The sequence below is a fragment of the Brevibacillus agri genome, assembly GCF_004117055.1.
GTDB lineage: Bacteria > Bacillota > Bacilli > Brevibacillales > Brevibacillaceae > Brevibacillus > Brevibacillus agri.
The window spans coordinates 4091610-4206952 of sequence record NZ_CP026363.1 but is presented as its reverse complement, the minus strand read 5'-3'; the positions used below and the strand labels follow the sequence as shown (position 1 = coordinate 4206952).

At 54.3% G+C, this 115343-nt stretch carries 92 protein-coding genes, 2 pseudogenes and 1 riboswitch (2 of these 95 cut by a window edge); of the genes and pseudogenes, 75 read left to right on the top strand and 19 right to left on the bottom strand.

Features of this window, described 5'->3' with window-relative positions; translation table 11 throughout:
• Positions 1–749, top strand: partial view of a glycosyltransferase family 4 protein gene (locus tag BA6348_RS20580; protein ID WP_122952551.1) — the 3' portion only. It extends 607 nt beyond the left edge of the window; the window shows 749 of its 1356 coding nt (coding positions 608–1356); its start codon lies off the left edge, out of view; the stop codon is at positions 747–749.
• 79 nt (positions 750–828) lie between these two features.
• Positions 829–1986: an MFS transporter gene (locus BA6348_RS20575; RefSeq protein WP_007776646.1), complete on the top strand. Its 1158-nt coding sequence runs from the start codon at positions 829–831 to the stop codon at positions 1984–1986.
• A gap of 102 nt (positions 1987–2088) precedes the next feature.
• Here BA6348_RS20575 and BA6348_RS20570 read toward each other — a convergent pair whose 3' ends face one another.
• From BA6348_RS20570 to BA6348_RS20560, 3 genes are read right to left on the bottom strand one after another with little or no spacing between them, the layout of a single operon-like run.
• Positions 2089–2907: a hypothetical protein gene (locus BA6348_RS20570; RefSeq protein ID WP_007776647.1), complete on the bottom strand. Its 819-nt coding sequence runs from the start codon at positions 2905–2907 to the stop codon at positions 2089–2091.
• Positions 2900–4528, bottom strand: a complete 1629-nt coding sequence (locus BA6348_RS20565) for a DMT family transporter (protein WP_122952550.1) — start codon at positions 4526–4528, stop codon at positions 2900–2902. Before BA6348_RS20565 ends, BA6348_RS20570 begins: the two co-directional genes overlap by 8 nt.
• 4 nt (positions 4529–4532) lie before the next feature.
• Positions 4533–5795, bottom strand: coding sequence for an O-antigen ligase family protein (locus tag BA6348_RS20560; protein ID WP_122952549.1), 1263 nt, complete (start codon positions 5793–5795; stop codon positions 4533–4535).
• A gap of 254 nt (positions 5796–6049) precedes the next feature.
• Between BA6348_RS20560 and murJ the strand changes: the two genes are divergently transcribed.
• Positions 6050–7576 carry a murein biosynthesis integral membrane protein MurJ gene (gene murJ / locus BA6348_RS20555; RefSeq protein WP_005829246.1) on the top strand — a complete coding sequence of 509 codons (1527 nt, stop codon included), beginning with the start codon at positions 6050–6052 and terminating at the stop codon, positions 7574–7576.
• Here murJ and BA6348_RS20550 read toward each other — a convergent pair.
• Positions 7551–8684, bottom strand: a complete 1134-nt coding sequence (locus tag BA6348_RS20550) for a phenylacetate--CoA ligase family protein (RefSeq protein WP_242507394.1) — start codon at positions 8682–8684, stop codon at positions 7551–7553. The genes murJ and BA6348_RS20550 overlap by 26 nt on opposite strands.
• Positions 8685–9115: 431 nt before the next feature.
• Between BA6348_RS20550 and BA6348_RS20545 the strand changes: the two genes are divergently transcribed.
• Complete coding sequence (locus tag BA6348_RS20545) at positions 9116–10753, top strand: polysaccharide biosynthesis protein (protein WP_005829244.1); 1638 nt, start codon at positions 9116–9118, stop codon at positions 10751–10753.
• A 41-nt stretch (positions 10754–10794) separates the two neighbouring features.
• Here the strand turns inward: BA6348_RS20545 and BA6348_RS20540 are convergent, their stop codons facing one another.
• Both BA6348_RS20540 and csaB read right to left on the bottom strand, forming a co-directional pair.
• Positions 10795–11652, bottom strand: a complete 858-nt coding sequence (locus BA6348_RS20540; protein WP_007776660.1) for a class I SAM-dependent methyltransferase — start codon at positions 11650–11652, stop codon at positions 10795–10797.
• A 27-nt stretch (positions 11653–11679) separates the two neighbouring features.
• Positions 11680–12777: a polysaccharide pyruvyl transferase CsaB gene (csaB, locus tag BA6348_RS20535; protein WP_005829241.1), complete on the bottom strand. Its 1098-nt coding sequence runs from the start codon at positions 12775–12777 to the stop codon at positions 11680–11682.
• A 462-nt stretch (positions 12778–13239) separates the two neighbouring features.
• Between csaB and BA6348_RS20530 the strand changes: the two genes are divergently transcribed.
• From BA6348_RS20530 to BA6348_RS20445, 18 genes are all read left to right on the top strand, one after another.
• Positions 13240–14187, top strand: a complete 948-nt coding sequence (locus BA6348_RS20530) for a 50S ribosomal protein L11 methyltransferase (RefSeq protein WP_005829239.1) — start codon at positions 13240–13242, stop codon at positions 14185–14187.
• 38 nt (positions 14188–14225) lie between these two features.
• Positions 14226–15401: a thiolase family protein gene (locus BA6348_RS20525; RefSeq protein WP_025844136.1), complete on the top strand. Its 1176-nt coding sequence runs from the start codon at positions 14226–14228 to the stop codon at positions 15399–15401.
• Between the two features lie 139 nt (positions 15402–15540).
• Entirely contained in the window at positions 15541–16536 is a 996-nt protein-coding gene (locus BA6348_RS20520) for an LCP family protein (protein ID WP_122952548.1), read from the top strand.
• Positions 16537–16749: 213 nt separating this feature from the next.
• Positions 16750–18450 (top strand): AMP-binding protein, encoded by a 1701-nt coding sequence (locus BA6348_RS20515; protein WP_025844134.1) that lies wholly within the window; start codon positions 16750–16752, stop codon positions 18448–18450.
• A 205-nt stretch (positions 18451–18655) separates the two neighbouring features.
• Positions 18656–19246, top strand: a complete 591-nt coding sequence (locus BA6348_RS20510; protein ID WP_025844133.1) for a fatty acid metabolism transcriptional regulator FadR — start codon at positions 18656–18658, stop codon at positions 19244–19246.
• A 117-nt stretch (positions 19247–19363) separates the two neighbouring features.
• Positions 19364–20137 carry an enoyl-CoA hydratase gene (locus BA6348_RS20505; RefSeq protein WP_005829231.1) on the top strand — a complete coding sequence of 258 codons (774 nt, stop codon included), beginning with the start codon at positions 19364–19366 and terminating at the stop codon, positions 20135–20137.
• A gap of 54 nt (positions 20138–20191) precedes the next feature.
• The gene (locus tag BA6348_RS20500) at positions 20192–20959 is read left to right on the top strand and encodes an electron transfer flavoprotein subunit beta/FixA family protein (RefSeq protein WP_005829229.1); all 768 of its coding nucleotides are present in this window, start codon (positions 20192–20194) and stop codon (positions 20957–20959) included.
• Positions 20960–20979: 20 nt separating this feature from the next.
• Complete coding sequence (locus tag BA6348_RS20495; RefSeq protein WP_005829227.1) at positions 20980–21939, top strand: electron transfer flavoprotein subunit alpha/FixB family protein; 960 nt, start codon at positions 20980–20982, stop codon at positions 21937–21939.
• Positions 21940–22061: 122 nt separating this feature from the next.
• On the top strand, positions 22062–22433 hold the full coding sequence (locus BA6348_RS20490) for a hypothetical protein (RefSeq protein ID WP_007776683.1): 372 nt from the start codon (positions 22062–22064) through the stop codon (positions 22431–22433).
• 159 nt (positions 22434–22592) lie between these two features.
• Positions 22593–22910, top strand: coding sequence for a thioredoxin (gene trxA / locus BA6348_RS20485; RefSeq protein WP_005834940.1), 318 nt, complete (start codon positions 22593–22595; stop codon positions 22908–22910).
• Between the two features lie 257 nt (positions 22911–23167).
• Entirely contained in the window at positions 23168–24364 is a 1197-nt protein-coding gene (locus tag BA6348_RS20480; RefSeq protein ID WP_005834938.1) for an ABC transporter substrate-binding protein, read from the top strand.
• A gap of 159 nt (positions 24365–24523) precedes the next feature.
• Positions 24524–25390, top strand: coding sequence for a branched-chain amino acid ABC transporter permease (locus tag BA6348_RS20475; protein WP_007776691.1), 867 nt, complete (start codon positions 24524–24526; stop codon positions 25388–25390).
• Positions 25391–25395: 5 nt separating this feature from the next.
• Positions 25396–26352 (top strand): branched-chain amino acid ABC transporter permease, encoded by a 957-nt coding sequence (locus BA6348_RS20470; protein WP_035316637.1) that lies wholly within the window; start codon positions 25396–25398, stop codon positions 26350–26352.
• 1 nt (position 26353) lies between these two features.
• Positions 26354–27115, top strand: coding sequence for an ABC transporter ATP-binding protein (locus tag BA6348_RS20465; protein ID WP_005834932.1), 762 nt, complete (start codon positions 26354–26356; stop codon positions 27113–27115).
• Position 27116: 1 nt separating this feature from the next.
• Positions 27117–27830 carry an ABC transporter ATP-binding protein gene (locus BA6348_RS20460; RefSeq protein WP_026557764.1) on the top strand — a complete coding sequence of 238 codons (714 nt, stop codon included), beginning with the start codon at positions 27117–27119 and terminating at the stop codon, positions 27828–27830.
• Positions 27831–27962: 132 nt separating this feature from the next.
• Positions 27963–28214: a DUF2164 domain-containing protein gene (locus BA6348_RS20455; protein WP_005834928.1), complete on the top strand. Its 252-nt coding sequence runs from the start codon at positions 27963–27965 to the stop codon at positions 28212–28214.
• Positions 28215–28250: 36 nt separating this feature from the next.
• On the top strand, positions 28251–30032 hold the full coding sequence (gene uvrC, locus BA6348_RS20450; RefSeq protein ID WP_005834926.1) for an excinuclease ABC subunit UvrC: 1782 nt from the start codon (positions 28251–28253) through the stop codon (positions 30030–30032).
• An 86-nt stretch (positions 30033–30118) separates the two neighbouring features.
• A riboswitch (Lysine riboswitch) is annotated at positions 30119–30305 on the top strand.
• 244 nt (positions 30306–30549) lie between these two features.
• On the top strand, positions 30550–31791 hold the full coding sequence (locus BA6348_RS20445; protein ID WP_005834924.1) for an aspartate kinase: 1242 nt from the start codon (positions 30550–30552) through the stop codon (positions 31789–31791).
• 127 nt (positions 31792–31918) lie between these two features.
• Here BA6348_RS20445 and BA6348_RS20440 read toward each other — a convergent pair whose 3' ends face one another.
• Entirely contained in the window at positions 31919–32371 is a 453-nt protein-coding gene (locus tag BA6348_RS20440; protein ID WP_005834922.1) for a DUF2507 domain-containing protein, read from the bottom strand.
• Positions 32372–32696: 325 nt separating this feature from the next.
• On the opposite strand from BA6348_RS20440, the gene BA6348_RS20435 reads away from it, so the two are divergent.
• Genes BA6348_RS20435 through sdhB form a run of 3 tightly spaced genes read left to right on the top strand, consistent with a single transcriptional unit; the run spans position 32697 to position 35852 of the window.
• A complete protein-coding gene (locus BA6348_RS20435) occupies positions 32697–33308 on the top strand; it encodes a succinate dehydrogenase cytochrome b558 subunit (RefSeq protein WP_005834920.1) in 612 nt (203 codons plus the stop codon).
• Positions 33309–33326: 18 nt separating this feature from the next.
• Entirely contained in the window at positions 33327–35084 is a 1758-nt protein-coding gene (sdhA, locus tag BA6348_RS20430) for a succinate dehydrogenase flavoprotein subunit (RefSeq protein WP_005834917.1), read from the top strand.
• An 18-nt stretch (positions 35085–35102) separates the two neighbouring features.
• A complete protein-coding gene (gene sdhB, locus BA6348_RS20425) occupies positions 35103–35852 on the top strand; it encodes a succinate dehydrogenase iron-sulfur subunit (RefSeq protein ID WP_005834915.1) in 750 nt (249 codons plus the stop codon).
• 32 nt (positions 35853–35884) lie between these two features.
• Here sdhB and BA6348_RS20420 read toward each other — a convergent pair whose 3' ends face one another.
• Entirely contained in the window at positions 35885–36289 is a 405-nt protein-coding gene (locus tag BA6348_RS20420) for a MarR family transcriptional regulator (protein ID WP_129552227.1), read from the bottom strand.
• Between the two features lie 235 nt (positions 36290–36524).
• Between BA6348_RS20420 and BA6348_RS20415 the strand changes: the two genes are divergently transcribed.
• The 8 genes from BA6348_RS20415 (at position 36525) to BA6348_RS20380 (ending at position 46459) form a co-directional block, all read left to right on the top strand.
• Positions 36525–40289 carry a S8 family serine peptidase gene (locus BA6348_RS20415; protein WP_005834911.1) on the top strand — a complete coding sequence of 1255 codons (3765 nt, stop codon included), beginning with the start codon at positions 36525–36527 and terminating at the stop codon, positions 40287–40289.
• 66 nt (positions 40290–40355) lie between these two features.
• Positions 40356–40751, top strand: a complete 396-nt coding sequence (locus BA6348_RS20410) for a hypothetical protein (protein ID WP_122952547.1) — start codon at positions 40356–40358, stop codon at positions 40749–40751.
• A 79-nt stretch (positions 40752–40830) separates the two neighbouring features.
• Positions 40831–41289, top strand: a complete 459-nt coding sequence (locus BA6348_RS20405; protein WP_005834907.1) for a chemotaxis protein CheX — start codon at positions 40831–40833, stop codon at positions 41287–41289.
• Between the two features lie 303 nt (positions 41290–41592).
• Entirely contained in the window at positions 41593–42456 is an 864-nt protein-coding gene (locus BA6348_RS20400) for an ABC transporter permease subunit (protein ID WP_025844125.1), read from the top strand.
• Between the two features lie 34 nt (positions 42457–42490).
• Positions 42491–43414 (top strand): ABC transporter permease, encoded by a 924-nt coding sequence (locus BA6348_RS20395; protein ID WP_005834904.1) that lies wholly within the window; start codon positions 42491–42493, stop codon positions 43412–43414.
• Between the two features lie 468 nt (positions 43415–43882).
• Positions 43883–44104, top strand: coding sequence for a helix-turn-helix domain-containing protein (locus tag BA6348_RS20390; protein ID WP_003387736.1), 222 nt, complete (start codon positions 43883–43885; stop codon positions 44102–44104).
• Between the two features lie 292 nt (positions 44105–44396).
• Positions 44397–45413 (top strand): hypothetical protein, encoded by a 1017-nt coding sequence (locus BA6348_RS20385; protein WP_242507393.1) that lies wholly within the window; start codon positions 44397–44399, stop codon positions 45411–45413.
• 167 nt (positions 45414–45580) lie between these two features.
• A complete protein-coding gene (locus BA6348_RS20380) occupies positions 45581–46459 on the top strand; it encodes a hypothetical protein (protein ID WP_026557767.1) in 879 nt (292 codons plus the stop codon).
• 663 nt (positions 46460–47122) lie between these two features.
• Here the strand turns inward: BA6348_RS20380 and BA6348_RS20375 are convergent.
• Positions 47123–47335, bottom strand: a complete 213-nt coding sequence (locus tag BA6348_RS20375; protein ID WP_005836646.1) for a PLDc N-terminal domain-containing protein — start codon at positions 47333–47335, stop codon at positions 47123–47125.
• A gap of 466 nt (positions 47336–47801) precedes the next feature.
• Here BA6348_RS20375 and BA6348_RS20370 point away from each other — a divergent pair, with 466 nt between their 5' ends.
• The 9 genes from BA6348_RS20370 to BA6348_RS20330 all read left to right on the top strand — a co-directional run bounded on the left by BA6348_RS20370 (position 47802) and on the right by BA6348_RS20330 (position 57192).
• Positions 47802–49007 (top strand): ROK family transcriptional regulator, encoded by a 1206-nt coding sequence (locus BA6348_RS20370; protein ID WP_005836648.1) that lies wholly within the window; start codon positions 47802–47804, stop codon positions 49005–49007.
• A 150-nt stretch (positions 49008–49157) separates the two neighbouring features.
• Positions 49158–50441 (top strand): ABC transporter substrate-binding protein, encoded by a 1284-nt coding sequence (locus BA6348_RS20365; RefSeq protein WP_005836649.1) that lies wholly within the window; start codon positions 49158–49160, stop codon positions 50439–50441.
• A 79-nt stretch (positions 50442–50520) separates the two neighbouring features.
• Positions 50521–51468, top strand: a complete 948-nt coding sequence (locus tag BA6348_RS20360; RefSeq protein WP_005833827.1) for a carbohydrate ABC transporter permease — start codon at positions 50521–50523, stop codon at positions 51466–51468.
• Positions 51469–51498: 30 nt separating this feature from the next.
• The gene (locus BA6348_RS20355) at positions 51499–52341 is read left to right on the top strand and encodes a carbohydrate ABC transporter permease (RefSeq protein WP_007780639.1); all 843 of its coding nucleotides are present in this window, start codon (positions 51499–51501) and stop codon (positions 52339–52341) included.
• Between the two features lie 31 nt (positions 52342–52372).
• Entirely contained in the window at positions 52373–53362 is a 990-nt protein-coding gene (locus BA6348_RS20350) for a Gfo/Idh/MocA family protein (RefSeq protein ID WP_122952545.1), read from the top strand.
• A 13-nt stretch (positions 53363–53375) separates the two neighbouring features.
• Complete coding sequence (locus BA6348_RS20345; protein WP_005833821.1) at positions 53376–54350, top strand: Gfo/Idh/MocA family protein; 975 nt, start codon at positions 53376–53378, stop codon at positions 54348–54350.
• 18 nt (positions 54351–54368) lie between these two features.
• On the top strand, positions 54369–55340 hold the full coding sequence (locus BA6348_RS20340) for a Gfo/Idh/MocA family protein (protein WP_025847167.1): 972 nt from the start codon (positions 54369–54371) through the stop codon (positions 55338–55340).
• A 13-nt stretch (positions 55341–55353) separates the two neighbouring features.
• Complete coding sequence (locus tag BA6348_RS20335; protein WP_005833817.1) at positions 55354–56175, top strand: sugar phosphate isomerase/epimerase family protein; 822 nt, start codon at positions 55354–55356, stop codon at positions 56173–56175.
• Between the two features lie 30 nt (positions 56176–56205).
• A complete protein-coding gene (locus BA6348_RS20330; RefSeq protein WP_005833816.1) occupies positions 56206–57192 on the top strand; it encodes an ROK family protein in 987 nt (328 codons plus the stop codon).
• Positions 57193–57390: 198 nt separating this feature from the next.
• On the opposite strand, the gene BA6348_RS20325 is transcribed toward BA6348_RS20330, so the two are convergent.
• On the bottom strand, positions 57391–57945 hold the full coding sequence (locus BA6348_RS20325) for a DUF3267 domain-containing protein (RefSeq protein WP_235694757.1): 555 nt from the start codon (positions 57943–57945) through the stop codon (positions 57391–57393).
• Positions 57946–58147: 202 nt separating this feature from the next.
• On the opposite strand from BA6348_RS20325, the gene BA6348_RS20320 reads away from it, so the two are divergent.
• The 4 genes from BA6348_RS20320 to BA6348_RS20310 all read left to right on the top strand — a co-directional run bounded on the left by BA6348_RS20320 (position 58148) and on the right by BA6348_RS20310 (position 61732).
• A complete protein-coding gene (locus BA6348_RS20320; protein WP_025848220.1) occupies positions 58148–59197 on the top strand; it encodes a hypothetical protein in 1050 nt (349 codons plus the stop codon).
• A 76-nt stretch (positions 59198–59273) separates the two neighbouring features.
• Complete coding sequence (locus BA6348_RS26865) at positions 59274–59519, top strand: hypothetical protein (protein WP_122952544.1); 246 nt, start codon at positions 59274–59276, stop codon at positions 59517–59519.
• Positions 59516–60430, top strand: a complete 915-nt coding sequence (gene cysK, locus BA6348_RS20315) for a cysteine synthase A (RefSeq protein ID WP_005833811.1) — start codon at positions 59516–59518, stop codon at positions 60428–60430. The genes BA6348_RS26865 and cysK overlap by 4 nt, the downstream gene beginning before the upstream one ends.
• A gap of 138 nt (positions 60431–60568) precedes the next feature.
• Positions 60569–61732, top strand: a complete 1164-nt coding sequence (locus tag BA6348_RS20310; RefSeq protein ID WP_371861781.1) for an FAD-dependent monooxygenase — start codon at positions 60569–60571, stop codon at positions 61730–61732.
• 131 nt (positions 61733–61863) lie between these two features.
• On the opposite strand, the gene BA6348_RS20305 is transcribed toward BA6348_RS20310, so the two are convergent.
• A complete protein-coding gene (locus tag BA6348_RS20305) occupies positions 61864–63051 on the bottom strand; it encodes a M20 metallopeptidase family protein (RefSeq protein WP_005833807.1) in 1188 nt (395 codons plus the stop codon).
• Between the two features lie 174 nt (positions 63052–63225).
• On the opposite strand from BA6348_RS20305, the gene BA6348_RS20300 reads away from it, so the two are divergent.
• Positions 63226–64347 (top strand): ATP-binding protein, encoded by a 1122-nt coding sequence (locus BA6348_RS20300; protein ID WP_242507392.1) that lies wholly within the window; start codon positions 63226–63228, stop codon positions 64345–64347.
• Positions 64348–64761: 414 nt separating this feature from the next.
• Positions 64762–67026, top strand: coding sequence for an immune inhibitor A domain-containing protein (locus BA6348_RS20295; RefSeq protein WP_122952543.1), 2265 nt, complete (start codon positions 64762–64764; stop codon positions 67024–67026).
• A gap of 149 nt (positions 67027–67175) precedes the next feature.
• On the opposite strand, the gene BA6348_RS20290 is transcribed toward BA6348_RS20295, so the two are convergent.
• Entirely contained in the window at positions 67176–68072 is an 897-nt protein-coding gene (locus tag BA6348_RS20290; RefSeq protein ID WP_051556876.1) for a CotH kinase family protein, read from the bottom strand.
• Between the two features lie 21 nt (positions 68073–68093).
• Between BA6348_RS20290 and BA6348_RS26860 the strand changes: the two genes are divergently transcribed.
• Positions 68094–68387 (top strand): hypothetical protein, encoded by a 294-nt coding sequence (locus BA6348_RS26860; RefSeq protein ID WP_005833798.1) that lies wholly within the window; start codon positions 68094–68096, stop codon positions 68385–68387.
• Positions 68388–68522: 135 nt separating this feature from the next.
• On the opposite strand, the gene BA6348_RS20285 is transcribed toward BA6348_RS26860, so the two are convergent.
• Both BA6348_RS20285 and BA6348_RS20280 read right to left on the bottom strand, forming a co-directional pair.
• The gene (locus BA6348_RS20285) at positions 68523–68798 is read right to left on the bottom strand and encodes a LysR substrate-binding domain-containing protein (protein WP_242507391.1); all 276 of its coding nucleotides are present in this window, start codon (positions 68796–68798) and stop codon (positions 68523–68525) included.
• Between the two features lie 156 nt (positions 68799–68954).
• Positions 68955–70703: a phospho-sugar mutase gene (locus tag BA6348_RS20280; RefSeq protein WP_026557780.1), complete on the bottom strand. Its 1749-nt coding sequence runs from the start codon at positions 70701–70703 to the stop codon at positions 68955–68957.
• Positions 70704–70997: 294 nt separating this feature from the next.
• Between BA6348_RS20280 and BA6348_RS20275 the strand changes: the two genes are divergently transcribed.
• The 10 genes from BA6348_RS20275 (at position 70998) to BA6348_RS20230 (ending at position 83475) form a co-directional block, all read left to right on the top strand.
• On the top strand, positions 70998–71966 hold the full coding sequence (locus BA6348_RS20275; RefSeq protein ID WP_005833747.1) for a GDP-mannose 4,6-dehydratase: 969 nt from the start codon (positions 70998–71000) through the stop codon (positions 71964–71966).
• 282 nt (positions 71967–72248) lie between these two features.
• Complete coding sequence (locus BA6348_RS20270; RefSeq protein WP_005833746.1) at positions 72249–73274, top strand: asparaginase; 1026 nt, start codon at positions 72249–72251, stop codon at positions 73272–73274.
• Between the two features lie 68 nt (positions 73275–73342).
• Entirely contained in the window at positions 73343–75016 is a 1674-nt protein-coding gene (locus BA6348_RS20265) for a peptide ABC transporter substrate-binding protein (RefSeq protein ID WP_005833744.1), read from the top strand.
• A 74-nt stretch (positions 75017–75090) separates the two neighbouring features.
• Positions 75091–77166, top strand: a complete 2076-nt coding sequence (locus BA6348_RS20260) for a sigma-54 interaction domain-containing protein (RefSeq protein ID WP_005833743.1) — start codon at positions 75091–75093, stop codon at positions 77164–77166.
• Positions 77163–78599: a dipeptidase PepV gene (pepV, locus tag BA6348_RS20255; protein ID WP_005833741.1), complete on the top strand. Its 1437-nt coding sequence runs from the start codon at positions 77163–77165 to the stop codon at positions 78597–78599. Before BA6348_RS20260 ends, pepV begins: the two co-directional genes overlap by 4 nt.
• A 15-nt stretch (positions 78600–78614) precedes the next feature.
• Complete coding sequence (locus BA6348_RS20250; protein WP_005833739.1) at positions 78615–79547, top strand: ABC transporter permease; 933 nt, start codon at positions 78615–78617, stop codon at positions 79545–79547.
• 9 nt (positions 79548–79556) lie between these two features.
• The gene (locus BA6348_RS20245; RefSeq protein WP_206699011.1) at positions 79557–80492 is read left to right on the top strand and encodes an ABC transporter permease; all 936 of its coding nucleotides are present in this window, start codon (positions 79557–79559) and stop codon (positions 80490–80492) included.
• Positions 80493–80515: 23 nt separating this feature from the next.
• Positions 80516–81538: an ABC transporter ATP-binding protein gene (locus BA6348_RS20240; protein WP_026557784.1), complete on the top strand. Its 1023-nt coding sequence runs from the start codon at positions 80516–80518 to the stop codon at positions 81536–81538.
• The gene (locus tag BA6348_RS20235) at positions 81535–82485 is read left to right on the top strand and encodes an ABC transporter ATP-binding protein (RefSeq protein ID WP_005833735.1); all 951 of its coding nucleotides are present in this window, start codon (positions 81535–81537) and stop codon (positions 82483–82485) included. Before BA6348_RS20240 ends, BA6348_RS20235 begins: the two co-directional genes overlap by 4 nt.
• A gap of 246 nt (positions 82486–82731) precedes the next feature.
• On the top strand, positions 82732–83475 hold the full coding sequence (locus tag BA6348_RS20230) for a suppressor of fused domain protein (RefSeq protein WP_122952541.1): 744 nt from the start codon (positions 82732–82734) through the stop codon (positions 83473–83475).
• A 52-nt stretch (positions 83476–83527) separates the two neighbouring features.
• Here the strand turns inward: BA6348_RS20230 and BA6348_RS20225 are convergent, their stop codons facing one another.
• From BA6348_RS20225 to BA6348_RS20210, 4 genes are all read right to left on the bottom strand, one after another.
• A complete protein-coding gene (locus BA6348_RS20225; protein ID WP_122952540.1) occupies positions 83528–84595 on the bottom strand; it encodes a hypothetical protein in 1068 nt (355 codons plus the stop codon).
• On the bottom strand, positions 84579–85118 hold the full coding sequence (locus BA6348_RS20220) for an RNA polymerase sigma factor (RefSeq protein WP_005833729.1): 540 nt from the start codon (positions 85116–85118) through the stop codon (positions 84579–84581). The genes BA6348_RS20225 and BA6348_RS20220 overlap by 17 nt, the downstream gene beginning before the upstream one ends.
• A 282-nt stretch (positions 85119–85400) precedes the next feature.
• Entirely contained in the window at positions 85401–85778 is a 378-nt protein-coding gene (locus tag BA6348_RS20215) for a DUF3899 domain-containing protein (protein ID WP_122952538.1), read from the bottom strand.
• Positions 85779–85796: 18 nt separating this feature from the next.
• Entirely contained in the window at positions 85797–86669 is an 873-nt protein-coding gene (locus tag BA6348_RS20210) for a LysR family transcriptional regulator (protein ID WP_122952537.1), read from the bottom strand.
• Between the two features lie 131 nt (positions 86670–86800).
• Between BA6348_RS20210 and BA6348_RS20205 the strand changes: the two genes are divergently transcribed.
• Positions 86801–87697, top strand: coding sequence for a PhzF family phenazine biosynthesis protein (locus BA6348_RS20205; protein WP_007783351.1), 897 nt, complete (start codon positions 86801–86803; stop codon positions 87695–87697).
• Positions 87698–88216: 519 nt separating this feature from the next.
• Positions 88217–89052: pseudogene (locus BA6348_RS20200) on the top strand (ISL3 family transposase).
• Positions 89053–89059: 7 nt separating this feature from the next.
• Here BA6348_RS20200 and BA6348_RS20195 read toward each other — a convergent pair.
• Positions 89060–89835, bottom strand: a protein-coding gene (locus BA6348_RS20195) for an IS5 family transposase (RefSeq protein WP_198508421.1) whose coding sequence is annotated in 2 segments (ribosomal slippage) — positions 89060–89508 and positions 89508–89835 — 777 coding nt in all. Because the reading frame shifts where the segments join, the coding sequence is not laid out codon by codon here.
• A 282-nt stretch (positions 89836–90117) separates the two neighbouring features.
• Here BA6348_RS20195 and BA6348_RS20190 point away from each other — a divergent pair.
• The 14 genes and pseudogenes from BA6348_RS20190 to BA6348_RS20130 all read left to right on the top strand — a co-directional run.
• Complete coding sequence (locus tag BA6348_RS20190) at positions 90118–90384, top strand: hypothetical protein (RefSeq protein ID WP_242507390.1); 267 nt, start codon at positions 90118–90120, stop codon at positions 90382–90384.
• A 133-nt stretch (positions 90385–90517) separates the two neighbouring features.
• Positions 90518–91663 carry an IS4 family transposase gene (locus tag BA6348_RS20185; protein WP_005837477.1) on the top strand — a complete coding sequence of 382 codons (1146 nt, stop codon included), beginning with the start codon at positions 90518–90520 and terminating at the stop codon, positions 91661–91663.
• A gap of 31 nt (positions 91664–91694) precedes the next feature.
• Positions 91695–92018 carry a hypothetical protein gene (locus BA6348_RS27470; RefSeq protein ID WP_242507389.1) on the top strand — a complete coding sequence of 108 codons (324 nt, stop codon included), beginning with the start codon at positions 91695–91697 and terminating at the stop codon, positions 92016–92018.
• A 37-nt stretch (positions 92019–92055) separates the two neighbouring features.
• Positions 92056–92484 (top strand): hypothetical protein, encoded by a 429-nt coding sequence (locus BA6348_RS20175; RefSeq protein WP_005836938.1) that lies wholly within the window; start codon positions 92056–92058, stop codon positions 92482–92484.
• Between the two features lie 70 nt (positions 92485–92554).
• Positions 92555–92794 carry a hypothetical protein gene (locus BA6348_RS20170; protein ID WP_005836692.1) on the top strand — a complete coding sequence of 80 codons (240 nt, stop codon included), beginning with the start codon at positions 92555–92557 and terminating at the stop codon, positions 92792–92794.
• A 200-nt stretch (positions 92795–92994) separates the two neighbouring features.
• Positions 92995–93213, top strand: coding sequence for a PhzF family phenazine biosynthesis protein (locus BA6348_RS20165; RefSeq protein ID WP_242507388.1), 219 nt, complete (start codon positions 92995–92997; stop codon positions 93211–93213).
• Positions 93214–93505: 292 nt separating this feature from the next.
• The gene (locus tag BA6348_RS20160; RefSeq protein WP_129552226.1) at positions 93506–104413 is read left to right on the top strand and encodes an Ig-like domain-containing protein; all 10908 of its coding nucleotides are present in this window, start codon (positions 93506–93508) and stop codon (positions 104411–104413) included.
• 16 nt (positions 104414–104429) lie between these two features.
• Positions 104430–105410 carry an RCC1 domain-containing protein gene (locus tag BA6348_RS20155; RefSeq protein WP_007787539.1) on the top strand — a complete coding sequence of 327 codons (981 nt, stop codon included), beginning with the start codon at positions 104430–104432 and terminating at the stop codon, positions 105408–105410.
• Between the two features lie 54 nt (positions 105411–105464).
• The gene (locus BA6348_RS20150) at positions 105465–110930 is read left to right on the top strand and encodes an RHS repeat domain-containing protein (RefSeq protein ID WP_129552225.1); all 5466 of its coding nucleotides are present in this window, start codon (positions 105465–105467) and stop codon (positions 110928–110930) included.
• Between the two features lie 22 nt (positions 110931–110952).
• Positions 110953–111357, top strand: coding sequence for a hypothetical protein (locus BA6348_RS20145; RefSeq protein WP_005837297.1), 405 nt, complete (start codon positions 110953–110955; stop codon positions 111355–111357).
• A 160-nt stretch (positions 111358–111517) separates the two neighbouring features.
• Positions 111518–112018 (top strand): annotated as a pseudogene (locus BA6348_RS28075) (RHS repeat-associated core domain-containing protein); the annotation flags it as partial.
• A gap of 132 nt (positions 112019–112150) precedes the next feature.
• Complete coding sequence (locus BA6348_RS28070) at positions 112151–112660, top strand: TreTu family toxin (protein WP_423734675.1); 510 nt, start codon at positions 112151–112153, stop codon at positions 112658–112660.
• Positions 112660–112962 (top strand): immunity protein TriTu family protein, encoded by a 303-nt coding sequence (locus BA6348_RS20135; RefSeq protein WP_129552224.1) that lies wholly within the window; start codon positions 112660–112662, stop codon positions 112960–112962. The genes BA6348_RS28070 and BA6348_RS20135 overlap by 1 nt, the downstream gene beginning before the upstream one ends.
• A gap of 204 nt (positions 112963–113166) precedes the next feature.
• On the top strand, positions 113167–115343 hold the 5' portion of the coding sequence (locus BA6348_RS20130) for an RHS repeat domain-containing protein (protein WP_242507386.1). It continues 901 nt past the right edge of the window; only the first 2177 of its 3078 coding nucleotides appear in the window; its start codon is at positions 113167–113169; its stop codon lies off the right edge, out of view.

The following is a 115343-nucleotide window of genomic DNA, read 5'->3' as shown; positions in this document are numbered from 1 at the left end:
AGGCCGATGCGATTACGACCGTCACCGCCACTTTTGCCAAAAACTTCCAAAATAAGCATCAGGAGCGAATCAAGCGGATGGAGCTGATTTACAACGGCTTCGACCAGGCCGACTTTCAGGAGCTGACGCCAAGCTATGCGGCGCCGGGAAAATTCCATGCGGTCTACGCGGGCATTTTGTATCAAAAGCGCAATCCGCGGCTGTTGCTGCAAGCGATCCGCGAGTTGATCGACGAGGGGCAGGTAGACAGGCAGGAACTGCTGCTCAGCTTCGCAGGCGTGTTTGACTATCCCGGGTATTCGGAAAACCGGGATTGTGTGGAAGCGCTGGGGCTTGCTGACATCGTGCGCGTATTGGGCAACCTGCCGCACAAGGAGGCGCTCGGCTTGATGAAAGCAGCCGATGCCCTGCTGCTCATCGGGGACGTGTCCGCTGACGCGGGTGCGTACATTCCGGGCAAGCTGTACGAATACATGGGGATCGGCAATCCGATTCTCGCGCTGAACAAAGCAGGGGAAGCGACAGAGATTATCGAAAACTTCCGTCTGGGTCAGGTGGCTGATCCGGAGCATAAGGATGCGATCAAGCAGGCGTACTTGCAACTGTATCGCGAATGGAAGGAGCAGAGCGGGAAGACGGGCAGCGGCGAGGCGCGCGGGGCTGATTTTGCGGAGCGCGTGAAGCCATACGAGCGCCGCGAGCAGGCGAGACAGCTTGCCGACCTGATGAACGAGCTGGTGAGCGGATAACGGAACAGCGTGCCGAGCCTCGGGCCTTGCAAAAGGCTGCGGGGCTATCTTTCTATGCCAAAACAAGATGAGGTGGAACGTGAATACTGCCATACTGAGCTTGCGGGCGTACAATTTCTTTTATTTTTCCCTGTTGTCCATTTTCATTTCGTTTTTGCCCGTCTATTTGACTTATCGCGGCATCACGCCGGCGCAAATCGGCGTACTGATCGGGGCAGGTTCGTTTATCGGCATATTGTCCCAGCCGTTTTGGGGGATGATGAGCGACCGCTACAAGACGATCAGGCGGATCATCCTGTTGACCTTAGGTCTGTCCATCGCGGCAGGAGTCCTGCTGTTCACCTCGGCTTCGTTTTTCGCGCTGTTTTTGCTGGTCGGCGCGATGTATTTTTTCCTGCTGCCGACCGATCCGTTGACCGAGAGCCTCAACTACCGGATTGCCGAACTGCACGGCACAAGCTTCGGCTCGATCCGCACGTTTGGCGCAGTCGGCTACGCAACGGCGTCGCTGTTCATCGGCTGGACGCTCGATCGGCTGGGGATGGGGCAGCTCGTCTGGCTGTTTGTCGGCTACGGCGTGTTTGCCTACGCATGCGCGCTCGTCATGCAGGATGCGCCTGCCAGCAGCAAGTCGTTGTCCTGGCAGGAGTTGAAGCAGTTTTTCCTCTATCCGCAAACGCAGCGCTTCTTTCTGCTCGTGCTGATTGCGGCGACTCCGCACCGGACGAACGACAGCTTCCTCGGCGTCTACGTGCAGAGCCTGGGCGGCACGACGGGGGATGTCGGGCAAGCGTGGTTTTTGGCGGCGGTGAGCGAGGTCGCGTTTTTCGCGATCAGTGCCAGACTGCTCGCCCGCTGGAGCGAACTCAGGCTGATAATGCTCGCCTCCGCGCTGTATGCGATCCGCTATGTGCTCTGTGCAATCGCCCCTTCGGCGGAGTGGGTCGTTTACTTGCAATTGACGCAAGGCGTCACGTTCGTCCTGTTTTACACAGCTACGATTCAGTACTTGTACAAAATCATCCCGGAAGAGTGGAAGGCGACAGGGCAAACAGTACTGGCCGTGTTGTTTTTCGGCATTTCCGGCATCATTGGCTCGCTCGTCGGCGGCTGGCTGTTCCAGCAAGGCGGAGGGGCGGCGCTCTACTGGGCGATGGGGATATGCTCGGCAGCCGCCTTCGTCTACAGCCTGATCCTGGCCAGAGCCGGCAAGGCAGCGGGCGGCCTCGGGCTGTAAGAGAGCGACGCCTTGACGAAGCGCAGCAAACAAAAGAGCCTGCCGCGAATTTACTCGCAGCAGGCTCTTTTTTGTTGCCAGCGGCTGTAGCGAAGCCAGCCCCTAGTACAGCAAATATTTTTCCACTTCTTCCGGCTCTTTGATGTTGATGCCGCCTGTGTCGCCGTACTTGTACAGGTTGAACTTCACCTGCTGGTCCATCGTTCCGGCCTCCGGCAGCGGCAAGATGATCCATGTCTCGTACTGGTGGATCAGGCGATCTTCCTTGCCGTACCAAAACGTCGCCTTGATTGTCGATTCTTTCAAAATATATTCGAGGTCAGGGCGGTCGCCGACCAGCTTTTTCAACGGTTCAAACAGCGGGCTTTGGCTGTCTTTTAGCCATTGTGCGCCCGTCATCTTCACCTGGAAAGGCACGCAGACGACGCCGATTACTTTTTCATCCGGCAATTGCACTGCCCGGTCCATGAACGGCAGCCAGTCCTCGAAGCCTTTCAGCACGTCGAATTCGAGCGGCTCATCCGGGGCTGTCACCCAGTAATCATTCGTGCGGATGTAGCGCTTGTCGCCGATGCGATAGTACGTATAAGGCTGTGCGGCGATGCGCGTGCCGACGTTGTACCCTTTGTCGTTGAGGACGGCTCCGTCGAACATGCTGGTCGTCGTCCGGGCGAGGATGCGGTTAAGCACGTGGCCTCTGTACCAGAATGCCTGTGCTTCTTCCGCCGTTTTCCCTTTTTCCAGAGCGGTTTTCAGCCATTCGGCAGCCGATTCGGTTTGGGCCGTAGTCGGCGGCGCGGGCTGCGTATCGAAGTTGGTGGTGGCAAATGCCTTCGTGCCGGACTCATACGTGCAGCCGCCGAGCAGGGAGGCTGTGCAGATGGCAGCGAGCAATGCCCATGCCTTTGTCAGTTTACGCATGGCGAACCCTCCTTACGACTCCGTAAACGAGCAGTCCCGCGAACAGAACGATGGTCAGCCAGAATACAGGGATGCTGTGCTGTTTGAACACGAGAATGCGGTGCGTATTTTCCATGGAGGCGATGATTTCGTTTTGCTTGTCGCCGTCGATGTCTCCAATCTGGACGTTGATGAGCGGCAAGTAAATGCGCCAGTTTTGCTTCAGGCCCTCCGGCGTGTAGTCGTAGCCGGACAAGTAAGGCGCGTCCGTCGTGCTGACCCAGCTTCTCGCCTTGGCGATGATCTCCGGCGTCTGGTCGCTGCCAACCGCGGCGAAGTTGGAGAAGCGGAAGCTTTTGTCGTGAGCGTTGCTCGCCCAGAGAATGTCCCAGGTACCGTCTGGCTTTGGCTTCAGAATGTACGAAGGGCGGCCTGCTACGAGCAGCTCGTCTACTTTGTCGTGGTCGATGTCGGCAGGGATGAACTCGCCTGTTGCAAGCTCAGCCTGCTTGCGGGTCAACTGGTACGCTTCTGTCAGCGTGCCGTCCGGTTCGACAGCCAGCACACTCAAATGCTCGCCAATGACAATCAGACCTTCGCGGCCATCCGGCAGCATCATCGTCGAAAGCAGCTTGGTGGCTTTTGTAGTGCCGCCAAATGGTCTGCCGTCATACGTACCGGTCAGCATGCCGTTTGTGATGTGCAAGTTTTTGTAGTTGCGGCCCAGCTCCTGGCGCACATCCATGCTGCCCTGATTTTGTTCCAGCATGTTGGCGATGTTGTTCAGATCGAGCACAAAGGCGCGGTGAGCCGTTGTGCCCGCCTGCATCATCGCTTCGGAATACGACTGACGCTGCACGTTCGGTACGAGTTGCCCGTCCTTCATGGTGTAATACGGGAAGCCAGGGTAGTCGGTCGGCAGTATTTCCTTGATTCGCGTCATGGCTTCTGCCGGGATTTGCTCGTTTGGCATCCGCACCATTTGTCCGTCTTTCCAGGTCAGGATGTAGAGCGTGAGCGGCTCCGCTTGCAAATGGCGCAGCTTTTCTGCCAACGCCTGTTTCTCTTCCTCTGTCTCCGGCTTTTCTGTCTTTTCGGGCAACGGCAGTTCCTCGGCGTTGCCGTAGGTGACGATCTCCATTTTGCCGTCGCCGTCGACGTCGTACAGCGTCATCGGGAAGTAGTTCACCCAGTCGCCGTTGTACAGCCGGCTGGACTCGTACTGCACGGTAAAATGGCTCAAAGCCGTCAGCGTATAGCGGTTGAATGTGACATTGGCCAGCACGGCGATCAGCACGAGCGAGCCGACTGCGCGCCAGTTCAGGCGGCCGTACCATTTGGCGAGCAGGGCAATGACGATGATGGCAACCGCGCCACCGATCAAAAGAGCCGCTGTCGTTTTGACGTCCACGCGGGTCAGGGCGCGATCCAGCAGCAAAAAGCCGATCGTAAACACGAGCACCTGGCGCCGTTCAGACGGATGAATCACGTAGTAGCAAAAAGCGAGCAACGGCAGGAAAATCAGCAAAGCGATCCACGTCAAGTCAAGAAACGCGGGCTTGACGAGCAAATGGTAGATCAAAAACAGGGCAATGGCGTACAGCGCCCAGCTTATCGTAGAGAGAATAGGATTGCGGCGCATAGGTTCACCACCTTTTGTTTTGTGTTTGGTCGACGTACAGAGCGCAGAGGAAGCCGCCAAACAGCCAGAAATAGAGGGCCATGAACGGCACCTCGAAAATATTTTCCACGAGGTTGTGCGTCGCGACCGCAATCAACCCGCCAAACAGTCCGAGCACCGAGAAAAAGTGCGGCGAGCCTTGCAGCTTGGAAACAAGCCCGGCTCCGTATTTGAGCATGGAGACGACCAGGCCGATCAGCAGGATAATCCCGATCAGGCCGTACTCGGCGAGACTTTTGAAGAAGTAGCTGTCCGAGTAGATCGTGCCAAAATGCCTCGACGCCACGGCTCCCCCGTGATGGCCGAGCCCGACGCCAAACAGCGGCTCGATGCGCATTTTGTCATACGCCTCACCCCAGCGGCCTACACGTCCGCCCTGGCTGCTCGATTCGAAGTATTCAGGGGTAAACAGGGTGAAAATGCGGTTTTTCACCGTACCTACCATCGGAACCGATTCCGGGACGAAGAACAGGGCCACGAGCCCGATGATGCCCGCGAGCACCAAATACCCGGCGATCCGCTTGTTCCATATGTAAAAGCAGACGAACAGAGCGAAAGCCAGCGCAAACCAGGCTCCGCGCGATCCGGTCAACAACAGGGCGAGCAACGTCGTCAGGGTGACGATCGCCCACACCCATTTTTCCTTGGGGCTGGTCGCTTTCATGAACAGTCCGGCGGCCACTGGCGCGATCAAGGCCATGTAGCTTCCGAGCACGTTCGGGCTGGTGACGAACGAAAAGGCGCGTGTCGTGATCGCTTCGCCTTCCTGCACCCACGATTCGGGCGTTTTGACTCCGAGCACGACTTGCATCACCCCGACGACGGCAGCCAAAAAGCCGATCAGGGCGAGTCCTTTCATAAACTTGTCCAGATCATCGGCGGACTTCAGCAAATAAAAGCCCATCAAAAAGGCGATGATGTACTGGTAGACGGAGCGAAAACCCTCCACGCTCGCCTCCCAGTTGGCCATGTCCGTCACCATCAGGGCGAGGCCGAGGACGAAAAACGCACTGAGCAAATGCTTGATTCCAGGCATGGTCCGGTTCGTTTGCAAAAAGGCGCCGAACGTAAACACCATCAGGATGATGAGCAACGCTTCATCCCAAAAAGACGAAACGACTGGAATCGGTAGAATCTTTCGCAAGACATAGTCGATTACCGGATAGGCCAACAGCAGATACAACCACGTGGTTGATTGGCTTCCCCACTTCAACACGGTTTCTCTCATTTTGTTTGTAGTCCTCCTACAGGTAGGGATTAACCTACCCATTATAATGAATCCGGCAACCTGCAAGCAAGCTGGGGCGGAAAGAGGTTGGTAGGAACGCTAGAAATAAGATATGATAACAGGTGTGTTTGAGACGGAACAAGCTGGGGAACCAGACGTCTCGATCTTGCTACGAACGAAGAAACAGGCTGTGCCCGATTGCTGTCGATGCGACGGACACCGTAGTTTTGAACGAGAGATAGGAGAATTGGGTCATGAGTTTGTTGAGGATTGCTTCCATGATTGTCGTGCTGACTCTCGTGGGAAGATTGCTGGGCTTTTTTCGCAGCGTGTACGTATCCAGTCTGTACGGCACAGGGATGGAGGCGGATGCGTTCAACATCGCCGCCACGATTCCGCTGACGCTGTTTCTGGTCGTGCCCGGCGCGATCAACGCGGTGCTGATCCCGACGATGCGCGGACTGATTGAAAAAAAAGAGCCGACTGGCGAGCTGTATCACAAAATGCTTGCGATCATTCTGGGAATATTCGCACTGCTGTCTGTGCTGGGCATCGTCTTTTCCCACCAGCTTGCCGCGATGTTCGGCCTGTCCGGGGAAAAGCTGGCGCTGACCGCCGAGATGCTGCAATGGATGTGGCCTTCCGCCGTCTTCATCGGGCTGACTGGCTTGTGGTCGAGCCTGTGCAATGCGCACCAGCATTTTTTTACCCCGACATTGGGGACGGTAGCAAACGGAGCGCTCGTGATCGCCGGCATGTATGTGCTCGTGCCGCTGTACGGAGCGGTGGGCCTAGCGATTGCGACGAGCATCGGCTATTTGGCGGCGATGCTTGTAATGCTGCCGACCTTGCGCGGCTTTGGCTATCGGCACCGCTTGTCGCTCGCCTGGCGTGACGACGCTTCCTTAAAAGGAATGGGGGAGCGCGTCATCCCGATTTTGATCGGCGCTGTCGTGGCACAAGCGACGACCTTTATGGAAAGAGGCTTCGCAGAAGGGGTAGGAACGGGCGTCGTCTCGGCGCTTGCCAACGCGAACCAGATCGTGCAAATGCCGATGGCGATTTTTGTCGGCGCGTTTACGCTGCCGCTGTTCCCTCTGTTGGCCAGCCACGTGAAACGGGGAGAGATGGCCGAGATGAAGCAAATCCTGCAAAAAGGACTTGCCTATCTGTTCATCCTGCTCGTCCCCGTCACGGTCGGACTTGCCCTGTACGCAGAGCCAGTCGTGCGGCTCGCCTTTGAGCGCGGCGCATTCGATGAGCACTCGGTTGCCTTGACGGCCTGGGCGTTGCCGTTTTACGGCCTGGGGCTGTACTTCCTGGCAGCGCGCGATTTGCTCACCCGCGCTTTTTACGCTCTGGAAAACACCAAGACGCCCGTCATTATCGGGGCGATCGGAATTGGTGTGTACGTGCTGGCCAACTGGCTGTTGATCCCGCTCTTGGGACACGGCGGCATCGCGCTGGCGAATGCGGTATCCGCCATCTGTCAGGCGCTCTTGCTGTTCGTCCTGCTCTGGAGGGCGGTAGGCAGCCCTGTCCGGGCGAGTTTTCTCAAAACGGCAGCCAGGACGCTTTTGGCCTGCGCGATCATGGGCGCGGCGATTGTGCTCGTCGACCCGTGGCTGTCGCTTCTGTCCGTCTGGCTGTATGTGCCGATCGGCATTGCAGGCGGCGCATTAGTCTACGTGGCCGTGATGGCGCTCCTGCGCGAGCCGCTCGTCTCCGAGCTGTTGCAAAAGGTCAGGAAGCGCTCTACTCCGGCGGCAGGACGCTCGTAAGCGGACATTCGCGGATCGCGTAGCGAATTTTTCCCGAGCCGGTAGGCGGGATGTGGTCGACGTATGACACCTGCACGCTCACTTCGCCCAGCGCGGAGCGGATTCCCGCCAAAAGCTTCGCTTCATCGGCGGGCAAAAAGCGGTCCGGCTCCTTCACGAGTTTCAGGCTTAGCCGCTGCGGCTCGTGCTGGACGATCTGGAAGGTGCGAAAGCTGTCCAGGTTGCGGACGATGTGGTTGAAGTAGTGGCCGTGCACGTACTGCCCGTGCTGGGAGATGAACATGTCGTCCTCCCTGCCGTCGATCGCTTCGAGCAGCGGAAACGAAATGTCGCACGAGCACGTTTTCGCAGAGAGCGCGACGACATCGCCCAGTTGATAGCGCAGGCGCGGCATCGCTTTGTTGTGCAAATCCGTGACGAGCAGGGCGCCGGGAACACCGGGAAACACGGGAATGTGCGTGAGCGGATCGACCACTTCCAAATAGCTGTTTTCGGAAAAGGCGTGCATGTTTCCGGCAGGGCATTGGTAGGCGATAATCCCGCCGTCGCGCGCGCCGTACTCGTTGACGACAGGCGCTGCGAAGGCGGCTGCGATCGCCTGGCGCTGATGCTCGTGCAAGCTCTCCGCCGTGGAGACGACCGCTTTGAGCGGGATGCCGAGCGTCGTGCCTCTTTGCAGCATCATTTGCGCGAGCGTGTACAGAGCCGAGGCGTAGCCGTACAAATAGGCAGGGCGGAACCGTCTGATGAGCTTCAATTGCGTATCCAGACGGCGTTCGTCCAATTCGTAGGCGGAGAGCAGCAAGCGGTTTTTCAGCCAGCGCTCCTTCCAGCGATATTGCCTGGCCTGCTGCTGGTTAAGCTCCAGCGGCGAGCCCCAGAGCATGACACACGGGTCGCCGATCTGGATGCCGTGCCACGAGAGGCCCAGCCAGCGTGCCGCCTCGTAATGTTCGACAGCCGGACGGTCGAGGTAGAAGCGGGTCGGTTCCCCGGTAGAGCCGCCCGTGCGGTTTTGGATCAGCTTGTCGGTTCGAATCCCGCTGCTCAAGTACGCGTCGGGATTGCGCCGAAAACGCGTCTTGTCGAGGGGCGCAAGCTTTTGCAATTAAGCGTTCCGGCGCTTCCCGATACTCGCTCCAGACCTCAGTGTAGTCGGCGTAGGCCGGCACGTGCCGGACAGCGTGATCGAGCAGCCTTTGCAGCTTTTCGCGCTGGCGGCTTGCCAGCACCTCCCTGGACAAATGCTGGGCGGCTTGCAGCTTTCGCATGTACGGGCGCGTGCGGTTTTCCTTCAGTACCTCCATCAAGGGCCACTGTACTTGGCGAATCAAAAAACCCGTTAGGGCTATCCTTATTCCTCCTACGCTTCCCATCAGACGATTCGAAGAAGTCAATGGAATCTGTTTTTCACCAGTATTCCAGCCAAATTCCATCGATATACCTGTTTGCTGGAAGGAGGAAATGATAGTAGGATAGAGGGTGGGTTCATGGCGATAGCCAGCCCCCAAGTCAAAGCGACGCAAAAAGGAGTTACCCATGTTGAAAAAAAGTCACTTTCTCGCAGGGGCGCTGATTCTGGCCATCGCGGGAATTTTGTCAAAAGTAATCGGGATGTTTTACCGCATCCCTCTGCAGGAGATCGTCGGGGACAACGGTCTTGGACTCTATCAGGAGGTGTACCCGCTCTACCTGACTTTCCTCATTTTGGCGACGGCAGGTGTGCCAGTCGCGCTGTCGCGGGTCATTGCCGAGGCGCTCGCCGAGGGCAAGCAAGGCTCTGTCGGGCAGATTTTGGCGCGGAGCATGGTGATGATGGGCGGGATAGGGATTGTACTGTTCGCGATTTTGTACGTCAGCTCGCCGCTGATTGCCAAGCTGATGGGCAACCCGCATCTGATCGAGCCGATCCGGGCCATTTCGCTGTCCTTGCTGTTCGTGCCGCTGATTGCCGTCATTCGCGGCTTCTTTTACGGCCATCAAAAAATGCTGTACGTCGGTCTGTCGCAGATCGTGGAGCAGACGTTGCGGGTGATTTTCATTCTGGTCGCTTCGCTCTACCTGGTCAGGCTGGGAGAGGACACCGATACGGTCATTACGGGCGTCAACTTCGGGACGATGATTAGCACGCTGCTCAGCCTCGGCTTTCTCGCGCTGCTCATGTGGCTGCACAACCGGAAAAACTCCGTGTTTGCACACGCAAAGTGGGGACGTCTTGACTGGTGGTACGATCGCGCGTTTTTCGGCTCCATGTGGCGAATCGCCTGGCCGATCTGCGTCAGCGCGCTCGTCATTCCGATTTTCAGCTTGACCGATTCGTTTCTGGCGATCAATATTTTCCGCTACATATGGAATGTAGACGGCTTGACGGCGGATACGTGGTTCGGCATTTACAGCCGGGGCGGCCCGCTTTTGCAAATGGCGAGTTTGTTCGGCTCCTCCATTGCGCTCTCGATCGTTCCTGCGATTGCGGAAGCCAAGCGGCAAAAAGACCAGGAGCGCGTCACGACCTTGACCAAGCTGTCGCTGCGCTTCGCCTGGCTGATCGGCCTGCCGGCTGGGCTTGGACTGACAGCCGTAGCCGAAGGGGCCAACCTGGCGCTCTACGGCGACATGGAAGGGACGCGGGCGATGGCGATTCTGGGCATCAGCGCGATTCCGCTCTCGCTGCTACTTGCGACCAACGGCATTTTGCAAGGGATCGGCAAAGAGAAAATTCCTGCGCGCCATCTGTTGTACGGCGTGATCGTCAAGGTCGCAACGACACTCGTGTTCACCTCCATGTTCGGCATGGACGGGCTGTCCTTGTCGTGGCTGTGCGCGACCGCGTTTGTCTGCATTCTCAACATGCGGGTCATCAGCAAGCTCGTGCAGGTGCCGATCCACTGGCGCTTTGATACGATTTATCCGCTGCTCGTCGCCAACCTGATGCTGCTGCTCGCCTGGGGCGCGACCGAAGCCGTCGGCCTGCTGCTCGCGGGCAAGGAAAAAGTTCGCCTGCTTGGCGCCATCGAAACGGTTACGGGCGTAGGCGTGGGACTGGTCGTCTATTTGGGCCTGCTGCTGTTGATCCCGCTGATCGAGGACAAGGAGCTGGACTGGCTGCCTGGCGGGGCCAAGCTGCGCGCCTTTATCAACCTCATCCGCAAGAAACAGGCGTCGTCGAAGGCACAATAACGCAAGTTTGGCTGGGCAAAAGAAAATCCCCTTTCTCCACATCAGGAGGAAGGGGATTTTTGATACACGCAGACGACCATTTTGACGAAAAACTCGCGGAAGCCAGGCACGTTTGCCAAGCCCTTAAGCTGGTTGCGCAGCGGAATCTCGCGCTCGTAGACGGCAGGATGCTTCACGCCTTTTTGAATGTTGCGGAAACGCTTGATCGTCATCCGGTTGATGTAGGAGATCGTCTCGCTGCCATCTGGCCGTTTGTCAAAGCGGAACGAGATGCGGTCAGAACCGTCCGGCAAATCGCGCACCAGCTTTTTGTAGGCGTCGATCAGCGCCTGTTCGGAAAAGAGGGCGTGCACCCACGGAATGCCGATCGCGTCCGACAAATGCGCACCGTACGGGTGATAGTACGGCGGGAAGTTGATGTACAAGTGTCCGCCGGGCTTTAAGATGCGGAAGCACTCTTCCAGCGTCTTTTCCGGCTCGGCCACGTGCTCCATCGCGTCGTTCATGATGATCGTGTCAAACGTGTTGTCGGCAAAATCCGTGCGGGCAGCGTCGCCTGTCATGAAGGAAACGACGTCAGCGAGCCCCTTTTCCCGGGCAAAGGCATTGCCTTCCTCGGCGTAGTGCGGAACGATGTCAATCCCGATCATCTTTTTCGGGCCGAAGGTGGCGTAGTAACATGTTTTGCCACCGCCGCCACAGCCGATGTCCAGCACGGTTTTGTCGCTGAACATTTGCTCTTGGGAGTGGAAGGGGAGGAAAAACTGAATCGTCTGGTCCCCTTTTTGAAACTGCCATTCGGTATAGCTCATCTCCCCGTTGTTCGCCAGGTTGAACGGGTGAACGGGGAGCGGGAAAAGCCGGTTTAATCCGAGCAATACTTGCGAAGAAAAGGACATAAGCGCGTCCTCCTTTCCTGTAAAGCCTTATTTTCGCAGCGCCTGAAGCACCAGCTCGCTGCTTTTGGCCGCTTCTACCGCAAGCGTGCGGGAATGCGCGGTCACGACCTCAATCTCGGCGTCGAGCTTGTCGATTTTCTCGGCCAGCAGCGCGAGAAGCTGAGTCTCGTCCAGCTTCGTGATGTGGCCTGCATTCGGCATCCCGGCGCGCTCGACAAAGCGGTCGATTTTCGGATCGTAGGAGATGCCGATAAACGGAATGCGCAGCATGCAGGCGAGAATGAGCGAGTGCAGGCGCATGCCGACGACGTAGTCGCACTGTTTCAAAACAGACATGATATCGTGAAAAGTAACGGGCGCATCGAGTAGACGTGCTCCTGTCTGGGTCATCTGTGCCATGATTTCTTTGGATGGCGCCAAATCGCTGGGAACGTGCATCGGGAGAAACAGGACATTCCAGCCGCGCAAGACAAACCAGTCCGCCGCTTTGGCGATGGTCCGCTTGAACGCCTGTTCCTGCTTCCAGTCCCGCACGGAGATCGCTACCAAAGGCTTGGCAGGGTCGGCGAACATGCCTTGAAGCAGTTCTTTTCCGCGCGCATCCGGTATATCGTCAGGGGAGATCGTCAGGGCAGGATCTGCTGTGACATGGATCGGCGCTTTTTTGACGCCGCACGCCTTGAAGTCTTCTCCCGATTCATAGTCTCGCACGGTAATGACATCAACCCGGTTCACTACGCGTTTGATGACCTGGCGGCTGAGTGATTTGAGAATAGGGCCAAACCCTTGAGCGTAAAAGACCACGGGCTTGCGGAGAAGCTTGGCGATGGTGACGATGCCCAAATAGTAGAGAACACTGCGCGGACTGGTCACGTCCTGCATCAGCGTTCCGCCGCCCATCACTAGCATGTCGCTGCGCGAAAGCTCACGGACGATGGTTCCAAAGCTCCAGCGGTCATAAGCTTCAATCCCGAACAATTCCGCAGTCCGATCAGGTTGATTGGACAGAACGGCGAGAGAGATATTTGGTTGTTCCCGCGTAAGAGAGCTGATGATGCCGTACAGGACCACATCGTCTCCGGCATTGTTAAAGCCGTAGTACCCGGAGATGAGAATTCGCGACATGGAGTGAACCTTCTTTCTATATCAAACGTACAGGAAAAATACATTCTCAAGTATAATCGAGTAAACAAGAGGAAGTAAAGCGACCCCGGTACAAAACTTGGCGTCCGGCTTTTCGCGATAGACCTTGGGCTAGCTGGTTTTCATAGGGTATAATGAAAGCGCGCGCGAACAATCGGGATGGGCGCCTTACACGAACAGATAAAAGAACCCCATCGCAAACATGCCGATGCCGAGCAGGATCAAGGCAATCATCACGACGAGCAATCCTTTGTTTTTCCGGCGTCGGTAAAAAAATTCGTCAAACATGGCAAGCCTCCCTGCAGTAAAATAGTCCATTCTACTATCATACCATGTTCCCTAGCAAACTTGCCAACAGCAGATGCAATAGCGGTACGGCGTTGCCGGGAACGGGCAAGTCAACTGCCATGTGGCGAAAGCAACCTGGAAGGAGCAAGATTCATCATGGAAAGCATGTGGTTGAAATACACCTTGTTGGTAGAGCAAATGACAGAGGATTTATTTGTGGCGGAAGTGTTGGGCAGCCCGTACACGCTCGGCTGGGTCGAGCCGCAGATCGAAATTTTGACGACGGAAAACGGCTATGATTACGCGGAAAATACGGAAGGGCCTGTCGTGGCGTACTTGTTTGAGCCGAAGCAGGATAGCGAAGAGGAGCATGTCGCGCGGCTTCAGGCGTACATTTCCCGCTGGAACGGCCAGGTGCAGGTCAAGGAAGTCGAGCAGGTAGCCGAAGAAAACGAGTCGTGGAAGGACGAGTTTCGCGAGGTGCGGGTCGGCAACTGGTGGGTGGCGCCTAGCTGGACGGACCCGCAGTTGCTGGCCGACGCCGAGCATGTGCTGTGGATTGATCCGGGGGCGGCGTTTGGCACCGGCTATCACGGGACGACGCAGGATATTCTTTTGCTATTGCAAGAGATGGATCTGACGGGCAAAGTCGTTTTCGACATCGGGACAGGCTCGGGCATCCTCTCCCTGTTCAGTGCGCGCAACGGTGCGCAGCATCCGGTCTGGGCCGTTGATATCAACCCGGAGAGCGAGTATCAGGTGCAAGTCAACGCGGCGAACAACGAGCTGCCAGAGGACGCGGTTCGCGTCGTGATCGGCGACGCTTCCGACGCAGAGGTCGCGGCCCAGCTCCCGCCGCAGGCTGATCTGATTTTGGTCAACATCGGAGGGGACGAGAACGTCTCCATGCTTCCGCTGATTCGCGAACGAATCGCACCGGGCGGGCAAATTATTCTCTCCGGGATCGTAGACTGGAATCGGGAGGCCGTGCTCGCGGCATTCGAGGAGGCGGGCTTTCAGAAGGAAACCGAGCGCCATTCGGACGAGTGGGTGACGGTGTTGATGAAGAATACGGCTGTGAACCATTTTGTAACTACTGTGTGAGAACATAAAAAACAATCATGACAGTGGAGGGGAAAGAAATGGAGCATGTCGTCATTGCTGCTGCCGGACGTACGCCAATCGGTACGTTTGGCGGTGTCTTAAAAGATGTAAGCGCTCGCAAGCTGGCGGAGGTGGCCATTCGCGGCGTCATGGCGAGAGCGGGCCTGGAAGCATCACAGATCGACGAGGTTATTTTGGGCAACTGCATCCAGCGCACAGATGAACCGAACATCGCCAGAGTCGCGGCTATTGACGCGGGGCTGGGCAAGGAAGTGACGGGCTTTACTGTGCAGCGTCAGTGCGCGTCCGGGATGCAGGCGATTGCCAGCGGCGCGTCGCAAATTTTGCTCGGCGAAAACGAAGTGGTGATCGCAGGCGGCACAGAGAGCATGAGCAACGCTCCTTACGTGTTGAAAAACGCCAGATGGGGCCGCAGGCTCATGCACGGGGAAATGACTGATGCGATGTGGGAGCTTTTGACGGACCCGCATCACCAGATTTTGATGGGCGAGACAGCCGAGCGTCTGGCCGACTTGTACAACATCAGCCGCGAGGAGCAGGACGAAATCGCCATGCGCAGCCAGCACAACGCGATCCGGGCAATCGACAATGGGCTGTTTGCGGAGGAAATCATCGGCGTGCCGATCAAAAAACGCACCGGAGAGGTCGTCGTCACGGAAGACGAGTTCCCGAGACGCGGCGTGACGATGGAGAGCCTCGCCAAGCTGAAGCCAGGCTTTCGCGAGGATGGCACCGTGACGGCGGGCAACGCTTCCGGGCTGAACGATGGAGCTTCCGCTGTCGTGCTGATGCGGGAAGCCAAAGCGAAGGAGCTTGGTATCGAGCCGCTCGGCAGAATCGTCTCGTGGGCGACAGCCGGAGTAGAGCCGGACCTGATGGGCTACGGCCCGGTGCCCGCTGTGAAAAAGGCGTTGGCGAAGGCGGGCATGACGCTGGCCGACATGGAGCTGATCGAGGTGAACGAGGCGTTCGCCGCCCAATACCTCGCTGTCGAAAAGCTGCTCGAGCTGCCGCGCGAGATCACCAACGTAAACGGCAGCGGAATCTCGCTCGGCCATCCTGTCGGCTCCACCGGATGCCGGATCGTCGTGACCTTGCTGCACGAACTGAAGCGCCGCCAGCTCAAGCGCGGATTGGCGACACTGTGTGTTGGCGGCGGCATGGGCATGGCGATGGTCGTCGAGCGGGCGTAGCAGCAAAAGCGTTTTCTGTTGCCGCGCGCACGAAGCACGTTTAAATCAAGTCTCCCCTGTTAAAAATGGAAGCAAGCCCTGCCTCTTGAAGCAGTAGAAAAAGGCAGCGGCTGTGCTTGCAAAGGGGGAGGCTTTTTTTATGGCATTTTTTTCATTTTTGAAGCAATACAAAAAACAGATCGCGTTTCACCTGTTTTCCTGCCTGCTGGCCGGAGCGCTCGTTGCGATCGGCTACAGTGCCTATCAATATAAGCAGATGACGGAAAAATGGTACGCGCCCCTCGACGGACAGGCAAAAGGCGGGGCCAAGCAGGCGGCTGCCACTTTGCCGCCGCCGCGCGACCTGTTGACGGGCAGCGAGCCGTTGAAGCCGTTCGTCGTCATGCTGCTCGGTGTGGACAGCCGGGACGGGGAAAAAGCGCGGTCTGACACGCTGATGCTCGCCGCCGTTCATCCCGCGAAGCAGTCCGCCTACCTCATCTCGATTCCGCGGGACAGCTACATGGAGCTGCCCGGCAAAGGCTATGACAAAGTGAATCATGCGATGGCTTTTGGCGGACCGAAGCTGGTCAAGGAGACGCTGGAAACATTTCTCGATATCAAGATCGACCGCTACGTCTCTGTGGACTTCGAAGGCTTCCGCAAAATCGTCGACGAGTTGGGCGGCGTCTCGATCGACGTCAAAAAGCGGATGAAGTACAGCGACCCGAGCGACGACACGTACATTGACCTGATGCCAGGCTTGCAGGTGCTGTCCGGCGAACAGGCGCTGGGTTACGCGCGCTACCGCAAAAGCGATCTGGGCAAAGAAGACAGCGACTACCAGCGGATCAACCGCCAACAGGAGATTTTGGCCGCCCTGGCGCAAAAGGGCACTTCGGCGCAAATGTACACGAAGGCGTTCAAGCTGATGGAGATTTTGGGCCAGCACGTCAAAACCGATCTGACCGATCAGGAAATCGCTTCGCTGCTGTTGAGCTACGGCGACGGGACGCGGAACAAAATCAAGACCGATACGCTGGTCGGGCAGGACGAGCGCATCTGGCACAACGGCATCGTAGGCTGGTATCATCTCGTGCCGACAGCGGAGCGCGAGCGGGTTCGCCAGCAGGTGCTCGCGGCGCTGCAGCCGTGACGAACGAGGGAAGGCGCTGAAAACAGACATACTCCGCTTGAACGGGACGACGAAGGCTTCGCCAATCTATTTGGCGAAGCCACGTTTTCTTATCCAAAAACGTTTTTAATTGGAAAATTAACTATCTTTCGAATACAATAGCAATAAGGAAGAGATTATGAATGACGATCATAGGGGAGGGGCAAGGCCATTGAAGGGATGGAGGGAATGACTATGTCAAATGCTAAGCCTTGGATTGCCAATTACCCGTCCGAAACTGCACCGTCACTGGATTACCCCCGTATTCCGCTGACGCAATTTCTCGTGCAGTCGGCTGCATCGTACCCGGACAACAACGCGATTTACTTCATGGGCAAGACGATTTCGTACCGGGAGCTTTTGGAACTGTCTTACCGATTTGCCAACGCGCTGGTCAAACGGGGCGTGCAAAAAGGCGACCGTGTGGCGATCATGCTGCCGAATACCCCGCAAGCCGTCATCAGCTATTACGGCGCGCTGTTTGCAGGCGCGATCGTAGTGATGACGAACCCGCTCTACACGGAGCGCGAGCTGATTCACCAACTGGAAGACTCCGGCGCAGAGACGATCATCACGCTGGATTTGCTGTACAAGCGCGTAGCGCAAGTCCGCTCGTCCACACCACTCAAACGTATTTTTGTGACAAGTGTTGGCGATTTTCTTCCCTTATTGAAAAAATGGCTGTATCCGCTGGTCCAGAAAAAACAGGGGCAAACTCCGCAGGTTACATACAGCGCAGATGTTGAGCCTTTTCTTTCCGCCGTAAAAGAAAGCGCTGTCACCCCTGTCCATGTGCCAGTCGACCCGGAACAGGACATCGCCCTGCTCCAGTACACGGGCGGCACGACAGGGGTAGCCAAAGGCGTCATGCTGACGCATGCCAATCTGATCGCCAATGCGATGCAGTGCCAGGCTGTCCTCTACAAGCTGCGCAGAGGCGGCGAGCGAATTTTGGGCGTGCTTCCGCTCTTTCACGTCTACGGCATGACGACAGTGATGAACAAAGGCATTTGCATTGCCGCAGAAATCATCCTCGTGCCGAAGTTCGAGGTCAAACAAATTTTCGAGATGATCGACAAGCGCAAGCCGACCTTGTTCCCCGGCGCGCCGACGATGTACATCGCCCTGATTAATCACCCCGACCTGAAAAACCACGACCTGTCTTCGATCGAGGCGTGTGTCAGCGGTTCGGCGCCGCTTCCCGTCGAGGTCAAGGTCAAGTTCGAGGAACTGACAGGAGGCAAGCTCGTGGAAGGCTACGGCCTGACGGAAGCATCGCCAGTGACCCACTCCAACCCGATCTGGGAAAAAAGCATTACCGGCAGCATCGGCATGCCTTGGCCGGATACGGACTGTCGCATCCTCGACACGGTCACAGGAGAAGAGCTGCCGCAGGGCGAGGTCGGCGAGCTGGCGGTCAAAGGGCCGCAGGTCATGCTCGGCTACTGGAACCGCCCGGAGGAGACAGCCGCGGTCTTGAAGGATGGCTGGCTGCTGACGGGTGACGTAGGGTACATGGACGAAAACGGCTACTTCTACATCGTCGACCGCAAAAAGGACATGATAATCGCAGGAGGCTTCAACATTTATCCGCGCGAGGTGGAGGAAGTGCTGTTCGAGCATCCGTCCATCCAGGAGGCGGCTGTCATCGGCGTTCCGGACCCGTATCGCGGCGAGACGGTAAAGGCGTTCATCGTCTTCAAGGACGGCAAGCAGGCGAGCGAGGAAGAACTCGAAGCGCATTGCCGCAAGAAGCTCGCCGCCTACAAAATTCCGCGAAAGTACGAGTTTCGCACAGAACTGCCCAAGACGATGGTGGGCAAAGTGCTGCGCAGGCAGTTGCAGGAAGAAGACAAAGCTCGCCAGGAAGCACAGGACGAGATCAAAACAAGCTGACGCACAGATGCTGCCGTTCGGCTCGCGTCCCTTTGAGGAAGCGGCCATTTTTGTGAGCTTGCACGGGACAGGCTGTCGCCGTCATTCATGTTCACGCCGGGCAATTGACAGCGCCGGGTTCCTGTATTAAACTGATTTTATGAATGAATAATCATTCATTTCGGAAATTGTCTTATCATCATTGCGAGTAAAGATGGAGGTTATTATGGCAAAAAAAACGGGGGAAAAGTATCAAGCCATTATTGATGCTGCTGTACGGGTAATCGCCAGACAAGGCTATTACAGCGCCCAGGTATCCAAGATTGCAAAAGAGGCGAAGGTAGCAGACGGCACCATATACCTCTATTTTGAAAACAAGGATGATATCCTGATTTCGTTGTTCAACGAGAAGATGGGTCAGTTCGTGGACGAAAACCGCAAACGGATTTTCGAAGCGACATCCATCGAGCAAAAATTGTACGTCCTCGTGCATGCCCACTTGAGCCAGTTGGCCAAAGACCACGATTTGGCAAAAGTTACGCAGATTGAGCTGCGCCAGGCCAATCCGGTCATCAGCGAAGGCATCGGCAACGTGATGAAGCAATATTTCAACCTGATCGAAGAAATCATCCGGGAAGGGATAGAGCAAGCGGTGTTCCGGCCGGATCTGGACGTCAGGATGACGAGGAAAATGATTTTTGGCACGCTGGATGAAGTGACGACATCTTGGGTCATGAAGCAGTGCAAGTACGATCTTGTCTCTCATGTTGATTCCATTCATAACCTCTTCCTGTTCGGTATGAAGGGAAAAGAATGAAAGAAAAGCTTTTTTTGTGCGAAAACGTTTGTTACAATGGAAACAGCAAGACTGAGCGTTCGCTCAGAAGGGATAAATAGCCTGTTTGTTCATAGGGATTAGTTTGGGGGGAGAGGCATGGATTCGCATTGGAATGTAGAGATCGCTGATCGCGTCGCTGTCGTGACGATCAGCAACCCGCCCGCTAACGCACTGGGTAGAGCGGTGCTCGATGAATTGAGTGAACTTTTGAACCAGTTGGAAAACAACGCGGAAGTCAAAGCGATTGTCTTGACTGGAGAAGGCCGGTTTTTCATTGCGGGAGCCGATATCAAGGAATTTACCCAATTGGCCCCTGCTGAAGCGGAAGCGATGGCGAGGAGAGGCCAAGCGTTGTTCGACCGACTGGAGACATTCCCGAAGCCCATTATCGCAGCCATTAACGGCGCTTGCCTGGGTGGCGGACTGGAGCTTGCGATGGCTTGCCATATACGCTTTGCCGCAGTCGAAGCGAAGCTGGGACTGCCGGAGCTGAATCTGGGACTCATCCCTGGCTACGGCGGAACGCAGCGCTTGCCGCGACTGGTCGGCAGAGGAAAAGCGACCCAACTGATTCTCACCTCTGAGATGATCGGCGGCGAGGAAGCTTTGCGCATCGGACTCGTGGAAGCGGTATATCCAGCCGAACAGTTGCTCGCGGAAGCGAAGAAGCTGGCCTACGCCATCACCCAAAAAAGCTCTGTCACGCTCAGGCTCGCCCTGGAATCTGTCCACAACACCGTGCAGCTTGGCTCGGCGGAAGGACTGGAGCAGGAAGCGAAAAAATTCGGCGAGGCATTTGCGTCAGAAGATATGAAGGAAGGCGTGGCAGCGTTTTTGGAAAAGCGCGCGCCGCAGTTTACAGACAAGTAACCCGATGATTGCAGCATCACCAGTACGAGGAACCATTAAGGAGGAGGCATCCTGATGAATATCGTGGTTGTGTTGAAGCAGACGTTTGACACAGAAGAAAAAATCGTCATCCAAAACGGGCAAATTTCCGAGGATGGCGTGGAGTTCATCATCAATCCATACGATGAGTACGCGGTAGAAGAAGCGATCAAGCTCAAGGAGGAGCACGGCGGCGAAGTGACAGTGGTAAGCGTAGGGCCGGACCGCGTGGAAAGCTCTTTGCGCACTGCGCTCGCGATGGGAGCGGACAAAGCTGTGCTCGTGGATGACGAGTCTTTGTTTGGCGACGAATACACAACGGCAAAAGTGCTTGCTGCGGTTGCGAAAAAAGTCGGGTTTGACATCATCATCGGTGGACAGATGGCGGTAGACTCCGGCGCAGGCCAGGGCGGCCCGCGTCTTGCAGAAGAGCTGGGCATCAACCACGTATCCACCGCTGTGAAGCTGGAAGTAGACGGCACCACTGTTCGCGTAGAGCGCGACGTGGAAGGCGATCTGGAAGTCGTGGAAACAAGCCTGCCGGTGCTGATTACCGCACAGCAAGGGCTGAACGAGCCGCGCTATCCTTCTCTCCCCGGAATCATGAAAGCGAAGAAAAAGCCGCTGGAGCGACTCAGCGCAGACGATTTGGGCCTGACTGCCGAAGCAGTGAAGGCAAAAACCGAGATCGTCGACCAGACCTTGCCAGCGAAAAAGCAGGCGGGCCGCATTCTCACTGGCGATTTGGCAGCCCAGACGTCGGAATTGGTGCAACTGTTGCGCAATGAAGCGAAAGTGATCTAAGCGAGAGGGAGAGGATATCCATGAAAAAAGTACTTGTACTCACAGAAGTACGTGACGGACAACTTCGCAACGTGTCGCTGGAAGCGTTGGCTGCAGCACAAGCATTGGCCGAGGGTGGCGAAATCGTCGCGGGAGTATTCGGGGCAGACGCGGCAGCGCATGCGCCAGTATTGGCACAGCATGGAGCAAGCACGGTTTACACGGCGGATCACGAGGCACTCGCCCAGTACACGCCTGACGCCTATACACAAGCACTTGTGCAGTTGATCGAGCTGGCCTCTCCTGATGCCGTTATTTTGGGGCATACGGCAATCGGCCGCGACGTCGCGCCGCGGGTGGCGGCGAAGCTCGGCTACGGCCTGGTCTCCGATGTGACGAGCATCGAAGCGGGTCCTGTGTTCGTTCGTCCGATTTATGCGGGCAAAGCTTTCCAACAACGCAAATTCGTAGACGGGAAAATTTTCATCACCATCCGTCCAAACAATATCGCTATCGGCACGCCGGACGCTGCGAAAAAGGCGATTGTCGTTCCGGTTGACCTGGAAATCAAAGACTTGCGCACGATTGTCAAAGAAGTCGTGCGCAAAACAAGCGGCAAAGTGGACTTGTCCGAAGCGAAAGTCGTCATCTCCGGCGGCCGCGGCGTGAAGAGCGCGGAAGGCTTCCAGCCGCTGTATGAGCTGGCAGACGTGCTCGGTGCGGCTGTAGGCGCGTCCCGTGGCGCGTGCGACGCCGACTACTGCGACTACTCGATGCAAATCGGGCAGACGGGAAAAGTCGTAACGCCTGACCTGTACATTGCGTGCGGCATTTCCGGGGCGATCCAGCACTTGGCGGGCATGTCCAGCTCCAAGGTGATCGTCGCGATTAACAAAGACCCGGAAGCGCCGATCTTCCAGGTGGCGGATTACGGCATCGTAGGCGATCTGTTCGAAGTGTTGCCACTGCTTACTGCCGAGTTCAAAAAAGTGTTGGTCTAAGGCTGAGCAGGCCGTTGAAAATGTCAAGAAGCGTCCCGCAAGAGGGGACGCTTTTTTTGTCTCAAGCCCTTACGTTACACTGTTCTTGCTTGTTATAATAAACCCAAGGAGAGGTGAGCGGCATGAGTGAAGAGCTGTTGCAACAACTGATTCACATGGTGGGGGAGAACAACCGGATCGTCAAAGAGGTTCAGCAGGAGCTGCGGGAGTTCAAGGCAGAGATGTACGAGTTCAGGGCGGAAATGTACGCGTTTCGCGACGAGATGTACGCGTTTCGTGAAGAGATGTACGCGTTTCGTGAAGAGATGTACGCATTTCGTGAAGAGATGTACGCATTTCGTGAAGAGATGTACGACTTCCGCGACGACGCGATTCAGCGGCTGGAGCGTTTGGAGCGCCAAGACAAGCTGATCGAGGCCGATATCGACCTGCTGCACAAAAAGGTGAGCGATCATGAGCGGGAAATCAATCGCATCAAGCAAGTAGGGCAATAAAGCAAAAAGCAACCGATAAGGGAAGAAGCGACTGGATAGACTATAGCGTGAAGTGCGCACAAAGTGCGGGGCGCCATAGTCATTTTTGTTTTTGGATGATATACTGAAGTAGCATTTGACCCTTTTTTAGTAATTGACTTTTCGAGGAGGTAACTTTCCATGGCAATTGTAAATGCAACTGACAACACCTTTTCCCAGGAAGTAGAGCAAGGCGGTACGGTCCTGGTTGACTTCTGGGCTCCTTGGTGCGGCCCTTGCAAAATGATCGCTCCTGTGCTGGAGCAAATCGACGGCGAAGTCGGCTCCAAGCTCAAAATCGTCAAAGTAAACGTTGACGACAATCCGGATTCTGCAGGCCGTTTTGGCGTTATGTCCATCCCGACCTTGATCGTCTTCAAGGATGGCCAGCCTGTCGATAAAGTAATCGGTTTCCAACCAAAAGAAGCTCTCATGGCAACCGTAGGCAAACACCTGTAAACAAGCAAACAGACAGCATGAGAAAGCGGCGAGAACAAGCCGCTTTTCTCATTCCCGAAACGCTGCCGCACCCGTTTTTGGACGAGCATAATTGTAAGCGCATTCAACGTGATGGTACATAATGGTTGCGGCTTCCAACCGAGCGATCGTTTGTCAAAAAATTAAGTTTACTCAGAGAAAATTATTTGCCTTTTTTGAATGCTTTTATTAAACTTCATATATTCAGTCTATTTAGAAAGATTAAGGGAGGCTTTTCGATGAAGGTGAAGGGGTTTCAGTTGTGGCGATCTCTGGCAACGATTTCGTTAGGCGCAGTGTTGATGGCGGGATGTGGAAGCGGGGGAGGAACTTCCAGCACGCCAGCAGCAGGGAACAGCGATTCGCAGCCGGCAGCCAGTGCAGACGGGCAAGAATTTACGGCTAAAATCGGTGTGGTCAGCTTTCTCTCCGGTTCTGGCGCAGCATACGGGGAAGCGCAAAAGGCAGGCTTGGAACTGGCATTGGGCGAGCTGAATGAAGCGAATAAAGGCAAGCTCAAGATCGAGCTTAAGTTCGAGGATTCGGCGGGGGAAAAAGACGGAGCGATCAACGCCGTAAATAAACTGATTAATCAGGATAATGTCGTCGCGATCATCGGGCCGACGCTCTCGGGCGAAATGTTCGCTGCCGGACCAGTCGCGAACGAATCGGAAACGCCGATCTTCGGTATTTCCAACACATCCGAGGGCATCAACGACATCGGCGAATACGTCTTCCGCAACTCGCTGCCTGAATCGATTGCGATTCCGACAGCAATGAAAGCGGCAGTCGAGAAAAACGGCCTGAAAAAAGTGGCGCTCATTTACGCTTCCAACGACGATTTCTCTGTGAATGGCTACAAGGTCATGAAAGCTACGGCTGAAAAAATGGGCCTGGAAATTACCGGGGAAGCGACTTTTGCTAACGGAGACGTCGACTTTTCCGCCCAACTGACCAAGCTGAAACAAGGCAACCCGGACGCGCTGCTCGTATCTGCGCTGTACAAAGAAGGCTCCATGGTTGTGAAAAAAGCGCGCGAGCTCGGCATCACCGGAACGATCCTTGGCGGCAATGGTTTCAATAATCCGAAAGTTTTTGAAATTGCAGGCCCGGCAGCCGAAGGGTTGATTGTGGCGACTCCGTTCAGCCCTGAGAAGCAGGACGAAAAGGTACAAGCCTTTGTCAAGGCGTTCGAAGCCAAATACAACAAGAAGCCTGACCAATTCGCAGCGCAAGCGTACGATTCGCTGTACATCATGTCGCAGTCTCTGCTTGCAGCAGGCAAAGCCGAGCGTGAAGCGTTGCGCGAACAGCTTGCCCAGTTGAAAGACTTTACGGGTGTATCCGGCAAGCTTTCCTTCGATGAGAAGCGCAACCCGATCGGAGACGCAGTAGTCGTTGTCGCGAAAGATGGAAAATTCGTCCCGTTTGAATAGGATGATGCCCGGGGCAACCCGGGCTCTTCTTTCCCATCGGCAATGACGTTTTCTCGCTGGATCAGAAAGGACGAGGCGTGCGCTTTCGCTTGCTGATCCAGCGAGAATAACGGCTGGTTTTCGCGTGGCAGGCAACCATTTTACAGTGAGGTGAGGCAGTTGTTTTGGCAGCAATTAGTCAATGGCTTGACAGTAGGTAGCACTTATTCCTTGATTGCGCTGGGCTACACGCTCATTTTCGGCGTGCTCGGAATCATCAATATGGCTCATGGACAAATTTTCATTTTTGGCTCGCTCGTCGGCCTCGTGCTGATGACAAGCATGAACATGCCGCTTGGCGTCGCGCTGCTCGCGGCAGTGGTCATCTCGGCGGCTCTCGGGCTGGTGCTGGAGTACACAGCGCTGCGGCCGCTGCGCAAGAAAAACGTTCCCCACCTGGCTTCGCTTATCAGTACGATCGGGTTTGCCATTTTGGTGGAGGAAGCGATGCACAAGTTTTTTGGCGCGGACTCGCGGGCGTTCCCGCAATCGTTTGGAAGTCAGCCGCTTGATCTGGGCATCATTCAAATTCGCAGCGTGGATCTTGTCATTTTGGGAATCTCCATCCTTCTCATGTTTGTCCTGCACTTCTGGATTCAAAAGACGAAGATGGGCAAAGCGATCCGGGCGACGGCGGAAAATACGGATACTGCAAACCTTTTGGGCATCAACACCAACATGGTGATCGTCGTCACGGTCATCATCGCCTCTGCTCTCGGCGGTGTGGCGGGCATTTTGATCGGCATGGCGTATTCCGCCCTCATTCCTACGATGGGGATGACGCTCGGGTTCAAGGGGCTGGCGGTGTTGATTCTGGGCGGCGTCGGCAGCATTCCCGGAGCGATGGTGTGCGGCGTTTTGCTCGGAATCATCGAGGTGTTTACCGTCGCCTACGGAGACTCGTCTTATCGCGATGCCGTGGCGTTCGGCCTCATCATCGTGATTTTGTTGCTGAAGCCGGAAGGACTATTTGGACGCAAAGCGTAAAGGAGGTGCAAACATTGGACATTCTCAATCCGTATAACTTACAGGTGTTTACCTTTATTTTGCTGAACAGCATCTTGGCGATCAGCATTTACATCACGCTCTCCACCGGACAGCTCTCGCTGGGGCATGCCGGATTCATGAGCATCGGCGCCTTCACGGCGAGTATTTTGACCAAGCAGGCGGACATGCCGCTGTTTGTTGCCATCCTCATCGGCGGTTTGGCGGCAGGCTTGATCGCTCTGCTCATCGGCGCGCCAACCTTGAAGCTGCACGGCTTGTACCTGGCGATTGCCACTCTCGGCTTTGGCGAGGTCATTCGCGTCATTTTGCTCAATCTGGAGATTACGAACGGGGCGTTGGGGCTGACCGGCCTGCAATCCATCGGCAATTATTTGTACGATTTTGAGAAAGCGATCGGGCTGAAAGCGACGACATTGGGCGTCTCCGTCATGCAAATGAAAGCTTTGTCTACGTGCCTGTTCATGCTGTTGTTGTTCGCTGTCATTCTCTTTTTGACGCTGCGTCTGAACAAGTCCAGGCTCGGCCGGGCGTTCGAAGCGATCAAGGCGGACGAGACAGCGGCGCGGGCGATGGGCCTGCAAGTGGCGTACTACAAAATGCTCGCCTTCGTCATCGGATCGGTGCTCGCCGGCGTGTGCGGCGGCTTGTTCGCGCACATTACGACGACGATTACGCCGGACGATTTCAACTACCACAAAGTCGTGGAAATTCTCTCCTTTGCCGTGATCGGGGGAAGCGAGGTCGTGTGGGGACCATTGTTTGGCGCGCTCGTGCTGACGGCGCTGCCGGAAGTTTTGCGCGGCCTGGCCGAATACAAAATGCTCATGTACGGTCTGATTATGGTCGGCGTGATGGCTTTCCGTCCACACGGTCTGATCGGTACCGATACTTTCAAAAAATGGTTCAAAAAAGACAAAAGCAAGGCGAAGGGGGGACTGTGAGATGTTGCTGGAACTGGCGAACGTAGGAAAAAGCTTTGGCGGCATCACGGCCCTGCGCGATGTGTCCTTTTCCGTGCGCGAAGGGGAGATTGTCGGCCTGATCGGCCCGAACGGCGCCGGAAAGACGACGATCTTCAATATGGCCACCGGAATTTTTGCGCCGACGACAGGCACCTTTTCCTTTGCCGGACAGACGCTGAACGGGATGCCGCCGAACAAAATCACGGAAATGGGGATTGCCCGCACGTTTCAAAATATTCGCCTCTTTGGTCACATGAGCGCATTCGACAACGTCAAGGTAGGTTGCCATGCGCGGATGAAGGCGGGGTTTTGGGCTTCGCTTTTGCGCACGCCTGGCCAGCGGTCCGAGGAGAAGGCGGTTGCGAAAAAAGCGGAACAATTGCTGGAGTTTGTCGGGCTGTCCGACGTGGCAGACGTCCGCTCGGATACGCTCGCGTACGGACAGCAGCGCCGTCTGGAAATCGCCAGGGCGCTCGCGACCGAGCCGAAGCTATTGCTTTTGGACGAGCCTGCTGCCGGGATGATCGAGACAGAGACGAAAGCGCTGATGGAACTGGTGCGCAAAATTCGCGATGACGGCACGACCGTCTTGCTGGTCGAGCACGACATGGGGCTGGTCATGAACTTGTGCGAGAAAGTCGTCTGCATCAATTTCGGCGTGAAAATTGCGGACGGAACGCCGGAAGAGGTACAAAACAACCCCGATGTGATCGAGGCATACTTGGGCAAGGAGGAAGAATAGCATGCTGCACGTACAAAACCTTTCGACCTCCTACGGTCAAATCAAGGCGATTCGCGGCATTACGCTGGAAGTGCCGGAAGGAAAGATCGTCTCTCTCATCGGCGCCAACGGAGCAGGCAAAACGACGACGATGCGCACGATCGCCGGCCAACTAAAGCCGGAGGCAGGCAGCATTACGTTTTGCGGGGAGCGCATGGACGGCAAAAAGCCGCACCAGATCGTGAAAAGCGGACTGGCGCTCGTGCCGGAAGGGCGGGCGATCCTCGGCAAAATGACCGTGCTGGAAAACCTCGAAATGGGCGCTTTCCAACGCAACGACACCCAAGGCATCAAGGACGACATGGAAAAAATGATGACCTGGTTTCCGATTTTGAAAGAACGGCTGCCCCAGTTGGGCGGTACGATGTCTGGCGGGCAGCAGCAAATGCTGGCGATTGCCAGAGCTTTGATGTCGCGCCCCAAGCTGCTGCTTTTGGACGAGCCGTCCATGGGACTGGCCCCGATTGTGGTGGCAGACATTTTCAAAGTCATCAAGCAGATTAATGCGGAAGGCACGACGGTGCTGATCGTCGAGCAAAACGTCAAGCAGGCACTGAAAATCGCCGATTACGGCTATGTGCTGGAAGCCGGCCAGATTGTTCTCGACGGGGCGGCTGACGCGCTGTTGAACGATGAGCGCGTCAAAGAAGCGTACTTGGGCGGACGCAAGCATTAAAAGCTGGCTGTCAGAGGAAAACTGTCGCTTTCAGATCGAAGCGGCAGTTTTTTTGCTGCCCGATCCGTGGTACTATGGGAGTAGAACGTATATTCTTATCAGAGGAAAACCATGGAAGGAAGCCAGATGCGGATGCCAACCAAACTGACGAGAGAGCAAACGGAATATCTCGTGTTGCAAGTGCAACGGTATTTTCACGCAGAACACGGCGAGGAGCTGGGCAACCTGGAGACGGAAGAGCTGATCGCCTTCTTTTCCAGAGAGCTCGGGCCGTTTTACTATAACCAGGGCGTACAGGACAGCCGCAAGCTGTTGCTGGAGCGGATGAACGCCCTGGAGGATGAGCTGTACGTCCTGGAACAGCCCGTCATGAAAAAACGCTAAAGCGAAAGCCGTTAAAAGGAAAAAGGAGGTGCAGCCATGAACCGTACCTTGAAAGACAAGCTGGCTGTGCTGCCAGAAAAGCCCGGCTGCTACCTGATGAAAAATGCAAACGGGGAAATTATATACGTCGGAAAAGCCAAGGTGCTGAAAAACCGCGTGCGCTCGTACTTCACCGGAAGCCATAACGGGAAGACGCAGCTTCTGGTCAGCGAGATCGCGGACTTTGAGTATATCGTGGTGTCGTCTGCGATCGAGGCGTTATTGCTGGAGTGCAACCTCATCAAAAAGCACGACCCGCGCTATAACGTCATGCTTCGCGACGACAAAACCTACCCATACATCAAAATTACGAACGAAGCGCAGCCGCGGCTGGAAATTACCCGCAAGGTGCTGAAAGACAAGGCGAAATACTTCGGGCCGTACCCGAATGCAGGCGACGCGTCCGAGGTGAAAAAGCTGCTCGACCGGCTCTATCCTTTGCGCAAATGCCGCAACATGCCCAAGCAGGTATGTTTGTACTACCATTTGGGCCAATGTCTCGCCCCCTGTGTGTACGAGGTTTCGGCTGAAGAAAACCAGCGACTGGTAGATGAGATCAGCCGCTTCCTCGACGGCGGACACGAGCAGATGAAGCAGCAGCTCACGGAAAAAATGCTCCAGGCCGCAGAGGCGATGGAGTTTGAGCGGGCCAAGGAGTTCCGCGATCAGATCAAGAGCATCGAAGCGGTGATGGAGAAGCAGAAAATTACGTTCACCGATACGGTTGACCGCGACATTATCGGCTTTGCCGTGGAAAAAGGCTGGATGTGCATTCAAATTTTTTACATGCGCCAGGGCAAGATGATCGAGCGGCAGACGACCTCCTTCCCTTACTACGGAAACGAGAGCGAGGACTTCATGTCGTACGTCACCCAGTTTTACTACGACAAGCAAAACGCGCTGCCCAAAGAAATTTTGCTGCCGGAGGAAAGCGAGCCGGAGCTGTTGAGTGAATGGCTGGGAGTCAAGGTGTTGACGCCCAAGCGCAGCAAAAAGCGCGAGCTGGTACAGATGGCTTGTGAAAACGCGCGGATCGCCCTGCAGGAAAAGTTCGCCCTGATGTCCAAGGACGACGCGCGGACCGTTCAGGCGGTGCACAACCTGGGGCATGTGCTGGGGATCGGCGTCCCGCACCGGATCGAGGCGTTCGACAACTCCAACATCCAAGGAACCGAGCCTGTGTCGGCGATGATTGTCTTTACGGACGGCCGTCCGGACAAAAAGGAATACCGCAAGTTCAAGATCAAGACAGTCGAAGGGCCGGACGATTACGGCTCCATGCGCGAGGTAATCCGCAGACGGTATTCGCGCTTGCTGAAGGAAAACCAGCCGCTGCCCGACCTGATCGTCATCGACGGGGGCAAAGGGCAGATCAGCGCCGCCATGGACGTGCTGGAAAACGAGCTGGGGCTGTACATCCCGGTCTGCGGCCTGGCCAAAGACGAAAAGCACAAAACCGCGCAGTTGATGTACGGCGATCCGCCGGAGCCGGTGAATCTGAAGCGGGACAGCTACGAGTTTTACTTGCTGCAGCGCATTCAGGACGAGGTGCACCGGTTTGCGATTACGTTTCACCGACAATCCCGGACGAAGACGATGCTCTCCTCCCAGCTCGACGAAATACCGGGCATCGGCGAAAAGCGGCGCAAGCTGTTGTTTACCCATTTTGGCTCGCTGAAAAAAATGCGCGAGGCGACGGTGGAGGATTTCCGGCAGTTGGGGATCGGCGACAAGCTGGCGAAGCAGATTATCGCCCATTTGCGCAAGCTGGAATCGTAACGTTTTTTTCAAAAAGCAATTGAACCGTTCGGATTCCCGTGATATAATGCGTTTCAAACAGAATAGTTAGCCTCACTTCCCTTATGAAGTGAGGTAGAGGCGCGAAAACCAAGAGTACCACCCTGAGATCGGGTATCTGTGAAGGGAGCGGGAAAGGGGAATTCGCCGAAGTGTGGAGGAAAACCCGTAGTTCTCCATGCTGGGTCTGCATTGAACAAGTGCAGAACTGTCATCTGGCTCTTAACCGGCGTCAGATGGAGTGCTATCTCACGGTGTGTCAATGTGAGCGGTGATAGGTGTTGTCCTGTCATGTGCTGCATTGTCCGCGTGTATTGGGAGGGAGGAACCGGTATGTCGAAACAGTAGGCAGCGGCAGGTACTTATTCCTTGTCGGTGCCTTTTTTATAAAGTGACAGGTAAAATTTTCCATAAACGAGTAAGCGAAAACAAGCTAATAAAACGAGAGAAAACGATACATTCTACAAACATTGGATATGAGAAAAGGGAGAGAAGCCGCATGGGGTTGATCGTGCAGAAATACGGAGGCACCTCTGTAGGGACTATTGAGCGAATTTTACGAGTTGCGGACCGAATTATCAGCTACAAAGAAGAAGGGCATGACCTGGTAGTCGTCGTGTCTGCGATGGGCAAATCTACCGACGTCCTGGTAGATATGGCCAAACAGATCAGCGCCTACCCTTCCGAGCGTGAAATGGATATGCTGCTGACCACGGGGGAGCAAGTATCGATCGCATTGCTCGCGATGGCCTTGCATTCCAAAGGCTACGATGCCATTTCTTTGACTGGCTGGCAGGCCGGAGTGACGACAGAAGCGATCCACGGCCGGGCGCGGATCAAGCAAATTGATCCACAGCGCATTCAGGCGGAGCTCGGTCGAGGCCGCGTCGTGATTGTGGCAGGGTTCCAAGGTCTTAGCGACGAAGGAGAAATTACAACGCTCGGCCGCGGTGGATCGGATACATCGGCGGTTACGCTGGCAGCCAGCCTGAATGCTGACAAATGCGAGATTTTTACAGACGTTTCTGGCGTTTACACGGCCGACCCGCGCATGGTGCCGGCAGCAAGCAAGCTGAATACGATCTCGTATGATGAAATGCTGGAGCTTGCCAATCTCGGCGCAGGCGTCCTGCATCCGCGTTCGGTGGAGGCTGCGAAAAAATACAAGGTACGGCTGGTGGTCCGCTCCAGCTTTACTGCCGAAGAGGGTACGTACGTTGAGGAGGTTGCCAACATGGAAACAGGAAGAGTAGTAAGTGGAGTCGCGCATGACGAAGATGTCGCCAAAGTTACGGTTGTCGGGATGCCTGCAAAGGTGGGGACTCTTTCCCGCCTGTTCAATACACTCGCAGACAACCAGGTGAACGTCGACATCATCATTCAAAGCTCCTACGATGCCGCTGTCACGAACATTTCGTTTACGGTCGCGGCAGATGACTTGAAAAAGGCGCTGGATACGCTGGAAAACAACAAAGCGGAGCTGGGCTTCGAAAAAGTCGACTTCGAGCAAAACTTGACCAAAGTGTCCATCGTCGGCTCCGGCATGGTGAACAATCCGGGGGTTGCCGCTGAGATGTTCCGCGTTTTGGCTGAAAAAGAAATTTCTATTAAAATGGTTTCGACGTCGGACATCAAAGTGTCCTGCGTTATTCCTGCTGGCCAAACCGAGCTTGCCGTTCGCAGCCTGCATACGGCATACGGACTTGATGTGGCGGAAACAGCAGTCGTGCACGGCTTATAAGAAGCAAATGCTCCCTCGCCCGCTGGCAGAGGGGGCATCTTTTTGAATGATTCGCGAGTGCGGGTTCCCGCTGCCTTTTGCAATGACAAAAGTATGGCAGTATCCCGCACGAAGGCGAACGGCTTGTTTATTTTTGCGTCCGCACCTTGATAAGAATGCGGGACGAGCTTTCGATCTCCAGTTGTGCGGACGTGTCCTTGCCCTTCCACTGCTCGATGCTGCCGGCGATGATTCCGGCTTCCAGTGACAAGGCGCGGCTGAGCCGCTCGGGCGTTTGGTAGTTGTAGATAGTGTGCGAGAGCTTGTAGACGATCGCGTCTGCCGTTTCTTCCACGAGATCGAGCTGTCCCAGCCCAAGGCGGATAAAAGGGAGAATCGGGCCCGTGGAAGACTGAACCGGAATTTTCCGGCCGATGTCTTTGCCCAGCCAGTACAATATCGGGCTTTCGCTGTCTCCCAATAAGGCGTTCGTCAATGTTTCGCGGAGCAGATGGTAGCCGAGATAAGGCATGTGCATGCGTTCGGCCACCGGAATCGTGTGGGGCGGCAACAGGGCTGCCAACTGATCGGTATCTTTCATCTCGCTTCCCTCCTGTCTGTACTAGATTATGAGAGGGAGGCTTGCTTCATGACCGATTAAGAGAAAAAATAGTGAAACTAAACAAAGTTATTCTATCAATGTATTTAGTCTACTGATTGTCTTGACGCTATGTGTCGACAAGAGTACAATTGGATTTGGTCAAAGTTTTGCCCAACTTTTTTTCGTATTTTGACACATTCCGACAAAGTTAGGCGTGGAGAGAGCTAACGGTTTTTTGGCATGTCTAATGGGTCAGGCAATGGGTTAGGATATGGGAGAAAGGTCCATAAAAGAGCGCTACATACACTGAAAGGGGGACCATTGTATGGCGAAAGGCCATAGCTTTCTCAGTCACAAGCTGCACTCACTTCTTGGTTTGTTTCCGATCGGGCTCTTCCTGCTGTTCCACTTGACAGCCAACTACCAGGCGACCCGTGGAGCCGAAGCTTTCAACCAGACGGTAGGTCTGATTGAAAACGTTCCACTTCTGCTTGTAGTTGAATTTGTCTTCATCTACATCCCGATCCTGTTTCACGCTGTTTACGGTCTCTACATCGCGTTCCAAGCGAAACAAAACGTAGGGAACTTCGGTTACTTCAGAAACCACATGTTTCTGTGGCAACGGGTAACAGGTATCATTACCCTCATTTTCATTGTTTGGCACGTATGGGAAACTCGCATTCAGAAGGCATTGGGTGCACATGTTGACTTCGACATGGTCGCAAACATTTTCAGCAGCCCAGCAATGATCGTATTCTACACAATCGGGATTATCAGCACGGTTTTCCACTTCTCCAACGGACTCTGGTCGTTCCTGGTTCACTGGGGAATTACGGTTGGACCACGTTCCCAACGAATTGCAACATACTTCACTATGGTCGTATTCGTAGTTGTAACCTTCATCGGATTGCGTGCGATGTCGGCTTTCATTCTGTAGGGATAGGGGGACTAAATCATGGCAAAAGGTAAACTTATCATTGTCGGTGGTGGATTGGCCGGCTTGATGGCTACTATCAAAGCTGCAGAAAAAGGCGTTCCCGTTCAGTTGTTCTCCCTGGTTCCGGTAAAACGTTCCCACTCTGTTTGTGCGCAGGGCGGTATCAACGGTGCGGTAAATACCAAAGGGGAAGGCGACTCCACATGGGAGCACTTCGACGATACAGTTTACGGTGGAGACTTCTTGGCAAACCAACCACCAGTAAAAGCAATGTGCGATGCAGCACCTGGAATTATCTATATGCTTGACCGGATGGGCGTCATGTTCAACCGCACACCAGAAGGTCTGTTGGACTTCCGCCGTTTCGGGGGAACAAAACATCACCGTACTGCGTTTGCAGGTGCGACAACCGGACAACAACTGCTGTACGCGCTGGACGAGCAAGTACGCCGCTACGAAGCAGAAGGTCTGGTTACCAAGTACGAATATTGGGATTTCCTCGGAGCCGTTTTGGACGAGACAGGAACCTGTCGCGGGATTACCGCGCAAAACATGCGTTCCGGTGAAATTCAATCCTTCCGTGCAGATGCCGTTATTTTGGCAACAGGCGGCCCTGGTATCATCTTCGGTAAATCGACCAACTCGATCATCAACACAGGTACAGCAGCGTCTGCCGCTTACCAGCAAGGCGTAATCTACGCCAACGGTGAGATGATCCAGATTCACCCGACTGCGATTCCGGGCGACGACAAGCTGCGTCTGATGTCTGAATCCGCGCGCGGTGAGGGCGGTCGCGTATGGACGTACAAAGACGGTAAGCCTTGGTACTTCCTGGAGGAAAAATATCCTGCCTACGGAAACCTGGTACCGCGTGATATTGCGACTCGCGAAATCTTCTCTGTCTGCGTAGACATGAAACTGGGCGTCAACGGCGAAAACATGGTGTACCTCGATCTGTCCCACAAAGATCCGAAAGAGCTGGATGTAAAACTGGGCGGTATTATCGAGATTTACGAAAAATTCGTAGGGGATGACCCGCGCAAAGTGCCGATGAAGATTTTCCCTGCCGTTCACTACTCCATGGGCGGAATGTGGGTAGACTACAACCAAATGACCAACATCCCTGGTCTGTTTGCAGCGGGTGAGTGCGATTACTCCCAGCACGGCGCGAACCGTTTGGGTGCAAACTCCCTGTTGTCCGCGATCTACGGCGGTATGGTTGCCGGTCCAAAAGCGATCGAGTACATCAAAGGCTTGAATCAATCTTCGGATGATCTGTCTTCTACTCTCTTTGACAGCTACACGAGCAAAGAACAGGCGAAATACGACAGCATTTTGAAAATGGACGGAACGGAAAATGCTTACCTGATCCACAAGGAGCTGGGTGAGTGGATGACAGACAACGTAACGGTAGTTCGTTACAACGACCGTCTGCAAAAAACAGATGAAAAGATTCAAGAGTTGATGGAGCGCTACAAAAAAATCAACATCAACGATACAAGCAAATGGAGCAACGCAGGTGCTTCCTTCACTCGTCACTTGTGGAACATGCTCGTCCTCTCCCGTGCGATCACAATCGGTGCGCTCATGCGTAACGAGAGCCGCGGCGCTCACTACAAACCGGAATTCCCTGAGCGTGATGACGAGAACTTCATGAAGACAACTATGGCGAAGTTCAATCCGGAAACAACCGCGCCAGAAATCTACTACGAAGACATCGATGTTTCGTTGATCCCGCCACGGAAACGTGACTATACGTCTGACAAGAAGCATTAAGAGAGGAGGAAACGGATCATGGCAGAAAAATTGATTCACCTGATTATTACTCGCCAAGACAGCCCTGACAGCACTCCATACAAGGAAGAGTTCAAAATCCCGTACCGTCCTGGTATGAACGTCATTGGTGCGCTGATGGAGATTCAACGCAATCCGCTCAACGCGCAAGGCCAAAAAACTTCTCCGGTCAACTGGGAATCGAACTGCTTGGAAGAAGTATGCGGCGCGTGCTCGATGGTCATCAACGGAAGACCGCGCCAGGCTTGCTCGGCGCTGATCGATAAACTGGAACAGCCAATTCGTCTGGAGCCAATGAGCACGTTCCCTGTACAACGCGACTTGTCGATTGACCGTAGCCGCATGTTCGATGCGTTGAAACGTGTAAAAGCATGGATTCCAATCGATGGTACGCATGATCTGGGACCAGGTCCGCGCATGCCGGAAGTAGAGCGTCAATGGGCGTACGAGCTGTCCAAGTGCATGACGTGCGGGGTATGCTTGGAGGCTTGCCCGAACGTGAACGCGAAGTCCGAGTTCATTGGACCGTTTGCGATTTCCCAGGTTCGCCTGTTCAACCAGCATCCAACTGGTATGATGAACAAGCATGAGCGTCTGGAAGCTCTGATGGAAGACGGCGGTATCGGCGATTGCGGTAACTCGCAAAACTGCGTGCAAGCTTGTCCAAAAGGCATCCCGCTCACGACCTCGATTGCTCACATGAACAAAGAAACGACCAAACATGCGGTGAAGAAATTCTTCTTCTCCTAATCGTTTGGCAAAAGAAAAAGGCGTGCGCCGGTTTAACCGGAATGCACGCCTTTTTTTCTTGCGTCAGCGACAGCGGCGACTGCCAGTTTTTCGAACATGCGAACGAACTGCTCCCACTCTTCTTCGGTGAGGTGGGAAAACAGTTGCCGGAGCGTTTCCAGCCGCGTCTGCTTCGCCTGGGCCAAAATGTGTTTTCCGGCTTCCAGCAGACTGATATGGACGACGCGCCGATCTTCCTCATCGCGCTCCCGGCTGACGTAGCCGTGCTTGTCCAGCCGGTCGATCATCGCGGTAATCGCGCTGGGCTTGACCATCATCGAATCGGCCAGTTCGCCGACGGTACATCTTTGGCGTTGCTCCAATTGATGAAGGATGTAAAATTGCGGACCTGTCAATCCGGGAACAGGCTCGGCCATATGCGTCCCCAACGTGCGCATGATGGTGCGAAAAGCTTCTTGCAGGCGGTCAATGGACTCGGGGAAGGGGAGGACATGCTGGTTTCAGCTCCTTGCAGCTTAATAACAATACATTTCGGACAGGAAATATTTAACGGTATTAAATATAGGCTGATTCACCTGTTTTGTCAACCTTAGGGCAAAAGACGAGAATACCCGAGCGGCTCCCAGTGAAAACTGATACATAATGGGTGTACTTCCAACAAGGGGGCAAACGATGAAAAAACAGGTGATGAGCTTAGGGTTAGTGTTGGTTTTGCTTCCCGTAACGACAGTGGGCCATACACGCGCGGATGTCTTTGCATACGGCGACGCCATCAGCTTGCGCAGTGTGGTCATGCACGATTTGGCGGAAATGAAGGAGCAATCACATACAAGCCACGCGCCGGGCGAGGCCGGAAATCATGTCCGCGCCGAGCGGGCCAACGAGTGGCAGCGTTCCGAGCATGTCGTCCTGGGCGAACAGGCTGTCAGCGCACAAGCCTCTACGCTGGAGATGATCGAAGCGAACCGCGCCTGGCGGGAGGCAGGGGTTAAAGGAGAAGGAATGCTCATCTCGGTCATTGATACAGGCGTAAACCCGCGGCATCCTGATTTGCCGCCGCCGCACGACAAGCGGCTGGCTGTGCAGAAGTCAGGCTCGCCGCAAAAAGTAATTCCGGGCTTCAACTGGGCAGACCGCAATCAGACGACCGAGGACGTAGCCGAATCGCAGCACGGCATCCATGTCGCCGGGATCATTGCCGCCAACGGCAAAGTCAAAGGAGTCGCGCCGGAATCGCAAATCATGAGCCAAAAAGTATTTTCCAACTACCAGGGGGAAGTGCCAGGCTTGAGCGAGTCGATCTTGTTTGCGATTAACGATTCGATCGCCAAAAAAGCCGATGTCATCAACCTCAGCCTCGGCTCCTCCGCCGGTTATGTGGACGAGTCGAACGTCGAGCAAATGGCCGTGAAAAAGGCGGTGGACAACGGCGTCATCGTCGTGGCGGCAGCGGGGAACGACTCGTACTTCGGCAGCGACAAGGTGCGGGCGCAAAATCCGGACGTGGCCATGATCGGCTCCCCCGGCCTCAGCCCTGATGCGTTTTCCGTCGCATCCGTCAACGCGACGACGCTTGCGGGCAACAGCTTCAGCGTCCAGGGAGTGCCAGGGCTGGAACGCGTCGTCTACTTGCCTGGGCACGTGGAGAGCGGGTCGGCGCTCAATCCGATAGCTTCTCTGGTGAAGCCGTATCCGCTCGTTTACATGGGAAAAGGGAAAAAAGAAGACTACAACGTATCGGTCAAGGAAAAAATCGTGCTCTTGGAGCGGGGGGATACTTCTTTTGATGAAAAGCTCCGCCTTGCCAAAGAAGCGGGTGCCGTCGGCGCGATTATTTACAACAACGAACCCGGGCCGCTCATCATCAGCGCGGAGCATTTGAAGCAAATTCCGGCGGTGGCGGTGCTGAAGCAGATGGGCGAGCAGTTGGCGCAGGCGGTGAAAAAAGGGAAAAAAGTGACGGTCGCCTTCAATGGCGAGTACGCGCAAAACCCGATGCCTTATCCGGACGGCGGAACGATTTCCGGCTTTTCCTCCTGGGGACCGACTCCTGACCTGCAGTTCAAGCCGGAAATTTCGGCGCCGGGCGGAGGGATTTTGTCGCTCGTCCGCGATTCGGAGTACGCAGTCAAAAGCGGAACGTCCATGGCGACGCCACACGTAGCAGGCGGGATGGCGCTGCTCAAGCAAGCCTACCAAAAGCAGGGGCGCAACTTGCAAGGCCGGGCCTTGGTCGAAACGTTGAAGGCAGCGGCGATGAACACAGCCGAGCCGATTTTGGACCCGCGGGTGAGCGTGGCTGCTTCCGACAAGGCCAAAGTGAAAAAATATCCGTACAGCCCGCGCGTTCAAGGAGCAGGCTTGATGCAAATCGCCAAAGCGATCCAGACGCCTGCCGTGGTGGTCGATGCCAAAGGCAAGGCTGGCGTCTCGCTGGGAGAGATCGGGAACACGACAACGTTTTCCTTGTTTGTCGATAACAAGTTCGGGAAAAAGCCGATAACGTACCAGCTCCACGACGAGTTCGGCGTCATGACCGACTTGCGCAAGGACGGCTTGAACATGCTGACGGCAACCGCGCTGGAAGGGGCGCAACTCCGCTTTTCCGCTCCGAAGGTAACCGTGGAGCCTGGCAAGCGCGCCGAGGTCAAGGTGACGCTCGCCATCCCGCAGGGAGCAGCCCGCAACCAGTTTGCCGAAGGCTTTATCTCCTTTGCGCCGGATGACAAGTCGCTGCCTGCCTTGCGCGTCCCTTACTTCGGCTTTTTCGGCGACTGGGACGAGCCGCGCATTATGGACCAGCCTGTATGGGAGGCTGGCAGTCAGGAAAAGCGGACGGGCGTCAAGACGAGCTGGTACCACGACAAGCGCAACGACAAATGGCGCTACCGCGATTATTTGGGCGTGACCGGGGTCAAAGAGGACGGAACCGTACAGATTGATCCAGGCCAGATTGCGTTTTCTCCCAACGGAGACGGCCATTACGACATCGCGGCTCCTTCGATTACGTTTTTGCGCAACGCCCGGCAAGTGGTCGTGGAAGTAACGGATCAGTCCGGAAAGCCGATACGCGCGCTGGTGCGGGATGAAAAAGTCAGCAAGTACGACCAGTCCAAGCTGGGAACGCCTTATTACTACACCGAGCGCGAGGCGTGGAGCTGGGATGGCAAAATTTTTTCGCCGCAAAAAGGCAGCTATGTGCAAGCGCCGGATGGAGCGTACCAGTTTTTAATCAAGGCGAAAATCGACGGCCGCGATGCCAATTGGCAAACGATGACGCTGCCGATCCGGGTCGACACGAAGCCGCCAGTCCTCAACGCTTCTCTGTCCGGAAACAAGGTGCAGTGGAGCAGCCGCGACAAAGACGTGCAAGGCTATCTGCTCTACGTCAACGGGAAAAAAGTAGGCGGCCCGTATTCGCCGAAAATCACCAGCACGATCATCAATCAGCCGGAGAAAAAAATAAGCGTAGTCGCCTTCGATTACGCCGGAAACATCAGCGTGGCAAACATTAACGGGAAAAGCGACACCGTCCCGCCGTTCGTGGAATTTCCCGACGATCTGTTCAGCTATCTGAAAATATCCAAACAGCCGGATGTCGCCTTGCGCGGGAAGGTCACAGGCGAGGAGCTGCTGGATCGGGTCCGGCTCTCGATCAACAAAACGCCTGTCAAGCTGGAGGCAGACGGTTCGTTCGAGACGATTCTCCGGCTGCAGGAAGGGCTGAACTACGTCGTGTACAGTACTGCCGACATGTACGGCAACACGCGGCAGTTTACGCAACGGGTCATCGTCGACACAAGCCCGCCGATGCTCCAGCTCCAAAACGACGGGACCGAAGACATTCAGTTTGATCCAGCGACGAAAACGATGCTGCTGCCGATCCGCTTCCTGTACCGCGACCAGACGTACAAAGGACAGGCCAGCGTCAACGGCCAGATCGTCGCCAACTTCGAGGAAGACCAGTTGGAAATTCCTGTGCATAAAAATTTGACGCACATTTTGCCGATGAAACAAGGAGAAAACCGCGTCTTGATCGAAGGAAAAGATGGAGCAGGCAACCAGAGCACGCTGCTATTGTACGCGTACGTAGATGCGAGCGCAGGCACGGTCGTGCTCAGCCAGGGGGAACAGCGGTTGAACTACCGGGCGAGGACGATCGCGGCTCCCACGATCAAGCTGATGAACAATCAGGTGGAAGGCCAGGAAGGCGAGCTCCTGCCGATTGAGGGCAAGGTGACGGGAGCCGGGCCGGTCAGCTTGCGAATTACGTACGGCGATCATCATGTGCCTGTCGACGTCAACGACCGGGGAGGGTTTCGCCTGGTGCTGGACCGGATTGAGGAAGGCAAGCAAAAACTGACGGTTGTCGCGACTGATTCGCTGGGGCGGGAAGCTCGTGCCGAGATGAATGTGATCGGGAAAAAGAAGCAATAGGGATGGCCCGGCAACAGCGGATAATCGCTAGAGCCGGGCCTGCTCCTTTGGGGGGAAGCAAATTCGATGTTTTACCACGGGATAAAGTGGGAATATGTTACGAGAGAGTTTCCGCTGCTGTCGCCGAGAAGAATTGCCGGGAAACACGGCAAGGAGCAGTGCATGGATCGGCTGCACCTGCTTCAGCAGTTTGGCCTGGAGCCTGTCCATCTGCTCGAATCCGATGAGAGCTATCCGGACGAGCGGTGCATCAGGGAATGCTTGGCGTTTGGCGATACGGTGTTTGCGTTTGAGCGGCTCAGTTTGCCGATGTGGCAGCTAAGCAGGCATGAGGTCGGGGTAGAAGTGCTCGATTTGCGCACGTGCTCGGCCATTTATACCAAAAGGAATGATACCAAAGTAGAGGATTGGTTTCCGAAAATTCGCAGAACAAGTGACCTTTTGCCTATAAAGTTTTTGTGATAGTCTTGCATCTGCCAAATATCGACATTATGATAGTCCTATAGCAGAGATAATTGCCCGGGAAAGGAAGAGATCGCAAATGATAGTCCAATACCTAGATCCGTTTCTTGAATCAGCCTCCTCCGTGATTCAACAAGTGTGCAATGTAGACATTTCGCGTGGGGAATTAGCTGAAAAAGAATGGAGCAATTCGGAAGGTCACACCTGGATTCGTATCGGGATGACAGGTCAATTGCAAGGAGACGTGTTTTTTGGTCTGCAAGAGGAGTTGGCTTTGCGCATCGTCTCTGCCATGATGGGCGGTTTTCCTGTACAGGAGATGGATGAGCTCGGGAAAAGTGCGATTTCCGAGTTGGGGAACATGATCTCTGGCAACGCCAGTACGCTTTTGTCCAATCGCGGTGTGATCGTCGACATTACGCCGCCGCTGTTTGTGCAGCACCACGATTTGAAGGACGTGACAGGGACAGCCTTGACTGCTCCGCTCGACCTGCACGACATGGGACGGATGGAAATTCAAATTATCGTCATTCGGTAAGAGACGGCTGCGGCCGTCTTTTTTTTGTGCAGGTAAGAATGGGAAAGAGCGGTTTTCGCCAGAAGAAGGGCACCGTAGCGAGAGTTCGAAGCAGGGGGAGAAAGCAAGTTTTGTATCCGCTGGCTGCGAAGAGTCTGGCAATGGCTTCGCGCCATCGGGTTTTCTAATGCGCACAGCTTTGAATCTATTTGCACCTGCGGGTTGTATTGTCTGAAATATAAAAAAACATAAAATATTTTTTGATTGTATAGATGATTTTTTTTAGATGGTGTATTGTTGGAATTAGTAAGGGGGTAGGAGTGCTTGGCATATGTGAAACAACTGCTTGGGATGTTCTTCCTAGTGATCGTCGTCTGCGGCGGGCCGTTTATGCTATACACGGTCAAGGACGAAATCGTCTTCGCGCCGGAAGAGATCGTCGTTCACACCGTATTCTTGATCCAGCAGATCGCGAGTGGTTCTCTCGGCACGTACTATTTGGGCGAAAATGAGAGAAGCATTGCAGAAGATATCGTACCGTTTGCCATGAACACGTTCAAGCTGCTGTTTGCCAGCGTCAGCATCGCGGTCGTAGCCAGTCTCGTATTCGGCTTGTTTTTGCAGCGCTTCCGTGCGGTTCGTCAACTGCAAAAGGTTTTGAACCTCGTTGCCACGATTCCTGATTTTATTCTGATTTTTATGTCGATTCTGGCAGCCGTTGCCTTTTACAAGCTGACGAATATTCGCATCATCACGCTGTCGCCTACCAGCGACTCCGCCAACGACTGGTTCCCGATGACGCTTCTGGCGATCGGACCGACGATTTTCCTGATGAAAGTAGTCAGCCTCAAGTACGCGCAGATCGGCGGCGAGGACTACATCAAGACAGCGCTTGCAAAAGGAATGGGCATCTGGCACGTGCTCACCCATCACGTGTACAAAAACATCAAGCCGTTTCTCGTGGCGGATTTGAAAAAGACGATCGCGATTACGGTAGCAAACTTGTTCATCGTGGAGTACCTGCTCAACGTCGTCGGCCTGACCCGCTTTATTTTCAGCAAAGATGGCGGCTACCAGTTCAACGCGGCGGTGATGGGGCTGCTCGGGATCATTTTGCTCTCGATTTTGGTCTACGTGCTCATCCGCGCGGTTCTGTATTTGTTTGAACGGGTGGTCGTTTACAAATAACGCGATTTTTATTCGGAACGAGTGAGGTTTTTCTATGCAAAAACGATTCAACTGGTCATTGTGGATCGGCGGCATCCTGGTGGCGCTGCTCGTGCTCATCGGCGTGATCGGGCCGTATATCGCCCCGTATGAGCTGGACTTTCAGGAAAAGCTGCGCAACGAGGTCGTCAACGGCAAAACGATCATTGTCGCACCGCCGCTGCCTCCATCCGCGGAGCATTGGCTGGGAACGGATAAATGGGGCTACGACCTGCTGACCTTGCTGCTTCACGGCGCGCCTTACACCGTGTTCGTCACGCTGGCAGTGGCCGCCGTGCGATTGTTGATCGGGATTTTTCTCGGCCTGTACATTGGCGTGCAGGACAAGCCCCAGCGCTGGTGGCTGGCGATTGAAAATGCCTGGAGCTACATGCCGATCTTCATCCCTGTCTATTTCTTGCTGAAAGGGATCAGCATCAACCCGCTGATGCCGACATCCACGCTTGTGTTGTTTTTCATCGTGGTCGTCGGCGTGCTGGGAGCGCCCTCTGTTGCTTCCTCGATCCGGCAAAAGACGGAGCAGATCAAGGAGTCGCAGTACGTCCTGGCTGCCGTCTCGCTCGGGGCGGGCCGCGAGCAGATCATTTTCCGGCATATCTTGCCGCATCTGAAGGAGCAGATCATCATTATATTGGTCACGGAAATGGTCGCGATCATGACCTTGATGGGGCTTCTCGGGATGTTCGACCTTTTCGTGGGCGGGACAAAAATGACGATGGACCCGGTTCTTTTCCACTCGATCACGCACGAGTGGGCAGGGCTGCTCGGTTCGTACCGGGGCTTTGTGTACAGCAATTACACCTGGATTTTCCTCACGCCGCTGGTTGCCTTCGTGATCGCGGTCGGCTCGTTTACGCTGCTGGCAAAGGGACTGCGTGAGAAGTTTGAGCAGACGTATCATCGGACGCCGTTTATTTAAAGGATGGAAGCTTAGCGCATGCAGCCCCAGTCTTGAATGGATCGGGGCTTTTTGCTTGCGGCGTTTGCTCCAAGGGAAGGGAACCAAGCATGCAAAGAAGCTGGATAAAGGAACCGGAAAGAAGGGAGCAGCAAGCGCGCTACTTGAATAGACTGAAGTGTCGGGGGCGGTGTTGGCCTTTGGGTTCCGACGCCAGCCTCCCCAAGCGGGCATTACGAAGCCTGTTTGGCAAAAGAGACGCCAGGCAGCCCGTCGACTCAACAAAATTTTTTCGCCACGGCGGCAAAGCCAAAAATGTTTCTTGTGTGGTGTTTCGGAACCCATTGCCCATTTTCTGAATAGGATGTAAGGCAAAAGCCTAAAATCCTTGAAATTCCGGCACCATCACCCACCCCCCATCATAGGATAAGGTGACTCTGTAATCCCTCAACCTTGTTCCTGTAGAGCCCACAAGGAGGGGTGGCACGATTGAAGGGTAGCGACCAAACCAAGCCGTTGTTAACGAATCGCGAAAGAGAAGTGTTTGAACTCTTGGTCCAAGATAAGACAACCAAAGAGATTGCCGGACAACTCTTCATCAGCGAAAAGACTGTGCGCAATCACATCAGTAATGTCATGCAAAAATTAGGTGTCAAAGGTCGATCTCAGGCAGTAGTCGAACTCGTTCGACTTGGTGAACTAGAGATTTGAACCCAGTCCACCCAGCCTCCCTTTTCTTCCCATGGTCGGAAGGGAGGGTTTTTTTATTTTGGGGGAGCGGGGGAGATAGGCAATACATAATATTGTTCTTTGCTTAAAGTATGGAATTATAGGAAATTTTATCTATAAAATTGTTTACAAGCAGATTAAAAGTATGGTATAAGTATAAATGGTAACAAAAACCAAAGTTTCCAATTAAAGATGGAGGGAGTGAAATGTTGAGCTACTGGGATAGTAGTATCAACAAGTTATTATGCTGAAAAATCAGCGGTGGTTAACAGTATTGTTAATTTTGGGGCTTCTCTTTGTAAATGCCAATGGTGTTTACGCCAGCACTACTGAGGAAGACGATGGCTATATTCAACGTAGCGAGATTGAGCATTTCATGGAAATAATGGCTGAAACCGAGACAGAACAAGCAAGAGAAATGAATAATGAATTAACCAAATATATGGAAGAAAATGAGGAGTACTTATTTGCAGAAGTAGCATCAATTGTTGATAAATATCAAGTTCCTGATACGACGAATCAGAGTGATGCAATGAGATATATGGAAGAAGTAGATCCAGAAGCACTACAGAGAGATTTCGAGCGCATAGATACACTTGCTCAAGAATATTATGATTACTACCAGATTCATAACGAGTTTCCAGAAGATGAGTCTTCCAAACAAGTATCTCTTAGGAGTATGGCAACGAGTGAAGCGCTAACTGTATTGAAAAATGCCGGGATTCGTATGACAGAAAGACAGTTGGCAGCGCGCTTGGCTGCATTGGGAGTGATTGCTGCGATTGATGGTCCACTTCCGGTAGGGGATTTTGTTGCTCTTGTTACGGGAGCCATCATTGTCAGCGATTATTTGAGTGACTATGTTGCAAGAAAAGATAGACTTGCTCAAGATATTGGGAATAACGAAGGCAGGTCATTTATTAAAATCGTTACAGAAAGTCTGTCGATTAGCGAAACAGTTACATACGAAATTAAAAGAAATAAAGTGAAGCATTTTAGAGCTTTTTTAAATCGGCTGGGTGGAGTGATTGTTGGGGATCCATTAACTCTTAGTGAAGCTAAACTGTTGGCTCGTCAGGAAAAAGACACGTTTAGCGTCCGTGAAGATTATGCTGAAAAAATTGTCGATCAACCCAATTATAAAAATGTAAAGCACACCCCTCATTACATAGATTCAAGAGGGAACAATAGGCCTGCCAATCTTCCTCATTGGCATTTAAAGAAGAAGATTAATGGTTCTTGGGAGCAAATCGAAGGACATCATTTCTTTCCATGGATTGGTTTAAAATAAATAAATTAATGGATTCCCCATGTCGAGACTTACGTCCTCTCTGTCGGAAAAAGAGTATCATCACGCTCGACCAGAACACCGTCTTCTTCGCCACCGCTTTATTCTTTCAAGTGCTACTGTCTGGGGACGTTTTTCTGCTATGATTTTAGTGAGATAAGGAGGATAGAATGCGTTTAAACATTGTGGAAATGGAAGAAATTTATATCGCAGGTATAGAGGTTGATCTGGATTTTGATTGGGATGAATTTTTCGAAGCGCCTGACCCGATCTTGTCAGAGATTGAACATGTGATGAAACATAATGTCTATTATTTCTTTTCAAGTGGGGAAAAATATATATTTGGCAAGCGAGTCAGTTCCATTGCGAATATCCCGGAAACGTTTATAGCTGCGAAAATACCTGCGGGGCTTTACTCCAAAGTACCTAGAATTTTATCTACCTATGAACATGACATGTTTTCGATGACGAATTACGAGGTGCTTGAAGGGGACGAATATAGCGAATATAGAGAGTTTGTATTTGGAGCAGCAAGCAAGTATCACGAATACGTTTATCGTTCAGTAGAATACTTGCCAGATGTCGTGAATGTGCGGCAGATTCCCGTTTTGCCAGAAGCGAGGGCAAAACTGCTTCGCAGGCAGTACATAGAAACATTTTTCGATGTAGACAGTAACCAAATTCGCAAGTTTCTCTATAAAAGATATGTAACATTGCACAGAGGATTCCTTTGGGAGTTTTTGGGAAAAGAGGCTTGCTGCAAAATGCAAGGGATGAGCTTGGCTGAAGCAACAGATTTTTTGAAAAGCAAACAAGAAGTGCTGTTTTTCTGGGACGCAACAAGCAAGTTAGGCAAAGAGTTCGCATACGGCAAAGTGTTTACGATGGATGCAGCAAAATTGATGCAATCTTACACGCGTTTCACTTTTGATATGTATCTGTTTGACTCGACCATGGACTGGACGATTATTTTTGTTCACGAAAGAATTAGCGATAAACCTGGCGATTGTTTTCTCATCAATAGGAATGAAATTGAGACAATGAGCTAAATGAGAGAAGGGGCTGTCCCTTACGTCATGGAAAATGACAGAGGAACAGCCCCTTGCATTGCGGATCGTTCGGAAATTAAGCAAAGGCTTTTAGCAGTTGAACGATTAATGGGATGAGATCTCCGATAAAAGTGAGAATCGCAATGGCAGTGTTCACAAAAGCCCCTCCTTAAAATTCCAAATTCACTATTAAGAAAAATTTTCCTTTTCATGTTTTTGTTTGGAAAAATACTGCATAACTACTTGCAAAGCCGCGAAGTGCATCACGATATGATTGCCCAGTGAAAAGCTGCGTTTTCCTGCATAGAAGCAAGAAACGGGATGTTCATCGCCAAATAAAACATAAAAAAGCTGCCGAACAGCCATACCGCTCGGACGTTGTTTTTCCGATCAATCCACCATTCAACGCGATTTTGGGCACTGGCAAGCAAGCAGCGCCCAAAAAACCATCTAGGGATTTGTTTCCTTCATCGTTCCCTCCGCATAGGTGACATGTTGAGCTGTTTGGCACGCAAAAAAATGACTGCTGGCTTAGCTTCGAGCCTGCCGGTCTATGAAAATGCTCCTTTTCGCAAAGCTGAACGGTGATTCCGTCGAGCCAGATTGGCAGGGCTGGCAGGTGAACACGAAAGAGGGATGCTCAATATCGCATCCCGGCAAAGCCTAATCCTTCCGTATAATCAAATACACAATCAACCCGATCACCGGGAAAAAAAGCAGCGCAACCAGCACGATAACGGAAAATTCTTTGCTGTTGCCTCTGCGCCGCGAATCGCGGTAGGCCCAAATGCTGATGAGGATGTTTATCGCGTTGAAAAGCAAAAATAATAGCAAGGGCAGAAACATCACAATCGAAGAATCGCCCAAACTTGCCAATCGAATCACCTGCTTTGTCGGATAAGTATGCTACTTTTTCTAATTATACCAAAAATTAGGTTATTGCACATGCGCAGGTAGACCTCCTACAAATAGCGGCTCTCGCGCCATTTTGTCTCGTATTCTTTTTTCTTGCCCTCAATCGGGCGGAACCTTTGCAACGTCAGTTTTGAGAGGAAGCAATAAAACAGATAGGGCAGCAAGCAGCCTCTGATCTCTCGATGGAGCAAATGATGAGAACCCATAGACAGCACCACCTTTGGTTTAGTTGCGAGATTTGGGGCAAGAAGCAGACCTTCCTCTCCCCATCATACAGGAAGACAATGCCATTTCCAAAGCTCCCGACAGCAACCGGAACACGAAGAAAACTCATAAAAAACTGAAAAATCCAAATTGACACAAGCTTGAATATTCTGCTAAGATGACTTTATAAAGTCATTGGAAAAACAAAGGATGAGCTTATACGATGCGCAGGACTGGAGATTTGAAACTCATTCAAGAACTGAATCGCTTTATCATACTCGATACAATCCGCCAGCATGGGCCCATCTCGCGCAGCGACATCGCCAAAAGGCAAGGCATCAGCCCTACCACCGTCACTTCGGCCGTCAACGAGCTGATTCGCGACGGATTGGTAGCGGAGGATGGCACAGGGGAATCGAAGGGCGGGCGCAAGCCGATCATGGTGCGCTTTTGCCCGGACGGGAAGTTTTTGATCGGCGTTTCCATCACGAATACGGCGATTACGATTGCCGAGATGAACCTGGAGGCGGCGACCAAGCGCAAGCAGGTGTACCCGGTCGGTCCTGACATGGTGAGCGAGCGGATCGTGCAGTACGTGCTGGATTCGATCGCGGACTTCTTGGGGCAGGTGGAGGATGTCACCCGTTGCCTCGGCATTTCGATCATCGCGCCGGGGATTGTCGATGCGGCAAGCGGCGTGATTCGCTTCAACTCCAAGCTGCGGCTGACGGATGTTCCGCTGAAGGATCTCGCCGAGCAGCGCTTTGGCATGGAGACGTGGCTGGACAATGACGCCAATGCGATCGCGCTGGCGGAAAAAAACTTCGGCGTGGGGCTTGATGCCGACAACCTGCTGTTTGTGACAGTCGGAGAAGGGGTAGGTTCAGGTCTTGTTGTAAACGGTTCCATTTTCCGCGGAAGCCGCGGGGGCGCGGGCGAGTTTGGGCATACGACAGTGGACCGGAGCGGCATGCGCTGCGATTGCGGCAATGTCGGCTGTCTGGAAAACTACGTCGCCTGGCCGGCGATCTACACGGGCTTGTTGTCCGCGATTGCGCGCGGCAAAGAGACGCTCGTGCTGGAGCTGGCTGGCGGAGATTTGACGAAAATTACGTTTGACGTGTTCCGCCAAGCCTTGCAGCAAAAAGACCAGGTGTGCGAGGACATCGTGGAAGAGATCGCGTCGTATTTGTCGATCGGCATCGTCAATCTGGTCAATCTGTTCAACCCGAGCCTGATTATTCTCGGCGGGGAAATGATGCGCGACAACCACGTCTTGTTCGAGCGTATCGAAAAACAGGTGCGGGAGCAGGCAATGGGCATCATGGTGGAAGGGCTGGAGTTCCGCCCGACTATGCTGGGAGCGGACTTTGAAGTCAAGGCAGCCGCTGCCGTACTGCTACAGGACGTTTTTCATTTCAGCCTGTAGTTCCTTTTTGCAGACTTTATTTTAGCATTGGAAAAAGAAAGTGAGCCTCAGATGGTGAAAGGGGGGAGCCGCGGAGGTCAAGGCACAGTCGTTTCAATCAAAAGCTGGGGGTAAAACAGAGGAGAACGTAATGTCGAGGAGGGATTTCACATGAAAAAGTTGGTTTCATTGGCGATGGCCGCTCTGTTGGTAGCGGTGGCAGGATGTTCCGGTGGCGGACAAAGCGCCGCCCCGTCTGAAGGGCAACAGCCGGGTGCGGCAAGCGGAGAAAAGGTAACGCTTACGTACGCCCTGTGGGACAAAAACCAGATGCCGGCCATGGAGGAAATTGCGAAGAAATTCCACGAAGCCAATCCCAATATTGACATCAAGATCGAGCTGACGCCGAACAAACAGTATTGGACGAAGATGGAAGCGGCTGCGACTGGCGGCACGTTGCCGGACGTTTTCTGGATCAACGGCCCGCGGATCATCAAGTACGCGGCAAACGACGTGTTGTTGCCGATCACAGACCAGATCAAGGCGGACGGCATCGACCTCGGGAACTACCCGAAGGCGCTGGTTGATCTGTACACATACGAGGGACAAAACTACGCATTGCCGAAAGATTTTGACACCATTGGCCTCTGGTACAACAAAAAACTGTTTGATGAAGCGAACGTGCCTTATCCGGACGAGACATGGGACTGGAACAAGCTGAAGGAAGCGGCGAAAAAGCTGACAGACGAGAAAAAAGGCATCTGGGGCATCGCGGCAGCGCCGTACGGACAGGACAACTACTACAACACGATCTTCCAGAGCGGCGGGTACGTCATCTCCGAGGACAAGAAGTCGTCGGGCTTTGACAAACCGGAAACGATCGAGGGGCTGAAGCTGTGGGTCGACATGATTAACGACAAAGTGTCCCCGTCTGCGGCGCAAATGTCGGAAACCGAGTCCACGCAGTTGTTCGAGTCGGGCAAGGTGGCGATGATTTACACGGGTTCGTGGATGGCGAGCGCTTTTCACACCAACGAATATACAAAAGACAAGGTAGACGTCGCGTATTTGCCAAAAGGCAAGGAAAACACCAGCGTCATTCACGGCCTGGGCAATGTGATCGCGGCGAACACGAAGCATCCGAAAGAAGCGTGGGAATTTGTGAAGTACTTGGGCTCCAAGGAAGCGGCTGAGATTCAGGCGAGCAAAGGCGCGGCGATTCCGGCGTTCAACGGCACCCAGGATACGTGGGTCAAGTCGATGCCGAACTTCAATCTGCAAATTTTCATCGATCAGGCAGCGAACGCCAAGGCGTACCCGATTTCCAAAGATACGGCGAAGTGGGCCAAGCTGGAGACGGAGTACATGACCAAAGCCTGGGCGGGCCAAATGAGTGTGGAGGATGCAGCCAAAGAGCTTGCGCAAAAAATGAACGAGCTGCTGGCGCAAGAGTAGGGTTTCAACGGGCGGATGGCTTCGGAGGGTGAACGGAGCCATCCCCTGCTACGAGCTTATTGTCAGGGGGGATATTGCGATGAGCAGCCAACTTCAGCCTGAGGTGCATGCCGCTGCCCGGCCAAAAGCGGAAAAATCGTTGAACCGGATGAAGCGAAGCGACTGGCTTTGGGCGTATCTCATGATCGCGCCGACGCTGATCGGTTTGGGTGTGTTTTACATATGGCCAGTCGTGCAAACCATCTATCTCAGCTTTACCAAATGGGGAGGCTTCGGCAAGTACAAATGGACGGGCGTCGACAACTACGTGCTGCTGTTCCAGGACCCGAACATGTGGATCGCGCTGAAAAATACGTTCGTCTATACGGTGCTCGCGGTGCCTGCCAGTATCGCCATCTCCATATTGATCGCCGTTTTGCTGAACCAAAAAATCAAAGGCATCTCGTTTTACCGCACGCTGTATTTCTTGCCGGTCGTGACGATGGCGGCTGCCGTGGCGATGGTGTGGAGATGGCTGTACAACGCCGATTACGGTTTAATCAACTACTTGCTCGGGCTGGTGGGAATTGAGGGGCCGCGCTGGATATCCGACCCGGCGATCGCGCTGTACGCCGTCATTATCGTGGCGGTCTGGAGCTCGATCGGCTACAACATGGTCATTTTCCTCGCGGGCTTGCAGGGCATTCCGCGCAGCTACTACGAAGCGGCCGAAATGGATGGCGCCGGACCTGTGCGCATGTTTTTCACCATCACGCTGCCGCTGTTGACGCCGTCGATTTTTTTCGTCAGCATTACGTCGCTGATTGGCGCCTTCCAGGTGTTTGACCTGATTTATTTGATGATCGGCAAGCTGGGCAATCCGGCGACCGAGGCTACGCAAACAGTCGCGTATTTGTTCTTCACCAACGGCTTCGAGTCGGGCAACGGAGGCTATGCAGCCGCAGTGGCTGTCGTGCTGCTCGTGCTGATCCTGATTGTGACGGCCGTCCAGATGAAAATGCAGAAAAAATGGGTTCACTACGATTAAGCGAGCATGACGGGATGGGAGGAATGAGGGATGAGTGTCCGAACAGGACGTAATCGAGCAGCCAAAAACGTATTGATTCATCTTGTTTTGATCGCTGGCGCTCTGGTGATGGTCGCGCCGTTTGTCTGGATGGTGCTCACCTCGCTGAAAACGCTGGGCGAGTCGACGCAGGTGCCGCCTGTCATCTGGCCGACGGCGCTGCAATGGGAGAACTACACGCATATTTTCGAGATGCTGCCTTTTTACGATTTTTACTGGAATACGATCTTGACTACCGTGGTGAAAGTCGTCGGGCAAGTGTTCTTGTGTTCGCTTGCGGCGTACGCGTTCGCCCGCATCGAGTTTCCGGGGAGAAACGCCTTGTTCATCGTGTTTTTGTCCGTCTTGATGGTGCCGGGGCAAGTGTTTTTGCTCCCGCAGTTTCTCATCATGAAGGAGCTGGGCTGGCTGAATACGCTCACGGCGTTGATTGTGCCGGGACTGTTCAGCGCATTCGGAACGTTTCTGTTGCGCCAGTTTTTCATGTCCTTGCCAAAAGAGCTGGAGGAAGCGGCGAAGCTGGACGGCTGCAACCACTTCCAGATTTACTGGCGGATCATGCTGCCGCTGGCCAAGCCCGGGCTGATCGCACTGGCGATTTTCGTCGCCCTCTGGTCCTGGAACGACCTGATGTGGCCGCTGATCGTCAACAGTACGCCGGATAAAATGACCTTGTCCGCAGGATTGGCTTATCTGACCGGAGAACATACGAACATGACGAACTATCCGATTTTGATGGCCGGCTCCGTTCTTGCCATTTGGCCGATGATTATTGTCTTTATTTTCTTGCAAAAGCATTTTGTCGAGGGAATTACCCTAACCGGGTCCAAATAGCCATTTTCCCCAGAAGGAGTGAAAAACCAATATGCATCATGTTCTGGTAATCGGAGCAGGTACGATGGGAACTGTTCACGCACGCTCTTACGCTGCTATGGAAAACGTTGAGCTGGTCGGCATTGTCGACATTCGTGCAGAACGCGGTCGCGAGCTGGCGGCCGAGACGAAGACAGAGTGGTTCGCAAGCTATGAGGAAGCGATGGAAAAGCTCGCGCGGGTAGACATCATTGACGTGTGCCTGCCGACCTACCTGCACAAGACGTACGTGCAAAAAGCAGCCGACGCCGGCAAGCACATCATCTGCGAAAAGCCGCTGGCGCGCAACAAGGAAGAAGCAGAGTCCATCGTAGACTACTGCCGCGAGAAAAACGTCAAGCTGTTCGTCGGCCACGTCCTGCGCTTTTTCCCCGAGTACGAGAAGTCCCGTCAACTGGTGCAGGACGGCGCGATTGGCAATGTCGGCGTGGCGCGGACGTTCCGGGGCGGGATTTTTCCGACCGCGTGGAACGACTGGTATGCCGACTACAAAAACAGCGGCGGCCTCGTGCTGGACATGATTATTCACGACTTTGACTTTTTGCGCTGGTGCTTCGGCGACGTGGAGCGCGTCTATGCGAAAAGCTTGCTCGGGCGCGGATTCGCGCGGATGGATTACGCGCTGGTGACGCTGCGGTTTCAAAACGGGATGATCGCGCACGTGGAAGGCTCGTGGGCGCATGAAGGCTTCTCGATGAAAATGGAGCTGGCTGGCAGCGAAGGCATCATTCAGTACGACAGCGCGAAGGAAAAGCCGCTGATCGCGGTCAACCGCGCGAAGCAGGCGGGCATGAGCGGAGTGGCGGTGCCGGAGAGTCCGTTGCGGGAAAATCCGTATTTCCGCGAGTTGAAGCACTTCATCGACTGCATCGAAAACGACCGCGAGCCGCGCGTGACGGTCGAGGATGCCGTGAAGGCAGTGGAAATCGCGCGAGCCGCGCTTGAGTCAATCGAAACGGGCAAGCCCGTAACGCTAGTGTAGGAGGGGACCACATATGAAACTGGGAATCATCAGTGTCGCACATATGCATGCGTACAGCTACGCGAATGCTGTCGGGAAGCTTGCGGGCGTACAATTGGTCGGGGTTGCCGACGAGGACGAAGCGCGCGGCAAGGCGGCGGCAGAGAAGTGGGGCGTACCGTTTTACCGCGATTATCGCGAGCTTTTGAAAACGGACATCGACGCGGTCATCATCACTTCGGAAAATGCGAAGCATCATGAGCATACCGTAGCAGCGGCGAAGGCAGGCAAGCATATCCTGTGCGAAAAGCCGCTCGCGACCACGCTGGCGGCGGCCGAGGAAATGATCGACGTGTGCCGCGAGCAAGGCGTCATTTTGCAGACGGCGTTCCCGGTCCGGTTCCATCCGGCGGTCGTGCGGGCCAAACAGCTCGTGGAGCAAGGCAAGATCGGCCGCATCATGGCGATCCGCGGGACGAACCGGGGGCAAAATCCGGGCGGCTGGTTCGTCGATCCGGCCCAATCCGGCGGCGGCGCAGTCATCGACCATACGGTGCACGTCGTCGATTTGATGCGCTGGTTCATGGGCGCAGAAGTGCGCGAGGTGTACGCGGAGGTAGACAGCAAGTTTTCCGCTACTCCGATTGACGACTGCGGCATTTTGACGCTCGAATTTGAAAACGGCGTGTTTGCCACGCTCGATTGCAGTTGGTCCCGCAACAAGACGTTTCCGGTCTGGGGCGACGTCACGATGGAGATTATCGGCACGGAAGGCACGATTTCGCTCGACGCCTTTTCGCAAAAGCTCGACGTGTACAGCAACGACAAAGGCTTGAAGTGGGTGAACTGGGGCGACGACATGGACAGCCAGTTGGTGAGCGACTTTGTCGCGAGCGTCCGGGAGAAAAAAGCGCCATCGGTAACGGGAGAGGACGGCATGCGGGCGGTGGAAGTCGCGCTTGCTGCCTACCAGTCGGCTGAGCAGAAGCAGCCGGTAGTCATACGCTAGCTGGGACGGTGAACGAGAGTGAGCATACAGATCGGAATGATTGGCGTTGGCGGGATTGGACAGCATCACCTGAAAGGCTTGCTCGCTGACGAACGGGTGAGAGTCACAGCCGTCTGCGACGTGAACAAGGAAGCGGCGGCGTCTACGGCAGAGCAGATCGGGGCTGCGGGCTACACGTCCTGGCGGGAGCTGCTCGCGCATGAACAGCTCGATGCGCTGTTTGTCTGCGTTCCGCCTTTTGCCCATGAAGAAATCGAGGAGCAGGCTGCGGCCAGAGGCATTCACCTGTTCGTGGAAAAGCCGATCGGACTGGATCTGGAGACAGTCAAGAGGAAGCAGGCGGCGATCGAGAAAGCAGGAATTATCAGCGCGACAGGCTATTGCCTGCGCTATCTGGACATCGTGCAGCAGGCCCGCGACTATTTGGCTGACAAGCAAATCGCGCTGGTGCGCGGCCATTATTTGACCAAATTTGTGGAGACGCCGTGGTGGCGACAGATGGGCAAATCCGGGGGCCAGCTTGTTGAGCAGGCGACGCATACGCTCGACATGATGCGCTTTTTGGCCGGGGACGTGGAAAAAGTGTACGCCCAGATGGCGCTTATGGCCTCGCAAGACATCGACGGCATCGACATTCCCGATGTATCGGCGGTCAGCCTGTCGTTTGCAACAGGGGCGATCGGGCAGCTCGATACGTGCTTCATCCAGGCCGATCACCGCACAGGGGTGGAAATTCTCGGGAAGCATTTCCGCGTCCAGATCGACGGCCGAAAGCTGACGATCACGGACGAGGCGGGAACGCGCACGACAGAAGCAACGGTGGACATGTACAGGAAGCAAGACCGGGCGTTTGTCACGGCAATCGAAACAGGGGATGCGAGCCTGGTCCTGTCACCGTATGCCTCGGCGAAAAAGACGCTGGCGGTTACGTTGGCGGCCAATCAGTCTGCGAAGTCAGGCACACCTGTCACGATTTCGCACGATGAATAAGGGAGTGAACAGCATGTTTTTTCAAAAAGGAATCAACGCCTGGTGCTTCCCGAAGGAAACCGGAGCAGAGGACATTTTCCGGCAGGCAAAAGCGTACGGGTACGCGGGCGTCGAGCTGAATCTCGACGAAGGGGACGCTTGCTTGCATCTGGAGATGACGGAGGAAGAGTTACGGCTGCTCGCGCAAAAGGCCCGCGAGCATGGGCTGGAACTGCCGAGCGTCTCGACGGCGCTTTTGTGGAAGTACCCGCTTACGCACAATGACGAAGCAGTTCGCGAAAAAGGCATTCGGGTCGTCGAGAAAATGATCGAGGCGGCGAGCATTTTTGGCGCCCGGACGGTGCTCGTGGTGCCTGGACTGGTGACGGCGGAGGTTTCGTACGACAAGGCGTATGAGCGCGCACGCGAGGCGCTCGTGCGGCTGGCGCAAACGGCAGCGGCCAAGCAGGTGCACATCGGCATCGAAAACGTCTGGAACAAGTTCCTGCTCAGTCCGCTGGAAATGGCCGGACTGATCGACGAAGTGAATAGCCCGTGGGTAGGCGCTTATTTCGATGTCGGCAACGTGCTGCAGTTCGGGTTTCCCGAGCAGTGGATCCGGATTTTGGGGAAAAGAATCCGCGCCATTCACGTCAAAGATTTCAAGACGTCGACGGGCAACATTACCGGATTCGTGCCGCTTTTGGCTGGCGACATCCCGTGGGATCGCGTGGTGGAGGCGCTGCGCGAGGTGGAGTACAGCGGCTATGTCATCCCGGAAATCTCGCCGTTTGCCCACAAGCCAAAGCTGCTGCTCGCGCAGTGCTCCCAGGCGCTTGACGCCATTTTTCAATAGAGAACAGACAGCGAGGATGTGAGTCAAAGGATGACCCAAGACAAACCATATGCCATCGGAATTGATCTGGGAGGCACGAAAATCATCGCTGCTATCGTCGACCAGAATGGCTGCATCCTGAGCCAAGCGAATGCGCCGACGCAAAAGGAGGACGAGGCTGATGCTGTCATTTTGCGAATTGGCGATCTGGTGCAGTCCGTGCTTGCGGACAGCGGTGTCGGCCTCGCGCAAATACGCGGAATCGGAATCGCTACTGCCGGAATTATTGATACGCATCGGCACATGGTCATCTTTGCGAGCAATCTGAACTGGAGCGACGTGGCAATCGGCGACAGGCTGCACGAACGGTTTGGCGTTCCGGTGCAGCTCATCAACGACGCCAATGCGGCAGCGGTGGCGGAATGGGCTTTTGGCAGCGCCAGTGGCACGGATGATCTCATTTACGTGACGGTCAGCACGGGCGTGGGAGCCGGCATCATCAGCGGCGGCCGCCTGATTACCGGAATCGGCGACAGCGCGGGAGAGTTCGGGCACATATCGCTTGACCCGGAAGGACCGCTCTGCGCCTGCGGGAACAGAGGCTGCCTGGAAAACTACGTCTCCGGGCTTGCGCTCGCCAAAATGGCGCAGGAGCAGTTGCAATCCGGTACGGCCAGCTCCTTGCGCACTTGCACCACGGGCGAGCTCAGCCGCATTACGGCCAAGGAGATCGGCGAGCAGGCACAGAGCGGGGATGCGCTCAGCATCGACTTGCTGCGGCAGGCTGGCTACTACCTCGGCGTCGGCCTGACCAACTTGATCCACCTGTTCAATCCGCAGGTGATCGTGTTCGGCGGCGGAGTCATGAACAACGGACAGATCCTGCTCGAAGAAGCGCAGCGGGTAATCCGCCAGCGCTGCATCTCGCGCATGGCGAGCCAGGCGACGATTCAGTTGAGCACGATGGGAGCGGAAGCGGGCGTGCTGGGAGCAGCGGGGATGTATTTTCCGGCCGCGCGCAAAAAAGTGGCCGTCTAAGCGAGGATGAAGCGCGAAGGAATAAAAGGAAGCCGACGTTTTGCCAGAGACGTCGGCTTTTTGCTGTGGTTCTTTTGCATAGGCACGCTTGACGAGGGGGGCTTGGCGGGAAGGCGCTCGCGCTTTCTGCGGGATGGCATGACAGAATCTCCAAGGGTTCTCGCCTCAGACAAGTAATCGTAACCTGCCAGATTTTCCTTACAACTGTTTCGGGTCCGGAACATAGGCAACATAACCGATGCTGTCTGGCGAGTCGGCAATTTTCGTTTGCTTGGGAAAAGCGCGAAGCGTCCACAGGATGTACAGGTCGCCAAACCCGCCGAGCAGCATCGCGATGCTCCATAAGTACCAAAAGATCGAATGGAAGAAGTACGCCAGGAAAAGCGGCAGCACGCCGAGCAGCAAGTTCGGAAGCAGGACGGCAAACCGATAGCTGCCGATGGAGATCGGCTTCAGGCAGCAAGCGTACAAAACGAGCTTGCGCCACACCACGCCAAAGCGAATATCTGCGACAGACACCTGGCGGCTGAGCAGGAAGCCGACTCCGTGCAGTAGTTCATGGACGATTACGCCAACTGCGACCGCGAGAAAAAACAGGAAGAAGTCGCCAAACGAGAGCGTAAAGGCGAGTGTCGTCTGATAAAGAAACGCGAACAAAGCTGCCGGAACGAACAGCAGGAAGCACACGCAGGCAAGCAAATTGGCTTTTAACGGCTGCAAGATCACCTGCTTTTTCACGTAGTTGGGTTCCAAATCAATCGGGCCTCCTGTCATGATATACTCCAAGTATAGCTTTTTGGGCTGACGGCGTTCAAATGAATCCGCCATACTGCACAGGAATTGGCCTTTCGACTCATATGGTTTCGGAATGCGGTTCATGTATGATGAAGTTGTGGCACGTTTCGGCAAAAAACAGGCCAAAGGAAACAGAAAAAAGCGGATGAGGGGTCGCAGCATGCAGGGGAAAAACAAACGTCTATTACTGGGAATCGCGCTACTGGTTGTCATTGCGTTGGGCTTTTGGGGCTATCGCTTGCTGGGGCCGATTGCGCTGGCAGAAGGGTATTTGTACGAAGACAACAGCCGGATGGCGTACGCAAAAGTAACAGCGGAAAATGACCAGGTCAACGTTGAAGTAACGTTGTCCAAGCTGCTCGTCGAGGATACGATTCCGCGCTTGCAGACGGAGACAAGCGTCTGGACGGGGACGATGGAAAAAGATACGCTTACCCTTCAAGAGAAGACGACGGGCCAAAAGCTCCAGGCCAAGGTGAGCGCAGACGGGCTGCTGTTCCAGGGGCCGCTTGCGCAAGGCGAGCCGGCGGAAACCAAGCTCGCAGCCAGCAACAAGCAGACGTACGACGACAAGCTGGCGGCGTGGACGAACAGCGTCGAGCAGGAAGCCGCCCAGAAGAAAAAAGAAGTGGAAGAGCAACGGGCCAAGGAAGCAGCGCGCGTCGAGTTCGCTAAAAAGGTCGAGCAGACGGGGAGGCTTACGGCCGATATGCTGGAGAGCGCCCAATATTTGCAGGAAATCCAGTTCGCAGAGGAGCTGCAGTTTTCCAAAGACCAGGTCGTCGAGCTGCAAGGTCTTTTGGACGAGCTGATTACATACGCGAAACAGCCTAGCCTGAGCAAAATGGAATACGACGTGATGGCCGGGACGCTCGGCAGCATGAAGGTGCTGGTCGACGGGATGAACGCCATGGACAGCACGATTGCGCAAAAGAAAAAGAGCATGCAGGACATCATCGCGGTGCTGGAGACGGATATGAAAGACGCGCAGGCGGTGTGGGAGGAAATCAAGGCGAGCGTGACAGATGCAGAGAAGCGGGAAAAAGCGTTGACGGACGCGGTCAAGACAGGCTCCGATGCGATCGCGCAGGCGAAGCAGCGGCTCGGCACGCTGGAAAAAGAGCAGGCGGGCGTCAAAGCTTCCGCAAACAAGCTCTACCAGCAGGCGGCAGCCGTGCTCGAACAGACGAGGTCCAAGTACGGCTACTAGCACTGATACACCGATAGCGGAAAAAGACAGGCTCAGCTTCCGGACGGCTCGATGCGGCGGGAGGCTGAGCTTTTTTGTGCAGATTGTGCAAAAAAAGAATGGACTAGAGGTTTATCCGGTAGAAGGACAACCTGGCACGACTTCGGACGAAGAGGGAAAGCAAGACGCGTTCGCTTTAGATAGCAAGGTTTCGGCAATGGCTCGATGCAGCAGCCAAGTCTCTGGAGCGAATGAGATTTTGTTATTTTCAGATCGGTTTTATTGTATTATTCTTAATCGTATAAATCAGCCTTTGTGGCTTTGGTCGGGAGGTTTTTTATGAGCGTCTACGAAAGTATTACGGAGCTGATCGGAAACACGCCTCTCGTTCGCCTGAACCGGATGGTCCCCGAAGGAGCGGCAGAAGTATGGGTGAAGCTGGAAAAATTCAACCCGTCGGGAAGCGTCAAAGACCGGGCTGCTTACAACCTGATTGCCGTAGCCGAGCAGGAGGGCCTGATCCGGCCAGGGGACACGATTATCGAGCCGACCAGCGGGAACACCGGGATCGGCTTGGCGATGAACGCCGCGGCCAAAGGGTACCGGGCGATATTGGTCATGCCGGACAACATGTCCAAAGAGCGGATCAACATCTTAAAAGCGTACGGGGCAGAGGTCGTGCTGACGCCAAGCGAGCAGCGGATGCCGGGAGCGATTGCCAAGGCCAAGGAGCTGCAGCAGGAGATTCCGCGCAGCTTCATCCCGCAACAGTTTGAAAACAAGGCGAATCCCGATATCCACCGGGTCACGACTGCCCGCGAAATTTTGGCGCAGACGAACGGACAGCTCGACGCTTTTGTCGCAACCGCTGGCACTGGCGGAACGATTACGGGGACAGGCGAAGCGTTGCGCGAGCAGCTTCCGGAGCTGTACATCGCCGTCGTCGAGCCAAAAGGCTCCCCGGTTTTGTCCGGCGGCAAGCCTGGACCGCACAAGCTGGTCGGCACCAGTCCGGGCTTTATTCCGCGCATTTTGAATACGGGCATCTACGACGAGATCATCCAGATCGCGGACGAGGACGCGCTGGACAGCATGCGCAAACTGGCGGCGCTGGAAGGGATTTTGGTAGGTCCGTCGTCTGGAGCATCGGTGTTTGCTGCGGTTGCTGTCGCGAAAAGGCTGGGAGCAGGCAAGCGGGTCGTCTGCATCGCGCCGGATACGGGCGAACGGTATTTGAGCATGAATCTTTTTTAAAAGGAAACGAAGCAAGCGAAAGCCGCTTTTCTGTGCGAGGGAGAAGGCGGCTTTTTCGTATCCCGGGCGAGCATGGTGTGTTATTATTTGGAAAAAGTCTTTCCGACAGGAACAGACACGATGAGGAGCGGCATGCAAATGGGCAGAAGGGCTATAATCGCCGGAGCCGGGGTGAGCGGGCTGGCGGCTGCCATCGCATTGAAGCAGGCGGGCTGGCAGGTGATGTTGTACGAGCAGGCCAAGGAGCAAAAAGCCATCGGCGCTGGCATCGTGCTCGCAGCCAATGCGATGAAAGCACTGGATAAGCTCGGGGCGGGGGCGCGCGTTCGCGAGCTTGGTTCCCCTGTTCGCGAGGCGAAAATACGCGACTGGCGAGGAAACGTGCTGGTCGAGATGGCTTTTGAGCAGCAAGCAAAGCGCTGCGGGGCGGACAGCTACTTGATCCACCGCGCTGATTTGCAGCAGGCCATGCTTGCGAAAGTGGCGGCGCACGATCTCGTTCTGGACAAAAAGCTCGTTTCCTTTGCGCAGGAAAAGGGCGGCGTGCAGGCGGCTTTTGCGGATGGCACGACAGCGGAAGCAGACGTCCTGATTGGCGCGGACGGCATCCATTCGCGCGTTCGCAAGCAGCTTTTTGGCGAGGGGAAAATGTGCTACTCCGGCTACACGGCGATTCGCGGCATAGCCCGCTACGAAGACCAGCGCTATCCGGTGGAAACGCACGGAGGGTTCGAAGCGTGGGGGAGAGGAGCCCGGTTTGGCTTTTCGCACATCGGCGGCAACCGAATTTTCTGGTTTGCGGCGGTCAACGCGCCAGAGGGCGAACAAGATTCGCCGATCGCCCGAAAGCTCGCGGCTATGCGCAGGTTCGAAGGCTGGTACGAGCCTGTGCAGGCTGTCATTGCGGCTACGCCAGAGGAAGCGATTTTGCGCCATGACATATACGACCGCCGTCCGCTGAAGCAGTGGGGAGCAGGGCTTGTAACGCTGATCGGAGACGCTGCGCATCCTATGCTGCCGAATCTGGGCCAGGGAGCAGGCCAGGGGCTGGAGGATGCGCTCGTGCTGGCGCGCTGCCTGGCAAAAGCGGGAGGCGCCGCTGATTTTTCCACAGCTTTGCGCGAATACGAAGGGCTGCGAAAAAAACGGGTGCATGCCATCGTGCGCAGCTCGCGGCTGATCGGCTATGTGACGCAATGGGAAAATCCGCTGGCGGTCGCCTTTCGCAGCCTGCTGTTGAAAACGATACCTGCCGACGTGCAGAGCAGGCGGCTGGACTGGATTATCGGGCACGAGGTATAGACGCAAGCCAAAAAAGCAGGGAGCGGAAAGCTCCTGCCTTTTTCTGTGCAAAACGTTCCCGGCGCAATTCGTGCCAGGCAGCTTTTGAGCGTTTGGGATCGGCAAAACGAGCCTGAATGGTTTGCCCTGCCTTAGCCTTGCTGACGCGCCTGGTAGGCGAGCAAGGCTCCGATGAACAACTGTCCGGTCTGGAGCATGGAGCGCTCATCCACATCGAATTTCGGGTGGTGGTGCGGATAGGTCGCCTTGATCTCCGGGTTGCGGCCGCCTGTCATGAAGAAAGTGGCTGGCCGCTCCTGCGCGAAGTAGGCAAAGTCTTCTCCGCCCATGATCGGCGGCATCTTGATGACGTTCTCGTCGCCGAAGAGACGCTTGGCTTCTGCCTCGACATGCGTCGTTTCCACTTCGTCGTTCCAGGTGGCAGGGTAGCCGCGCTCGTACGTGATTTCGCACGTCGCGCCGACAGCCTGGCAGCTCGCCTCTACGATGCGGCGCATGGAATGCTCGACTGCGACGCGCACTTCCTCGTCATACGTGCGCACGGTTCCTTTGAGGCGCACTTGGTCGGGGATGACGTTGTAGGCTTCGCCGCCTCCGAGGAACGAGCAGACGGACAGAACGACCTGCTTGAGCGGATCAATCTGACGGCTTGCTATTTGTTGCAAGTTCATCACGATCTGGCTGCCGAGCACGATCGGGTCGATCGAGTTGTGCGGGGAAGCGCCGTGGCCGCCTTTTCCGTACAAAATGATTTCGAAGCTGTCCGCCGCCGCCGTTACATAGCCCGTCGCAATCCCGACCTTGCCGACTGGCAGGTCAGAGGCTACGTGCGCGCCGAACACTACGTCGACGCCTTCCAGGCAGCCTGCTTCGACCATGGCCTTGGCGCCGCCCGGCGGCAGCTCTTCGGCAAATTGATGCAGGAACACGACCGTTCCTGGAATTTCGTCACGATATTCGCTCAACACTTGCGCGACACCCAAAAGCCCTGCTGTATGAATGTCGTGCCCACACGCGTGCATCACGCCTGGAATGCGCGATTTGTACTCGACGTCTTTTTCATCCTGAATCGGCAGGGCGTCAAAGTCGGCGCGCAGGGCGACTGTTTTTCCCGGTTTGCCGCCCTTGAGATAGCCGACGACGCCCATGCCGCCGACACCTGTTTTGACTTCAATGCCAAAGGAAGCCAGCTTGTCCGCTACCTTTTTGGCCGTATTCTCCTCTTTGAAGGAAAGCTCGGGGTACATATGCAGATCGCGTCTGAATGACACAAGCTCGGGGTAAATTTCCTGTAAACGGGCAAACAATTTGTCTTGCATTGGCTCCACTCCTTTTTCCCGTAGAAAGAGATTGGTAATTCGCAGTCTCTCCATTATAAAAATATTGCGAAATATATTGCAATCTATGCTGTACCAGAGTATGCCTGGTGTGACGGGGGATGCAGGTGGACAGCGGCGGCCAGCCGAATCGACGTCGCGTCCTACGAGCAATTTTTGCAGCATCCCGTAAAGGAAAATCCGGCGTACGAGCGGCTCACCTCCCAGCTCAGCCAGGTGCGGGAGCAGTTCGGGGTCCTGTACTTGTACTTGCTGCAAATCAATCCGGATGGAAGCGGCGGCAAAGTCATGGTCGCCGCCCATCCGCCCGATTCCGGCATCCAGTTTCAGATTGGCGACCCCTGTTATGTGAATGCGGAGCAGATTGCCAAAATTCGCGCGGGGGAGACGTATTATTCGGACATCATTCGCGATCCCCACTACGGCGTCTACATGTCGGCAGGGGCACCGCTTCTGGGCAAGGACGGCCGGCTCGCCGGCATCGTCGGCGTCGATACCGACATGGCGATGGTCGAGGGCATAGGCAAGGACGTCGTGCGCAACAGCGTGCCCGTCTTCGTGTTTCACGGACTGTTTGTGGTCGTGCTGATCGTTTTGATTCTGGGCCTTTCGCGTTGGTACCAGCGGGAAATTCGCGTGGCGGTGGGAGAGACGGAGGAGCATTACCAGGACGAGCTGCGCTCTGTCATCAGCTCCATACGCTCGATTCGACATGATTTCGTCAACCATATGCAAGTGTTGTACGGACTGATTGAATGCGGCTATTTCGACAAGGCGCGCGATTACATCCAGTCGCTGTTGAAGGAGACGAAGTTGCTCGATCTGACGGTGCGGATCGCCAATCCGGCGTTGATGGTTTTGTTCCATACAAAATGGGAGCAGGCCAAATCGAAGCAGATCGTCATGCAGTTCGCCGAGTGCCCGGATCCGTTTGAGGGCATTCCGTCTATTGACCTGGTGAAAATTATGTCCAATCTGATCGACAACGCGATAGATGCCGCAGAGATGGCGGATGGGGAAAAGCGGATTCGGATCGCCTGCCGCCGGGAGGACAAGCAGTACGTCTTCGAGGTGGAGAACACGGGCGCGGAGATTTCGCCCGAGCAGCGTGCGCACATTTTCACGGTAGGCTATACGACCAAGCCGGCAACGCGCTCAAACGCGCGGGGAGCGGGATTGCCGATCGTCCAGGCGGTGGTCAGCAAACATAACGGGAGCATCGAGATCGTCTCGGAGCATGGAATGACGCGGTTCACGGTGATTTTGCCTGCAAAATAAATGACGTCTCGCCTTTTGGCGAAGAAGAAAAGCCGTCCATTAGCGACGGCTTTTTCTTGTAGGCGACATGAACGAGACACAGTGGAAGGGGTTCAGCCAGAAAGTATTTTTCGCTATAAATCGACAAAATTCTACAATATTTTCATAGGACTTTTGGCCGTAGACGCCTTGTGAGAAATTTTTCTTCCCCCGCTATCAGACAAGGATTCGCATAAAACATGGAAAAAGCGTGGAGTTTGTCATTCTGGGTCAGATTGCTTAGGCGAAAAAATGGTTTTGCGCAGGAACGATTTTCTGTCGAAAGAAAATTTTTGGCTATGATCTAAAAACGTGTAATAATTGTGAATAGTCGGAACTGGGGGTAAAATCATAGTCCGGCCAAACCAAGTAGATAGAAAAAGAGGGTGAACGGCAGTGAAGAAAGGCAAGAAGCTATTATCTATTTTATTTTCGTCATCGCTTGTGCTGAGCGCATTTGCGGCTGCACCTGCTGCGGGACTGGCCAAGTCGAAGGAGGACAAGCATACCTTGGAGGTGGACTTGTCCACAGTCAATATTGACCGATTGGTAAAAGGGCTGATTGAGCAAGGCATTATTGATGAGGACGACGATCAGGAAGAAATCAATGAAGCTTTGTTCGATTATCTCAAGGACAAAAAAGTGCCGCATGGCATCGACAACTCCTCGTCCTTCGGGAAAAAAGCGGAGAAGTCCCAGCAGGCAGCTTTGTCGGAGGCGGCAAAGCGGGTGGCAGAGGTCGAGGATCAGGATGAAAGCGAACTGCGCGCCTCCAAACGAGTACATACCGATAACATCGTGATCGCGCTCGTTGAATTTCCCGATCGGGAGCACAACCAGTTGCCGAAAGTGAACGACACGCTCTGGACAAAGGATTTCAACGAAAAGCACTACCGCGACATGCTTTTCAATCAAAAAGGCTATACGACGCCAGAAGGCACCAGCATGACGACGATGGCGGAGTATTACTATTTGCAATCCGGCAGAAGCTGGACGGTAGATGGAGTAGTCACTCCTTGGCAAGTGGCTGAAAAGAGCTACAAGCATTACGGCGGAAACAATTCCAGCGGCAACGACGCAGCGCCGCGCGATCTGGTCGAAGAAACGCTGGGGGCCGTAGGCGAAGCGATTGCGGGCAAAGAGGAAGACTACGACCAGCGCGACCCGTACGACCTGGATGGCGATGGCGATCTGATGGAGCCGGACGGCATGCTGGACAACCTGATGCTCGTACATGCGGGCATCGGCGAAGAGACGGGCGAGGACGCAGACGCGATCTGGTCGCACCGTTGGACGTTGAAAAAGCCGATGGAAATCCCGGGCACCAGCCTGAAAGCTTTCGACTATATGATTCAGCCGGAAGACGGCGCACCTGGCGTTTTCGCGCACGAATACGGACACAACCTCGGATTGCCGGACTTGTATGACACGTCCAGGCAAGGGCACGACTCGCCAGTAGGTGCGTGGTCCTTGATGTCTTCCGGTAGCCACACGGGTAAAGTTTTCCAAACGCAACCAACCGGACTGGATCCATGGTCCAAGATGATGCTGCAAGAAATGTACGGCGGAAAATGGATTTCTCCGCGCGTCGTCGATTATAAAGATTTGGAAAAGAAAAAGAAGACGTTCAGCCTGATCGACGCTTCCAGCCAGGAGATGGGCGGAAAAGTTATCAAGCTCAACATGCCGCAGGCTGAAAAAGAACCGCCGACTCAGCCGAAAGACGGGGATTACGCCTACTTCTCCGATGAAGGCGACAACCTGAATACGAAAATGGTGTCGGACGTAATCGACCTGACCGGGGCCAGCTCGGCGTCCATGAGCTTTGACTCGTGGAGAGCGATTGAAACCGACTACGACTACCTGTACGTCAACGTGATTGATGAAGAGACAGGGGATAGCAAAACCGTCGAGCAGTTCGACGATGTCACCAAAGGCTGGGATCAGGAAAAAATCAGCCTGAACGATTTTGCTGGCAAGAAAATTCGCGTGGAGTTCAACTACGTGACGGATGGCGGCTTGGCGATGCCTGGCTTCTACCTCGACAACTTTGAAGTGGAAGCGGATGGCGAAGTCATTTTCGCCGACGATGCCGAGGGCGACCAGAAGTTCGAACTGGATGGCTTCATCCACTTCGATGGCAAAGGAAAAATGTACGACACGTACTACCTGATCGAGCTGCGCTCCCATGAAGGCGTGGACGCCGGACTGAAGTATTTCCGCCGCAACGACACGTTCTTCTCTTACGACCCAGGCATGGTGATCTGGTACTACGACGGCCGCTATGGCAAAACGCAAGACAACAACACAAGCCAGCATCCAGGCTACGGCATGCTCGGCGTAGTCGATGCGCATCAGGAAGTGCGCTACTGGAACAACGACGAAGGAAACGAAGACGCGATTGCAGATTCCCGCTACCAGGTGAACGACGCGGCATTCAGCCCGAACAAAACGTCTGGCATGAACCTCGACTACATTTTCGGTACGATGAATTACGCGCCGCTCAAAGGTGTCACTACATTTGACGACAGCGACGATTACACGATGCCGGAAGTGCCGGAGGTCGGAAAAATCCTTCCGGAAATCGGGCTGCAAATCAAATTGAAGCGGGTAACGAAAAAGTTCACGGACGCATCGGTTGAACTGTCCTTGAAAAAATAAGCAAAGAGAAAGACGTCTGTCAGCGCTCGGCTGATGCCAGGCGTCTTTTTTGTGGGAATAGGAAGCAGCGTGTCCTGCCGGATGGGGGCAAAAGGGGCAGGATTGTTGTGTGTCTGGGAAGCGTGGATGCGCGCCTGCTGTGTTTTCGCTCAGCCGGAGCGCGGATGCTGAAAGGTTTTCAGGCTTTGGCGCAAAAACTGGTTGCGCTCCTCGATGAAGGCGCAAATAAACGCAGGCTCAGTGGCGAAGGTGGCGAGGACGTCTTGTTTGTATGGGTCCATGGAGACGTAGGGGCGCAAGGCGTCGTGCAGGGCGAGAATATGCGGCCGCAAATGTTCGACGGTAAAGGTCGTGTCGAGGATGTCCTGGAGCAGCCGGACATACTGCGTGCGAAACGCCGGGACATCCAAAAGGCGCGCCGTCAGCGTGTTGAAGCCTTGGACGCGCAAATTTTCCGGAGCGAGCACACGTCCGTTCACATTGCGTCCCCATGTCGCGTCGTAGTCCCAGGGGATGATGAAAAACCGTTTGTTTTCCGCGTGTCTGTACAACGCGTAGCTGTGGACGAAGCCGTCGAGATTTTGCGTGCAGACTGCTCCGGCTAGCCAGCGCAAATATTGCGGGATGTCGAGCCACTTTTTGATGATGTGAGCAAACAAGGCTTGCGGTGTGGCGTTAATGCGGAAAATGAGCTCGCGCAAATAACCGTCGTCTGCTTCCGTGCCCAGCTTCCGCTGATACCCGGCTTCCAGCGCTGCTTTTGCCTCGGTGGTCTTGTGGCGGAGCAGGGAGAAATTCGCATTGGCGTTCACCGCGTAGTAGATGGGACCAGCGGGCAGGCCGCGGTCCGCTAGGAAAATATCATCTACTGCTTCGAGTTTGAGATAGATTCCGATGCATTCGCCATTGAGATAGAGCAGGACGTGCTCGGCCCGCGGCGCGTACGAACCGATTTTGGTAAAGAAATCGAACGAAAGCTTGTTGCGAATGTAGGACGGGTCGACGTATTCGGCGTTGAGGTGGAACTCGCGCGCGCCTTGGAACAACTGGGGAGGCACGAGCGTAATTTGAAAGGACCTTTTGGGAAATTTGCAGCAGGGGTGTACCAGATCACTTATGAGCTGAACGTTCAAGAAGTGGGAAGGCCGTTTGCGCTGTTTGCAAATGGCGTGCTTCTGGCCGGAACCAGCTACGGCGAAAACTCTCAAGGGGTGCTCACAGGGCACGCCGCCGTCACCCTGTTCGAAAATGACGTTATCACGCTGCAAAATTTGAGCGGAGACACCAATCTGAACGCGTCCGTATCGGGCATCGGAGTAGTCGCCGCCTCGATCATCTTTGAACAATTGACAACTGCCTGACTCGCTGCACAACGAGCGGCAGCCATAAAAACAAGCAAACCCACCCGGTAATCCAAGGTGGGTTTCTTGTTTTCAGCGAGAGCCTGCCGCTGCCAGTCAGCAGACGGCGCACCAGCGCCTGGCCGAGCCGATGCTTCATGACTGCGTTTCGTGCGGGAACAAGCGGAAAAACAGCTCCAAAAACGAATGGACGAGTTCGGACTTCTCATCCATCCGGTAGGCGACGCCAGCCTCCAGGCGAATGCTCACGTCGGAGAGCGCCCGGAAGGCGACGGACTTGCCCGCCAAAGGAAGCCGAGGGCCAAGCGATACCCCCATTCCCGAGGAAACCAGCTCGATAACCGTCTGCATGTCGTGGGTTTCGACGGTAATTTTCGGCGAAAAGCCTGCCTGGTGGCAAACCTTCGTCACCGTGTCGTAAAAGCCGGGGCCGATCTGGCGAGGGGTGAGTGATTTGCTTGCGCGATCCGGCTTTGCCGAGCTTACTCCGGAAGCAGCCTACCATCCGCCAAGCTACGGCGCTGCGGGAGGGGGCCATCCGCACGGAACTGGCCCCTGGCTGGAAATCTAGGCGGGCAAAAGCTGCTCGAGATAGGCAAGAACCGCTTTTTTGATGTCCGCCAGCGATTGCAGCGCAGCTTTCTCTGATGTGTCTTTCACGCCAAAATAAAGCTTGATTTTCGGCTCCGTGCCAGAGGGGCGGATGCAAAACCAGCCGTGCTCGCCCAGGGTGTACTTCAAGCCATCGCTTGCGGGCAAGGGCAAAGGCTCCGATTCGTTCGTCGCCGACAGCCAGCGCTTGCCGTGCAAATAGTCGTCGATCGAGCTGACGCGATGTCCTGCGACAGAGGCCATCGGCTTGCTGCGCAGAGCGGCGAGGATGGCGGTCATCGTCTCCAATCCGTCTATGCCCGGATATGTGATGGAGACGAGGTCCTCCCGGAAGTAGCCGTACGTTTCGTACAGCTCCTGCAAACGCCGATGCAGGCTGGAGCCTTGCGCGAGCTGACAGGCACACGCGTCCGCCAGCAAAAAGGCTGCCTGCACCGCGTCTTTGTCCCGGACAAATTCGCCGCGCAAGTAGCCGCAGCTTTCCTCCAGCCCAAACAAAAACGCATGCGCGCCGCTTTGCGCGAACTCGTGAATTTTTTCGCCGATGTATTTGAACCCGGTCAACGTATCTATTGTGGCGACTCCGTAGTCGGAGGCGATCGCCCGAACCATTTCCGAGGTGACGACGGTTTTCACGACGGCAGCCTGGGCCGGCAGCGTCCCCGCCTGCTTTTCTTGCGACAAAAGATAGTCGAGCAGCAAGACGCCTGTCTGATTTCCGTTCAGGATGAGATGCTGGTTCGGCCCTGTCCGGATCGCCACCCCCAGCCTGTCTCCATCGGGATCGGTGCAGATGATGAGGTCTGCGCCTTTTTTGCGTGCCTGCATCAGCGCCAGCCGGAAGCTTTCCGGCTCTTCCGGATTGGGCGTGGCGACCGTGGGAAACAGCGGATCAGGCTTAGCTTGCTCCGAGACGACTTTGACCTGCGTAAAGCCAAAGGCCTGCAAGCCTTGCGTGATCGGCGCGAGGGTCGTGCCGTGCAGGGGGGAAAAGACGATTCGCGGCTGGTGCGTGCGGAGGGCAAGCTCGGCGGCGGGGAGGCGCAACTGTTTTTGACAGGCCATGTAGGCGGCAAACACTTCGTCCCCGATCATCTGCAGCAGGCCGTTGTTGATGAGCGCACTCACTTCGCTCGTGCCGATTCGCAGTTCGTCTCCGGCCTCCTCGATTTTGGCAAAAATCCGCGCCGCTGCTTCCGGCGGGATTTGGCCCCCGTCCGCTCCGTAAATTTTGTAGCCGTTGTATTCGGGCGGATTGTGACTCGCCGTGATGACGACCCCTGCGCTCGCTCCCAGGTGGCGTACAGCAAACGAGAGCAGCGGCGTCGGGCACAGTTGCTCGAACAGGCAGGCTGTCAGGCCGTAATGGCCGAGCACTTTTGCCGTCTCCAGGGCGAATGTGTACGAATCGGCGCGCGAGTCATAGGCAATCGCCACCTTTTGCGCGGCCGGGTCTGTCCCTTGTTCAAGCAGGTGCAGGGCAAGACCAGCGGTAGCTTTGCGGATCGTGTACACGTTGATCCGGTTGATTCCCGGACCCATGACACCGCGCATGCCACCCGTTCCGAAGGCAATCGGCTTGTAAAAGCAGTCCTCCAGCTTTTTTTCGTCGCCTGCCAACTGTTCGAGCTGGCGGCGAAGCTCAGGTTCCAGGTCTGAATATTCGTTCCAGCGTGTATAATGTACCCGCCAATCTGTTGTCATGGTTGTCTTCACTCCCACCGAAAAATGCTGGTCGTTGCTTTAAGATATTACCGGGCGGGGAGGGGAGTGAAGGCTTCTTGGCAAAATTGCTTTCGGCTGCGGCCGTCAGGGGCTTGCCCGAAGCTGGCTATGGGAAGAGGCGCAAAACATTTGCCAGCCGGTTTGCATATAAATAAAACAGTGCGAAAATTGCCGTGCTGGACAGCACAGGAGCCAGCAAGGCCGACGCCGTGCGCTTTTCGATGGCGGGAGGCAGTCGGCTCGCTGCTATGGCAACGAGGGGAGATGTGGCTGATGAAAACCGCTTTCCTTACAGGAGTCACCGGGCAGGATGGCGCGTATTTGGCAAAATTTTTGCTGGAGAAAGGCTATCGCGTGGTCGGACTGGTACCGCGCCGCAGCACCGTGGACCGCTGGCGGCTGGAGTATTTGGGCATCGCCGACGAGGTGGAGTACAAGGACGGCGACATTTTGGATCTGGCGTCCCTGACGAGGGCGCTCAAGACGACGAAGCCTGACGAAGTGTACCACTTGGCGGCGCAAAGCTTTGTCGGCTCCTCGTGGGAGCAGCCGATTTTGACGGCGCAGTCGACCGGGATGGGGGTTTTGCACGTCCTGGAGGCGATCCGCGAGACGAATCCGGCAATCAAAATGTACCAGGCCTCCTCCAGCGAGCTGTACGGGCTGATCCAGGAGCCGCAACAATCGGAGCAAACGCCTTTTTATCCGCGCAGTCCGTACGCCGTATCCAAGCTGTTCGGGTACTGGATGACGAAAAACTATCGCGAAAGCTTCCAAATGTACAGTTGCAACGGCATTTTGTTCAACCATGAGTCGCCTTTGCGCGGGCTTGAGTTCGTAACCCGAAAAGTGACGCACGCCGTCGCCCGCATCGTCGCGAACAAGCAAAAAGAGCTGCGGCTGGGCAACATCCAGGCGAAGCGCGACTGGGGCTTTGCAGGCGATTTCGTAGAGGCGATGTGGCTCATGCTGCAACAGGAGAAGCCGGACGACTACGTCATTGCGACCGGAAAAACATCGACGGTCGAGGACATGTGCAAAATCGCCTTTGACTACGTCGGGCTGAACTATCAGGATTATTTGGTGATTGATCCAGACCTGTACCGCCCGGCAGAAGTCGACGTCCTGTTGGGCAATCCGGAAAAAGCGAAGCGCAAGCTGGGCTGGGCACCGAAGACAAAGCTGGCCGAGCTGATTCACATGATGGTCGAGGCCGATCTGCAGCGAGTGGCAAAAGCGTAAAGTAGCGAACCAATAGCGACACCCTATTTCTGGCGAACCAAAAGAAAAGGGGTGTTTTTTTGTGGGAACGAAAATGAGTCAACCTATTACTGTAAATAAGCAACCTGTTAAGTCTGATAGGATAGCCAGTTTATGCCGCGAACTGGCTTCTTTTTATCTCGTTACAGCAATAAACTTGCAGAAAATTCGCCTTTGAGTGTAATTTTCAGACGTTGGCACGCATCTTGCTTTAGAGAAGAGGTACAAACATTCCAACTTTACTCGCCAAAAGGAGACTTTGTTATGAATGTAGTTGCCAACGTGTACCGGGGGGAACAGGTGGAAAGCTCTCACCTTGGTCACATTGCGGTTGTGGATTTTGCAGGAACATTGCTTTACTCATTCGGCGATCCACACCGAATGACATATGCCCGATCGAGCATGAAGCCGTTGCAGGCGATTCCGGTTGTGGAGACGGGGGCTGCGGACCGTTTTGGATTTGAGCCAGCCGATCTGTCGCTTTGCTGCGCCTCCCACAGCGGAGAGCCGCGCCACCGCACCCGTGCGCTGTCGATGCTGGCGCGCGCAGGCCAGCCGGAAGCGACCTTGCAGTGCGGGACACACGTCCCTCGCCACGAGGAGAGCTACAAGGAGCTGATCCGGGAGGGCAAGCCGCTCACGCCGGTATTTTCCAACTGCTCCGGGAAGCACTCGGGGATGATCGCGACTGCGACGCACATGGGCGAAGATGTCACGACGTACCATCTGCCAGAGCATCCGGTGCAGCAGCGGATTCTCGATGTAGTGGAAGACATCACCGGCTATCCGAAAGAGAAGATCAATCTCGGGGTGGACGGCTGCGGCGTCCCTGTTCATCAGTTGCCGCTCGCCCACTACGCCTGGGCTTTTGCCAAGCTGGCCAAGCCAGAGGTGATCGCCAATCCGGAGCGCCGCAAAGCGGTAGAAAGAATTACCGCAGCGATGACCGCCCATCCCGAAATGGTCGGGGGCGAAAACCGCTATTGCACCGATCTGATGACCGCTTTTGCCGGGCGCATCGTCGGCAAGGCAGGCGCCGAGTCCGTCTACTGCCTGGGCGATCGCCAAACAGGTCTTGGCATCGCGGTCAAAATCGAGGATGGCGGCCCGCGCGCGATCAATCCGGTCGTGAACGAGGTTCTCCGTCAGCTCGGAATCGGCACGGACGGCCCGCTTGAAGCGCTCGCGGAATATACGAATCCGCCGATCAAAAACATGAGCGGAAACGTCGTGGGCCGAATCGAAACGCCGTTTTTGCTGACCAAAACTAGCGTGGTCTTAGGGGTATAAGCGGCAGCTTCCTGATCGTTGCCGTTTATCTATAAAGATTTTGCAAAAGAAGAAGGGGGTCACACCAAATGAAGTTGCAAAAAGGATGGAAGCTGCTCAGCACAGCGGCTCTTGTCGCGGTTCTGGCCGTGACAGGTTGTAGCCAGTCGGCAGCTCCGGCTAAGACGGGAGAAGGAACTGCTCCTGCCGCCCAGCCAACAGGCGATGCGGGTGGACAAGCTGACGCGACAGCGCGGCTGAAGCTCAATCTGAAGACAGAACCACCATCCCTCGATCCGCCAAAAGGCTTCGACAGCACCTCCAATGAAGTGCTGAACGCGACGATGGAAGGTCTGGCACGTCTGGACAAAGACCACAAGCCACAGCCTGCCATGGCGGAAAAATGGTCCGTGAGCGAAGACGGGAAGACGTACACGTTTACGCTGCGCGACAGCAAATGGTCCAATGGCGATCCGGTTACTGCGCAAGACTTCGAGTTCGCCTTCAAGCGCATCGTCGACCCGAACAACGCGTTCCCGTCTGCCTTCCTCGCGTATTACATCGAGGGCGCGGAAGAGTACAACAAAGGAACCGGAACCGCAGACGGCGTGAAAGTAAAAGCGGTGGACGAAAAGACGCTGGAAGTGCATCTGAAAGCGCCGGCAGGCTTCTTCCTGCACATCCTCACGCAGCCGACTTTCTTCCCGGTGAACAAAAAAGTGGTGGAAAGCAATCCGAAATGGGCTGAGAACGCTTCGAGCATCGTGACCAACGGCCCGTTCAAAATGGAAGACTGGGTGCATGACCAGTCCGTCAAGCTGGTGAAAAACGACGGCTACTGGGATCGCGACTCCGTCAAATACGCGGGGATCGACTGGGTAATGGTCAACGACGAGAACACGCAATACCAGATGTACTCGACAGGACAGTTGGACATGATCCAGACTGTGCCGAACGACCTGAAGAAAAAGCTGATCGACTCCGGCGAAGCGAAGGTAGAATCCGAGGCAGCCATCTACTACTACCGCATGAACACCGAAATGCCGCCGTTTAACAACGTCAACATCCGCAAAGCGTTCGCCCTGGCAATCGACCGCCAGACACTGATCGACAACGTAGTCCAAGGCAAGCAGGCACCAGCACTCGCGCACGTGCCATTCGGCTTCCCTGAGCCGGAAGGCGGAGACTTCCGCGAAAAAGGCGGAGATTTCATCAAGGACAACGACATTGAACAGGCAAAAGCCCTGTTGAAAAAAGGGATGGAAGAGGAAGGCTGGACAACTTTGCCGCCTGTAACCATGACCTACAACACGAGCGACGCGCACAAAGCTATCGCGCAAGTTTTGCAAGAAATGTACAAGAAAAACCTCGGCGTAGACGTGAAGCTGGAAAACAAAGAGTGGAAAGTTTTCCTCGATGAGCAGCGCGCTCGCAAGCTGCAATTCTCCCGTTCCACCATTCCGGCCGATTACGGCGATCCGGTCAACTACCTGGAGCTGTTCGTCACCGATCACCCTGGAAACCGCATCAACTACAGCAACAAAGAGTACGACGCCCTGGTAGAAAAAATCCGCAACACCGCAAACGAAACCGAGCGCTTCAAGCTGATGCACGACGCAGAAAAAATCTTTATGGAAGACATGCCGCTTGTGCCAATCTATTTCAGCACAAAAGTATTCATGGACCAGCCGAATGTGAAAGGCATCATTCGCCATCCAGTAGGGACACTTGACTACAAATGGGTAGAGATCGGAAAGAAATAGTAGAATAGACGAAAGACAGGAGCGCAAGGGAATCTTGTGCTCTTGTCTTCACACTACATCTTGGAGCGAGTGTCATGGCGAAAAAAACGATTACGTTTGTTGCGAAAATGGACGAGTTTCTGCAATCCGTCGTCAGTCAATGCCACGAATTGGGGATATCTGAAGACATCCATGTGGAAGCGATCCGCGTCGATCAGCTTCCGTTTCGACCGATTACACCGGGGGCTTTGGTGGTGGTGTCCACGAAAAGCATCGTGCCGCTGGTAGAACCGTACCTGCCTGGCGATTCCGGCATTCTCATCGCCAAGCGCATGCTGCCGTATCACAATTTGCGCGGCATGCTGGAAATTCCGAAGGGAGTCAAGGTGCTTCTGGTCAGCGATACGAAGGAAACCGCCGAGGAAAACGTGGATTTGCTGCGGGCGTCGGGTATGGATTTCGAGCTGTACCCGTATTACCCGGGGGCGGAATACCCGGCAGATATCGAAATCGCGGTCACGCCTGGCGAAGCGGAGCACGTCCCGCCGAACATCCGCAAAGTGGTCGACATCGGGTTCCGGATTATTGACCTGTCCACCTGGATGGCCATCTACTCGCATTTTGACAGTGGAAATTTCCAAAAGGTGACGGCGCGAGCCATGCAATCTTTGGTCTACATCACGAAAGAGCTGAACAACGAGATTCAGCACGCGCACCTTTTGAGCAAATACTTGGAAGCGATCGTCAACCGGATCGAGGATGCGATCATCGCTTTTGATGAAAAGGAACGGATTCGCTTCATCAATCAAAAAGCGATCGAGTCGCTGCACCTGGAAGGCAGGCAAGCGGTAGGAGAGCGCGCAGCCGACTGTCTTCCGTCTGACTTTTACGAGCTGATCCGGCAGTGTGAAGAAAACGAGGACGTGCTGGTAGATTGGGCGAACAAAACCTACTTTTTCCGCAAGATGCACATTGTCATGGAGGGCAGCTTTTTAGGGAGCCTGCTCTTGTTCCGCAAAGCGGCGGAAATCGAAAAGCTGGAGCACGATTACCGCCTGCGCCTGTACAGCAAAGGGCTGGTTGCCAAATACCAGTTCGAGGATATTTACGGCGAGAGCCCCTCTGTGCAAAAGGTGATCCAGATCGCCAAAAAAATTGCCCGGAGCAATTCGACGGTGCTTTTGCTCGGCGAGACGGGAACCGGAAAGGAATTGCTCGCCCAGGCTATCCACAACGCCTCCCCGCGCAGGCGCGAACCGTTTGTCGGCGTCAACTTCGCGGCGATTTCCGAATCGCTTTTGGAAAGCGAGCTGTTCGGCTACGAGGAAGGAGCGTTTACGGGGGCGCGAAAAGGCGGCCATATCGGCTGGTTTGAGCTGGCCCACAAAGGAACGATTTTTCTCGATGAGATTGGCGATGCCAGCGGAGCGATTCAAAATCGGCTGCTGCGGGTGTTGCAGGAGCGCCAGATCATGCGCGTCGGAGGCAGCAAAGTCATTCCGACGGACATTCGCGTCGTCGCAGCCACCAACCAGGACTTGCAGAAAATGGTGGCGGAAGGCTCCTTCCGCGCGGATTTGTACTACCGGCTGAACATCTTGCCGATTCATTTGCCGCCGCTGCGCAAGCGCAGGGAGGACATCCCGTGGCTGGTGCAGCAGTTTGTGAAAAAATACTCGCTCGACTTGCGGCGCCCGCCGTTCACCCTGACGCGCGAAGCGATGAAGGCGCTGGTGGAGTACGATTGGCCCGGCAACATTCGCGAGCTGGAAAACGTCATCGAGTATTTGGCGCATGTCGTCGAGGAAGAAGCGTATGTGCATCATTTGCCGTTTTTAAGCGAAGTGCCGGAAGTGCCGCTGGCAACAGACGGGCTGGAGGAATGGTTCGAGCCGATACGCGCCGAGTACGCGCGGCGAGGCTTTTTGCAGGAGATCATCGCGATTTTGCAGGAGCTGGGAGCGGGCAGCGGCGGCCGTTACTCCTTGATGGAGCAGCTTGGCGAGCGCGGTGTGGCGCTTTCGTCGCAACAGCTTCGCTACCGCTTGAAGCTCATGCAGCAAGACGAGCTGATCCATGTAGGAAAAGGAAGGCAGGGAAGCCAGATTTCCGCCAAGGGCGAATCGTTTCTGGCCTTCCTGCAGCAGAGGAAAGCAGGTGGACAAAAATGAGCGAGTACTGGAAAGAGCAGGCGTTGTTACAAAAAGCAGCGTTTGTCGAAGACGTGAAGGCATTTCTTTCGATCAACAGCATTGAAGATATGACGACCGCAACCGCAGGCAAGCCGTTCGGGGAAGGGGTGGCGGCGGCGCTGGAGTCGCTGCTTGCGCGCGGGGCGCAGGACGGCTTTTGGACGAAAAATCTCGACGGCTACGCGGGCACGATTGAGCTTGGCGACGGCGAAGAGGAAGTCGGCGTGCTCGTCCATATCGACGTCGTCACCGTTGGCGAGGGCTGGACGACTCCGCCCTTTGAGCCGACCATTCGCGATGGCCGCCTGTACGCCAGAGGGGCGCTCGACGACAAAGGGCCGGCTCTGGCCGCCTACTATGCGCTTCGACTGGTGCGCGATTCCGGGCTGGCGCTCACAAAACGGGTGCGGCTGATTATCGGGACAGACGAAGAGAGCGGCTGGCTGTGCATGAAGCACTTCATGGAGCACGACCGCGTGCCGCCGATCGGCTTTTCGCCGGATTCGTCCTTTCCGATGACCCATGCGGAAAAAGGCCAGATCAACCCGACCCTCACCATCGCTCCCACGCAAGGGAGTGCAGACGGGGAGGGGCGCTTGCGGCTCCTGTCGTTTGTTTCCGGCGATCAAGGAAACAGCGTGCCGGACAAGGCGGAGGCTGTCGTTTGCCTCGGGGCTGCGGCTGGGGAGCAGCTCGCTTTGGCGCAGCTTGCGTCGCAGTGGGAACAGTTTTTGCAGGAAAAAGCGACAAGCGGGCGGATGGAGCAGCTTGCGCCAGACAGGCTGAAGTTCACCGTGGCCGGAAAGCCCGCGCATGGCATGGCGCCAGAAGAAGGCGTCAACGCGGGAACGCTGCTCGCCTGTTTCTTGCGGGAGCGGTCGTTTGAAGGTTCTGCCTCTTCGTTTCTTTCGCTCTTGTCAGACATTATTCACGAAGACTATTACGGGCAACGTTTGCAGCTCGCTTGCGAGGACGACGTATCCGGCAAGCTGACCGTCAACGCAGGGATTTTGCGCTACAGCGAGACGGACGGGGGCAGCGTTCGCCTGAACATCCGCTATCCCGCGACTATCTCCTGTGAGGAGTACGTGGAAAAGCTGAAAAAACGGGTAGCGGAGCTGGGCTGGACGATTGATAGTCTGCGCACCTCGAAGTCGCACTACGTGCCGAAAGACCACCCTGTCATTCAAACCTTGTCCAAGGTGTACGAGGAGCATACAGGCCAGCCCGCTACGCTGCTGTCGTCCGGCGGTGCGACTTACGCGAAAATCATGCCGTATGGCGTAGCTTTCGGGCCGTTGTTTCCAGGCAAGGAATCGACTGCGCACCTGATCGATGAATACGTCGAGATCGACGACCTGCTGCGGGCGATGGCGATATACGCCCACGCCATTTACGAGCTGGCCAGATAAACGAGGAGGAACTCCATGTCAAACTACCTGGTGAAACGCGTTTTGATGATGATCGTCACGCTTTGGATCATCGTGACGCTGACTTTTTCCTTGATGCATGCCATTCCGGGAAATCCGTTCGCCTCCGAGTCGGATCAGTTGCCGGAGCAGATTTTGAACAACCTGCGGGCAAAGTACAATCTCGATCAGCCGTTGCCCGTCCAATACGTGCTCTATTTGAAAAACTTGCTGCTGCTCGATCTGGGGCCGTCGATCAAGTCGGACTCGCGCGGCGTCAATGACATGATCGCCGACGGCTTTGGCGCTTCGGCCTGGCTGGGGGCGCAAGCGATCCTGATTGCGCTCGTGTTCGGGATCACGTTTGGCATCGTGGCGGCGCTCAACCGCAACAAGTGGCTGGATTACGTGGCGATGGCCCTGGCAGTACTCGGGGTAGCGATTCCGAGCTTTATTATGGCGCCGCTGCTCATCAACTTTTTTGCGATCAAGCTCCCGGTTTTTCCGGTGGCGACATGGGGCACGTGGATGCATACCGTGCTGCCGTCGCTCGCCCTCGCGTTTGGTCCGGTCGCCGTCATTACGCGGTATATGCGGGCCAGCATGATTGAAGTGATGAACCAGAACTACATCCGCACAGCGGAAGCGAAAGGCATTCCGATGTTCATCATCGTGCTGCGCCACGGAATCCGCAACGCGATTTTGCCTGTCGTGACGTTTCTCGGCCCGTTGATCGCTTCCTTGATTACCGGAACGTTTGTCGTCGAGAAAATTTTTGCGATTCCCGGCATCGGGAAATATTTCGTAGACGGCATTTTTAACCGCGATTATCCCGTCATTTTGGGGACGACCATTTTTTACAGCGCGATTTTGATCGTGACGATTTTTTTGATCGATATCGCATATACGCTGATCGACCCGCGTATCAAGCTGACCAACAAGGAGAGATAGCCTGTGGCGATGGAACAAAGAGTAGACCCGTTATTTCGGCCGCTGACCAAAAATGTGCAGGCGAACGTCATTGCCCGGCCGAGCCTGAGCAACGGACAGCAAGTCATCCGCAAGCTGGCGAAAAACAAGCTGGCAATGCTCGGGCTGTTCATTATCGTCGCGCTCGTGGCGATGGCGATTATCGGACCGAGCCTCGTCCCGTACAGCTACTCGGATCAAAGCCTGCTGACGAAAAATCAGCCCGTGTCGTCAGAGCACTGGTTTGGCACCGATGAACTCGGCCGGGACATGTTCGCCCGGACGTGGTACGGAGCGAGAATTTCCTTGACGATCGGGGTAGTCGCTGCGCTGATCGACCTCGTCATCGGGGTGACGGTCGGCGGGATCGCCGGCTACATGGCCGGGCGCGGCAAACGCGGCGACCGCATCGACACGATCATCATGCGCATCATTGAAGTGCTGTACGGCTTGCCGTATTTGTTGGTCGTCATTTTGCTGATGGTGGTCATGGAGCCGGGCATGTTGACGATCATCATCGCGCTGTCGGCCACCGGCTGGGTCGGGATGGCGCGGCTCGTGCGCGGGCAAATTTTGCAGTTGAAAAACCAGGAGTTCATTTTGGCTGCGCAAGTGCTCGGGGCCAAATTCAACCGGATTTTGCTCAAGCATTTGATTCCGAACACGTTTGGCGTCATTATCGTAAACTTGACCTTTACCATTCCGTCCGCGATTTTTGCCGAGTCGTTTTTGAGCTTTTTGGGACTGGGCGTGCAAGCGCCTGTGGCGAGCTGGGGGACGATGACCAACGACGGGCTGGGCGTCATTTTGACCGGAGACTGGTGGCGGTTGTTTTTCCCGGCGCTCATGATCTCGCTTGTGATGTTCGCTTTTAACGTATTTGGCGACGGCTTGCAGGATGCGCTCGATCCGCGCCTGCGCGACTGATGAGGGAGGGAGAGGAAATGACGATGAATCAGCATCTGCTTATGATCGACAACCTGCGCGTCAACTTCAAGACTTACGGTGGCGAGGTGCAGGCGGTGCGCGGCGTCTCCTTTCACGTAGACAAAGGAGAGACAGTCGCCATCGTGGGAGAGAGCGGCTGCGGGAAGAGCGTCACCGCACAAGCGATCATGGGACTGATCCCCAACCCGCCAGGCAAAATCGTCGGAGGGAGCATCGTTTTCGACGGACAGGAAATCAGCGGGCTTGCGAAAAAAGAACTGCTGGGCATTCGCGGCACGCAGATCGGGATGGTGTTCCAGGACCCGATGACGGCGCTCAACCCGACGATGAAGGTCGGAGCGCAAATCGTGGAAGGGTTCGTGCGCAGCCAGAAGGTCACGCGCGAGGAAGCGCGTCAGCGCGCCGTCGAGATGCTCAGACTGGTCGGCATTCCGGACCCGGAAAAGCGGATCGACCAGTACCCGCACCAGTTCAGCGGCGGTATGCGCCAGCGTGTCGTGATCGCGATTGCGCTCGCCTGCCAGCCGCGCCTCGTAATCGCCGACGAGCCGACTACAGCGCTCGACGTGACGATTCAGGCGCAAATTCTCGATTTGCTGAAGCGGCTGCAGGCGGAGCAGGAGCTGTCTGTCGTCATCATTACGCACGACCTCGGCGTCGTGGCGGAAATCGCGCACCGGATGGTCGTTATGTACGCGGGCATGGTCGTGGAGACCGGAACGGTCGAGGACGTGTTCGCCAATCCGCGCCATCCGTACACATGGGGCCTGATGCGCTCCCTGCCGCGGCTGGACGAGGGAGAAAAGCAACGGCTGGTGCCGATTGAGGGAACTCCGCCGGATTTGTTTGATCCGCCAAAAGGCTGTCCGTTTGCAGCACGCTGTGATTTTGCCATGGAAATATGCGACCAGCAGATGCCTGTCACAACCGACTTCGGGTGCGGCCATCAGGCGTCTTGCTGGCTGCACGATCCGCGGGCGCCGCGCATCGAGGAATTGGTCGCCGCAGGGAGGCAGGGAGTATGACAGAAGCGTTAGTTGATGTACGCGATTTGAAAAAGCATTTTTCCATCGGGCCTGGCTTTGACCTGAAAGCGGTAGATGGCGTGTCTTTTACGATTCAAAAAGGCGAGACGCTCGGCCTGGTCGGCGAGAGCGGCTGCGGCAAATCCACGCTGGGGCGGACGATCATCCGGCTGTATGAGAATACGGCAGGAGAAGTGCTGTTCCGCGGGAAAAACGTCCACCAACTGCGCGGCAAAGAAGTGGGTCAGTTCAATCGCGATGTCCAGATGATTTTCCAGGACCCGCAGGCGAGCCTCAATCCGCGGATGACGGTCGAGGATATCATTGCCGAGGGGCTGGACATTCATGGACTCGCCAAAGGCTCGCGCCGGGAGCGCGTCTCAGAGCTGCTTCAACTGGTCGGCCTGCACAAAGACCACGCCCAGCGGTTCCCGCACGAGTTCAGCGGAGGCCAGCGCCAGCGGATCGGCATTGCCCGTGCGCTCGCCGTCGAGCCGCAGTTCATCATCGCGGACGAACCGATCTCGGCGCTGGATGTCTCGATCCAGGCGCAAGTCGTCAATTTGCTGGAAGATTTGCAGCATGATCGCGGGCTTACGTATTTGTTCATCGCCCACGACCTGTCCATGGTCAAGCACATTTCCAACCGGATCGGCGTAATGTACTTGGGCAAAATGGTCGAGCTGGCGGCGAGCAACGAGCTGTACGCCCGGCCGCTCCACCCGTACACGCAGGCGCTGCTTTCCTCTGTGCCTGTCCCCGATCCGACGGTGAAGCGCGAGCGGATCGTGCTGCAAGGCGACTTGCCAAGCCCGGCGAACAAGCCGAGCGGCTGCGGCTTCCGCACGCGCTGCCCGCTCGCCACCGCGCGTTGCGCCGAGGAGGAGCCGAAGTGGCTGGAGGCGGAGCGCGGACATTGGGTAGCGTGCCACTTGATCGAAGCATAAGGAAAAAGGAAAGACTCGGGAAGGACGCCTCGTCAAAAGGGCGTCCTTTTGCGCATGCTGGTGGTGAAGGGCGAGAGATAGCGCTTCTATGTCTAGCTGTTTACAATAGTTATTTTTTTACATATAGTAAAGTGATCTGGGCTGAAAGGAAAGTGGGGGAGCGATCGGCCAATCACTGCTCCCCGCTCCCGAAACCAGCCAAAACTGCCGATGTAACGGAAAACAGGAAGAGAGCGAGGACCTGCCATGAATTTTTTCAAAAAGCTGTTTGGCGGTGTGGAAAGCAAAGAAAAGGCAAAGGACGGCACGGCGATATACACCTACAACCAGCAAGCCACTTCTGAACCGCCCGCACCGATGCAATACGTAGAAGAGATCGTGACCCACTTTGAAGCGGTGTTTGCAGGCAGAGACAGCAGTGTTTTTCACGAGATTATTTCCGATACTATCCATATTGACGTGAACGTGATGAGCCCTACGGAAGAAGAGCCGTTTTGGGTGTTGTACACAAACGGGATGAGCGATTTGCCGATGACGATTCCGGATGAGGTTCAGGAGCAGATGGAAGAGGTGGTCGATCGGGCGGAAGTGATGATGTTTTTGCCCGGCTCCTGGGAACTGACAGAAGAGTCGCTGCAGGATGAAAACAACTACTGGCCGATCCGGCTGATGAAGCAAATGGCGCGGTTTCCGCACCAGTACAATACGTGGCTGGGGTACGGGCACACGATTCCGAACTACGAGAACTATGAGCCGTATGCGGATGGGACAGGCTTAAACGGCGTGATTTTGTTTCAGTTGTCCGAGGAAGTCAGCGTCATTTCGGCAAAAGACGGAACGAGGATTCACGCTTTCTTCTTGCTTCCTTTATATAAGGAAGAGATGGAGTACAAGCTGGAGTACGGCATGGATGCGTTGTTGGAAAAACTGTTTGCCCTGGGCGATGACGCGCTCATTTTAAACCCGAACAGAGCAAATACGTGCAAGTAAAACAAGAGAAAGCTGCCGACCGTGATTTTGGGTCAGTAGCTTTCTCGCGTTTTTAGTCCATGCTGATTTGATAAGGATTGCCTGCATCGAGATCGTGCAGGAGAATGGAGAAGCTTGGTTTCCCCGGGCTTCGCAGCACATAGCCGCCCCAGTCTTTGCCGCCGTGCGCCGTATATCCGCTGACGTCCACGCCAAAAATGGCTTGGATCAGCTCCTTGGTCACGGGAATGGCTTCATCGCGCGCTTTGATGTGATAGTCATCGGTTACATGGGTCACTTTGTACACTTGCCCCGTTTTCGCGCCGATTGTCACCGAATAGCGCCCTTGTTCATTGCTGAGCAGCCACATCTCTTCGCTTTTGTCTGACCGTTTTTCGGCCTCGGAAAAGGACAGGTGGCTGTCGTTGGCGAAACGCTGCAAGGCTGTTTTCGCGATAGAGACTACTTTTGGATCTACGTCTTTCGGGTTGTAATGCAAGCGGAAGTCAACCACTCTGTTTGTGGCAAGATCGACGGTGACGTACTGTTGGTCCGCTAGCGGAAAGGAAAAATAGTGCACCCCCGTGCTTTTGAAAAACCGGGCTGTTTGCAGGTGAACCTGCTGGGAAGCTTCCTGGAATGCCTGCTGTGCCGTTTCTGCATATTTTTGCTGGGACGGCGTCAATTCGTTGAGCGCAAATTGGGCGGAGACCGTGCGAACTTCTGTCGTGCCAGGCTGGAACGTCACGATGGCTGCGTAATCTTTCGCGCGCACAATCGTGTATTCCGCTTCTTTTTCAAGCTCGGCAAAAGGAAAGGTTTTCGCAATGCCGCTCGCTGTTTGCACGGCTTTTTGCGCAGCGGCAAAATACGTTTGCTCCTCGGGAGTCAAAGCTGCATGGCCCGCCTGTTCAACCGGAGCGGAAAATGGTTGCAACCAGAAAAAACCGAGCAGCAAGCCGCAAGTAATCAGCCCGTTTGCCATCCAGCCGTAATACCTTTTTCGTTTGTTCACTTTTTCCAGTCGACCTCCTGCTTCGCGCACACCTTCTAGGATCGCCTGGCTTCGTTCCCGGGACAGGCTGGGCTGCGGGAATTGATTCAGCTCTTCCAGGATGATCTGCTCATCTCGTGATGGCATCGTGCATCACCTCCGCAATGGAAACATGCATGTTATTTTGAATTGCCTTCATTGCTCTGTGCATAGTGAGATTGACCTTGGCTTCGGTCCATCCTAAAACCTCCGCCGTCTCCTTGCTCGACAAACCTTTGATTCCGCGCAGGATCAAAACGTCCCGATACGAACGCTTCAACTGATTGAGTATCTCGTACAGCAGACGTTTGTTTTCGCTTAGCTCCAGTGACTCTTCCGGTGTTTTATCGCGGGAAACGAGATGCTGCAAAAAGACATCTGGCAGCCAGTCGATTAGTTTGGCTCGGCGCCTTTCATCAATCGCTACGTTTCGCGCAACGGCAAACAGCCACGTTTTTGGATTCTCAATCATCTCCGCTCGCCGTTGCACAGCTTTCAGCGCACGAACAAAAGTCTCCTGAACCAGATCGTCAATATCGGTTCGCCCGGTATAGTAGACGAGAAAGCGATAGACGTCCTGGCTGTATGCGTGAAACCATTGCTCGATGCGGGCGCCCGTACGCTCATCCAATGTGTTCCACCTCCTTGGCACTGTAAAGACGGATAAGCTGCGGGCAATCTTTCAGTTCCCGCATAAAAAAATGGGAGATTTCCGAAACGGGGCCGTCAAATCCGTCAGATCGCAGCAAAATCGGGCTGTAGCTGGCGAGTCCCCGCCAAGTGCCAAAGCAAAAAGGCTGCCGACTTGATCGACAGCCTGGGACGTCGCGAAAAGCGCGGACGTCTTTTTTGCTGGGGAAAATCTTTTTCCCACTCGCCATCGAGCGGTCCTTCCCCCGTAGCCAAACGCTGTTTATAAATAGTAGAAACAGGTAAGCACCAACGAAAATACGATCATTCCGGTCCCGGAGGAGAGAAACAGGGTCGTTGCCGCTCGCATGGCCGCTTCTTTTTTTTGCGCAAAAACGGGGTCGTCTCCCCGCACCAGATCGCTGTCCATCAGCCGTGGCTTGCGGAAAAAGAAGCTTTTCAACTGCTGGAAGCCGCGCAGAAAGATGGTGAAAAAACCGGAGCGGGTCACGACGACAGCACATCCGGCCATCAACAGGACGAGGCCGAACAGAAAGCTCTGGTTGATGTAGGGCAGCAAGGCAGGCGACTGGAAGCTCAAGCCGAGCGCGAAGCTGCTGACGACAGCAAGAACAACAATGAGTACAGGCCATTTTTTCAAGGTGAGTGCACGTCCTTTTTACGATAGGGTAGAAAAGCGCTGGGCCAGTTGGATAAAAGCGTGGACGGCTGGCGAGGCATCGCGCAAGGAGCGCACGGCGACGCCGATTTCGCGTTTCAAAGGCGGCGAGAGCTCGCGTGCGGCTATGGACGAAAGCGGCTCGGGCAAAGTAAGCGCGGGCACGACCGTCACCCCTACATCGGCTTCGACCATGGCGAGAATGGTAGCGTTGTCCGCCACCTCATAGGCGACATTTGGCGTCAAATTAGCGGCGGCAAAAGCCGAGCCGATCAGAGCTTCACAGCCCGCCATCGGCATGATGAACGGCTCAGCCGCCAACTGGGACAGCGCAAGCTCCTTGGCTGCCGCAAGCGAGTGGCCGACAGGCAGGACGGCCAGCAAAGGGTCGTGCAAAAGCAAGACGCCTTCCAGCTCATCATCTGGCCAGGGAAGAAAGCCAACGTCTACGACGCCTGTGCGCAGCCACTCTTTGATCTCCTGGTAGCTGCCTTCAAACAGCCGCGTGTCCAGCTCGGGATAGGAGCCGTGCAGCGCCTTCAACAGCCGGGGCAACATCTGGACGGAGACGCTCGGAAACGCCCCGATGCGAATCGTCCCGGACAGAGAGCCGCCGTTCGCTTCTGCCGCGATTCGCTTCATCTGGCTGACCTGGTTCAGCACAATCCGGGCCGAGGCGGCGATTTGCTCGCCTGTAGCGGTCAGCCTGACTCCCCCGCGCTCGCGGATGAACAGGGAGATGCCGAGCTCTTTTTCGAGAGAGCGGATCGTGTGGCTTACGCCCGACTGGCTGAGGCCGATTTGCTCCCCGGCGCGGGTGAAGTTGCCCGTGTTCATGATTGCAATGAGTACTTCCATTTGAAACAGCGTCATCAAGGCCGTCGTCCTTCCATGAAGTTTTTATCATGTCTGACATGCCAAAGCTTCATTTTACAAGTCCGGCTCTCCCGACTAAGATGAGAAGCAAGAGCTGCGATCACAGGTGAAAAGGGGAGAGGAAGCGAATGAAAAACATACGTGTCTATCATGTTGACGCATTTACCCGAGAACCATTTGCGGGAAACCCGGCAGGCGTGGTTCCGGATGCAGGTACTTTGACTTTACCGCAAATGCAGAAGATTGCCAATGAGTTGAATCTTCCTGAGTCGGCCTTTTTGCTGCCGGCCGAGCACCCCGAGGCAGATTTTCGCATCCGCTATTTTTCGCCGACCGTCGAAATCGACTTTTGCGGCCATGCGACAGTGGCCTCTTCGTGGGTGCTCGCCACCGGGCTGGGCTGGCTTGCCAAAAGCAGCCGCATCGTCTTTGAAACAAATGTAGGGCTGATTCCGGTCGAGCTGGAAACGGCGGAGGGCAGGCTGCAACGGGTGCAGATGACGCAAATCAAGCCGTCGGTCAAAGAAATCGCGCTCGATCGCGAAGCCGTCGCGCGGATGGTCGGCATCGCCCCTGACGATCTGGACGAGCGCTACCCGCTGAAGCTCGCCTCGACTGGCGGCGTGCACCTGCTCGTGCCCGTCCGCAGCCGCGCGGCGATCGACCAGGCCGAGCCTTTGTTCGCCGAATTGGGCAACCTGAACAAACAGCACGGAATCACAACGACGCACCTTTTCACGACGGATGCGTCCAGCGGTTTCGACTTGTACACCCGCGACTTCGCTCCGGCGATCGGAATTATGGAAGACCCGGTTACAGGAGCCGCGAATGGCGCGTTGGCAGGTTATCTGGCGCTGGAAAAGCTGCTTCCTGCCGGAGAACAGCATCATTTGGTCATCGGCCAAGGCCACGCCATCGACCGTCCGGGAACGTTGTACGTGACGGTAGACACGACTGGGCAGGACCCGGTTGTTCGCGTGGCGGGCGCGGCGCACGTGACGATTGCGGGACTTATGCGCGTGTAGGGAAAAGAAAAGCGAGTGGAAAAGACGTTCCAGGGGCCAGGGGCGTTTTTTTGTTGGAGTTGAGCGCTTTTTGAAAAAAGAGGGAAAAGAACAAATAAAAGATTCATCACCATAACCCGTGCTAGACATTGAAAAAACGCAGATGTTCCTTTATCGTGGGAGTTGTCGAGACAACCACTGAAAAGGAGGAAATCTGCGTTGTGCCTTGATTTTAGCACAGACTTTATCAGACTTCCATCATTCCATCTCACACATTGGGAAAAAACAAAGGAAACGGATTGGATCGCTGTTCTGGAACCGCATTCTGCCTGTCATCTTTGTCCGATCTGCCTCGGAGCCAGTACCAACCATGCACGTCCTGGACGGCGTATTCTTCGTCATCGCTTCGTTCCTTCTTGGGGGACCGTCTGGGTATCCGTTCCCGTGTATCGCCAGCGCTGTGCTAGTTGTGTGCTTACATGGACAGTGGAATGGAACGGTATCCCGCCTCGAGGATCCGTCACCTCTGCTTTTCAAGAGATGGCGGTGGATATGTGCCGCAGTCGGGATTGGCTCTCGGTTGCCAAGCAATTGAGTGTGGCCTACTCGACACTCGAACGCTGGTACTACCAACTGGCCCCCCAACGCCTTGCTCAACCAAAAGAACATGAAGCTCCTGAAGGCGTCTGTCTGGATGAGTTTGCTCTGCAAAAAGGACATACGTATGGCGTGAACCTCATGGATGCTCAAACCGGTCATATCTGGCAAGTCACAGAAGGACGTTCACGTGAACAAGTACGACACGCGCTGCAGCAATGGCCTTTTCGTAAGGCTCCCCATGTAGTTGTCACGGATTTGGCTCCAGGAATGGCTGAAACCGTACGCCAGGTCTGGAAGCATACCCTTGTGGTAGCAGATAAATTTCACGTGATCCAGCTTTTCTCTAAAGCGTTGGAAGCTACCCGAAAACGCACTCATGCTCGTGGAACACATCGTCGGGGCAGACATGAGCAACGCCTGCTCCATACGATTCCTGACAAGCTGAAGCCCGAAGAGCTTCAGGAACTGAAGATTTGGTTAGCAGAAGATCCACATCTGGAACGACTCTACTTTGCGCTTCAAGACATAAGAACCGTGTATGCCGTTTTGAAACCCAAGAGGCAGGGGAGGAAGCGCTTCAGAAATGGATTGTCGACCATCTCTATTCTCCGACTCCTGCGGTTCGTTCCATTGCCAAAACGATTGTCCAGTGGCAAGAGCCCATTCAGAATTATTTTTCCTTTCGGGTAACGAATGCCAAGATTGAAGGGACACACAACAAAGTGAAGGTAATTAAACGAAGAGCCTACGGCTACCGCAATCTAGGATGTGTCTGAAAACTCATTATTGAGTTAGTTTAAAGATGGACGCGACATATACAAACGCTAGGAATGATTTGGCCAGCTTGTCGTAACGAGTAGCGATTCGTCGAAAATGTTTGATTTTATTGAAGAAGCACTCCACCAAGTGCCGTTCTTTATAGCGATACCAATCCACTTTCCAAGGATTTTTATTATTCGCTTTAGGCGGGATGGTGTACGCTGCCTGCTTAGCCGTAATCCAATGCCGAATGCCTTCTGAGCCGTAGGCTTTGTCACCAACAATATGGCTTCCCGTAAGATCAAACCCTTGAAGCAAATTGATCGCTGGAACGGAATCATAGACGTGCCCCCCCGTGAGAAGAAAAGCGAGGGGATTCCCTAATCCATCGACGACGGTATGAAGTTTGGTTGTCTTTCCGCCACGGCTGACGCCTATGTGCTGATTTACTTCGTGTCCTTCTGCGTTTTTTTAGCACCCGCACTGTGTTGATGAGCTTTGACCGATGTAGAATCGATGCTCAAGTTTTCAAAGTCAGGTTCTACGTGAAGAGCTTGGAAGATGGCGACAAGTAATCCGGTATCTCTCCACTTGCAGAAGCGACTGTAGACCGTTTTCCATGAACCATAAAGTTCTTCCGGCAAATCTCGCCAAGCCGCACCACTTCGGGCAATCCAAAGAATGGCATTAAACATGGTACGATTACTTAATTTGGACGGACGTCCTGTTCGATAGGGGGGGAACATGTCCTGAATTTGTTCCCACTGTTCATCGTTTATTTCGTACCGTCTTTGAATCATGCTCGTTGCTCCATTCGTTTTTCCTAAATCATACCACATTTTCTTTAGTTTTCAGACACGTCCTAGAGAGATTCAAGATTCGCATTAGACTGGAGTGTAAACCGGCTACATAACTACGAAAAACTGCGATAGAGGGAGATCAAGCACGTTTTACGGTGAAGAGCTAATATATAGGTAAAATTGAAAATTATGTGAAACTGATATTTCGACAACTTTCTCTATTATACGTTTTTTATAATGTTAGTGAATTTAATAATTTGGGAAAAGGTGGAGATTCAAGTAATGAAGAAAATAACCTTTTTAATTCTTGGTCTTGCTGTGGCGGGAGGAGTAGCTTTTAGCTCGGTGGGGGTTCCTACAAGTCATGCATCGAATGATTTGACAGAGGCAAAGAAAAGTGTAACAGCATTTGTTGAAGCTATGAACAAGCAGAATGTTGATGAAGCAAGCAAATATATTCTGGATACTAGAGATAAGAAACAGGAGAAAGATACTTCGTCTAAGAAAAAACTGCAAAAGCAAATTAAGAAAAACAATCAAAATCACTAGCGTTGCATTAATCTTTTCATACCATTCAAAATCATCATAACTTTCAGCGTTCAAGTGTTCTCAGGCATAAAAAAATCCTTTACACTGGAAAGGTCAGGTAGTTCCTGTCCAAATCCAACGCAAAGGATAGACCATGGACAAGAATACCCTATTTTCTTCATTTGGTAAATACATTTCACCCATTAATATTGTGAAATTTCAACAACGGATAGACGAAACGGATCAGGACAAGTACGTGAAAAAGTTAACGACCAAAGCATATCTACTCCTGTTTTTGCATGCTCAACTTCAGCAACGAGAAGGACTCCGAGCCATTGCAGATGATGTTTTATCAAAGAAATTCCAGCGAGAGTTAGGACTGTCGTCGATTAGTCCCGCTCAGCTTAGTCGCAAAAACAATCGAGTAGATCCAGCTTTGCTTGAAGAAATATTTGTTGACCTTGTAGGGCAAATTCAGAGACACTCGGGCAACACGTATTCCCTTCGAAAAGACATGAAAATCATTGATTCTACAACGATTGGGCTGTGTTTGCAGAAGTACAAATGGGCAACTTTCCGTAAAACCAAGGCTGGCATCAAACTTCATCTTCGTCTCGTCTTTGCCGACCAGGGGGATGTGTATCCTGAAAAAATAACCATCACGGGTGCCAAGTCCAATGACCGCACTCAAATGGAATCGTTGATTGATGAGATCGGTATGATGTACGTCTTTGATCGAGGGTATGTGGATTATGAAAAATTTGATGAATACACGGACAAAGGCATCTTTTTCGCTTCTCGTCTAAAAGATAACGCCGAAATCCGTCATCTTTATGAATTCAAAATCCCCTTGGAAAGCTCCGTTTTATCGGATTCCATGATCCTTCTTGGAACGCCTCAAAAGCGGGTAGATAACGTGCTGCGACTCATTGAAACGCTTGATTCGAAGGGAAATCTCATTCGAATCATTACGAATCGGTTCGACCTGGAAGCAGAAGAACTCAGCGACATCTATCGTTGGCGTTGGCAAATTGAGCTGTTTTTCAAGTGGATAAAGCAGCATGTAAAGATCAAGAACTTCTATGGAACGAGTGAAAATGCGGTACGAAACCAAGTATTACTCGCACTCATTGCCTACTGCCTGTTGCTCCTTGTCAAACTGGAACAAAACAGTCAGCACAGCTTGTTGCAGATCAGGAGATGGCTAAAAGTGTTTCTTTGGCAAACGTTCGAACAATGGATAGGTAGAATGAATTACCAGTCCAAACGAACATCCAGAGGGCGACAGAAAAGGAATTAGGTATTGGTTGCTGTTATCACGATTGTAATAAATGTATAAAACTACCAAATGGACAGTGGCTACCTTTTGCTTGGTTGCTGCCGTTTTTGGTTGTGTAGCTGAAAATGTCATTCAGAATACTTTGACAAATTACGAACGCATTTTTTATGCAACGCTAGTGAATCAAAATAAGAAAGTTAAGAAAACAGAGGCTATCAAACTACTTTCTGTAGATAAAATGGCTGATGACACAATCAAGGCTGAATTTCTCATAGCAAATGAGAACAAAGATGTTGAAATCTCACTTCCTGTCGAAAAAGTTGATGGTGAATGGAAACTGATAGTGGATGGGTCTGTTACAGTTGAAAACAAGTAAATTTGATTAACAAAAATTATGAAAGGGTGTATAAAGTATGAAATACGATAAAAAATTTATCGTGACTGCATTGTTTGTAGGGGTATTGGCAATTTCTTCTTCCGCGTACGCAGGAGTAGTAGATTACTGGGAGTTTAATGATTTCCATAATGGCTGGAGCAACGGTGGTTATTTGTATACAGAAGATGCATTTTCAACAGATTCTAATGAGGAAGTAACTATTAAGTTTTGGCAAACTACTGGGGATAGTTCTGCTCCAGCAAAAATTCAGTATGGAGTTGTTGAGGATGTTTGGTATGGATGGGAATTGTATGGAGATACCGAGACATTCACAATGAACAATAGCGCTGGCAGATTACAATCTCACACCTTCTCTGATATTCCCGAAGGTGATGATTATCATATTCGAATGGTGGCTAAAACAGCACGTTACATGGATGGTGGCGGTAATGTAAATATCCCTTAAAAATAGCACCTTATTGTTTTGAAGATTTTTCCATAATCGGTATAATTATATTGGAGGTGAGATAAATACAATGCGTTGGTCATTGCTAGTTCTATTGCAACTTCTTGGTATTTATGTTGCTTACAGAGGTTTCGCGCTATTTACAGAGGAGGTAACAGGAACGGGAATTGCAGTTTCAGAATTTGGTTTCCTGATAACTCCTCCCTACTTCGATGCGATAGGAATTACGCTAATGCTCGCAGGGGTTATCATCATAATGCTACCTTTTGTAATACAAGCTGCTAATAAAAAGAAAAAACATGTAGTGTAAATCACTAGCGTTTTATTCATGTAGCCGAAATACACAGAAGTTTTATCTGAAACGGGCAAGAATGTAAAACTTTGATGCTTTTGGAGCCACACCCGAACAAGAAAATGGGTTTGGCTCTTTTCGTTTGGGAATGTAAATGGGTTTTTAAAAGGGATTCGAGCATATGTGCCACCCGATATAACGGCAAGGAAAAAGACGGAATGTTAGTAACAGGAGCCGCGAACGGCGCGTTGGCAGGTTATCTGGCGCTGGAAAAGCTGCTTCCTGCCGGAGAACAGCATCATTTGGTGGTCGGCCAAGGCCACGCCATCGACCGTCCGGGAACGTTGTACGTGACGGTAGACACGACTGGGCAGGACCCGGTTGTTCGCGTGGCGGGCGCGGCGCACGTGACGATTGCGGGACTTATGCGCGTGTAGGGAAAAGAAAAGCGAGTGGAAAAGACGTTCCTGGGGCCAGGGGCGTTTTTTTTGTTGGAGTTGAGCGCTTTTTTTGAAAAAAGAGGTAAGAAAGCAAATAAAATGATATTGAACCAATTTTAGCAATTCATTATAATTCAATCTGTGTGTTTCTAGGAATATTTTACTATTTTTGTTGCGTTGTTGAAACTGTGGCAGGAAGAGAGGGGGGCTTCCGAACGGGACAGGCTGGCTGACTTGCGAAGCATACGAGCAGGCAAATGAAAACTAAGAAAGATAAGGAGTTACCGGAATGAACCAGAGATTCATCCGTTTTATCAGCGTGTGGCAAGCATTCTTGTTCGTTTCGCTCCTGCTTCTGCAACTGGTTCCCGAGCATGCAGGGGCGAGCGCAAACAGCAAGACGTACTTGATTGGCTTTAAAAACAGCGAGAAGGCCACGGTGAGGGCGATTCAGCGCTCGTCCGTGCAACAGCTCAGTTCAAAGGTGATAGTAGCCAAACTGACGGAAAGCGAGAGGCAGGCGATGGCGCAAGACCAGAACGTCGCCTACATCGAGGAGGACAGTGAAACCGAGCTGGCGGCAACAGACCTGGCACAAACGCAGCAGGTGCCATGGGGCATCGCGCACATCGGAGCGAATGCAGCCCGCAACAAGCAGTACATGGGGAAGAACATCAAGATCGGGATTTTGGATACCGGGATTTCCAGCCATCCAGACCTGGAAGTCAAGGGCGGCGTTTCCTACATCGAGGACGAACCCGGGTACAGCGACCACCATGGACACGGAACGGCAGTGGCAGGCGTAATCGCTGGCAAGGACAACGATTTTGGCATTGTCGGCGTCGCGCCAGAGGCGGAAATTTATGCGATCAAGGTGTTGGACAAAAAAGGGCATGGCACGTACTCGGGCATGATTCAAGGGATTGAGTGGGCGATTCAAAACAAGCTGAACATCATCTCGATCAGCGCGGGCGGCTATATCGACAGCCGGGCGTTGCGCGACCAGATCAAAAGGGCCAATGACCACGGGCTGTTGGTCATTGCGGCGGCCGGGAACCGGGGCATCGGCGAAGAAACGGAGCTGTTCCCTGCCCAGTATGCAGAGGTGTTGTCGGTTGGCGCGATTGACCGGGAAAACCAGCGCGCCGATTTTTCCAGCGTCGGAAAAGGACTCGACCTGATGGCGCCTGGCGTCGACATCATGAGCACGTCGCTTGGCGGGGAATATCAGACGCGCTCGGGTACCTCTTTGGCTGCGCCACACGTGGCCGGGGCAGCGGCTGTGATCTGGTCTGAGAAGGGACAGACTACGAGTCGCGAAGTGCGCGAGCTTTTGACAGAGAGCGCTACCCCGCTCGGCGAGTCCCGTTTTTACGGAAAAGGGCTGCTCAACCTGGAGGCGGCTTTGGGACAAGAGGAAGAAGCGGATTCCGAGATCGAAGCGCTGCAATCTTCTGTCAGCGAGCTTCCGTTGACACAAGGAGAAAGCCGCCAGTTGAAAGTGACGGCGAAGCGAACAGACGGCACGGTTCAGGACGTGACCGAGCAAGCCAGCTATACGAGCGAGGATGAACAAATCGCCAAGGTCAACCGCTCTGGTCTGGTCAGCGGGATCGGAACAGGCGAAACAAAAGTGATCGCACAGTTTGCAGGCAAGACGCTCGAGATTTCCGTCACGGTGCGCGAGGCTGCTCCATTAACGCCACTTGGCGGGCTGGATCGTCCGGAAAACGGCGAACTGGTCAGCGGGCTGTACGAGGGCAAAGGCTGGTATCTTGACCCTGCGGGCGTTGCGCAAATCCGTATTTTGGTGGATGGAGTCCCGGTCGGCGAAGCGCAGTACGGCGATCCGCGACCAGATTTGGAGGCAAAATATCCGGCCTACCAAAATGCGCATGCCGGCTTTCATTTTTCATTGGATACCCGTGAAATGACGCCTGGGGCGCATACGCTCGCGGTCGCCATCGACAATACGCTGGGAGAGCAAACGCTGCTCGAAGGCACGACGTTCTACATTGGCGACAGCCCCGTGTCCGAAGGCTTGCAGGCAGATGTCAAGCGGCTGGAGCTTGCTCTACGGAAAACGCATCAGTTGCTGATTTCCACCGTTTTGCAAGATCAGACGGTAAAAGATGTAACGGCACTCGCGACATACGCCTCTTCGGATGAAGGGGTTGCCGCGGTCAGCGATACGGGCCTGGTGCAAGCGATCGGGGCGGGAACCGCGACTGTGACCGTTTCCTACGAGGACAAGACGCTGTCCATCCCCGTCCACGTCAAAACAGAAGCAGTGCTGATAGCGCGCTGGGAAGTGGAGAAGCCGGCAGACCAGGCGACAGTAGCAGGCATGACGCTTGTGGAAGGCTGGTACCTCGATCCGGCAGGAGTGTCCAAAATCGCAATAGAGCTGGACGGCGAGCGGTTGGGGGACGCCCGAACCGGACTGGCTCGGCCTGACATTGAAACTGCGTATCCCGAGTATGAAAATCCGCAAGCAGGGTTTCAATACGCTTTCGATACGACAAAAGTCCAGGAAGGGCCACACGTGTTGAAAGTAACAGCGGTCAGCAACGACGGAAGCGAGCGCATGCTGGCTGAGTGGACCGTGCTGGTCGAGCGGGAAGAAGCGGCGGCAAGCATTGTGGCGAACACGAGCAAAATCGAGCTCACCCAAGGCAAGACGCAGCAGTTGGGCATTTCCGCGATGCTTCAAGACCAGCGGGTGAAGGACGTCACGAAAGAAGCGAGCTATACCGTCGAAAATCCCGCCTTGGCGAGCGTATCGCCTACCGGGCTTGTGACGGGGCTGGAACCAGGGCAAACAACGATTACCGTTCACTATCAAACGCATACGCTGGCGCTCCCCGTCCAGGTAAAAGCCGCAGCAGAACTGGCGCAAGGCGGGATAGACAGCCCGCAAGACAACGCTACGATCAGCGGCGTCTACCCGGTGACCGGCTGGTTTTTTGCCTCTTCCGGAGTGGCGAGCGTCGAGGTGCTGGTGGATGGAGTAGTGGCAGGGGAAGCCACGTACGGCATTGCTCGTCCAGAGGTCGAGATTACGGATGTCTCCGTCTCCGATCGAGACATCGGCTTCCAATACAGCCTCGATACCGGACAGTTGCTGGAAGGAACACATACGATTGCGGTCAGAGGAACAGGCAAGGACGGCAAGCAGACGATGATTGGCACGAGAAGTGTTCAAGTCGTCCAGTTGCTGCCTGCGACAGCGCTCAGTGTGAACGATACGGAGCTGCGGCTTCCGCAGGGAAAAAACCGTCAGCTTGCGGTCATGGCCGTCCTAGCCGATCAAAGCAAGCACGACGTCACGAAGCTGGCTTTGTACACGGTGGACAATGCATCAGTGGCGAAGGTCAGCCCAGAGGGCCTGGTAACGGCTGTCGCCCAGGGAACGACGAGCGTGACGATCCGCTACGGAGAGCTGAGCGTCCAGATTCCCGTTACGGTCACGGAATCAGAGCCGTTGCAAGCTACAGGAGAGCTCGAGACGCCCGTAAACGGCGCAATCGTTCAAGGCTCCACTACGGTAGCCGGCTGGTTTTTAACGTCTGCGCCCGTCACCCGCTACGATGTTTTGCTCGATGGGACCGTCATCGGAATAGCAACACCCGGGATCGCTCGACCAGACATCGCCTTGCTGCACCCGGATTATGAAAACAGCCATGCGGGGTTCAGCTATGCGCTTGATCTGTCCGGGCTGCAAGCGGGCGAGCATACGGTTGCGGTGATCGCCGTCGATCAGGAAGGAAAGCAGCATCCTTTGCCGGAGAAACGCTTCGTGATCGGGCAGACAGCGCCAGCGCTGCGTTTGCAGTACGGGGAGCAGCCTCTCGTCTTGCCGAAAGCTGCGAGCAAAAGCTTGTCGATCACGGCCATTCTGGAGGATCAAAGCGCCAGGGAGGTCACAGGTGAAGCGGTGTATGCGCACGAGCATACCGACGTCATTCACGTCAGTCCGCTGGGTGTCGTGACAGGACTCAAAGTCGGCATGGCCAAAGTCGTCGCCAGCTACGGCGGGCAAACGGTCACGATTCCTGTCGTGGTAACCGAGACGGAAGCGGAGTCTCAGCAGGCAAAAGGCCAGTTGGAGCTTCCGTTCGAGCGCGCTGTCATTGGCGGCACGACCACGCTGCAAGGCTGGATACTGGACCCGGCGGGAATCGCCAAAGTGGACGTCCTCGTAGACGGGCAATTCCAGGGCACGGCCGAATACGGAGAGCCGCGTCCCGACATTGCCGCGCTGTATCCGCACTACCGTCAGGCTAACGCAGGATTCCGCTATTTGCTGGACACGCTCAAATTTTCCGAAGGGGCGCACAAAGTAACCGTGCGTGCGACCAATAAAGAGGGCGTGGAGAGCGTTGTTTTGGACAGGGAAGTGACGATTGGCCCCGTTGCCGCGCTGACCGCCAACCTGACCAGCATCGAGCTGGAAAAGGACAAGACGGTCGCCCTGCAACTGACGGAAACGCACCGCGACGGCAGCACGAAGGACGTAACTGCCGAAGCCGTGTATGCGATCCAGGATGCGCTGATCGCCAAAGTCGATTCGTCGGGCCTCGTTACCGCTCTTGCTTCAGGCAACACGACGATGACTGTTTCTTTTGCAGGCATCGTGCTGACGATTCCCGTCCAGGTGAAGGGCGAGGGCGCAAGCACGGGCGGAGCTATCGACACCCCGGCGGACCAGGAAGTGGTGAGCGGGCAGTATAACGTCACCGGCTGGTTCGTGCCAGCGGGCGAACTGGAAAAAGTGGAAGTGTTGCTGGATGGGCAGCTCCTTGGCGAAGCCACCTACGGGCTGGACAGACCAGACGTGCTGCGCACGCATCCGGAGAGCAAGGAACAGAAGCCAGGCTTTGCTTATTTGCTGCAAGCCGATCAGCAGCCAACAGGCGAGCACAAGCTGACCGTGCAGGTCACGGAAAAAGACGGCAAGCAAACGAGCATGGAGAAGGCGATTACCATTGTCGAATCCATTCCCGATGCGTACACGTATTGGCTGCAATTTTCCAATCAGCAAGGGAAAAACAACTGGTCGTACCTGGAGGCAAACGGAGAGCGCTACACCGAGCTAGTCTGGAATGCCGAGACGGAGGAATGGAAAAGCGAACAAGGCGATACAGCAATCGGAAATACATGGCTGAAAGTAGGCGGTTCGGAGCCGGTCATTCGCTGGGAGGCGCCGCGTTCCGGGAAAATTCTCGTCAGCGGCTGGGCTTCGATGATCGACCTGAACGAAGGAGACGGCGTCAACGTCCGCATCCTGAAAAACGACGGGCAAATCTGGCCAGCTTCTGGCTGGCAGTCCATTGAGCACAACGATGAGATCGGCGTGGAGTTTGCGGAGGAACTGGAAGTTGAGGCAGGAGACAAGCTTTCTTTTCAAGTGAACGCCAAAGAAACCGAAGCGGGCGACCTGCTCAAGTGGACGCCGGAAATTCGCTACCTGTCCACCGAGATTCAGGATAACGCGGCTCCCCAGGTGTATTTGACCACCCCGGTAGCCGGAAAAGTTATCAGTGAGGTAAGCGGGGAGGATGTCATTATTTTGTCCGGCCAGGTGCTGGACCCGAATATAAGGGACCAGGTCAGCGTCTGGTACCAAATTGACGACCAGGAAGCGCGCCAGATCGCGTTGTTCACGGCTTCCGAGCAGGCGCACTCGTTTTTGTATCACGTGCCCGTGCAACATTTGAACCCGGACGATTTGTACGCCCTAAAGGTTTGGGCCGTCGACCAGAAAGTGCAAAAATCGCAGGTGGAGAAGCTCGACTTCCGCCTGGACATGCGAGCGCAAGCGAAGGAAAAGGACCCGATCTATATTGATGCCACCTGGAAAACTCCGCGAAATAACGCGGAATTCAGCAAGGGACAAAAAGTGATGTTTACCTGGGAGTATATAAATGCGACTCCCTATAATCGGTACTACGACAAGATTACCGGACAGGAGCTGACCATTTACATCCGGCAATCCGGCATGGTTACGCGCTCGATCAAGGAAAAATTGTCTGCGCAAGCGCGGTCGTATGAATTTGACACTTCTTCGATTGTGAAAAATGCCACGGTGGAAGCGCAACTGCGCACGATCATGGGCGACGTGCCATCGTTCGTGGAAGGTTCCACGACGAAAGTGAATTTCAGCGTGATGACCACAAATCAGCCGCCGATGCTGGAGGAGACGAATCTGGTCACGATTGATGGCGGGCTGACGGGACACATCAACTACACCATCAAGGAAAACGATGTGACCGACGTGATTGTCGCGAAAAAAATTCGCGTCGGATTTACGCCGGGCGGGAATGAGCTGGGCGAAAAAATGGAAGTCGTTCCGGAGAAGGACCAAGTCCGCCGCATCGTGGAGCGCTATCGTTTTCCGATCACCCAGGACATGCTGTTTAAAACGGTTTATTGGACAGCACAGGCACAGGATAACCGCGGGGCGTGGACGGAGTCGGAGGTCAAATCTGCCCGCATGGTAGATGTCCTCCCGAACCTGGTCGTTTTTACGCCTGCCGTCAAGCAAACGATCGACGTGAGCGAGACGTTTACGCTGGAAGGGACCTATACGCGGATGCAGCCAGGAGAGGTTCTCTCTGGAAAAGTCAATCCGATGAACGCCGCTAAAAAAATGACGACGACGAGCACATCCGGACATTGGCTGTTCAGATGGACAGGAGCGGAACTGGGGCAAGACACGTATAAAAACATCGAAGTGAAAAGCAGCAGCGGAAGTGTAGCTTTATATTACGGTGTGCTTACGGTAGAAAAGAAACCGGGCGCTCCGACCATTGTGAACGTAGAAGCTGACGCGACCTCCATCAAAGTTTATTGGAATCCGGTCGCAGGGGCACAAAACTATGGGATCAGACTGGATAACAATTTGAGCAGAACGGTGGAGAGCGGCACCAGCTACACGTTTACCGGGCTTCAACCAAGCAGAGTGTACACGATTACGCTTTGGGCCATTAGCCCGTCCGGCGTCAGCAGCTACAGCAGCTCGATCACGGTGGAGACGAAGCCGGCGGAAGGAAATTTCACGCTGGTGCAGGAGAACAGCCCGATTCGCATGCACTTCCCTGCCAATCAGGCGAAGTATTTCAAGATCGTGGCGAAGACGAGCGGGACTTACCAGTTCACGCTCAATAACGACTCCGGCTCTTTAGCCAATGCCAAAATCTCCGTCTTCCGCAGCGCAACCTTGCAGCCGCAAGACCAAATCGCTGCAGGAGAGAACGGAAGTGTCAGTGCGGCTTTTGTCGCGGGGAAAACGTATTATCTGCAAATAGTTTCCAACAGTTCCCTGTACGCCACGCTTCTGGCCAAAGCAAGCGGTGAAACCATCGCGCTCAACCAGGCCAAGGAGATCACGATTCCGGCGGGGCAATCTGTCGAGTTTTCCATGAATGCAGTCGTTCCCGGAAAGTATCGCATGGTGACCGAGTTGAAAAATCCGACGGGCAAGTACCCGACAGTGACCTTGCTCGCCAACGGAAACGTCGTGACTCCCAAGGAAAAGCCAAGCGCGGCTGAAGTGATCTACGAGCTGGCGACGGGCACCTACACGATCAGGCTGACGAATACAGACAGTGCGCCCGCCAACATCTGGTTTACCGTCTTTGCCCCGTTGGCCGGGGGGACGTTGTACGAATACGTCTACGATCAAAACAACCGCATCACCGCGATCAAGGAAAACGGCGCGGTCAGCGTCAGCTTTACCCACGACGACAATGGAAACATATTGCAAAGCGTGAAGCAAACCGTTGCGCCGCCACCTCGGGCGACCGCCTTGAAGCTTGATCTGGACAAAGTGGACTTGTCATCCGGCGGCTCCAAGTCGATCAAGGTGATGGCGACGTTGGAAAACGGCAGCCAGGTGGATGTAACGGCCCAAGTCGTGTACGTCGTGGAGAATCCTTCTGTGGCCTACATCAGCAATGGCCTTGTTTACGCGGTCAATGGCGGCACGACAAAGGCACAGTTGTACTACGGCGGCCAAACGAAAACACTCACGATCACCGTGCAAGCGCCTGCTGTCCGCTTGTCGTCCATCAGCCTCAGCCCGCAGCAAACCACGCTGACGGCAGGACAAATCCAGCGCGTCTACGCGACCGCTTTTTTCACGGACGGAAGCAGCAAAGACGTAAACAGCGTAGCCAGCTTCCAGACGTCGAACCCGTCTGTGGCACAAGTGAGCAGTCAAGGTGTCATCACGGGAATCGCGCCCGGCACGGCAACCATCACCGCTTCCTACGACGGGAAAAGCGCCTCGGCTCAAGTCGTTGTACAAGGCGCGTATCTTCAGGAGCTGAAAGCAACCCCTGCGCAACTGTCGCTTACGGCAGGAAACAAGGGGCAACTGAACATCGCCGCCACCTATTCCAATGGCGTCGCGGAGAACGTGACGCAGCAAGCAGAGTACACGAGCAATAGCCCTGCGGTTGCCTCCGTCGAGAGCGGCGGAATCGTGACAGCGCGGGCGGAAGGCACGACGCAAATAACGGTCAGGTACGGCGGAAAGAGCACTACGGTTTCGGTCACGGTCTCGGGCAGTTTGGTCACCCTCGTGTCTGTGGGAGTCCACCCGCAAGCGGTCAGCATCAAAAAAGGGGCCACCCAGCAACTGGATGTAAAAGCGACCTACAGCGACAGCAGCGTGACGAATATTACCAATAAAGCCGTGTATCAAAGCGCCCAGCCTGCGATTGCAACAGTTGCGGCCAGCGGGGTAATTACGGGCGTAGCAGTCGGGTCAACAACGGTCACGATCACGTTTGAAGGCAAGACAGTCGCGGTGCCTGTGCAAATCACCGAGGCCCAGGAACCGGTGCAGAGCCTGACCGCAACCCCTGCCAGCCTGAATCTTTTGGCAGGAAAAACGGAAAGCTTGCAAGTGACAGCCACTTACAAAGACGGCAAAACCGCCGATGTAAGCAAACAAGCGGCGTACGTCTCCCAAGATCCGACCGTCGCAACCGTCCAGGCAGACGGACTCGTCACAGCCGTCAAGCCAGGTAACACAAGCATCCAGATTTCGCACGGGGGAGTGAGCACCAGCGTTCCGGTCGCTGTCGCAGTCGAAAACGCTCTGGTGGATATCAAGCTCGTACCAGAAGACATTGCGCTGCTGGAAAAAGAGTCAAAACAGCTCGTCGTCAAGGCCGTGTACGCAGACGGAACCGAGACAGACATCACCGACAAAGCGCAGTATGCCGTAGACGACCCGTCGGTTGCCACCGTTAGCGCGAGCGGACTGCTGTCGGCAGGCAAAGCGGGTAGCGCTACGCTTGCGGTGGAGTTTCCTGGGAAGCAGCGAAGTGTGGTGGTGAAAGTAAGGAAGGAAATAGAAGCGGGCAGCAAGTTGCGTACCCTATCAGCGGGTGGGGGTCACACGCTCATGGTCAGAGAAGACGGAACCTTGTGGGCATGGGGCCAAAATGAGAAGGGCCAACTGGGAGACGGGACAACGCAAAACCGGAGTACGCCAGTCGAAAGCATGCTGGTGATCTCGGCCAAGCAGCTAGCCGCAGCACCAAGCACTGTCCTGTTGCCTCCGTCGCAGAGCAAGCCCTTGAAAGTGACCGCAACCTACGCAAACGGCAGCACCCAGGATGTGACTACGCAGGCCACATATGAAAGCAGTCATCCCGAGATTGCCGCTGTAGATGCTACAGGAGTAGTGACATCGGGAACAAAGGCCGGGACTGCTACGATCACGGTTCGTTATTACGATCAGACGATAACCGTTCCGATTCAGGTTGAGGAAGTCTCAACCCGAGCTAAACGCCTGTCAGCGGGTGGAAGCCACACATTGCTGGTCAAAGAAGACGGAACGATGTGGGCATGGGGCCAAAACGAGAAAGGGCAACTGGGAGACGGAACAATGCAAAACCGGAGTACGCCAGTCGAAAGCATGCTGGTGATCTCGGCCAAGCAGCTAGCCGCAGCACCAAGCACTGTCCTGTTGCCTCCGTCGCAGAGCAAGCCCTTGAAAGTGACCGCAACCTACGCAAACGGCAGCACCCAGGATGTGACCACACAGGCCACATATGAAAGCAGTCATCCCGAGATTGCCGCTGTAGATGCTACAGGAGTAGTGACATCGGGATCAAAGGCCGGGACTGCTACGATCACGATTCGCTATTACGATCAGACGATAACCGTTCCGATTCAGGTTGAGGAAGTCTCAACCCGAGCTAAGCGCCTGTCAGCAGGTGGAAGCCACACATTGCTGGTCAAAGAAGATGGAACGGTGTGGGCGTGGGGGCAAAACGAGAAAGGGCAACTGGGAGACGGAACGACGCAAAACCGGAGTACACCAGTGAAAAGCATGCTAGTGATCTCAGCCAAGCAGTTGACCGCAGCACCAAGCACCGTCCTGTTGCCTCCGTCGCAAAGCAAGCCGTTAAAAGTGACCGCAACCTACGCAAACGGCAGCACCCAGGATGTGACTACGCAGGCCACATATGAAAGCAGTCATCCCGAGATCGCCGCAGTCAATGCCACCGGGGTGATTACAGCAGGAGGAACGCCAGGGACCGCTACGATCACGGTTCGTTATTACGATCAGACGATAACCGTTCCTGTACAAGTCAAGGAAGTAGCTACGCAAGCCAAACGCTTGTCCGCGGGTGGAAGCCACACATTGCTGGTCAAACAAGACGGAACGATGTGGGCATGGGGCCAAAACGAGAAAGGGCAACTGGGAGACGGGACAATGCAGAACCGGAGTACACCAGTGAAAAGCATGCTGGTGATCTCCGCCAAGCAGTTGACCGCAGCACCAAGCACTGTCCTGTTGCCTCCGTCGCAAAGCAAGCCGTTGAAAGTGACCGCAACCTACGCAAACGGCAGCACCCAGGATGTCACCACACAGGCCACATATGAAAGCAGCCATCCCGAGATAGCCGCAGTCAATACCACCGGGGTGATTACAGCAGGAGGAACGCCAGGGACCGCTACGATCACGGTTCGCTATTACGACCAGACGATCACCGTTCCGGTGCAAGTCAAGGAAGTAGCTACGCAAGCCAAACGCCTGTCCGCGGGCGGAAGCCACACCTTGCTGGTCACAGAAGACGGAACGGTGTGGGCATGGGGCCAAAACGAGAAAGGCCAATTAGGAGATGGCACAACGATAAATAGGCCAGTTCCTGTTAAAACGAATGGACAATAACATGGAGGGAAACAAAATGAAGAAAAGAAACACGATCGTAAAAACAGTAACGAATATTTTCCTGACACTGGTGACAATCCTTACCCTGTCACAAAACCCTGTATCTGCAGCAGAAAATGCAGTGAGTAGCGCTGCAGGATCTAGACACTCTCTTGTTTTAAAAGGAGATGGAACGGTCTGGTCCTGGGGGGATAATTCTTACGGTCAATTAGGAGATGGTACTACGATTCAGCAAAATGTCCCTGTTCAAGTAAAAGGACTGACAAACGTTACGCGCATCGCCGCAGGAAGTGACTTTAGCTTGGCTTTAAAAGCTGATGGGACGGTTTGGAGCTGGGGAAATAATAGCTATGGTCAGTTAGGGGACGGCAAAACAAGTGCTAGTTATACTCCTGTTCAAGCAGTTGGTCTCACCGACGTGATCGAGATAGCGGCCGGAACTAATCATGGATTAGCCCTAAAGAAAGATGGAACGGTTTGGTTGTGGGGAAATTTTTTAAACAGCTCATACAGTAAGCCTTTCCAAGTAGGAGGTATAGCTGATGTAAAAGAGATAGCTGCCGGGTCTGGTTTTAATCTGGCTGTCAAAAAAGACGGAACTGTATGGGCGTGGGGATATAATGACTCTGGTCAATTAGGAAATAACAATACTAATAATACGTCATCTCCAACGAAAATAGGGACTCTTGCTAATATTGTCTCTGTGGCAACAGGATATGAAAGTGGTTATGCCCTGGATGTAGACGGAAAAGTTTACGCTTGGGGATACAATGGTTATGGCCAATTAGGAGACGGAACGAGTACAAATCGACTTCAGCCAGTGCAGGTAACAGATTTAACTGACATCGAAGAAATTTCTAGCGGATCGTATGCGTATCATGTTTTAGCCCGAAAGAAAGACGGAACGATTTATGCTTGGGGACGTGGTAACTATGGTCAAGTAGGAAACGGTACAACTTCGAACAGCAGCAGACCAGTAAAAATCACACTCCCCTAACCACCAATCCCCCCTTCTCACCAAGGGGGGACAACTAACCATTATGGAGGCACTATGAAACACCTTTCCATAAAATCACTCATCTACCTGCTCTGCCTTGCCCTATGCGTCACACTCCTGCCCCCCGGAGCCGTACTGGCAAACGAACCTTTCGAGCTGCCGCAATCGCAGGACACACCCGTTGCCATCTCGACTCCGGAAGCAGCCGCAGAGGAACTCAAGCAGTCCATCGAAAACAAGCAGCTTGCTCCTGTAGAGGAACAAGCCGCAACAAGCGATCCGGCCAAGTTGACCGAAGCGAATATCGCCGCGCTCACCTGGACACAGCTCGACGTCCAGACCGCCATCGAAATCCACCGGACGTATGACAAAGACCTGCTGAAATTCGCAGCCTATTTCTACTCCGATCTTCTGCAACTCCTTTCTCTGCAAGAACAAGAGGAAGCAAAAGCATTCTCCGAAGAGGAGCTGTTTGCCCGCTTCCGTGCTTTCGGACCGGACAAGCTACAGCTTTTAAACAGACTGACTCCGCTCGTCCAGGCGAAAATGCAGGAGCTCAGCCAACTGGAAGAAAGCATGGAAGCCCAGTCGACGACGACGCCTCCAGCGGTGCAATTCACAGAAAAAGAACAGGAGTTTCGCTTCGCCCGCTCCAAGACAGAAAGTTCTGTAGACGAATTGTACCGGGCCGCCAACCTCGTCGAGCAGGATGTCTACCTGGAAGGCAAGCACGGCCTTGATGTCGTGTTGCAGCGTAGATACCACTCTTTGAGCAGCAAAATCAGCGTGCCTACCTGGGATGAAGTAGAGTCCAAAAACGATGCAAACCCCTCTATCGAGAAGTTTGCTACCGGATGGGATTTCAATGTGCCCCGGATGGAGATTGTCACCAGAGGGCACAGGGTGTCCGTCAGCGACGATAATCGCAATCCCGGACAAGAAATCTATTCGACCCGCATTGAGGACTATCCGGCAAGCAATTTGTATTATATTACGTTGGAAGACGGGACTTCTTTTGAATTTCTCCACACCCAGGTCCTCAAGTATCCTTACAACGATGTCAAGCTGTCCATTGAGCGAATGGGCTACAATTACACCTTGTATTATCGCAACGTGAAGTACGAGTTCGATATTTACCGCGGAACTGTTGTGAAAACAAATATTTACGGCGATACAATCAAGTATACGCTGAACAGCGACGGCGAGCTGATGACCATCGAGGACAGCGTCGGGCGCTACATCGTCCTGAAAAGCAGACAGACCAACGATCTCACTCAAGACCTGTACGTCTACAAGGACAAGTCAGAGACGACCGTGCTCAAGCATATCCGCTACCATTTCGAAAAAAAATCAGCTCTGAGTATTTACACGCAGTTGAGCCGTGTGGAAGTGCTCCCGGTACCAGGAAGCGGAACGCAAGCGTACACGGTCGCGCGCTATACGTACCATAATCCGAAAACCAAAGGAATCGCGTATTTCAATCTGAACAAAAAATACACGCTGGATAAGCTGGTAACCGACCAGACACTCCAGGAGTCACCCAAGTTCTGGGATTCAGATAAAAAGAATCGGAAGCAAATCGACTACCTGCTCATGCAAGAAGCCACCTATCCATTGCAAGGGCTGTCCATCCAGTACGACTACCGCCCGTATCAACTGGAGCAAACCTCTTTCAAGGACGGGCTGGTGCGAATTTTCCAGGACAGATACGCGCTGAGCTACGTCGCCTACCATCCTGTCAACAAAGTGACGTACAGCTACGCCTTAAAAACACCAAAGGGCACGAACACGTACAAGCTGGAAAAAAGCTATGCGGACAACGACCGTTTTTACGAGCTGTGGAAAGTGCCCAAGGACCAGTTGCCTCGGCTCAAAAACATGGCCGACAGGCACGGCGATACGATCCAGGTCACGGAAACGGAGCCTTCCCGCTACACCCGTTCGCTCCTGTTCCGCATCAACGCAGATGGAAATCCGCTCTTGAGAAGCGTGAAAACGACCGGAATCAGCAAAGGTGGAACCTCGATTTCCGGAGCCAAGTACCAGGTGTCGTATAACCCGACGACGTACACCACGTACGCCTATTCCGGCAGCCACACCAAGCCGACTTATCAGTACGTCTTTCTGGAGCCAGCTTCTGGCGTGGCAGATACGACTATTTTTCACCAATATTTGAAAGATCCAACCTTGTCCAAACGCGCCTCGTATGCCGCGAAAATCAACAACTACGCGCAAGAGACGTACTTCGAATACGACGACTACGGCCACCTGGTCAAGCAATTAACGCCAGACGGCATCTTGACGACCTGGACGTACGATCTGGAGAGCAAAAAAGGTTTCCGTGCGTTTTCCCAGTTAAAGGCCATGCGAACGCAGGCGACCTCCGCGTCCGGCGAGCCGTACTATTCGAACCTTTCCTACGAGTACAACGACCAGTATTTGCTGCGAAAAGAAACGGAAATTCACTCGTTCCCGGTGAACTTGTCGGGCTACAAAAGCCAGATTACCGAGCGAACCTATGAATACACGAATGCGCAGCTTTATTCGATCACGGAAAACTTTGGCGGAAAGACGAGAACGCAGACGTTTTCCGCGTACGATTCGTACGGCGTGCAACCTACACAAATATCTCTGACTGGAATCGAGCTGGAGAGCGGGAAAACGGACGTCCTGAACTTCTCGCTCGAGATCGACAACCAAAGTCAGGTAAAAAGCCAGACGTACCCAAACGGCAGCAAAGTCACCTACGAATATGACACGCTGGGAAGAGTCCTCAGTGAAAGCTTCCGCCACCAGGGCGCGACCCGCACCACCACGTACGTGTATCGGGACGGCGACGCATCCGGCACGAGCGCGGAGGGGCCTGGGATCGTCGAGAGAATTTTGCCCGATTCGTCTCGGGTCATCACCTACTACACGCCATACGGAGACATCGCCTATCAGGAGCAGCGAGGGACGAGCGGAGGCAAACGCCCGCTGGTAGAAAACGAGTTTACCCCGGACGGCATGCAGATCAGCCGCACGATCCCATACGGGAACCAGGCGCAGAGCACCACGTATGCCTACGATTGGGACGGCTTCGTCTACCAGACCACGAACGCCCTGGGAACGACCCGCTCCCATCGGGCCAATGCGTATTCAGACGGCACCAGTTATTTGCCGCGCCTGACCGAGCAAACGTTGTCCCCGAACGGCTACATCGTCACCACCTACCGCGACCTGTACGGGCGGGTAGAGAGCGTGGAAGAAACGACCCAACGAGGCAGCCACCGCCGCGTGACCATCTACCAGACCGACCGCTTCGGAAAAGTCACGGACAAGGAAGTCTCGGACGGCAGCACCTCCCAACGCTGGACGATGCGCTACGATCATAACGACCAGTTGGTCTATTTGCGCGACCCGGAAAACAACATCAACGAATACAGCTACGACGGACTCGGCAACCTGACCACCGTGCTCGAAAACGGCACGCCTACTGCCGTGTACACGTACAACGCGCTGTCCTGGAAGCTGTCCGAGAAGAACCCGGAGACCAAAGCCGAGCAGTACACCTATGAAAAAAACGGTGCCGTCAAAACTTTCAAAGACAAAAACGGCGTTCTTTTCAGCTACCAATATTCGCCGTTCAACGAAAGGACGAAGGTATCCGCAGGCAGCGGCTTCTACGAAGAACGCAGCTACGATCCGCTATCCGGCTCGCTTTTGACGGAAACAAACAACAACGGCCAAACCGTCCGCTACGGCTACGACGAATACCGCCGCCTGAACCGCCAAACGATGATGGGAAAAGACTACCAGCTCGTCTACACCGACCACGATGAGGCCATCGACGCCATCGTCTATCCATCCCGCAGCGCTGTTTCCGGCTCGGCTCCCGCCTTGCGCGTCGATTACACCTACGACAATGCCAGCCGCCTCAGCGCCGTAACCATTCCCGGCGTAGGCACGACGAGCTATACCTACGACATGAACAACAGTGGAGAGACGAACACCGTCTCCTACCCCGGCCAGTCGTCGGCGATGCAGAAGACGATCAGCTCCTTTGCCGAGATCACGGGGATGAACTATGCCGACGGCTGGAGCGAGACCAACGGCTACGACCTGTTCGGCAACATCACGAGCCAAAAGCGCGGCGGAGCCAACTACGGCACGTTCGCTTACGACAAGCTGTCCCGGATCAAAGAAGAAACCATCCAGGGCAACACCCGCCAGTACGCCTACGACCGCCGCGGCAACCGCCAAATCTATGCCAACGCACCCGCCGATTCGACGCGCAGCTACGAACTGAAACACGACTTGCTGAATCGCCTGACCGAATACAAGGACGCCAAAGGAACAACGACGTACACGTACTATCCAGGCGGCCTGCGCGCGACGAAACAGCAGACCGGAAGCGTCACGGATACGACCCACTACGTGTACTTGAACGGGCAAGTGATCGAGGAGCTGACCCAGGACGGACGGCTCAAAGCTCGCAACGTCTTTGGTAACCAACTGATCTGGCGCAAAGACTACACGACGAACCAGGAAGGCACGTACTACTACAACAGCCACGGAGATGTCGTGAAGATCAAAGGTCCGAGCGGGAATGTGTTGAATACGTATGAGTACGACATCTGGGGCAACTTGATTGCGGACAAAGTCAAGGAAACGATGATGAACCCGTTTGCGTATGCAGGGGAGATGTACGACAAAGAGAGCGGTTTTTACTACCTGCGTGCCCGGTATTATGATCCGAAGATGGGGAGGTTTGTGTCGGAGGATACGGTTAAGGGGCAAGTGGATAATCCGCTTAGTTTGAATCGATATACGTATGTGAGTAATAATCCGTTAAAGTTTGTGGATCCGAGTGGTCACATACAGGAGATGACGGGAGGAGTAGGTGGCTTTTCCTCACCGGCAGAAGAATACATGCATTGGGCAAAGGTTGCGGCACGAAGGGCATACGAAGAGGGGATAGAACCCGAAGATGCGGTAAGAAAGTATGTACCAACGCAGTATCAGAGGGAAGTTCTTTCGACAGCTATCGTTACATTTAACAATACGGTTGGCATGAATCATGGGGATGCTCCTGATTTGGGATTGGGTGTTGCTGGTGCGGGGGCAGCAGTAGGGACAATTAGAAACACAGGTAATCTCGCCGCAAAAATTGAAGCTAATGCGATGGCACAACTCAGGAAAATGGAACAAGCTTCTGGTGCTCACTTTTTCTCTAGACATGGTGCACAGACAACTCTTGCCCAACAGTATAACCGAGCAATAACTGGACTAACTCCAGATGGAATTGCTGGCAGAATGGTTGACTCATCTCGTTTCCTTACCCATCTGAAACAGCTAAATGCCGTTCAACGAGCAGAAACTATTTTTAGACAAACGGGAAAAACTGTTTTTGATTTTGATATGGGAGAAATAATTGGCGAAGGTTATTTACGTGGTGGAGGAAACGTAATTAATACAACTAAAGTTCAGGCTGTATTTAAAGACGGGAAATTGGTAACATTGTATCCTAAATTAAGATAATCATTAAGATTGGAGGAAAAACATGAATGTTGTAAACCCTCACTTTCTGGATGTCTTTTTAAGACCACTAACGGGTTTAGCTGATGATGATGAAGCTGTAGCACATTATAAAGAAATAGAGTTACAAACAGAGCAACAATATAAAGCAGTCATTAGAGAAACACTTGTTGAGCATTTTAATAATCTTGAGGAAGTGGAAAAGAGAAAATCAAAAATAGCACTCAGCTACTATTTAACTAAACCAGAAATAGATTTTGAAAGAGTATTTTATTCGCTACTTCCACCATTTGATGCCCCACCCAATGCTCGAGATTTCTTTTTATGGCTTTGGGAAGAGCTGTTTATTGGTGAAAGTTTTGAGCTTATTGATGTTGAGTCGTACAAAGTTGTTGCTGATATGTATGAGCCACTTCGTTCAGAAAAGTGATAAAGGTTAATAGGGAATAAGCTGGCTAGAAAATGAGGAAAATGCATTACCCCAAACGAGACTCTCCATTACTCGTCTGGGGTATTTTTTCGTGTAATTGAACTGTACCTAGGGGAGGTGAACATAATGAATAGATTGCCGTTGGATATTGTCGTCACGTGGAAGACTGCTGGCCACGAAACAGCAGACCGGAAGCGTAACGGATACGATCCACTATGTGTACCTCAACGGGCAAGTGATCGAGGAGCTGACCCAGGACGGACGGCTCAAAGCTCGCAACGTCTTTGGTAACCAACTGATCTGGCGCAAAGACTACACGACGAACCAGGAAGGCACGTACTATTACAACAGCCACGGGGATGTCGTGAAGATCAAAGGTCCGAGCGGGAATGTGTTAAATACGTATGAGTACGACATCTGGGGCAACTTGATTGAGGATAAAGTCAAGGAAACAATGATGAACCCGTTTGCGTATGCGGGGGAGATGTACGACAAGGAGAGTGGTTTTTACTACCTGCGGGCGCGGCATTATGATCCGAAGATGGGGAGGTTTGTGTCGGAGGATACGGTTAAGGGGCAGGTGGATAATCCGCTGTCGTTGAATCGGTATACGTATGTGAGTAATAATCCGTTAAAATATGTTGATCCAAGTGGACATATCAATGTAGGAGTTGGTGAAGGAAATTCTGGAACCTATTATTATTTTGATAATGAGGGAGTCCGGAGAATACATGGAACAAAGGAAATTGATTGGCAGTATTATCGTGAGTGGTTCGAAAAAGATCAAGCCGGCATGCAAGATGCACTGAGAGGTACAAACAAAATTAAAAATAGCATAGCAGCTCAGGTTACATGGGACTGGGCAATGGATAATGGGATTCCAATGGATGGTGGAGGTGCAGGCTATTCAGTAAAAGGTCCTGGAGTTAAGTTGGGCACTAAAAATACAATTACCAATAATACTATTAAGGGGACAGGAAATGTTGCGACTACTCGAGTAGGTCGATGGATGTCCAGAGAAGAATACGATACCATGGTCAAAACAGGTAAAGTACCTGAAAGTTATACTGGGACGACCCATGTTGCTAATCCTGCGGATGCTAATGCCTTTGGGAAGCAAGCAAAGCCGGGATCAATATATGTCGAATTTGATGTTCCCACGTCGTCGCTAAAGCAAACAAATGAGGGGTGGGCCAAGATAATTGGGCCAAATTCACTTGAAGGTAGATTGGCGGCCAAAAAAGGACAGCCAATACCTCAGATGCCGTCTGCCACTAACATAAGAATAGTAGGTGAAAAATAATGCTTGATAATTTTCAAATTTGGGCTAGAGAGATAAAGGGATGGTTACAAGCTAAGGGAGTTGAGACGGAAGAAATAAATATTGTAGACTCAACAATCTCTGATAATCCTAGTATCACTGTACATCACTATTCCCCTGAAAAATTCATTGGTTTGATTACACTCTGGGAAACCAATACCGCTTATGTTGAGATACTCGAATATTCAAGTGGCGAAACGGTGATATCCGAACATCTACAGATACAAGCAAATTCGGATTTTAATGAGGTTTTCAAAAGTTATCTTTCTACAATTTCAAAATGAGTTTAATACCGTATTCCCTGATTTAAAATGTCAGGGATTTCTTTTATGGGGGAAAGCCAGTGCAATTAATCGACCACCGATTGGAACAAGAACAGGCGGGTAACATCAGATAGGTTGAGTTTGATATAGATTCTCTTTGTGACGATCTGAACATACGATCTGGAGAGCAAAAAAGGTTTCCGTGCGTTTTCCCAGTTAAAGGCCATGCGAACGCAGGCGACCTCCGCGTCCGGCGAGCCGTACTATTCGAACCTTTCCTACGAGTACAACGACCAGTATTTGCTGCGAAAAGAAACGGAAATTCACTCGTTCCCGGTGAACTTGTCGGGCTACAAAAGCCAGATTACCGAGCGAACCTATGAATACACGAATGCGCAGCTTTATTCGATCACGGAAAACTTTGGCGGAAAGACGAGGACGCAAACGTTTCCCGCATACGATTCGTACGGCGTGCAGCCTACGCAAATATCTCTGACCGGAATCGAGCTGGAGAGTGGGAAAACGGACGTCCTGAACTTCTCGCTGGAGATCGACAACCAAGGCCAGGTAAAAAGCCAGACGTACCCAAACGGCAGCAAAGTCACCTACGAATATGACACGCTGGGAAGAGTCCTCACCGAGAGCTTCCGCCACCAGGGCGCGACCCGCACCACCACGTACGTGTATCGGGACGGTGAAGCATCCGGCACGAGCGCGGAGGGGCCGGGGATCGTCGAGAGAATTTTGCCGGACTCGTCTCGGGTCATCACCTACTACACGCCATACGGAGACATCGCCTATCAGGAACAGAGAGGGACGAGCGGAGGCAAACGCCCGCTGGTAGAAAACGAGTTTACCCCGGACGGTATGCAGATCAGCCGCACGATCCCATACGGAAACCAGGCGCAGAGCACAACGTATGCCTACGATTGGGACGGCTTCGTCTACCAGACCACGAACGCCCTGGGAACGACCCGCTCCCATCGGGCCAACGCGTATTCAGACGGCACCAGCTATTTGCCGCGCCTGACCGAGCAAACGTTGTCCCCGAACGGCTACATCGTCACCACCTACCGCGACCTGTACGGGCGGGTGGAGAGCGTGGAAGAAACGACCCAACGAGGCAGCCACCGCCGCGTGACCACCTACCAGACCGACCGCTTCGGAAAAGTCACGGACAAAGAAGTCTCGGACGGCAGCACCTCCCAACGCTGGACGATGCGCTACGATCACAACGACCAGTTGGTCTATTTGCGCGACCCGGAAAACAACATCCACGAATACAGCTACGACGGACTCGGCAACCTGACCACCGTGCTCGAAAACGGCACGCCCACTGCCGTGTACACGTATAACGCGCTGTCCTGGAAGCTGTCCGAGAAGAACCCGGAGACCAAAGCCGAGCAGTACACCTATGAAAAAAACGGTGCCGTCAAAACGTTCAAAGACAAAAACGGCGTCCTTTTCAGCTACCAATATTCGCCGTTCAACGAAAGGACGAAGGTATCCGCAGGCAGCGGCTTCTACGAAGAACGCAGCTACGATCCGCTCTCCGGCTCGCTTTTGACGGAAACAAACAACAACGGCCAAACCGTCCGCTACGGCTACGACGAATACCGCCGCCTGAACCGCCAAACGATGATGGGAAAAGACTACCAGCTCGTCTACACCGACCACGATGAGGCCATCGACGCCATCGTTTATCCATCTCGCAGCGCCGTTTCCGGCTCGGCTCCCGCCCTGCGCGTCGATTACACCTACGACAATGCCAGCCGCCTCAGCGCCGTGACGATCCCCGGCGTAGGAACGACGAGCTATAGTTATGACATGAACAACAGCGGAGAGACGGACATCGTCTCCTACCCCGGCCAGTCGTCAGCGATGCAAAAGACGATTAGCTCCTTTGCCGAGATCACAGGAATGAACCACGCCGACGGCTGGAACGAGACCAACGGCTACGACCTGTTCGGCAACATCACGAGCCAAAAGCGCGGCGGAGCCAACTACGGCACGTTCGCTTACGACAAGCTGTCCCGGATCAAAGAAGAAACGATCCAGGGAAACACCCGCCAGTACGCCTACGACCGCCGCGGCAACCGCCAAATCTATGCCAACGCGCCCGCCGATTCGACGCGCAGCTACGAACTGAAACACGACTTGCTGAATCGCCTGACCGAATACAAGGACGCCAAAGGAACAACGACGTACACGTACTATCCAGGCGGCCTGCGCGCGACGAAACAGCAGACCGGAAGCGTCACGGATACGACCCACTACGTGTACTTGAACGGGCAAGTGATCGAGGAGCTGACCCAGGAAGGACGGCTCAAAGCTCGCAACGTCTTTGGTAACCAACTGATCTGGCGCAAAGACTACACGACGAACCAGGAGGGCACCTACTA

Coding starts and splice junctions, on each gene's coding strand:
- BA6348_RS20510 (WP_025844133.1), top strand. CDS start 18,656: ATGGCAAAAAAAACGGGGGAAAAGTATCAAGCCATTATTGATGCTGCT.
- BA6348_RS20305 (WP_005833807.1), bottom strand. CDS start 63,051: ATGCAAGACAAATTGTTTGCCCGTTTACAGGAAATTTACCCCGAGCTT.
- BA6348_RS20320 (WP_025848220.1), top strand. CDS start 58,148: ATGCAGGGGAAAAACAAACGTCTATTACTGGGAATCGCGCTACTGGTT.
- BA6348_RS20345 (WP_005833821.1), top strand. CDS start 53,376: ATGAAACTGGGAATCATCAGTGTCGCACATATGCATGCGTACAGCTAC.
- BA6348_RS20490 (WP_007776683.1), top strand. CDS start 22,062: ATGAGTGAAGAGCTGTTGCAACAACTGATTCACATGGTGGGGGAGAAC.
- BA6348_RS20275 (WP_005833747.1), top strand. CDS start 70,998: ATGAAAACCGCTTTCCTTACAGGAGTCACCGGGCAGGATGGCGCGTAT.
- BA6348_RS20570 (WP_007776647.1), bottom strand. CDS start 2,907: ATGCGTAAACTGACAAAGGCATGGGCATTGCTCGCTGCCATCTGCACA.
- BA6348_RS20515 (WP_025844134.1), top strand. CDS start 16,750: ATGTCAAATGCTAAGCCTTGGATTGCCAATTACCCGTCCGAAACTGCA.
- BA6348_RS20335 (WP_005833817.1), top strand. CDS start 55,354: ATGTTTTTTCAAAAAGGAATCAACGCCTGGTGCTTCCCGAAGGAAACC.
- BA6348_RS20445 (WP_005834924.1), top strand. CDS start 30,550: ATGGGGTTGATCGTGCAGAAATACGGAGGCACCTCTGTAGGGACTATT.
- BA6348_RS20540 (WP_007776660.1), bottom strand. CDS start 11,652: ATGTCCTTTTCTTCGCAAGTATTGCTCGGATTAAACCGGCTTTTCCCG.
- BA6348_RS20530 (WP_005829239.1), top strand. CDS start 13,240: ATGGAAAGCATGTGGTTGAAATACACCTTGTTGGTAGAGCAAATGACA.
- csaB (WP_005829241.1), bottom strand. CDS start 12,777: ATGTCGCGAATTCTCATCTCCGGGTACTACGGCTTTAACAATGCCGGA.
- BA6348_RS20405 (WP_005834907.1), top strand. CDS start 40,831: ATGATAGTCCAATACCTAGATCCGTTTCTTGAATCAGCCTCCTCCGTG.
- BA6348_RS20460 (WP_026557764.1), top strand. CDS start 27,117: ATGCTGCACGTACAAAACCTTTCGACCTCCTACGGTCAAATCAAGGCG.
- BA6348_RS20205 (WP_007783351.1), top strand. CDS start 86,801: ATGAAAAACATACGTGTCTATCATGTTGACGCATTTACCCGAGAACCA.
- BA6348_RS20265 (WP_005833744.1), top strand. CDS start 73,343: ATGAAGTTGCAAAAAGGATGGAAGCTGCTCAGCACAGCGGCTCTTGTC.
- BA6348_RS20360 (WP_005833827.1), top strand. CDS start 50,521: ATGAGCAGCCAACTTCAGCCTGAGGTGCATGCCGCTGCCCGGCCAAAA.
- BA6348_RS20150 (WP_129552225.1), top strand. CDS start 105,465: ATGAAACACCTTTCCATAAAATCACTCATCTACCTGCTCTGCCTTGCC.
- BA6348_RS20565 (WP_122952550.1), bottom strand. CDS start 4,528: ATGCGCCGCAATCCTATTCTCTCTACGATAAGCTGGGCGCTGTACGCC.
- BA6348_RS20330 (WP_005833816.1), top strand. CDS start 56,206: ATGACCCAAGACAAACCATATGCCATCGGAATTGATCTGGGAGGCACG.
- BA6348_RS20310 (WP_371861781.1), top strand. CDS start 60,569: ATGGGCAGAAGGGCTATAATCGCCGGAGCCGGGGTGAGCGGGCTGGCG.
- BA6348_RS20240 (WP_026557784.1), top strand. CDS start 80,516: ATGAATCAGCATCTGCTTATGATCGACAACCTGCGCGTCAACTTCAAG.
- BA6348_RS20355 (WP_007780639.1), top strand. CDS start 51,499: ATGAGTGTCCGAACAGGACGTAATCGAGCAGCCAAAAACGTATTGATT.
- BA6348_RS20280 (WP_026557780.1), bottom strand. CDS start 70,703: ATGACAACAGATTGGCGGGTACATTATACACGCTGGAACGAATATTCA.
- BA6348_RS20525 (WP_025844136.1), top strand. CDS start 14,226: ATGGAGCATGTCGTCATTGCTGCTGCCGGACGTACGCCAATCGGTACG.
- BA6348_RS28070 (WP_423734675.1), top strand. CDS start 112,151: ATGCAAGATGCACTGAGAGGTACAAACAAAATTAAAAATAGCATAGCA.
- BA6348_RS20410 (WP_122952547.1), top strand. CDS start 40,356: ATGTTTTACCACGGGATAAAGTGGGAATATGTTACGAGAGAGTTTCCG.
- BA6348_RS20230 (WP_122952541.1), top strand. CDS start 82,732: ATGAATTTTTTCAAAAAGCTGTTTGGCGGTGTGGAAAGCAAAGAAAAG.
- BA6348_RS20560 (WP_122952549.1), bottom strand. CDS start 5,795: ATGAGAGAAACCGTGTTGAAGTGGGGAAGCCAATCAACCACGTGGTTG.
- BA6348_RS20270 (WP_005833746.1), top strand. CDS start 72,249: ATGAATGTAGTTGCCAACGTGTACCGGGGGGAACAGGTGGAAAGCTCT.
- BA6348_RS20160 (WP_129552226.1), top strand. CDS start 93,506: ATGAACCAGAGATTCATCCGTTTTATCAGCGTGTGGCAAGCATTCTTG.
- BA6348_RS20190 (WP_242507390.1), top strand. CDS start 90,118: ATGAAGAAAATAACCTTTTTAATTCTTGGTCTTGCTGTGGCGGGAGGA.
- BA6348_RS20500 (WP_005829229.1), top strand. CDS start 20,192: ATGAATATCGTGGTTGTGTTGAAGCAGACGTTTGACACAGAAGAAAAA.
- BA6348_RS20465 (WP_005834932.1), top strand. CDS start 26,354: ATGTTGCTGGAACTGGCGAACGTAGGAAAAAGCTTTGGCGGCATCACG.
- BA6348_RS20145 (WP_005837297.1), top strand. CDS start 110,953: ATGAATGTTGTAAACCCTCACTTTCTGGATGTCTTTTTAAGACCACTA.
- BA6348_RS20245 (WP_206699011.1), top strand. CDS start 79,557: ATGGAACAAAGAGTAGACCCGTTATTTCGGCCGCTGACCAAAAATGTG.
- BA6348_RS20235 (WP_005833735.1), top strand. CDS start 81,535: ATGACAGAAGCGTTAGTTGATGTACGCGATTTGAAAAAGCATTTTTCC.
- BA6348_RS20480 (WP_005834938.1), top strand. CDS start 23,168: ATGAAGGTGAAGGGGTTTCAGTTGTGGCGATCTCTGGCAACGATTTCG.
- BA6348_RS20135 (WP_129552224.1), top strand. CDS start 112,660: ATGCTTGATAATTTTCAAATTTGGGCTAGAGAGATAAAGGGATGGTTA.
- sdhA (WP_005834917.1), top strand. CDS start 33,327: ATGGCAAAAGGTAAACTTATCATTGTCGGTGGTGGATTGGCCGGCTTG.
- BA6348_RS20505 (WP_005829231.1), top strand. CDS start 19,364: ATGGATTCGCATTGGAATGTAGAGATCGCTGATCGCGTCGCTGTCGTG.
- BA6348_RS20170 (WP_005836692.1), top strand. CDS start 92,555: ATGCGTTGGTCATTGCTAGTTCTATTGCAACTTCTTGGTATTTATGTT.
- BA6348_RS20415 (WP_005834911.1), top strand. CDS start 36,525: ATGAAAAAACAGGTGATGAGCTTAGGGTTAGTGTTGGTTTTGCTTCCC.
- BA6348_RS27470 (WP_242507389.1), top strand. CDS start 91,695: ATGTATAAAACTACCAAATGGACAGTGGCTACCTTTTGCTTGGTTGCT.
- BA6348_RS20520 (WP_122952548.1), top strand. CDS start 15,541: ATGGCATTTTTTTCATTTTTGAAGCAATACAAAAAACAGATCGCGTTT.
- BA6348_RS20185 (WP_005837477.1), top strand. CDS start 90,518: ATGGACAAGAATACCCTATTTTCTTCATTTGGTAAATACATTTCACCC.
- trxA (WP_005834940.1), top strand. CDS start 22,593: ATGGCAATTGTAAATGCAACTGACAACACCTTTTCCCAGGAAGTAGAG.
- BA6348_RS20175 (WP_005836938.1), top strand. CDS start 92,056: ATGAAATACGATAAAAAATTTATCGTGACTGCATTGTTTGTAGGGGTA.
- BA6348_RS20350 (WP_122952545.1), top strand. CDS start 52,373: ATGCATCATGTTCTGGTAATCGGAGCAGGTACGATGGGAACTGTTCAC.
- BA6348_RS20260 (WP_005833743.1), top strand. CDS start 75,091: ATGGCGAAAAAAACGATTACGTTTGTTGCGAAAATGGACGAGTTTCTG.
- BA6348_RS20455 (WP_005834928.1), top strand. CDS start 27,963: ATGCCAACCAAACTGACGAGAGAGCAAACGGAATATCTCGTGTTGCAA.
- BA6348_RS20210 (WP_122952537.1), bottom strand. CDS start 86,669: ATGACGCTGTTTCAAATGGAAGTACTCATTGCAATCATGAACACGGGC.
- BA6348_RS20165 (WP_242507388.1), top strand. CDS start 92,995: ATGTTAGTAACAGGAGCCGCGAACGGCGCGTTGGCAGGTTATCTGGCG.
- BA6348_RS20380 (WP_026557767.1), top strand. CDS start 45,581: ATGCGTTTAAACATTGTGGAAATGGAAGAAATTTATATCGCAGGTATA.
- BA6348_RS20440 (WP_005834922.1), bottom strand. CDS start 32,371: ATGAAAGATACCGATCAGTTGGCAGCCCTGTTGCCGCCCCACACGATT.
- cysK (WP_005833811.1), top strand. CDS start 59,516: ATGAGCGTCTACGAAAGTATTACGGAGCTGATCGGAAACACGCCTCTC.
- BA6348_RS20435 (WP_005834920.1), top strand. CDS start 32,697: ATGGCGAAAGGCCATAGCTTTCTCAGTCACAAGCTGCACTCACTTCTT.
- sdhB (WP_005834915.1), top strand. CDS start 35,103: ATGGCAGAAAAATTGATTCACCTGATTATTACTCGCCAAGACAGCCCT.
- BA6348_RS20155 (WP_007787539.1), top strand. CDS start 104,430: ATGAAGAAAAGAAACACGATCGTAAAAACAGTAACGAATATTTTCCTG.
- BA6348_RS20495 (WP_005829227.1), top strand. CDS start 20,980: ATGAAAAAAGTACTTGTACTCACAGAAGTACGTGACGGACAACTTCGC.
- BA6348_RS20225 (WP_122952540.1), bottom strand. CDS start 84,595: ATGCCATCACGAGATGAGCAGATCATCCTGGAAGAGCTGAATCAATTC.
- BA6348_RS20545 (WP_005829244.1), top strand. CDS start 9,116: ATGTTGAAAAAAAGTCACTTTCTCGCAGGGGCGCTGATTCTGGCCATC.
- murJ (WP_005829246.1), top strand. CDS start 6,050: ATGAGTTTGTTGAGGATTGCTTCCATGATTGTCGTGCTGACTCTCGTG.
- BA6348_RS20365 (WP_005836649.1), top strand. CDS start 49,158: ATGAAAAAGTTGGTTTCATTGGCGATGGCCGCTCTGTTGGTAGCGGTG.
- BA6348_RS20395 (WP_005834904.1), top strand. CDS start 42,491: ATGCAAAAACGATTCAACTGGTCATTGTGGATCGGCGGCATCCTGGTG.
- BA6348_RS20370 (WP_005836648.1), top strand. CDS start 47,802: ATGCGCAGGACTGGAGATTTGAAACTCATTCAAGAACTGAATCGCTTT.
- BA6348_RS20250 (WP_005833739.1), top strand. CDS start 78,615: ATGTCAAACTACCTGGTGAAACGCGTTTTGATGATGATCGTCACGCTT.
- uvrC (WP_005834926.1), top strand. CDS start 28,251: ATGAACCGTACCTTGAAAGACAAGCTGGCTGTGCTGCCAGAAAAGCCC.
- pepV (WP_005833741.1), top strand. CDS start 77,163: ATGAGCGAGTACTGGAAAGAGCAGGCGTTGTTACAAAAAGCAGCGTTT.
- BA6348_RS20420 (WP_129552227.1), bottom strand. CDS start 36,289: ATGCGCACGTTGGGGACGCATATGGCCGAGCCTGTTCCCGGATTGACA.